The following is a 110,682-nucleotide window of genomic DNA, read 5'->3' as shown; positions in this document are numbered from 1 at the left end:
TCGTGAAGGACGCGAACATCAAGGAATGACGCCCCGGTGTCGTTTGACACTTCTTCGAAATTACATGTAGAATTTAATTCTTCGCTGCACAAACAGCAGGCGCGTAGCTCAGTTGGTTAGAGCACCACCTTGACATGGTGGGGGTCGTTGGTTCGAATCCAATCGCGCCTACCAGATTCCAGAGGCCCGGTACGAGTATTCGTACCGGGCCTTTTTGCATGGTTTTTGCCCCTGCGCGCATCGCGGCGTTGCCGGCCGGAAGTCAGGCGGAGGGGCCGTTGCCTCGCTGGACGTGTCTGGCCGGCGAGTACCCGGCCCAGCGCGTAAAGGCGCGTGAAAACGCCTTCTCCGACGTATAGCCCACACGCTCGGCGACTTCGATCAGGGGCATGCGGCGCTCCTCGAGCAGGCCCGCGGCCGCCGCCATGCGGTGGCGAAAGAGGTAATCCATGGGTGTCATGCCCACAAGGGCCGCGAACAGCGCGCTGAAGCGCGAGCGCGACATATGCACCGCATCGGCCAAGGAAGCCAGGGTCCAGTCTTGCGCGGGTTCCCGATGCATCAGCGCAATCGCGCTAGCGATGGACTTGTGCGTGAGCCCGCGCAGCCAATTGGCCTGGTGCGGATGCCTGCTTTCCAGGTGCTCGCGCAGAATGTGGACCAGCAGCAGGTCGGCCAGGCGCGCAGCGGCAAGCTTCCAACCGCTTCGTCGCGCCAATGATTCATCGACCAGCAGGTGCATGGCGCCGGCCAGCCCGCCGCCTACGCTGACATCGCTCGCGCGCAAGTGAATGAACCTGGGCAGGATGGCCATCACCGTGCTGCGGCAGTAGGTGGAGAACCAGGCAAGCGTGGAAAACATCGTCGACACCTCGCCGCCTCCACCCCAGGCCATGACGAAGGGCGTGTCTTCCTCGGGGCCTCCGCGGTATCGCTCGATCAACTCCCGGAACGGCGTCGGGGGCAGCCCGGGGTCGGAGCACATCACATGCGCGCTGCCGTGCGGCAGCATCACCAGGTCGCCTGGCTGAACCAGAAAGGGGGGATCGTCCTCGACCTGCATCCAGTACGGCCTGCCGGCGACCATGCGGATCATCGCGCCGCTCACGCCGGTCGACTGCAGCGACCATGGCCCGGACAGCGTGAACCGCGCCGTGACGGCGCGCTCACAGCGGCAGATGGCCAGGACTTCGCTCAGAGCATCCACGATGCGCCTTGTTCTTGAATCGAGGGCAGAGCAAGTTGAGACGCTCGGTGCCTTTGTTCGATCGCCTGAGTTGTTGTGGGACAGCCATTACAGCAGAAGAATGCCGGCAGGCGCCGAGTCCGGCGCATCAAGGAAGCCTCATGAAATTGCGTCTGTCCCGATTGTCGACCGCTGCGGCCCTGGCCGCCTTGCTGCCCGTTGCCGCCGCGCCGACGCTGGCGCAGCCGTTCCCCACCAAGACCATCACGATGGTCGTGGCCTATCCGGCCGGAGGGGACACCGACGTGCTGGCGCGCATCCTGGCCGAGAAACTCACCGCGCGCATGGGCCAGCGCGTGATCGTGGACAACCGGCCGGGAGCCAGCGGCGCCATCGGCGCGGCCGGCGTGATGCGTGCCGCGCCGGACGGCCACACCTTGCTGCTGGCTCCCCAGACCATGGCGATCACGCCTCTGGTGCTCAGGCTCGGCACGGGGGTGAACTACGATCCGAGCAAGGATTTCACCCCGGTGGCGAAGCTCGGGATCAATCCCTTGTTGCTGCTCAGCCGTGCCGGCGATGGCCCCCGGGATCTCAAGCAACTCATCGACATGGCTCGCCATGACAGGACCGTCAGCTACGCCAGCCCGGGCATCGGGTCGCCCATGCATGTAGCCGCCGAGGTGCTCAACCACGATGCCGGTGTCCAGATCCGCCACGTTCCCTATCGCGGCGTGGCGCCCGCCGTGGTCGATCTCATGGGCGGGCAGATCACCGCGGCCTGGCTCTCGCCGGGGGCCGTCGCGCAGCAACTCGGCACCGGCAAACTGCAGCCGCTGGCGGTGTCGGGCGAGCGCCGCTGGCCCACGTTGCCGCAAGTTCCGACTTTTGCCGAACTGGGCTACAAGGGCGTGGACATCGTGCCCTGGTACGGTCTGTTCGGGCCCAAGGGCATGCCCGCAAGCACGGTGGCCAGCTTGAATCACCATGTGAACGAAGTGCTGCGCTTGCCGGACGTGGCGGAGAAGCTGCGTGGCCTGGGGATCGAGCCGCAGGGGGGCGAGCCCGACCGCCTGCGGGAGTCCGTCGATGCCGACTGGCGCAGCTTCTCGCAGCGTGTGAAGGCCTTCTCCATCCAGGCGGAGTGAGCGCGGGGCATCGCGCCCGCACTCATCCCGCGGCGTCGCTGGACATGACCAGATAGCCGCCGTCCACGGGCAGCACCGCTCCCGTGACGAAGGCGGCGGCCGGCGACGCGAGAAACATCACGGGGCCGATCATGTCTTCCGGCTGGCCCCAGCGCTTGAGCGGAGTCCGCGCCTCGATCGCGCGCGAGCGTTCGGCATTGTCGGTCATGTCCTGGACCATGGGTGTCTGCACGAAACCCGGTGCGATGGCATTGACGCGAATGCCATCGGCCGCATAGGCGATGGCCAGGGATTTCGTCAGTTGTGCGACGCCCCCCTTGGACGCCGAGTAGCCCGGCACCTGGGCGCCCCCAAAGACGCTCAGAATGGAGGTGGTGTTCACGATCGCGCCGCGCCGCGCGGCCAATGCCGGTCGCAGCGCGCTGCACATGCGCATGGTGCCGTTGAGATTGATGTCCACGACATCGGCGAAAACCGCCGGATCCGTGAGTTCGGCCCCGCGCCTGATCACCCCGGCGCAGTTCACCAGCACGTCCAGATCCTGGAGCCGGGCGGCGAATCGTTGTACTGCCTGCGCATCGCGCACGTCCAGGACGACGCAGTCCACCTGGGCGAGGTCAGCGGCGCCGTTCGCGCGCTCCACTTCATGCCGTGTCGCGCCGGTGGCCGTGACGCGGGCGCCGCCGGCGGCGTACGCCGCGGCGATGGCCCGGCCGATGCCCGATGTGCCGCCGGTGACGAGAACCCGGGTATCCGAGGAGAAAGAATGTTCGAACGCTATGGTCACGCTGTTCCTTCGTTGCTTCATGGGAAATGCCCGGGGAAACGCACGCGGGCAGGGGTCCATGCTAGGGAGCGCCGTGCTGGCGTTCAACCTCCAGCCTGTTCAATGTGAGGTACCGTCCGTCCCAAACGCGCCGCGACGGGGCATGTTGGAAAATTATGAACGCGTTCAAAGAAAGTGGCATTTGCGCCACTCATCCGCTAGCATGGGGAGCCGGCGCCGGGCGGCTGTCAGGCGGCCCGCGCCACGGCAGGTAGCCGCGACTATTCCAAGGAGGAGTCCGTGATCGAGTTCATGCTCAATGGCAAGCAGGTGTCGGCCGACGTCGCCGACGACAAGCCCCTGCTGTGGGTGCTGCGGGAGGATTTCCAGCTCACCGGAACCAAGTTCGGCTGCGGCATGGCGCAATGCGGCGCCTGTACCGTACATTTCAACGGCCAGGCCACGCGTTCGTGTGTGCTGCCGGCGGCGGCGGTCAAGGGCGCCTCGGTCACCACGATCGAGGGGGTGATGGACACCCGCGCCGGCCAGGCGCTGCGCCAGGCGTGGATCGCCCACCAGGTGCCCCAGTGCGGCTACTGCCAGTCGGGACAGCTGATGACCGCCGCCGGCATGCTGGCGGGGGCGGACGGGCCGATGTCGCGCGAACAGGTCCTGGAAGGCATGGCGGGCAATCTGTGCCGCTGCGGGACCTATAACCAGATCGCCGACGCGGTGGTCAGCGTCGCCCAGAAGCCCGCGGCCTAGGAGGCGCCATGGAAACGAACAAGCTCACGCGCCGCGCCTTCATCGCCGGATCCGGCGCCGCCGCGGTCGGTATCGTGCTGGGCGGCTGGAGCGCCGTGCGCGGCGGCCTGGCCGGCCTGCTGCCCGAGGCGCACGCCGCCGCCGCCCGTTTCAGCCCGGTGGCCTGGGTCGCGCTGTCGCCGGACAATACCGCCGTGGTCTATTCGCCCGCCTCGGAAATGGGGCAGGGCACGATGACGGCGATTCCGTTGATCCTGGCCGAGGAAATGGAGCTGGACTGGAGCACGGTCCGGGTCGAGCAGGCGCCCGCCGATCCCAAGCGGTTCGGCAATCCCGGCTTCGGCGGCGCGATGGTGACCGGCTCCTCGCGCACGGTGAAGGGCTACTACGAGGCGCTGCGCCTGGCCGGCCTGCAGGCCCGGCTGGTGCTGGCGCAGGCCGCCGCCGAGCAATGGGGCGTGCCGGCCGCCGAGATCCGCGCCGAGCGCAGCACCCTGGTCCATGGGCCCAGCGGCCGCCGCATCACCTACGGTCAACTGGTCGAGGGGGCGCGCGCGCCGCAGTCGCTGCCCAAGGTGGACAAGAGCATGCTCAAGCCCATGTCCGCGTTCACGCTGATCGGCAAGGAACTGCCGCGCGTGGACGTGCCGGACAAGTCCGGCGGCGGCGCCCGGTTCGGTATCGACGTGCGCCTGCCCGGCATGCTGTGGGCCGCGGTGCTGCACACGCCGGTGCAGGGCGAGCAGCCGCTGGAGGTCAAGGACGCGGCGGCGCTGGCGGTGCCGGGGGTTCGCAAGGTGGTTCGCCTGCCGGGCGGGGTGGGGGTGGTGGCCGATTCCTTCGCCACGGCCCGCAAGGCGCGCGAACTGCTGGAGGTGAAATGGAGCGAGCAGGCCAGGGCACGTTCCTACGACAGCGAGGCCGCGCTGGCGGAGTTCGCCGCGCGGGCCGAGCGCCTGGACGAGGCGGGTGCGGTCTGGCATAAGCACGGGGATGCGGCCGGGAAGATCGCCGGGGCGGCGCGGGTCTTCCGCGCCACCTATACGACCGACCATGTCGCCCACGTGACCATGGAGCCCATGAACTGCACGGCGCGCGCCCAGGGCGATGCCATCGAGATCTGGGTGCCTTCGCAGTCGCCGTCGGGCGTGATCGGCACCGTGGCCGCAGGCGCGGGCTACAAGCCCGAGAACATCCGGGTCCACATCACGCTGCTGGGCGGCGGCTACGGCCGGCGCGCCGAGGCCGACTACAGCCTGCACGCGGCGCTGCTGGCCAAGGCCATGCCCGGCGTGCCCATCCAGGTCATCTGGACCCGCGAGGACGATTTCCTGCGGGCCCGGCCGCGTCCGATGACGGCCCAGCACCTGGTGGCCGGTGTCGACGCGCAGGGGCGCATCGTCGGCTGGCGGCATCGCCTGGTGTCCGAGGGGATCGTGGCGCGGACCGCGCCGGCCGCGTATGAAAAATCGGGCGGACGGGATTCGCCCGTCATGGAAGGGGCCGATGGCGTCTATGGCATTGCCGATCAGTTGATCGAACATGGCCGCGAGCAGCGCGGCGTGGACGTCAGTTTCTGGCGGGCCGTGGGAGCAGGCTACACCAAGTTCTCCATGGAGTCCCTGATCGACGAGATCGCCACGGCCTCGGGCAAGGATCCGCTGCAATACCGGCTGGACCTGACGGCCGGCCAGCCGCGCGCGCAGGCGGTGCTGCGCGAGGCCGCCGCGATGGCCGGCTGGGGGCGGAAACCGGAAGCCGGGCGCGAGCTGGGCCTGGCTTTCTCGGATGCCTGGAATACCTTCATCGCGATGGTGGCCGAGGTGTCGCTGCTCGAGGGCAGGCCGGTGGTGCATCGCATCTGGGCCGCGGTCGATTGCGGCCATGCGATCAGCCCGGCGAACATCCGCGCCCAGGTCGAGGGGGCCGCGCTGTTCGGGCTGTCGGCGGCGCTGGGCGAGCGTCTGGTCTACAAGGGCGGGCAGGTGCAGCAGCACAACCTGGACACCTACACGCTTTTGCGGGCCAACCAGGCGCCGACGGTGCAGGTGAAAGTGATGCCGACCGACAATGCGCCGGGCGGCATGGGCGAGGTTGGTCTGCCGCCGGTGGCCCCGGCGGTGGCCAACGCGGTGGCCAGGCTGAGCGGCAAGCGGCTGCGCAGCCTGCCGTTCCCGCAGATCGCCTAGGGAGGCGGGATATGGGGCAGTCCGGGCGGCGCCGCGCCGCCCGGACCGGCCTCAGCCTTCCATCGCCTTCTTCTTCCACAGTTCCCAGGGGCGGAACATCACGCCGGCCATCATGGTGTCCGCCTTCAGGGCTTCTTCCTCGTCGAGATAGGTGATCTCGCCGCCCAGGCCGATGGCCTTCTGCTGCAGGGCCGCGTTGCTCTCGGTGTACATCGCGCGGTACACCGCGATGCGCACGTCGCTGCCGACGGTGACGAAGCCGTGGCCCCGCATCAGCGAGATGTTCTGCTGGCCCAGGATCTTCGCCAGTTCCTTGCCGTGCTCGCGGTTGCGCACCAGCAGGTCGGTCGCGCCGAAGCAGCAGCGGATGTCGAACACCGGCGCGCCCCCCGACAGGAAGCCCGCCATGTGATAGATGGGCCGCAGCCGCACCGACGAACTGGCGAAGGGGATGACCGACGGCGAGTGGCTATGGACCACCGCGTTCACGTCGGGCCGGGCGCGGTAGATCTCGCCATGGATGTAGCGTTCGAGATAGGGCGTGCGCGTTTCGCCGGCCACCGGCTCGGACTCGGCGTCGAATTCCATGATGTCGGCGGCGGTGACCAGTTCCGGCGCGAGCGAGCGCGATAGCAGGAAGTGGCCGGGCCGCTCGGGGTGGCGGACGCTGACGTGGCCGAAGCCGTCCAGCACGTTGTACTTGGCCAGCACGCGGTTGGCGACGACCAGATCGTCGATCACTTGTTGCAGCGTGCCGGCTGCGGCGGGGGAAGAGGCGGACATGGCGATACCTGACAAAAATTGAACGAGAAGGGAGTAGGACGAAGGCGAGGTTATTCCAGCTTGATGTTGGCCCGCCTGGCCAGTTGTCCGTACATGGACAGGTCCTTGTCCACCTGCCGGCCCATGCCATCGGCGCCCAGGGCGTCGACTTCGTAGTAGCGCGACTGGAAGTCCTGGCGCAGCTTGGGATCCTTGAGGGTGGCCAGCACCGCCTGCTCGATGCGGGCGCGCACGTCGGCCGGCGTGGCGGCGGGAGCGAACAGCCCGAACCAGACGCTGATGTCCAGATCCTTGAATTCCGGCGTTTCCGCGATGGCGGGCACGTCTGGCATGAACGACAGGCGCTTGGCCGAGGCGACGCCCAGCATGCGCAGCTTGCCGGTCTTGGCATGGGGCGCCATGTTGGGGATGGTGCTGAACAGGATGGGAACCTGGTTGCCCAGTGCGTCGCTGACGGCCGGGGCGCAGCCGTTGTAGGGCACGTGCACCATGTCGACCTTGGCGCCCTGGTTGAAGGCTTCGCCGGCGAAGTGCTGGGGCGAGCCGTTGCCGCAGGACGAGTAGTTGGCCTTGCCCGGGTTCGCGCGCAGGTGGCTGACCAGTTCGGCCACGGAGCGGGCGGGGTAGCCGCTGTTGACGCCCACCGCTACCGGCGAGGACACGAGCTGGGCGATGGGCCGCAAGTCCTTCCTGATGTCGTATCCCTGGGTGAAATTCAGCGCCGCGTTGATCGTGATGGTGCTGTTGGTCAGCAGCAGCGTGTAGCCGTCGGCGGCGGCGCGCGCGACGTAGTTGGCGCCGATGTTGCCCGAGGCGCCGGCGCGGTTGTCGACGATGACGGTCTGGCCGTTCAACTGGCCGCCGATGTTCGTGGCCAGCAGGCGCGCCACGGTATCGGCGCCGCCGCCGGCCTGGAACGGCACGACGATGGTGATGGGGCGGGACGGATAGGCGCCGGGCTGGGCGTGGGCCGACGGGGCCAGGGCGGCCGCCAGGGCAAGGGCCAGGAAGGCCCGGCGGGGGGCGGGCATGCGCGGGTTCATGGTGGTGTCTCCTGTCTTCGCCGGTGCTGGCGCATCGGCGGCAATGGTATGTGCAGCGCAGTGTATGGATCGATTTACGTCGAATCAATCTCGATTGCATAATCGATGTATTGCCGATTCGCCGGGTATTCGGAACCCGTCATCCCCACCATGGATCCATCAGAAAACGGCGCGGCCGGACCGGCCTGGGAGGCCGGCGGTTTCGTCGATTCCAAGGAGGCGTGCCGTCTGCTGGGGGTCAAGGCCGCCACGCTGTACACCTACGTCAGCCGCGGCCTGCTGCATCCGGTCGCGCAGCCGGGCCGCAAGACGCGCCTGTACCTGCGCGACGAAGTGGAGGGGCTGCGCACGCGCAGCCAGGCCCGGATGGGCCATGGCCCGGTGGCGGCGACGGCGCTGCGCTGGGGGCAGCCCGTGATCGATACCGGAATCACGGAAATCACGCCGGCCGGGCCGCGCTACCGGGGGCGCCTGGCGGCCGAACTGGTCGAATACCCCGGGGCGTTCGAGAACGTGGCCGAACTGCTGTGGACCGGCGTGCTGCCCGAGGGCGCCAGCATCTGGCCGGCCCAGCCGCTGCCGGCACGTGTCCGCCGCGCACTGGGCGCCTTCGGTCCGGAGCCGGGCGAGACACCGCGCATGGTCCGGGTGTTCCAGGCCGCGGCGCTGGCCCTGGGCGGCGGATCGGTGGACGAGGAAGTGCGCGGCGGCGGGGCCGTCCCGGCGGCGCGGCAGCTCGTGCTGGCGTTCGCCGGCTGCTGCGGCCTGCTGTCCGACCCGCGCCGCTACCGGCCGCCGGCCGGCGCCAAGCCGCTGGCCCGGCACCTGGCCGAGGCGATGGGCAAGGATGCCGCTCCCGACCTGCTGCGGGTGCTGAACGCCATGCTGATACTGAGCGCGGACCACGAGTTGTCGCCGCCCACGTTCAGCGCGCGCATCGCCGCCTCGGTGGGCGCCGAGCTCCATGCCTGCGTGGGGGCGGCGCTGGCGGCCCTGTCCGGCACGGGCCTGGCCGGCGGATGCGACCGCATCGAGGACACGCTGGCCGCCGTCCGCTCGCGCGGCCAGCTCGACGCCTGGGTGGCGCGGGTGGTGCGCGACCGCGCGCGCTCGTCCGCCTTCGGCATCGAATCCTATCCCCAGGGGGACCCACGGGCGGCGCTGCTGATACGCATGGCGCGCGCGCATCCGCGTCCCGGCCGGCGCGCGGGGACCCTGCTGCGCTTCCTGGACGAGGTCCAGGCCAGGGTGGGCGTGCCGCCGCGGATCGAACTCGGCCTGGTCGCGGCCTGCGCGGCCTGGGACCTGCCGCCCGGCGCCGCCAGCGCGCTGTGGGCCATGGGCCGGACCTCGGGCTGGATCGCCCATGCGCTGGAGCAGCGGCTGAACGGCTTCTTCCTGCGCCCGCGCGGGCAGTTCCACGCTGGGCCGCAAGGGGGCGCTGTGCTAAAATCCCAGGCAACGTAGACCCTTACTGCGACACGAACGGACAACGGCATGCGCGTCATTTCCATGCTCGATCGAACTACCTCGGGGAACATCGCCGGCTAGCCGCGTTGGTTTCCTGGATCGCATCGTCCGTTCCCGCCGGGCCCCCTGGGCCCGGGATCCTGCAGAAAGCAAGAAACGCGGCCCGGTGCCGCGTTTTTTCGTTTCAGGTTCGTCCCAGGGTTTTTCTTCATCTCTTTCGAGGTCGCTTCAATGATCAAGGTAACGCTGCCCGATGGTTCCCAGCGTGAGTTCCCGGCCCCCGTCACGGTGGCGGATGTCGCCGCGTCCATCGGCGCCGGGCTGGCCAAGGCCGCGCTGGCCGGCCGGGTCACCTACGAAGGCAGCGATCCCACCCTGGTCGATACCAGCCACACGATAGACCGCGATGCCCAACTGGCCATCGTCACGGGCAAGGACGCCGACGGGCTGGACCTGATCCGCCATTCGACGGCGCACCTGCTGGCCTACGCGGTCAAGTCGCTGTTCCCCGAGGCCCAGGTCACGATCGGCCCGGTCATCGACAACGGCTTCTACTACGATTTCTCGTACTCGCGGCCGTTCACGCCCGAGGACCTGGCCGCCATCGAGAACAAGATGCTGGAGCTGGCCAAGAAGGACGAGATCGTCACGCGCGAGGAATGGAAGCGCGACGACGCGGTGGATTTCTTCAACTCGATAGGCGAGAAGTACAAGGCCGAGATCATCGCGTCGATCCCGGACAACCAGACGATCTCGCTGTACCGCGAGGGCGACTTCATCGACCTGTGCCGCGGCCCGCACGTGCCGTCCACCGGCAAGCTCAAGGTGTTCAAGCTGATGAAGGTGGCCGGCGCCTATTGGCGCGGCGACAGCAAGAACGAGATGCTCCAGCGCATCTACGGCACGGCCTGGGCGAAGAAGGAAGACCAGGACGCCTACCTGACGATGCTGGAAGAGGCCGAGAAGCGCGACCACCGCAAGCTGGGCCGCGAGCTGGACCTGTTCCACTTCCAGGACGAGGCGCCGGGGCTGGTGTTCTGGCACCCCAAGGGCTGGACGATCTGGCAGCAGGTCGAGCAATACATTCGCGGCGTCTACCGCGACAGCGGCTACCAGGAGGTCAAGGCGCCGCAGATCCTGGACCGCTCGCTGTGGGAAAAAACCGGGCACTGGGACAACTATCGCGACAACATGTTCACGACGGAGTCCGAGAACCGCTACTACGCGCTCAAGCCCATGAACTGCCCGGGCCACGTGCAGATCTTCCGCGCCAACCTGCATTCGTACCGCGACCTGCCCCTGCGCTACGGCGAATTCGGCCAGTGCCACCGCAACGAACCCTCGGGGGCGCTGCACGGGATGATGCGCGTGCGCGGCTTCACGCAGGACGACGGCCACATCTTCTGTACCGAGGACCAGATCCTGGACGAGTGCGTGGCCTTCACGGCGCAGCTGCAGCGCGTCTACCGCGATTTCGGCTTCACCGACATCCTGTACAAGATCGCCACGCGGCCGGAAAGCCGGATCGGGTCGGACGAGGTCTGGGACAAGGCCGAGCAGGCGCTGATCGAAAGCCTGCGCCGTTCCGGCTGCGAGTACGAGATCAGCCCGGGCGACGGCGCCTTCTACGGCCCGAAGATCGAATACACGCTGAAGGACGCCATCGGGCGCCACTGGCAGTGCGGCACGATCCAGGTCGACTTTTCCATGCCCGGCCGCCTGGGGGCCGAGTACGTGGACCAGCACGACCAGCGCGTGACCCCCGTCATGCTGCACCGGGCCATCCTGGGTTCGATGGAGCGTTTCATCGGCATGCTGATCGAAAACTTCGGCGGGGCCATGCCGCCCTGGCTGGCGCCGGTGCAGGCCGTGGTCTGCAATATTTCGGAATCCACGGCCGAATATGCCCAAAGTGTCGCGCAAACCCTGAAAAAACAAGGGTTTAGAGTAGAATCGGATTTGCGTGGTGAAAAGATCACCTATAAAATCCGGGAGCACAGCTTGCAAAAAATTCCCTATATCCTCGTGGTGGGGGAAAAAGAAAGGCAAGCAGCATCGGTGGCCGTACGCGCCCGCGGCGGCATCGACCTGGGGGTTCTCCCGATCGATGTGTTCTCGTCGCGGCTCGCTGCCGACGTGGCCGAGCGCCGCAACCCGGAAGCCCCCGCCAATCCGTCCTGATCGCGTGGTTGGCCGTTCCGGGGGCCGGGCACGGCTCGTGCTGGCGGCGGGGCAACCCGCCGCACGCGGCCGTTTCAATCAAATTCAGGAGTTTTAGACATCGCTACCGACAAGCCGAATCGCATCAATGGTGAAATTACCGCACTTGAGGTGCGCCTGATTGGGGTCGACGGCGAACAGCTTGGCATCGTCAAGCTGGCCGAAGCAGTTAGGCTTTCCGAACAGAATGATGTGGATCTGGTAGAAATTGCCCCCAACGCGCAGCCTCCGGTCTGCCGCCTGATGGACTATGGCAAGTTCAAGTACCAAGAGCAAAAGCGGCAGCACGAAGCCAAGCTCAAGCAGAAGATCATCCAGGTCAAGGAAGTCAAGTTCCGCCCTGGCACCGACGAAGGCGATTACCAGGTCAAGCTGCGTAATCTGCGCCGGTTCCTGGAAGAGGGCGACAAGGCCAAGGTCACGCTGCGCTTCCGCGGCCGCGAGATGGCCCACCAGGAACTGGGCATGCGCGTGCTGGAACGTGTGCGCGACGACCTGGTCGAGATCAGCGCTGTCGAGGCGATGCCCAAGCTCGAAGGCCGCCAGATGGTGATGGTGCTGGCGCCCAAGAAGAAGGTCCTGCCGGCCGGCAAGGGTGCGGCGGGCGAATAACGCGGTATAATCTTTGGTTTTCCGGGATGACCGTACCCTTTATGGGGGGCATCCCGGCGAATCCCGGTGCGAAATTCCTGGCCCCGGGCAATCCGGCTTCCTTGCGACGCCTTCAAATCCGCCAGGCGGGGTCCAACCCGCGCCGGCGGTGCGCCGCAGGGATCCGGAGCAGGTAAAACAAGTGAATGCGGGTCGTCAAGTCCGGCAGGATATCGCCGGCACCCGTGAGCATGTAAACGTACAGGAAGCAGTCATGCCTAAGATGAAGACCAAGAAAAGCGCCGCTAAGCGCTTTAAGGTCCGCGGTAGCGGTTCCATCAAGCGGGGCCAGGCGTTCAAGCGCCACATCCTCACGAAGAAAACCACCAAGAACAAGCGTCAGTTGCGCGGCTCCACCGCGGTCCACGAGGCCGATGTGAAATCCGTGCGGGCAATGATGCCGTTTGCCTGATCCCAACCCGCTGATATTGGAGTTTTCAAATGCCTAGAGTCAAACGTGGGGTAACCGCCCGGGCCCGTCACAAGAAAGTCATCAGCGCTGCCAAGGGATACCGTGGCCGCCGCGGCAACGTCTTCCGCGTCGCCAAGCAAGCGGTCATGCGCGCCGGCCAGTACGCCTATCGCGACCGCCGCGCCAAGAAGCGCACCTTCCGCGCGCTGTGGATCACGCGTATCAACGCCGCCGTCCGCGAGCATGGCGTGTCGTACAGCGTGTTCATCGCCGGCCTGAAGAAGGCTGCGATCGACCTGGACCGCAAGGTGCTGGCCGACCTGGCTGTGCGCGACAAGGCCGGCTTTGCCGCCATCGTGCAGCAAGTCAAGAACGCCCTGGCCGCCTGAGCTCGCTAGCGACGCAAGCGGGGCGTGGCCGGATCGCCGGCCATGTCCGGGCACGCGTCGCGAGCCACGAGTGCAACACCCGAACGGGGCTTCTCTTGAAGCCCCGTTCGTGTTTGTGGCGACCCATTTTTTCCCTTATTGATACGAATCCGCCATGTCCCAGAATCTGGACGATCTGATACGCCAAGCCGGGGAGGCCTTCGCGGCCGCGTCCGACCCCAATGCGCTGGAGAACGAAAAGGCCCGGTTCCTGGGTAAGCAGGGCGCCTTGACGGCTTTGCTCAAGGGGCTGGCCAGCCTGACGCCGGAGCAGAAGCGCACCGAGGGGGCGCGCATCAACGAGGCCAAGGGCCGGATCGAAGGGCTGCTGAACGAGCGCCGCCAGGCGCTGGCCGATGCGAGGCTGAACGCTCGCCTGGCCGAGGAAACCATCGACGTCACGCTGCCCGGCCGGGGCCGGGGCCGGGGCGGTATCCATCCGGTCATCCGCACCTGGGAGCGGATCGAGCAGATCTTCCGCTCCATCGGCTTCGAGGTGGCCGACGGCCCGGAAATCGAGAACGACTGGACCAACTTCACGGCGCTGAACAATCCCGAGAACCATCCGGCCCGATCGATGCAGGATACGTTCTACGTCGACATGAAGGACGACAAGGGCCTGCCGCTGCTGCTGCGCACGCACACCAGCCCGATGCAGGTGCGCTATGCGCGTGCCCACCAGCCGCCCATCAAGGTGATCGCCCCCGGGCGGACCTACCGCGTCGACAGCGACGCCACGCATTCGCCCATGTTCCATCAGGTCGAGGGCCTGTGGATAGACGAGAACATCTCGTTCGCCGACCTGAAGGGCGTCTACACCGATTTCCTGCGCGCCTTCTTCGAGACCGACGACCTGGTGCTGCGTTTCCGCCCGTCGTTCTTCCCCTTCACCGAACCGTCGGCCGAGATCGACATGATGTTCACGTCGGGCCCCAACAAGGGCCGTTGGCTGGAGATCTCCGGCTCGGGGCAGGTGCACCCCACGGTGGTGCGCAACTTCGGCCTGGATCCGGAACGCTACATCGGCTTTGCCTTCGGCTCCGGCCTGGAACGGCTGACGATGCTGCGCTACGGCGTGAACGACCTGCGCCAGTTCTTCGAAGGCGATCTGCGCTTCCTTAAGCAATTCAACTGAAAGGGAGGTCCCCCTGCGCGCGAAGCGCCAGGCGGGACTACACACTATGCAATTTCCCGAATCCTGGTTGCGGTCGCTGACCAATCCTGAAATTTCGACCGACGAACTGGCTCATCAATTGACCATGGCCGGTCTCGAGGTCGAGGAAGCCGAACCGGTGGCGCCCGCCTTCAGCGGCGTGGTGGTGGCGCAGGTGCTGGCGCTCGAACCGCACCCGAACGCCGACAAGCTGCGCGTGTGCAAGGTCGACGCAGGGCAGGGCGAGCCGCTGCAGATCGTATGTGGCGCGCCGAACGTGGCGGTCGGCATGAAGGTGCCGCTGGCCACCGTGGGCGCCCGGCTGCCCGGTGACATCAAGATAGGCGTGGCCAAGATGCGCGGCGTCGAATCCGCCGGCATGCTGTGTTCGGCGCGCGAACTGGGCCTGTCGCAGGACCACGCGGGTCTGCTCGACCTGGGCGCGGGCGCCACGGTCGGCATGTCCGTGCGCGAGTGGCTGCAACTGGACGACACGGTCTTCACGCTCAAGCTCACCCCCAACAAGGCGGACTGCCTGTCGGTGCTGGGCGTGGCGCGCGAAGTCTCGGCCCTGACCGGCGCGCCGCTGGCCGCTCCCCGGCTCGATCCGGTGGCGGTCGCCATCGACGATCGCGTGCCGGTGACCGTGCATGCGCCCGACCTGTGCGGACGCTACGTGGGCCGGGTCGTGCGCGGCGTGGACGCGTCCGTTCCGACGCCGGAATGGATCAAGCGGCGGCTGGAGCGTGCCGGCCAGCGGTCGATTTCCGCGCTGGTCGACATTTCCAACTACGTCATGCTGGAACTGGGCCGTCCCAGCCACGTGTTCGACCTGGACAAGGTGCGCGGGGGCCTGCACGTCCGCTGGGGCCAGCCGGGCGAGCAGGTCCTGCTGCTGAACGGCCAGACCGTCGAGGTGGACGGGCAGGTCGGCGTGATCGCCGACGACAACGGCCCCGAGTGCCTGGCCGGGATCATGGGCGGCGAGGCCACCTCGGTGTCGACCCAGACCCGCGACATCTATCTCGAGGCGGCCTTCTGGTGGCCCGCCAGCATCGCCGGCCGCGCGCGCCGCTACAACTTCAGCACCGACGCCAGCCACCGCTTCGAGCGCGGCGTGGACTACGCCAACATTCCCGCCGACTTGGAATATCTGACCAGCCTGATCGTGCAGGTGTGCGGCGGCCAGGCCGGTCCGGTGGACGACCAGGTCGTCAACCTGCCGGAACGCAAGCCCGTGCGCCTGCGCGTGGCGCGCTGCCACAAGGTGCTGGGCGTGGACGTGCCGGAAGACGAGATCGCCGGCATCTTCACCCGTCTGGGCCTGCCTTTCGTGCGCGAGCCCGGCGCCTTCGTCGTGACGCCGCCATCCTTCCGCTTCGACATCGAGATCGAGGAAGACCTGATCGAGGAAGTCGCGCGCGTCCACGGCTTCGAGCGCATTCCCGACCTGCCGCCGCTGGCGCGGGCCGCGGTCAGCGCCGTGCCGGAAGCGCGCCATACCTTCCACGCGCTGCGCCACACGATGGCCGACCTGGACTACCAGGAGGTGATCAACTTCAGCTTCGTGGAAGCCGAGTGGGAACGCGACTACGCGGGCAACGCGGACCCTATCCGCCTGCTCAACCCCATCGCCAGCCAGTTGTCGGTCATGCGCAGCAGCCTGATCGGCGGCCTGGTGGCCAACGCCCAGTACAACGTGAACCGCAAGGCCAGCCGCGTGCGCGTGTTCGAACTGGGCCGGGTCTTCTGGCGCGACGCGGCCGTGGCCGACGGTCCGCTGGCGGTGGCCGGCGTGAACCAGCCCATGCGGCTGGCCGGGCTGGCCTACGGGCCGGCGGTGGAAGAGCAGTGGGGGACCCAGACCCGGCAGGTCGATTTCTACGACGTCAAGGCGGACGTGGAGGCCCTGCTGGCCGGCGGTTCCAGCGAAGCGCCACGCTTCGTGCCCGATGCCCATCCGGCCCTGCATCCCGGCCGCAGCGCCCGCATCGTCATCGACGGCGAGACGGTCGGCTGGATCGGCGAACTGCACCCGCGTTGGCTGCAGCGCGCGGAACTGCCGCACGCCCCGGTGGTGTTCGAACTGGACGCCGACCGCATCGCCGTCCGGCCGCTGCCCGCGCTGCGCGAGATCTCGCGCCAGCCGGTGGTGATCCGCGACTTGGCGCTGTGGGTGGCCGAGGCGGTGACGGCGCAGCAGATGCTGGACACGGTGCGTCATCTGGTGGCCAGGGAGCCCGAGCTGGCGGTCGTCCAGGATGCACGGATTTTCGACGTTTGGCGGGATAAGTCCTTGTTAGAAAAGGAAAAAAGCCTTGCCTTCCGGTTCTGGCTACAGGATACTTCGGTAACCCTGGACGACGCCCGAGTCGAGGCGTGCCTGGCCCGTATCCGCGCCGCGCTGGAATCCGAGCACGGTGCGCGGCTGAGGGTTTGATACCGCTTCCCATCCGTGTCTATGCATTCTCTCGTTTCCGATAGCTACGCTTCCCCGGACGCCCTCGACGCCGATTCCGAGTCCGACCTGTCGCAGGGCGGGCTCGATGCGCGTACCCTGACCAAGGCCGAACTGGCCGATCTGCTGTTCGAGCGGGTCGGCCTGAACAAGCGCGAAGCCAAGGACATGGTCGAGACCTTCTTCGAGGAAATCCGCGACGCGCTCGAACGCGGCGACATGGTCAAGCTATCGGGTTTCGGCAACTTCCAGGTACGCAACAAGCCGCAGCGGCCGGGACGCAATCCCAAGACGGGCGAAGAAATCCCCATCGCCGCCCGCCGCGTCGTCACTTTCCATGCGAGCCAGAAGCTCAAGAGCATGGTCGAGCAGGTCGCGCTGCGCGAACAGAATCCGTCCTGAGAGGTCTTATGGCGCGTATCGAGCCCCCCGTCGTTCTTCCGCCCATTCCCGCCAAGCGCTATTTCACGATAGGCGAGGTCAGCGAGCTCTGCGGCGTCAAGCCGCACGTGCTGCGCTACCGGGAACAGGAATTCACCCAGCTCAAGCCCATCAAGCGACGGGGCAACCGCCGGTACTACCAGCATCACGAAGTGCTGCTGATCCGGCGCATCCGCGAACTGCTGTACGAGCAGGGTTTCACCATCAGCGGCGCCCGCAACCGTCTGGACGAGTCCCGGGGGCACGTGGACGAGGCGCCCCAGGTCGCGCTGGTGTCCATCGAAGAGCCCGAGCTGCAGGCCATCCGGGCCGAACTGGCCGACATCGTCAGCCTGCTGCAGTCCGCCCGCGAGACCAGCCTGGCCCGCTAGGGCTCCCATCCATGTGACCGTAGGTCAGCTTGCGCACCAGGTCGACGAGCTGGCTCTGGCGCGCGGTCTGGGTGCGCCGGAACAGCGATCTGAGCTGCGTCCTGGCCGTCTCCAGCGAGACGCCCAGCTGCTGCGCGCATTCCTTGATCTGCCATCCCTGCATCAACAACAGCAACAGCCGGTACTCCGCGGGCGGGATGCCGAACAGCGCATGCAGCAGGCGCTGCGCGCTGATAGGCGTGGCATCGCGCGCATGGACCTTCACCAGGGCCAGGGGCTCGCACGTGGCCAGCGGAAAAGACATGGGTTCCGGCAGCGGCGTGACCACTACCGCGTAGCGGACCAGGGGCGTGCCGAACTCCACGTGGGCGCCGGTGGCCAGCCGGGCCCGCTGGGTACAGGCGGCCACCAGCGCCTCGGCAAGCCGCGAGCCCGATCCGCTCCGCACCGACTTCAGCCCCGACGCGCCGAAGGGATTGCCGGGCAGGGAAAGCCAGTTCGAGCCGGCCCGGTTGGCAAGATGCACCCGGCCCCGCGCGTCGGTGGCCAGCAGCGGAAAGTTGAAATCGTCCAGCAGTTGCTGCGCCAGTTCGGCCTGTTGCTGCAGGCCCAGGAATTGATGGCGCAACGTGGCGGCCTGCTGCAGATGCGGCGCGAGCAGGCGCAGCAGCGGGGACTTGGACGGCGCGTCGGTGTCGGGCTGCGACAGGGGAAATTGCAGTGAAAGGCAGCACTCTGCCACGCCGTTCTTCAGGATGGGAAGGGCATGGACGGAGCGCAGCCCATAGGAACGCATGAATTCCTGGTAGAAGGGATCGCGGTCGAGGGCATGGCGGCCGAACCACTGCCAGTCGATGTACCAGTGGCCCAGTTGCAGCCTGTCGCGCACGTTTTCGGCGGGATCGTGGCGGCTGTAGTGGTTGCTGTAGTCGTTGAACGCCCGTTCGTCTCCGCCGCTGTGCTCGCCGACCGCGGCGGCCGGAGCGCGCCGGTCCAGGATGACCGTACAGGCCGATTCGGCTCCGGTCAGGTCCCGGATGCGCTTGAGCGCCGCATGCCATCCCTCCTGCCCAAGGACGCCGCCGTACAGGTCGTGGGCAATGCTAAGGGCCAGTTTTTCCATTCTCGTTTTAGCCGACCGCTCTATTTCCGGAAGGATATTACGGCGGTCAGCGGCGGAGCAAACAATGGCGGGGCCGGGCTCGGGGCAGTGTATCTTCCGCGCGTCAGGCCTCCCAGGACGGACGAGGGTCCGTGCGTATCGGATAGCGGGCGAGAGCTTGCGCGCACAGCTCGCGCGGGCATGCGCCGGCGTCGGCCAGCGCATGCAGCGCGGCCAGGACGATGTGGAAACGATCGACTTCGAAGAACTGGCGCAGGGCGCTGCGGGTATCGCTGCGGCCGAAGCCGTCGGTTCCAAGCACCGTCATCCGCGCCGGGCAGTGGGGCGCGATCAACGACGGCCAGGCGCGTACATAGTCGCTCGCAGCGACCACGGGCGCGCCGCCGGCCAGGCACTGCTCGACGTGGCTGCGGCGCGCGGGCTGGTCTGGATGCAGGCGGTTCCAGCGCTCGACCTCGCGCGCGTCGCGGGCCAGTTCCGCGTAGCTGGTGGCGCTCCAGGCCTCGCTGGCGATGTCCCAATCGGCGGCCAGCAGTTCGCCGGCGGCGATGGCTTCGCGCAGGATGGCGCCCGACCCCACGAGGCGCACCGCCGGCTCGCCCTGGCCGTGCGCGCCGTGCCGGTAGAGTCCCTTGATCACACCCTCGTGGGCCTCGGGCGGCAGGCTGGGCTGAGGCACGTTCTCGTTGACCAGGGTCAGGTAGTAGAAGACGTCTTGCTGGCGTTCGAGCATGGCGCGCATGCCATGGTCGACGATGACGGCGACTTCCGAGGCGAAGGCGGGGTCGTAGGCGCGGCAGTTGGGGACGCCGGCCGCCGTGACCAGGCTGGCGCCGTCCTGGTGTTGCAGGCCTTCGCCGCCCAGCGTGGTGCGGCCGGCCGTGGCGCCCAGCAGGAAGCCGCGGGCGCGCTGGTCGGCGGCCGCCCAGATCAGGTCGCCCACGCGCTGGAAGCCGAACATCGAGTAGTAAATGTAGAACGGCAGCATGGCCGTGCCGTGCACGGCGTAGCTGGTGGCGGCGGCGGTCCAGGAACTGATGGCGCCGGCCTCGCTGATGCCTTCTTCCAGGATCTGGCCGTCCAGCGCTTCGCGATAGCTCAGCACCGAGCCGATGTCCTCGGGCTCGTAGCGCTGGCCGGCGCTGGAGTAGATGCCGATCTGCCGGAACAGCGCCGCCATGCCGAAGGTGCGCGCCTCGTCGGCGACGATGGGCACGACGCGCGGGCCGAGCCGCTTGTCCTTGAGCAGGCTGGACAACAGGCGCACGAAGGCCATGGTGGTGGACATTTCCTTGCCGCCGGCCTGGAGTGCGAAGCCGGCGTAGCGTTCCAGCGCGGGCACGGGAACCGGCGCGGCCTGCGGCGAGCGGGCGGGCACGGGGCCGCCCAGCTCGCCGCGCCGGGCGTGCAGGTAGCGGATCTCGGCGCTGTCCGCGCCGGGATGTAGGAAGGCCAGGGATTCGGCCTGCTCGTCGCTCAGCGGCAGCGAGAATCGGTCGCGGAAGGCGATCAGCGCGTCGCGGTCCAGCTTCTTCTGCTGATGGGTGGTCATCTTGCCCTGGCCGGCCTCGCCCATGCCGTAGCCTTTCTTGGTCTGGGCCAGGATGACGGTGGGGCGGCCCGTGCTGCGCGCGGCCGCGTGATAGGCGGCATGGATCTTCACCAGATCGTGGCCGCCGCGCCGCAGCCGGTCGATCTCCTCGTCAGTCAGGCCCTGCGCCAGCCGGACTAGCTGCGGGTCCTGGCCGAAGAAATGGTCGCGGTTGAAGCGGCCGTCCTTGGCGGCGAAGGTCTGCAATTGCCCATCCACGGTTTGCGAGAACGCCCGCCGCAGGGCGCCGCCGGTATCGCGCGCGAACAAGCCGTCCCAGTCCGAGCCCCACAGCAGCTTGATCACGTTCCAGCCCGCGCCCGCGAACAGGGACTCGAGCTCGTCGACGATGCGGCCGTTGCCGCGCACCGGACCGTCCAGCCGCTGGAGATTGCAGTTCACGACCCAGACCAGATTGTCGAGTCCCTCGCGGGCCGCCAGCGTCAACGCCGACATGCTTTCGGGTTCGTCCATCTCGCCGTCGCCGAAGATGCCCCAGACCTTGCGGCCTGTGGTGTCGAGCAGGCCCCGGTGTGCCAGGTAGCGCATGAAGCGCGCCTGGTAGATGGCGTTGATGGGGCCGATGCCCATCGAGCCGGTGGGAAACTGCCAGAAGTCGGGCATGAGCCACGGATGGGGGTAGCTGGACAGTCCGCGCGCGCCACGCGCCCGCGCGGTGATTTCCTGCCGGTAGTGCGCCAGGTCGGCTTCTTCCAGCCGGCCTTCCAGGAAGGCCCGGGCGTAGACGCCCGGCGCCGAATGGGGCTGGCAGAACACCAGGTCCGCCTGGCCGGCGGGGCCGCCGCGGAAAAAGTGATTGAAGCCGACCTCGAACAGGTCGGCCGCGCTGGCGTAGCTGGCGATGTGGCCGCCCAGTTCGCCATGTGCGAGGTTGGCCCGCACGACCATGGCCAGCGCGTTCCAGCGCATCAGCGCGGCCAGCCGCTCTTCGATGGCGAGGTCGCCGGGGAAGGGGGGCTGGACCTGGACGGCGATGGTGTTGACGTAGGGGGTGTTGCGCGGCGGGCGCCAGCCGACGGCCGCATTGGCGGCCGTGTCGGTCAGCATGTCGAGAATCTGCCGCACGCGTTCCGGCCCGTTGGTCTCCAGCATCGACAGCAGGGCGTCCCGCCATTCGGCGGTTTCCATGGGATCGGGGTCGGCCGGCGGGCCGTCCTGCCGCGCCAGGTGCCGGGATTCGTCGTACATGCGTGCTTCTCCTCGTGTGCTGAGGAAAATTCTACGCTTGAAGATCCGGCATTTTTCCCTGAAAATTCTTTAGAAAACCTGGTTTGACGGCATAAAATTCTTCTATTTATAAGAAAAAAAGCATGATCGATCTCGATGAAATCGACCGGCGCATCCTGGCCGAACTCCAGGCCGATGCCAGCATCTCCAACGTGGAATTGGCGCGCCGGGTGCACCTGTCGCCATCCCCCTGCCTGACGCGGGTCAAGGCCCTGGAGGCGGCCGGCCTGATCCGCCAGTACGTCGCCTTGCTCGACCCGCAGCAGCTGGGCCTGCACCTGAACGTCTTCATCTCGATCAGCCTGAAGCAGCAGAACCGCAAGGCGCTGCAAGTGTTCGAGGACGCCATCTGCGCCCGCGAGGAAGTCATGGAGTGTTATCTGATGACGGGAGATGCCGACTACCTGCTGAGGGTGGCCGTGCCGGACATCCAGGCGCTGGAAAGCTTCATCCTGGAGCAGTTGTCACCCATTGCCCAGGTCGAGAAGATCCGCTCCAGCTTCGCGCTCAAGCAGGTGCGCTACAAGACCGCGCTGCCGCTGCGGTCCGCGGGGGAACGCTAGCGCCGCCCAATTGGTGACAATTGCGTCCGGCGTGCTCGCCAGGCGGTACCCATCAAGCAAAAAGCCCGGTAGCTTGTGGCCACCGGGCTTTTTTTCTTCGGTTCCGACTAATACAGGTCAAGAACTTGTATATGGTCGGGGCGGCGGGATTCGAACTCGCGACCCCTTGCACCCCATGCAAGTGCGCTACCAGGCTGCGCTACGCCCCGAAAGAAAAAAAGTATAGCAAATTTTTGGGGTGGTAGGAAAGAGGTGCCGCAGTTTATTTTGCATGGGGTTGCGACGATCGAAAGGGATGAAACGTGGTGTGCAGTTTGCGGAACTCTGCGCATCGGTCCACAGCCATAAGAGTGTATACCCCTAGGAGAGACACCAAAAAAATATCGTGCGTGCGCAACAGAAAGCGAATCGTCCGTCCGGATGCGCCGTATGATGTTTGCAAGGAGGTCGTCGAAGGGCAGGAAGTTCATCCGGCAGGAAAGAACCGGAAGCCGGCTCGACCGGCACTAACAACAACAGAGTCGTGTAGGCAGTTTTCATTCACTCGCTGTTGGAGGTTGTCCGTGCTGAACATCGTCGAAGGGTTCAAATCTCAATACGCCAAGACGCAGGAAACCGAACTTTCTCTCGAGGAGTACCTGGACCTCGCCCGCCGGGATCCCGTGGTCTACGCCAGTGCGGCCGAGCGCATGCTTGCCGCGATAGGCGAGCCCGAGCTGGTCGATACGCGCAACGATCCCCGGTTGTCGCGCCTGTTTTCCAATCGCCTGATCCGCCGCTATCCCGCCTTCAAGGAATTCTTCGGCATGGAGGACGTGATCGATCAGATCGTGGCGTTCTTCAAGCATGCGGCCCAGGGGCTGGAAGAACGCAAGCAAATCCTCTATCTGCTGGGCCCCGTCGGCGGCGGCAAGTCGTCGATCGCAGAGCGCCTGAAGGCGTTGATGGAAGCGCATCCCATCTATGCGCTCAAGGGTTCGCCGGTCAATGAGTCGCCGCTGGGCCTGTTCCACCCCGACCGCTTCGGCGATCAGCTCGAGAAGGAATACGGCATTCCCCGCCGCTACCTGACGGGCATCATGTCGCCGTGGGCCATCAAGCGGCTGCGGGAATTCGACGGCGACATCTCGCAGTTCCGCGTGGTCCGGCTCCAGCCGTCGGTGCTGCGGCAACTGGCCATCGCCAAGACCGAACCGGGCGACGAGAACAACCAGGACATCTCCTCGCTGGTCGGCAAGGTCGATATCCGCAAGCTGGACCGCTACTCGCAAGACGATCCCGATGCCTACAGCTATTCGGGAGGGCTGTGCCTGGCCAACCAGGGCATGCTCGAATTCGTTGAAATGTTCAAGGCGCCCATCAAGATGCTGCATCCCTTGCTGACGGCGACCCAGGAAGGCAACTTCAAGGGTACCGAAGGGTTTTCGGCCATCCCGTTCAACGGGATCATCCTTGCGCATTCCAACGAGTCCGAATGGCAGACCTTCCGCAACAACAAGCACAACGAGGCGTTCCTGGACCGTATCTACATCGTCAAGGTGCCGTACTGCCTGCAGGTCTCGGAAGAGGTCAAAATCTACCGCAAGCTGCTGCAGAACAGCTCGCTGGCGCAGTCGCCATGCGCGCCCGGCACGCTCGACATGATGGCCCAGTTCTCGGTGCTGACGCGCCTGAAGGAGCCCGAGAACTCCAGCATCTATTCGAAGCTGCGGGTCTATGACGGCGAGAGCCTGAAGGACGTCGACCCGAAGGCCAAGGTCCTGCAGGAATACAAGGACTACGCCGGTACCGACGAGGGCATGACGGGCGTCTCGACGCGCTTCGCCTACAAGATCCTGTCCAGCGTCTTCAACTACGACCAGACCGAGATCGCCGCCAATCCGGTGCACCTGATGTACGTGCTGGAGCAGCGCATCGGCCGCGAGGACTACCCCGACGAGATCCGCCGGCGCTACCTGGAGCACATCAAGGGCTACCTGGGACCGCGCTACGCGGAGTTCATCGGCAAGGAAATCCAGACCGCGTACCTGGAGTCGTATTCGGAGTACGGGCAGAACATCTTCGACCGCTACGTCACGTTCGCCGATTGCTGGATCCAGGACGAGGAATTCCGCGACCCCGAAACGGGCGAGAGCTTCGACCGCTCGGCGCTGAACGCCGAGCTCGAGAAGATCGAGAAGCCGGCGGGCATCGCCAATCCCAAGGATTTCCGCAACGAGATCGTGAACTTCGTGCTGCGCGCCCGCGCCAACAACAACGGCCGCAATCCCGCGTGGACCAGCTACGAGAAGCTGCGCGAGGTGATCGAGAAGAAGATGTTCTCCAACACCGAGGATCTGCTCCCGGTCATTTCGTTCAACGCCAAGGCTTCGGTCGAGGACAAGCGCAAGCACGAGAGCTTTGTCGAACGAATGGTCGAGAAAGGCTATACCGAAAAGCAAGTCCGCCTGCTGTGCGAGTGGTACTTGCGGGTGAGGAAGTCTTCGTGAGCTAGGTGAATATGAATTCACTCATCGATCGGCGGCTCAACGGCCGTAACAAGAGCGCTGTCAACCGGGAGCGCTTCATCAGGCGGTACAAGGACCAGATACGCAAGGCGGTACGCGAACTGGTCCAGGAACGGTCCATCGAAGAGATGGACCAGGGCGGCGAAATCAACCTCCCGGCCAAGGACATCTCCGAACCCAGCTTCCGCTACGGCAGGGGCGGGGATCGCGAGATCGTCCATCCCGGCAACCGGGAGTTCGCCAAGGGCGACAAGATCGACCGGCCGCGGGGGGGCGACGACGGCGACCCTTCCGAGCCGGGCGAGGGCGATTCCGTGGATCCGTTCACGTTCAGCCTGTCGCGGGACGAGTTCCTGAACCTGTTCTTCGAGGACATGGAGCTTCCCCACCTGATCCGTACCCAGCTGGGCGAGATCAGCCAGCAGAAGTGGCGGCGCGCGGGTTATACCACCACGGGATCGCCCAGCACGCTGAGCGTGGGTCGCACGCTCAAGACCTCGCTGTCGCGGCGTATCGCGCTCAGCGGCGGTTCGCGGCTGGGGCTGCAGGAGGCGCAGCAGAAGCTGGAGGAGTCGGAAGAGGCGGGCGCCCCGGAAGACGAGCTCGATGCCCTGCGCGCCGAGATCGAGGCGCACCGGGCCAGGCTGGCGCGCGTGCCTTTCCTGGACTCGCTGGACCTGCGCTACCGGCATCGCGTGGTCGAGCCTTCGCCGGTGGCGCGCGCCGTGATGTTCTGCCTGATGGACGTCTCGGGGTCCATGGACGAGAACAAGAAGGACCTGGCCAAGCGCTTCTTCACGCTGCTGTACCTGTTCCTGTCGCGCAAGTACGAACGCGTGGACCTGGTATTCGTGCGCCACACGGACAACGCCGAGGAAGTGGACGAGCAGACTTTCTTCCACGATCCCAAGAGCGGGGGCACGGTGGTGCTGTCGGCCCTCGAACTGATGCACGAGATCGTGACCGAGCGCTACTCGCCCGCCACCTGGAACGTCTACGCGGCGCAGGCCACCGACGGCGATTCCTTCGGCGCGGACGCGGCCAAGAGCGCGCGCTTCCTGTCCGAACACCTGCTGCCGCTCACGCGCTACTACGCCTATATCGAGATCCCCGACGTGGACGAGATGCGCAAGAGCAGCCTGTGGGCCGAGTACGAGCGCGAGACGGCGCCGCACTTCGCGATGCGGCGCATACGCGAACGCCGCGAGATATTCGGCGTGCTGCACGACCTGTTCAGGAAGGAGACCGCATGAGCGCCGTCTATCCGCCGCGCGAAGCGCCGTCCGCCCCGGAGGTCCAACCCATCTCGACCACCTCGGAATGGACCTTCGAGCTGATCCAGCGCTATGACGAAGCCATAGGCGAGGTGGCCCGGGAGTTCGGGCTGGACACCTATCCCAGCCAGATCGAGGTCATCACGTCCGAGCAGATGCTGGACGCGTATGCCTCGGTCGGGCTGCCGATCGGCTATCCGCACTGGTCCTACGGCAAGGAGTTCATCCGCAACGAGCAGGCCTATCGGCGCGGCGTACAGGGGCTGGCCTACGAGATCGTCATCAACTCGAACCCCTGCATCGCCTACCTGATGGAAGAGAATTCCATGGCCATGCAGGCGCTGGTGATCGCGCATGCCTGCTACGGCCACAACTCCTTCTTCAAGGGCAACTACCTGTTCAAGCAGTGGACCGAGGCCGACGGCGTGCTGGACTACCTGGTGTTCGCCCGCAAGTACGTCATGGACTGCGAGGAAAAGTACGGCATCGGCCCGGTCGAGGCCACGCTGGACTCCTGCCACGCGCTGATGGCCCATGGCGTGGACCGCTACCGCCGCCCGCATCCGATTTCCTACCGCGAGGAAATGCAGCGCCAGGCCGAACGCGAGGAGTATGCGCGCCAGCAGTACAACGACCTCTGGCGCACGGTGCCCACACGCGACCACGTCGAGCGCGAAGGCAAGCCTTCGGTGTTCCCGCCGGAGCCGGAAGAGAACATCCTGTATTTCATCGAGAAATACTCGCCTTCGCTGGAGCCGTGGCAGAAGGAGCTGGTGCGCATCGTCCGCAAGCTGTCCCAGTACTTCTATCCGCAGACCCAGACCAAGGTCATGAACGAGGGATGGGCGACCTTCTGGCACTACACGCTGCTGAACCGCATGCACGAGAAGGGGCTGGTCAACGACGGCTTCATGATCGAGTTCCTGCAAAGCCACACCAACGTGGTGGCGCAGCGCGGCTTCGACCAGCGCGGCTACGGCGGCATCAATCCGTATGCGCTGGGCTTCGCGATGATGCAGGACATCCGCCGCATCTGCGAGAACCCCACGCCCGAGGACAGGAAGTGGTTCCCGGACATCGCCGGCGGCGATTGGCTCAAGACCCTGGACTTCGCGATGCGCAACTTCAAGGACGAGTCCTTCATCGCACAGTTCCTGTCGCCGCGCCTGATCCGAGAATTCCGCTTCTTCGCGATCGCCGACCACGAGTCCAATCCGAAGCTGGAAGTCGAAGCCATCCACGACGACGACGGCTACCGGCGCGTGCGCCGGCTGCTGGCGGACCAGCACAACCGCGACATGCAGGTGCCGGACATCCAGGTCGTGCGCTACAACCGGGATTCCGACCGGTCCCTGGTCCTGCGCCACGTGACGATGCGGGGAAGGCCCTTGCAGGCCGAGGATGCCGACCAGGTGATGAAGCACCTGGCCCGGCTGTGGGGATTCAAGGTCCGCCTGGAAGAGGTCGATGCGGAAGGCAGCGTCAAGACTTTCCGGGAGCGGTCGAGCTAGAGGCCCCCCCTACGCCCTTCGGCCGCCCCCCAGGGGGCGGCACTGGCGGACCGGAAGGGAAGCCCACCCCCACGCCCTTCGGGCGCCCCCTCAAGGGGGCGATGCGGGTGGACCGGCAAAGCCGGATCCACCGCATCCTGGGGTTCCAACGGGCTGGCGGGGACTGGCGTTCTTACCCCTTGCCAGCATAAACGGGAACGGCCTTGCATCAGATGCAAGGCCGTTTTCTTTCCTGAGCGTGCCCAGACCTAGGGCACAGCGGATCCGGCTTTGCCGGTCCGCCAGTGCCGCCCCCTGGGGGGCGCCCGAAGGGCGTAGGGGGGGGCTCTAGCTCTACGGCTTGAAGAAGGGGGTGGGCACCATCAGGTGGTTCTCCTGCGAGACCAGGTTGCCCATTTCCACGCTTTTCTTCAGGTAGACCTGCCAGTCCGGATCCTTTTGCAGCGCGGCGCGGCGCGCCATGCGGTCGGCGGCGTCCTGGTAGGCCCAGATGTGGGTGAAGCTGTTGACGTTGCCGGTCTCGGTCTGCAGGTACAGCACCGGGTCGCCCAGGTGCTTGCGCTGCGCCTCGAAACCCAGTTCCTGGTAGAGCTCGAGCTGTTTCTTGATCGTGCCGGGCCGGCACGTGTAGGTGCGAACGTCGTACAGCATGGAAATCCCCCGGGGGTCAGAACGAATCGGTGGAGGTGAACAGGCCCACGCGCAGGCCTTCGGCGGTATAGATCTCGCGGCCGTCCACGCTCATGGTGCCGTCGGCGATGCCCAGTACCAGCGTGCGGTTGATGGTGCGCTTGATGTCGATGGTGTAGGTGACCTTCTTGGCCGTGGGCAGCACCTGCCCGACGAACTTGACCTCGCCCGAGCCCAGCGCGCGGCCCCGGCCGGGGTTGCCCTGCCAGCCCAGGAAGAAACCCACCAGCTGCCACATGGCGTCCAGGCCCAGGCAGCCCGGCATGACCGGATCGCCCTCGAAGTGGCAGGCGAAGAACCAGAGGTCGGGATGGATGTCCAGCTCGGCGATCACCTGGCCCTTGCCGTACTTGCCGCCCTGGTCCGAGATGTGCGTGATGCGGTCCATCATCAGCATGTTGGGGGCCGGGAGCTGCGCATTGCCTTTCCCGAACAATTCGCCGCGCGCGCAGCGCAGCAGGTCTTCACGGGAGAAGGCGTTCTGTTCAAGCATTAGGAAGTCCTCGTTGGAAACCGGGATTATATCGTCGGCCCGTTCAGCTGCGCCCGGGCGCGCCGCCCAGCAGCCGCTTGAGTCCCAGCCATTGCTGGGCCAGGAAGCCCCGGCCGTAGTCGCGTCCGCCGCGTTCGGGAAGCTGGTCGCTGATGCCGGTCGGTCCGTAGCTGCCATCGAAGCGCGCGGTGCGCAGCAGGATGTCCCAGATCGGGAACAGGACGCCGAAGTTGTAGTTGGCCTCGGGCCGGCCGGGAACGGGCGGCGGTTCGATGGCGTGGTGGTGACGGTGGAATTTCGGCCCCACGATCAGGTACTGGCCGATGCGGCCGAAGCCGGTGCGCAGGTTGGCGTGCGAGAGGCTTTCGACCAGCCGGGTGATGACCACGACCATGACGAACTGTCCCGGCGGCACGCCCACCAGGTGCGAGACCAGCACGACCACCGCGTCGCGCAGCAGATCGCTGAGCAGGTGGTTGCGGTTGTCGGACCACATCGTCATCTGGCGCTGGCTGTGATGGACGGCGTGCAGCGCCCACAGCCACTGGTAGCGATGCTCGGCGCGATGGAAGGCATAGTCGACGAAGTCGAAGATCAGCAGGTACAGGATCAAGCTGACCCAGGCGCGGTCGGTCACGCCGGGCCAGATCTCGTCGAGATGGAAGGGCGAGAATCCCAGCACGTGCAACTGGCCGAAGACGTGGTCGGCCAGCGGCTGCGTCGTGAAGAACAGCACCAGCCGGAACAGGCCCAGCGAGTGGATGGCGGTATACAGGATATCCAGCCGCACCGAAGCGCGGTCCACGATTTTTTCGACCGGGCGCCAGCGTTGCAGGGGACCGAACACGGCCAGCATGATGATCAGTTGCAGGACGCCCAGCAGCAGCCACATGGTGCCGTCGTAGGCGTCCTCGAGGATGCTGCCGAGCCCCAGGTGGAACAGCAGGGGCTGGACGAGCGTCTCGAACAGCCACTGCTGCATGCCGGAGAAAAGATCGCTAAGGAGTTCCATGGACGTGATGCGTGGCCAGCCAGGCCCGGTATTGCGGATGGTCGGCCAGCGTGGCGAAGCAGTAACCCTTCTGCTTGAGCCCGGTGATGAGCGGTTCCAGCACGGCCGGCGCCCAGGGATCCTGGCGGGACCAGATGCCCAGGTGTGCCATCAAGATATCGCCGGGACGGATGTTGCGCAAGGCGCGCGCCAGCAGCGCCGCGTTGGGGTATTTGTCGCTCGGCAGTTCGTCGCCCAGGAAGCCGGCGTCGGCCCAGCCGACGTGGCGATAGCCGCAGCGGCTTTCGGCCGCCTGGAGCAGGGCGGGTGAGGTCTTGCCACCGGGCGCGCGGAACAGCGGCAGCATGGGCTGCCCGGTCATTTCCTTGAAGCGCGAGGCGCTGCGGTCCAGTTCGGCGCAATAGGCCTCGACGCTCATGACCTGGATCCGCCCGGCCTGCGGGCCGAAGGTGGGCTTGGCGCGGAAGGCGCCGTCCGGCCGGTCGGCCAGCCAGTACACGTGGTCGTAGGTGTGCGAGCCGAAGACGTGTCCGCGCGCCGCCATGGCCTTCCACCAGGGCGCCCAGCGGTCGTCCAGGCTGGTGCCGCCGTCGCGCGTCTTTTCGTTGGCCAGAAAGAAGCTCGCCTTGACCTGTTGGCGGTCCAGCACCTCGGCCACCAGCGGGGCGACGCCCATGTGCCCTGTGTCGAAGGTCAGGTAGACCGGGCGGGCACACTCCGCGGCCTGGGCGCCGGTGGCCGCCAGCAGCAGGGCGGCCGCGCCCGCGCGCGCCAGGCTACTGGCGCGGAGCATGGGACAGGGTCCAGACGCCATGGGGCGAGCGGCCCACCTTGGTCTGGTGTACCACCTTGCGGGTGACCGTATCGATGACGGTGAGCTTCTTCGCCCAGCGCGAGGTGACCAGCAAGGTCTTGCCGTCGGCCAGCACTTCCATGCAGTCCGGGCCGCCGGGAGCGGGATAGGCATCGACCACGGACAGGGTCTGCAGGTCGATGCGGCTGATGGTGTTGGCCACGCGGTTGCTGACGAACAGGTGCCGCCCGTCGCCCTGGGCCCTGAACGCGTGGGCGCCGGCCGCCGTGGGGATGCGCTTGACCAGCCTGGCGGGCGAGGCCGCCAGGTCGTAGACCTCGACGTAGCTGTCGCCGGTCAACGCGACCAGCAGGTAGCGGTCGTCGTGGGTGATGTAGACGTCGGCGGGGGTCTTGCCCACAGGGATGGTCCACAGCGGCGCCTGCGTCGCCAGGTCGATGGCGATCAACTGGTCGCTGTCTTGCAGCGACACGTACAGGTTGCGGCTCTTGCTGTCTATCGTCAGATGGCTGGGCGTGCGGCCCGCCGGAATGCGTTTGACCAGCTTGGGGTCGGCCGATCCGGCCTGCCCGGTCCACTGGTAGATGTCGATGTGGTCCAGCCGGTTCGCCGCGGTCACGAACCATTTCATGTCGGGCGAGAAACGCAGTTGGTAGGGGTCGACGATGCCGGTCAGCGTGCGCTGGACGTTGCCCGTGGCGGGGTCGAAGAAGGTAAGCGAATCGCTGCCGGCATTGGCCACCAGCAATGATTTTTCATCCGGCGTCAGATACAGGTGATGAGGTTCCTTGCCGGTGGGAACACGCCGCAACTCCGCGTAGGTAGCGGGATCGAGGATGCTGACCGAAGCGTCCAGCGAATTCAGGACGAGCACGGGGGGCGGTGCCGCCGAGGCGACAAACACCGCGCACAGGCCGAGAGCGCCGGCCAGGCGGGCAAAAAGCTGAGATTTCAATGTCGGATCCCGCAGGTTCTACAACGCCGCCGGGCGCCGATGCGGGCCCGCGGGCAGCCCGCGGCCGGGGGACGGCCGCCAGAGTTCGCATAGTCTAGGCGGCCGGGCTTGCCGTTGCTGTCGTTTTTGGGTGAATGTTGGTTTACCGCGACAGCCCGGCGCGCGGGCCACCGGCGGTCAGGACAACGGGCATTGCCGGTGATAGGCGTCGGGCTGTTTGTGGAAGGGCGTGGCCAGGGTCTTGAGGGTCATGCGCCCCTGTTCGTCCTTGACCGCCTGCAGCACGTGCATGTCCTGCAGCGGGAAGTGGTTGTTGTTGAAACGGAAGTCGCCCCGCACCGAGGCGAAGTCCGCCTGCTTCAAGGCCGCCATGAACGCCGGCTTGTCGGCCACCCGGCCCTGCACCTTGGCGATGGCGGCGTCCAGCAGCAGCGCCGCGTCGTAGCTCTGGGCGGCGTAGTTCGAGGGGATGCGCCTGTAGCGCTGCTCGAAGGCCTGGACGAAGCGGCGGCTCGAAGCATTGTCGAAATCGGGCGCCCAGAAGCCGCCGCTGATCATGCCTTGCGCCGACTCGCCCAGCACCGGCAGCGAGATGGCGTCGATGGTGAAGGTGGATAGCAGCGGCGTCTTCTGCAGGCCCGACTGGGCGTATTGCTTGGCGAAGCTGACGCCCAGGCCGCCGGGGAAGAACGCAAACACCGCATCGGGTTGGCGGGCGGCGGCCTGCGCCAGCTCGGTGGAGAAATCGAGCTGCTGCAAGGAGGTGTAGACCTCGTCGGCCAGCGGGGCCTTGTAGTAGCGCTTGAAACCGGCCACGGTGTCCTTGCCGGCCTGGTAGTTGGGCGCCAGGACGACGACCCGCTTGTAGCCCTTGTCGGCGGCGTATTGGCCGACCGCTTCGGACGCCTGGTCGCCTTGCCAGGAGGTGATGAACTGATAGGGCGAGCACCGGGGTCCGGCGATCTGCGAAGGACCCGCGTTCGATCCGATCACGAAGACTTCGCGGTCGGTCAGGTATTTGTGCACGGCCAGCATGATGTTCGAGAACGAAATGCCGGTGACGATGGACACTTTCTCGCGCTCCACCAGCCGCCGCGCGGCCTGGTTGGCCACGTCGGGCTTGAGCTGGGTGTCCTCGCGCAGGATCTCGACCGGATGGCCGCCCAGCTTGCCGCCATTGCGTTCGACCAGCAGCATGAAGCCGTCGAGCTGGTCCTGGCCCACGGCGGCCTGGGGGCCGGTCAGCTCTCCCATGAAGCCGATCTTGATCGGCGCCTGGGCCTGGGCGGCGCCGCAGGCCATGATCAGGGCGGCCGCGGCCGCCACGCTGCGCAAGCGGTGGTGCATGATGTCTGTCTCCTGGAGGTGGGGCAGGGCGGGCCTGCCGGGGAAGGCGGCCGCGATTCGTTGCCGCGGCCGGCCGGAAAACGGATCAGCGCGACTGGGCGCTTGCGGCTTCGGCTTTGCGCAGGCGTTCGAGCGTATGGCGCATGCGCACCGGCCCGAGGTCCACGTTCAGCAGGACGGGCTTCATGTCCCAGAAATCGTTGTCGCCCAGGGCTTCCTGCTGCGCGTCGATGATGGGTTTGTCCTGGTCCTCGAATGCGATGCGGCGCATTTCCGCCAGCCTGGCGTTGGTCTCGGGATCCAGTTCGGGGCCGGGCGGGCGCGCTGCGGCGAAGTGATAGTGGGTGGTACGGGAGGTTTCCGGCGTCAGGATGTGGATGCCGTAGTACCACGCGCCGCGTTCGCGTGATTCCCCGGGTGCCTGCACGCCGGTATCCAGCAGGAAACACCCTGGCGGATCCCAGCGCATGTTGGTCCACATGTCCACCGGCTTGCCGTCGCGGCGGAACAGCATGTCGAACACGCCGGGCACCGAGACCTCGGGCATCCAGCGGTTGCATTGCAGGCGGTTGCCGTCCTGGATGACTTCCTGCTTGGCGTGGACCTGCTCGGGACTGCCCAGCAGTCCTGCGTGCAGGAAGCTGATGTGACTCAGGTCGAGCAGGTTCTCGCCCATCAGTTCGTAGTTGGCGTTGATGTGCAGCCGGCCGCGGCTGGTGCGATAGCCCGAGCCCTCGTCCAGCATGCCGTAGTCGGGAATCAGCGCGGGGTCCGCGGCGGCTTCCCCCATCCAGATCCACAGCATGCCGTGGCGGTCGTGCACCGTGTAGGCCTGCACGCGGGCCGCGGCGGGGATCCTGCCGTCGCCGTGCGGGTTCTTGACGCAGGCGCCGGTGCTGTCGAATTGCAGTCCGTGGTAGCCGCACTCGACCGCGTCGTCCCTGAGCCTGCCCATGCTGAGCGGAATGAAGCGGTGGGGGCAGCGGTCGCGCAGCGCCACCGGCGTGCCGTCCGCCCGGCGGTACAACACGACCCGTTCGTCCAGCAGGGTGCGGCTGAACAGTTCGCCGGCCTTGACCTCGTCGCTCCAACAGGCCACGTACCAGGCGTTTTTCACGAAGGACATGGATGTCTCCCTTTGCGTTCGTCTTGAATGGCTTCGTGGAAGGATTTATACAAACAGAGTGTTCGGTTTGTAAGTGGCGGAAAACCCTAGGACCATCGCAGGCAGGGCGGGGAAGGCTAAGATGCGGCCTTGGCCGTAAGAGAGGATGCCCGGGAGCGATGCCACCCACCCGCCCAGAGACGATGTCCCCCCCGCCCGAGACCGGACCGGCGCGCGCGCGGCCCCGGCGCACGCAGGCCAACCGCAGCCGCGACGCGCGCGAACGGCTGCTGGCGGCGACGATAGAAGTGCTGATGCGCTCGGGCTACAACGGCCTGACCACCAAGGAGGTGGCGCGCTGCGCCGGCATGTCCAACGGCGCCTTGATGCATCACTACGCGACCAAGGCCGAACTGGTGGTGGCCGCGACGGCCGAGATCTACGAGGAGTCCATCCGCCGCGGCCAGCGCGAGGCCCACACGCCCGAGGCGATCGAGCGTCCCATCGAGGGCTTCATCAAGGACTGCTGGAGCGTCTACTTCGACTGGCCCTTCATCGCCGCGATCGAGGTCATCATGGTGGCGCGCACCGATCCGGACCTGATGAGCAAGATCCTGCCCGTGATGGAGCGCTACCGGTCGTCGACCAACACGCTGTGGCTGGAGGTGTTCCAGAAGGCGGGCTTCACCGGCGAGCAGGCGCGGCTGGCGCTGAACCTGTCCCTGAACCTGGTGCGCGGCATGGCCCTGAACAACCTCTGGCAGCACGACGCGGCGCACTACGAGCGCTACATCCAGGACTGGGTGCGCCTGGTCTACCAGCAGTTCCCGAGGACCGACGCGGCTGGCGTGAGTGAACCCTAGGGTTGTCCCTAGGGCTGGACTGGGCTAAAATCGATGGATTCCAATCTTTCTTGAGGCAAGTCGTGGATAACGACGGCAGTAGTTCAGCCGTTCCGGCAAACGCCGCTTAGCAGGTCCGCAGATTTGTCTGCCGCGTCCTGCCAAGCCAGGATGCGGTCGTCCCGTTACCGGGACTTCTCCCCATCTTTCTTCCTGCCTCCGGGCAGTTCCCGCGTATGCCGGGCGGCATGGTCCGTCTTCCTGTCTGCCAGGAGGTCAACATGCGTTTCGCCCATATCCTGAGCGCATGGGGCGGCAAGGCCGCGCGCGCCCCCCGCAAGCAGCTCCAGTCCTATCGCCTGACCGTGTTCAGCGCCAGCCCCCGGCTGGACCGGTTGCGCCAGCATCTGCACGCCGAATTGTCGGCCCGGGACCTGCGCATCTCGCAGATGCGCGTGGCCAGCGGCTCCCCAGGTGACGATACCCACCGGATGTCCGTCACGCTGCAGTGCGCGCCGCACCTGCGCGGCGCGTTGAACTCGGTGGCGCTGGGGCTGGGGCGCCATCCCGACATCCAGCGCGTGCACTACGAGCAACTGCAATAAAAGCGCCGGCAAGGCCGCGCTATCCTGCGGACGGCGCCGCGTGCCGTCCCATCCGATCGACGACAAGAACAACGAGGTTCCATGAAGGCAATCGCCAATATCCAGACGCTGGATCTGCTCGACACGCTGGTCAGCCTGACGAGCGCGTTCATCCTGGGCGCCCTGGTCGGGCTGGAGCGGCAGTACCGGCAGCGCACGGCGGGCCTGCGGACCAACGTGCTGGTGGCGCTGGGCGCCGCGATCTTCGTCGACATGGCCATGCGCATCGCGGGCTCGGACGGCGCGGCACGGGTGGCCTCGTACGTGGTTTCGGGCGTCGGCTTCCTGGGGGCCGGCGTCATCATGCGGGAAGAGGGCAACGTGCGCGGCCTGAACACCGCCGCCACGCTGTGGGGGTCCGCCGCGATCGGCGCCTGCGCGGGGGCGGACCTCATCGCCGAAGCGGTGTTGGCGACGATTTTCGTGCTGGCCGCCAACACGCTGCTGCGGCCGGTGGTCAACACCTTCAATCGCCAGCCGGTGGACGTGCTGTCGTCCGAGGTGACGAGCATCATCCACGTGATCACCGGCACGGTTCACCGCAGCGCCGCGCTGACGGCGCTGGAAGCCGAACTGGAAGAGGCGAACTATCCGCTGGCCGACCTGGAGGTCGTGCCCTTCGGCGACGAGGAGATCGAGATCAAGGCCACGCTCATGGCCACCTCCATCCACGGCAGCGACCTGGACCGCGTCACGGAGAAACTGGGCCGCAATCCCGCCATCGCCCAGGTCTTCTGGGCGCCCAGCATTTCCGACTGAGGCAGCTCAGCGGCCGCGCTTGAGTTCCAGGCTGGTCACGAGTTCGGCGCGGGCGGCGGCGTAGCGCATCGCGTCCAGGCGGTCGTGCATGCGTTCGCTGGCCGCGGCGCGCGCCTGTTCGGCCCGGACGTCGTCCAGGCCGGTGGTGCGCACGGCGGTGTCGGCCAGGACCGTCACGCAGCGGGGCATGACTTCGGCCAGGCCGCCCGATACGTAGACGTATTCGTCGCCTTCGGCCCGCCGGATGGTGATCATGCCTTCCTTGAGCAGCGTCAGCAGGGGAATGTGGCCGGGCAGTATGCCCAGAGACCCGTCCTTGCCCGGCAACTGCACGTAGCTGCCTTCACCCGAGAAGATGGTGGCCTCCGCATTGACGATGTCGATCTGCATGATGTCCTTTGGGCCGGGCGGGCGCCCGCTGCCCGCCTTTTGTGCCATGTGTTTCAAAGCCTGTCGCCACGCGGGTTGGGCCGCGCTCCCTTCATGCTATCCCCAAGCTTGTCCACAGAAGTGGTGGATAAGCCCACAAACCGCGTTTCCCGGCTTGGCATCCGGTTTTTTATATCTTAAGATATGTCTAAAGATATGTTTTTAGATATTCTGGCAGCCGCAAAGGCTGGAGACCATCATGCAACGCAATGAGATTTCTCCCGGCGGGCGCGGGGTGGGCATGCGCATGGGACGCAAGCTCGCCGCCGAAGACCTGCAACTCATCCTGCTGGCGCTGCTGGAAGAGCAGCCCAGCCATGGCTACGAACTGATCAAGCAATTGGCCGAGCGCTCGTCGGGGTTCTACAACCCCAGTTCGGGCATGGTGTATCCCGCGCTGGCCTACCTGGAAGACGTGGGCCACGCCGTCGTCTCCGTGGAAGGCACGAAGAAGCGCTATCGGCTGACCGACGAAGGCAGCGCCCACCTGGCGCGCCATCGGGGGCAGGCCGAACGCATCCTGGCCGAACTGGCCAAGGTGGGCGCCCGCATGGCGCAGGTGCGCCGCGTGTTCGAAGGCGAGGACGGCCTGGACACCATCGCGCCGGGCACGCCCGAGGACCTCATGCTGGCGCGCTACGGCCTGAAGCAGGCGCTGCACCAGGTGGGCGCCTGTGAGGGCGGCGAGGCCATCCGCATCGCCGCCATCCTGAGACGCGCCACGGCCGAGATCCTGGGCGGATAGGCGCCTTCCAACCTCATTCCGGAAAGACTCATCATGGAAAAAACCGAACGCGCGGTGCGCCGCGTCCGCCACGAACTGAAGTTTCGCCTGCTGCGCGTGCGCGCTGTGCGCAAGGTGACGCCCCGCCTGTTGCGGGTGACGCTGGAGGGCGGCGATCTGGCCGGCTTCTCCAGCGCCGCGCACGACGACCACGTCAAGCTGTTCTTCCCGGCGCCCGGGCAGGAGCGGCCGGTGGTGCCCACGCCCGGCCCCAACGGCATGGTGTTCCCCGAAGACCAGCCCCGTCCGCCGGCGCGCGACTATACGCCGCGCCGCTACGATGCCGAGGCGGGTGAACTCGACATCGAATTCGCGCTGCATGGCGACGGTCCGGCCGCCGAGTGGGCGGCGCGCGCCGAGGCGGGACAATACCTGGGCGTGGGCGGTCCGCGCGGCTCCTTCGTGATGGAAGGAGACTTCGACGGCTATTTGCTGGTGGGCGACGAGACCGCGCTGCCGGCCATCGCCCGCCGCCTGGAAGAACTACCGGCGAGCGCGCGCGCCGTGGTCGTGGCCGAAGTGGCCGACGCGGCCGAGGAACAATCGTTCGACACGCGGGCCGACGTCGAGGTCCGCTGGGTTCATCGCGACGGCGTGGAGCCGGGCCGTCCGGAACTGCTGGCGCAGGCGGTGGCCGAACTGGGCAAGCCGCAGGGCGACTGGTATGCCTGGGTCGCGGCCGAATCGGGCGTGGCCAAGCGCGTGCGCCAGGTCCTGGTCGAGAACTGGCAACTGCCCAAGGAATGGATCAAGGCGGCCGGCTACTGGAAGCTGGGCGCCGCGGCCACCCATGACAAGCACGAGGATTGAAGGCATGGGCGCACATCGCCGCGCGGCCGTCGTGGCCACGACCGTGAAAGACCTGCCGTGCTGGCGCCTGGTGTCGGAACATGGCGAGGCGCTGGTGGCGCGCCAGGGCGCGCAGGTCCTGTACTACGCGCCCACCGGGCAGCCGCCGGTGGTGTGGCTGAGCGACCAGGCCGAATTCCGGAAGGGCTCGTCGCTGCGCGGCGGGATTCCCGTCTGCTGGCCATGGTTCGGCCAGTTCGCCCGCAACCCCGAAGCGGTCCGCGCCATGCTGGCGCCCGGCGCCGACGCGCCGGCCCATGGCTTCGCGCGGGCGCTGGACTGGCGGGACGGCGGCCCCCGGGTCGATGGCGACGCCGCATGCCTGCGGCTGCACCTGGACTTGCCCGCCGGTCACGGCGGCTGGCACCACGCGGCCGCCGTGACGCTGGACATCCGCCTGGACGATACGCTCACGCTGACCTTGTCCACCCGCAACCTGGGGCCGGAGAGGCTGGTCCTGAGCCAGGCGCTGCATACCTACTTCGCCGTGAGCGATGCGCGCGACGTGGCCGTCGAAGGCCTGGACGGCGCGGCCTACGTCGATACCCTGATGGACTGGACGCCGCAGGTGCAGGACGGGCCGCTGTCCATCCGGGGGGAAACCGACCGCATCTATACCGGCCTGTCGGCGCCGATGCAGATCCGCGATCCCGGCTGGCGTCGCACCATAACGATCGAGGCGGCGGGCTCGCGGTCGGCAGTGGTGTGGAACCCCTGGGTGGACAAGTCGCTGCGCCTGTCGCAGTTCCGTCCCGATTCGTGGCGCGACATGCTGTGCATCGAGACCGCCCGGGTCTGGGACGACGTGCTGGAACTGGCGCCCGGCGCTGCCGCGGACATGAGCGTGACGATGCGTGCGGAAAGCTGGGGCGCCTGAGCCGTCAGTCGACCGTCGCGCCGGATTTCTTCACCACGGCTTCCCACTTGGGGATTTCGGTCCTGACCAGATCGGCGAATTCGGCCGGCGTGCTGGAAGTCGCTTCTATCCCCATGCCTGCCAGCCGCCGCCGCGCGGACTCGTCCGCCATGCCGCGGACGACCGCGCCGTGCAGCCGGTCCACCACGGCCGCCGGCGTACCCCGCGGGGCCAGCAGCCCGAGCCAGTTCGAGACGTCGTAGCCGGGCAGGCCGGCTTCGGCGATCGCCGGCACGTCCGGCAGCGCGCTCATGCGCTTGAGGCTGGTGACGCCCAGCGCGCGAACCTTGCCGCTTCGTATGTGCTCGGCATACACCGCGTACGAATCGAAGGTCATGGACACGCGTCCGGCCAGCACGTCGTTCAACAGCGGGGCGCTGCCCTTGTAGGGGACGTGCAGCAGCCGTACGTCCGCCATCGACGAGAACAACGCGCCCGACAAATGGCTGGAGCTGCCGTTGCCGGCCGAGCCGTAGGTCAGCGCACCGGGCTGGGCCTTCGCCAGCGCGATCAGTTCTTCCACGGTTCTCGCCGGCACCGAGGGATGGACGACCAGCACGCGCGGGGTGGTGTGGGTCAGGCTGACGTACTCGAAATCCTTGATGGGGTCGTAGCGCAGCTTGGGGTACAGCGAGGGATTGATGGCCTGCGTGCCCATGGTGGCGAAGAACAGGGTGTAGCCGTCGGGAGCCGCGTGGGCGACCGCCTCGGCCGCCGTCGTGCCGCCCGCGCCGCCGCGGTTCTCGATCACCACCTGCTGGCCCAGTTGTTCCGTCAGCTGCTGGGCCAGGCCGCGCGCCATGATGTCGGCGGCGCCCCCAGCGGGAAAGGGCACGACGAGCCGCAGCGCGCGGTCGGGAAATCCGGCGGCGCCCGCGCCGCCGGCCGCGGCCAGCAGCAACGCCGCCTGCGTCAGCGCCAGGCAGGCGCGTCGTCGATGAAAACCCATGGACATCTCCTCCGTTGTGGTTCTTTTCAGGTGATCGGCCACACTTTAGGAGGAGGATCCGGGCCCGCCTATCGCCGGGCCATCAAAGCTGTTATGCGTTCCGTGGCTAGGCCAGTTGGCGATGCCGTCCGGCATACAGGCCGAACACCGCCTGGGCGCAGGCGAAGACCAGGCAGATCAGCAGCGCGGCCGTCCAGCCGCCCGTCATGTCATGCACGGCGCCGATGGCCGTGGGGCCGCCCGCGGCCAGCAGGTAGCCCACGGCCTGGGCCATGCCGGACAGCGCGGCCGCCTGCTGCGCGTTGCCGACACGCAGGCTGACGAAGGCCAGCCCCAGGATGATGGAGGCGCCGCCGCCACAGCCATACAGGATGGCCCACGCCGCGGCCCAGGAGGGCGCGACCAGCAGGCCCAGCAGGGCCACGATGGACAGACCCGAGCAGCCGACCGCCAGCCAGCGCTGGTCGCGCACCCGGCGCACCAGCGCCAGCAGCGGCAGGCCGACGACGGCCGAGGCGATCTGCAACATGCCGTGGACCGAGCCGGTCGAGCCCGGCGGGTAGCCGGCGTCGTGCAGCATCGAGGGCAGCCAGCTGGAAACGATGTAATAGACCAGCGAGTTCAGGCCGAGGAAAAGGGTGATCTGCCACGCCAGCGCCGATTTCCAGACCGGCCGGGCGCGGGCGTGGACCGCACCCGCTGGCGTCGCGGCCGGGGCGGGGGCGCGCAACTGCGGCAGCCAGACGAGGACGCTGGCGATGGCGATCACGATGGGGGCGAACAGGGCCAGCGGCCATCCGGGGCCGGCGGACCAGAGCGCCAGCGGCACGGCGATCATCGAGGCCAGGCCCGAGGCCACGCCCATCGTCAACGCATAGGCGGAGGTCAGGCTGGCGATGCGCCCGGGGAAATCGCGTTTGAGCAGGCTGGGCAGGAGCACGTTGCCGAAGGCGATCGCGCCGCCGATCAGCACGGTGCCGGCGAACAGGGCCCAGACCGCGCCCGAGGACCGCAGGCACAGGCCCGCCACCAGGGTCAGCAGCGCCGCCATCAGCGTGCGCTCCAGGCCGTGGCGGCGGGCGGCCAGCGCGGCGATGGGAGAGCCGGCGGCAAAGGCCAGCAGGGGCAGGGTGGTGAGCAGGCCGGCCTGGGCGGCGGTCAGGTCCAGGCTGGTTCGTATCATGTCCAGCACGGGCGCCACGCCGGTAACCGGCGCGCGCAGGTTGGAGGCGATCAGCAGGATGCCGGCGATGAGCCAGGCCGGGCGGGATAACGAGCTGGGAGCGGAAAGCGAAGTCATGGGTGAAGCAGTCGGAAGGGGTACCCATGGACTGTAGGCATTTTGCGTGTGTCTGTCTTTGGATAAGATGACAATAAATTGCCAAAACCAGCCAAGCGCTCGCCATGCACGCTTTCGAAGCCGCCTTCGCCGAGTTCGATCCTGATGCAACCGTCGCGCCGGTGGTGGCCGTGCACCTGACGGCCCAGCAGCGCCGCAGCGAACAACCGGTGCACCGGCATCGCAAGGGCCAGTTGATCCTGGCGCTGCGGGGCTCGGTCACCTGCCATGTGCCCACCGGCCTCTGGATGGTGCCGCCGCAGTGCGCGGTATGGATTCCGCCGGGCATGACGCACAGCAACCGGGTATCGCAGCACGGCCAGGTCTGCCTGCTGTTCGTCGAGCCGGACACGGCTCCGCTGCCCGAGGTGTGCTGCACGCTGTCGATCTCGCCGCTGCTGCGCGAACTGATCCTGTATCTGGCTGCCCAGCCCACCGACTATTCCCCGGACGGGCCGACCCATCGCCTGGTGGGCGTGCTGCTGGAACAACTGGGGCGCATGCCCACCGAGCAGCTGCACCTGCCCGTGCCCGCCCATAGCCGCCTGCGCCGCATCGCCGACGCGCTGGCGTCCGATCCCGCCAACCGCAGCACGGTGGCCGAATGGGCGCAGCAGGTGGCGATGAGCGAGCGCAGCCTGGCGCGGCTGATCAAGGCCGAAACGGGCATGAGCTTCGGCCGCTGGCGCCAGCAGCTGCACGTCATCGTCGCGCTGCAACGCCTGTCCGCCGGCATGACCGTGCAGCGCGTGGCGATGGACCTGGGCTACGAATCGGTCAGCGCCTTCATCACCATGTTCAGGAAGGCCATGGGCAAGCCGCCCGGCCGCTACCTGGCCGAGCGCAACCGGGGCGAGGGGTAGGGCGGCGCGGTATCATCGCCGGCTGATCGATCGCAGGCCACGCCCTTGGACATCTCGCTGCTCTGGATTCCCGCCACGCTCATCGCCGCCGCCGCGCAGACGGCGCGCAACACCATGCAGCACCGGCTGACGGAAACGTTGGGCACGCTGGGCGCGGCCCAGGTGCGCTTCCTGTACGGCCTGCCGTTCGCGCTGGTGTTCCTGGTGGTGGTGCTGGCGGTGGGCGGCGACCCGCTGCCGCGTTTCGATACCGGCTTCCTGCTGTATGCGGCGGCCGCCGCCGCGGCGCAGATCCTGGCGACCGTGCTGATGCTGGCCACCATGCAGTTGCGCAACTTCGCGCTCAGCACGGTCTACGTGAAGACCGAACCGGTGCTGGTGGCCATTTTCGCCGTGGCGGTGCTGGGCGATCCGCTTTCGCTTGCGGGGGCCTGCGCCGTGCTGGTGGCGACCGCTGGCGTGGTGGTCATGTCGTGGAAGCCCGGCGCGGGAGCGGGCAGCAACTGGCGGCCGGCGTTGCTGGGCATCGCCTCGGGCGCCTTTTTCGCCTTGTCCGCGGTGGCCTTCCGGGGCGCCATCGTGTCGCTGGACAGCGGGTCGTTCGCCACGCGCGCCAGCGTGACGCTGGTGGCGGGCCTGATCATGCAGACGGGGGCGCTGGTGCTGTGGCAGGCGCTGTTCCGGCGCGACGTGCTGCGCGGAGTGCTGGCGCAATGGCGCTCGTCGCTGCCGGCGGGCTTCATGGGCGCCTTCGCGTCCCAGTGCTGGTACATCGGCTTCGCGCTGACCTCGGCGGCCAACGTTCGCACGCTGGGGCTGGTGGAGGTCCTGTTCGCGCAATTCGCCTCGCGGCGGATCTTCGCCCAGCATGCCAGCCGCCGCGAACGCGGCGGCATGGTGCTGGTCGTGCTGGGACTGGTATTGCTGCTGTACGGCACGCGGGGCGGATCCTAGCTCCTGCTGCCAGGCCCGCCCCGCATCGAGCCTCAGGCCGCGGCGGCCAGTTCCTCGGCCAGCAGGCCGGCCTGTTCCAGCGCCTGGTTGACGGCTGCTTCGCGCGCCTCGCCGCCCAGCGCGACGCCTTCGGCGCGCAGCACGCTGACGTCGGTCACGCCGAAGAAGCCGAGCACCGCCCGCAGGTAGGACTCCTGGTGATCCAGCAGGGTCTCGACCGGCGTGCCGGCGTACTTGCCGCCGCGGGAGGAAACGATCACGACCTTCTTGTCCCCGGCCAGGCCTTCGGGGCCGTTGGCGGTGTAGCGGAAGGTCTTGCCGGCCTGCGCGACGCGGTCGATCCAGGCCTTCAGCTGGGAAGGGATCGAGAAGTTGTACATCGGGGCGCCGATCACCACGACGTCGGCGGCCAGGAATTCGGCCAGCAGTTCGTCGGTGTAGGCGACTTCCTTGCGGAATCCCTCGTCATCCGGGAACACCGCGCCGGGCTGGGGGCGCAGCGATTGCAGCAGGACGCCGTCCAGGTGGGCGGGCGGCTGGGCCACCAGGTCGCGGTGCTTGACGGTCGATTGCGGTTCGTTCTGGCGCAGGGCCTTCACGACGGCGGCGGTCAGTTCGCGGGAAACGGAGGCGGCGCCGGTGGAGCTCGAGTCGATGTGCAGGATTTTCATGGGGATTCCTCGTATGCGTCGAATTCTTAGGGTTAATGCGGATGACCTCCGCCACGTCGACAAGATATAGCGTCAACAATTCTTTTTAAACTGGCGTAGTTGGGAATTACTTTTCTATATTTAGAATAATGCTACGTCCTGGGGGGCATATGCAGGACCTCAATGACATGTATCTGTTCGCCAAGGTGGTCGAACATGGCGGCTACACCGCCACCGCGCAGGCGCTGGGCATCCCGGTGTCCCGGATCAGCCGGCGCATCGCCGCGCTGGAGGACGAGCTTGGGGTGCGGCTGTTGCATCGCACGACACGCAAGATCTCGGTGACAGAGATCGGGCAGACCTACTACCAGCACTGCGCGGCGCTGGCCGCGGAAGCCGCCGCCGCCCGCGAGGCCGTGGACCGGACGACGTCGCAGCCGCAGGGACTGATCCGCTTCAGTTGCCCGGTTACGTTGTTGCACAGCGACATCGGGGCCATCGTGGCGGACTATCTGGCGCAATATCCCCAGGTACGCGTGCAGATCGATGCCACTTCCCGGCGCGTGGACGTGGTGGAAGAGGGCTTCGACCTCGCGCTGAGGGTGCGTACGCCGCCGCTTGAGGACTCGGAACTGGTCGTGCGTCCGCTGGCCACCAGCCGCCTGGTGCTGGTGGCCACGCCGGATTTCTTCGCACGCCATGGCGAGCCGCAGGACATCCGGGACCTGGGACGCCTGCCCACGCTCAGCATGATGCAGGCGGCGGAACGGCACGTCTGGCGCTTCGTCGGGCCGGACGGCGCCGAGGTATCGGTAGCGCACGTACCGCGCCTGTCGGTCGACGATCTGAATACCCTGCGCAGCACCGCGCTTCAGGGACTGGGTATCGCGTGCCTGCCGTGGCCGCTGGTGGCGGCCGACGTCGAGGCGGGCCTGCTGCGCGTCACGCTGGCCCAGTATTCTCCGCCGGAGGGGATCGTGCAGGCGGTGTTCCCGTCGCGGCGGGGCCTCGTGCCTGCGGTGCGGGGCTTTCTGGATGCGCTGGTGGCGGCCGACGATCGGCAGTCGCCCGCGCCGACCTAGGCCCGTCCTCGGGGAAAGCGCTACGGCAGACAGGGGGCCTCATGTACAATCCGAGGGCATTCGGCGGGCCGGAAACGGACGCGGGTCCGGAACCGTCAAGCCACCGGGAGGCTGCCCGGCTTTCCGGACGACACTAGCCCGCACGGCGTCCATGCGGGCTTTTTTTATCTCGCGGCGGCGCCAACTGGAGATCGCATTGCGTAAGAGGTCGGGGCGATAGATGTTGATATTGATTTCCAACGACGACGGTTATTTCGCGCCGGGCCTGGCTGCGCTGGTCGAGGCGCTGCGGCCGCTGGCCGAACTGATCGTGGTCGCGCCCGAGACCAATCGCAGCGGATCGTCGAATTCGCTTACGCTCGATCGCCCCTTGTCGGTGCGCACCGCGGCCAACGGTTTCCTGTACGTCAACGGCACGCCGTCCGATTGCGTGCACGTGGCCCTGACCGGGCTCCTGGACCGGCGCCCCGATCTGGTCGTGTCCGGCATCAACGACGGCCAGAACATGGGCGAGGACACGCTGTACTCCGGCACGGTCGCCGCGGCCACCGAGGGCTATCTGTTCGGCCTGCCGTCGATCGCCTTTTCCCAGGTGTCCAAGGGCTGGAAACACCTCGATGCGGCGGCCGCCGCCGCGCGCAGCTTCGTCGAGCGCTTCGTCGCCAGCCCGCTGACGGCGCCCAGCCTGCTGAACGTGAACATTCCGAACCTGCCCCTGTCCGAACTCAAGCCGCCTCGCGTGACCCGGCTCGGCCGGCGCCACCCCTCCGAGCCGGTGGTGCGTTCGTCCACCCCGTACGGCGAGCCGGTCTACTGGATCGGCCCCGCCGGCAAGGCGGCCGACGCCACGCCCGGCACGGACTTCCATGCCTGCGCCGACGGCGCGGTGTCGGTCACGCCGCTGCGGTTCGACCTGACGCACAACGCCCAACTCGAACCCATGCGCGAATGGATCCCCACGGAATGGATAGGCGCAAACCGCTGACCCCGGCGCAGGCGCCGCGGCAGGAGGGGGCCCAGGCCCGCTCCACCGCCTCGCGCCGGCCCGCCGCGCCCTTGCCTCCGATCACGGCGGCGAACAGCAACACGCGCGTCACCACCGGACGTCCGCAAACCGTTCGCGGAACGTCCGCGGGCCCGGTGCGTCCCGACGAGGCCAGGCCCACGAACAGCAATACGCGGGTGGCGCCGGCAAGGCTGGTCGTTCCGGCCCCCATCCAGGCCAGGGTCCCGGCGCGCGAGACCAACCACGGCCTGAATTCCGAGCGCATGCGCGCGGCGTTGGTGGCGCGCTTGCGCGCGCAGGGAATCACGGACGAACGCGTGCTCGAAGCCGTGCATGCCATTCCGCGCCATCGCTTCATCGACGAAGCGCTGGCCAGCCGCGCCTACGAGGACGCGGCGCTGCCCATCGGCCATGGGCAGACCATCTCGCAGCCCTGGATCGTCGCGCGCATGATCGCCGCGGCGCGCAACGGGCGCGAACTCGGCAAGGTGCTGGAGGTCGGAACCGGGTGCGGCTACCAGGCAGCCGTGCTGGCGGGCGTGGCGCGCGAGGTGTATTCGATCGAACGCATCAAGGCCCTGCACGAACTGGCCCGCGCCCAACTGCGGCCGTTGCGGCTCCCCCATGTGCGCCTCGTCTTCGGCGACGGCATGCTGGGCGTGCCGAGCGCCGCGCCGTTCGACGCCATCGTCGTCGCGGCCGCGGGGCTGAAGATACCCGATGCGCTGCTGGCCCAACTGGCGGTCGGCGGCCGCCTGGTGGCCCCGGAAGGGGGCGCCAGGCAGCGATTGGTCATGATAGAGCGCACCGGAGCCCAGAGCTGGGTGCGAACCGAACTGGAGGCGGTGCGTTTCGTGCCCCTGCAGTCCGGTGTGTTGTTGTAATGAATAGGAGATCTGGGATGCAGAATTGGCGCAAGCCGAGCCGCGAGGAATCCAATCGATCCCGCCCGGGCGCGGGGATGCTCGGGCGGGCCGCACGGCAGGTGCTGCTCTGGACGAGTTGCGCACTGGTGCTCGCAGCCTGCGGCACGGCCCCCAGGACGGTTCCGGTCGTCGACCGGACCACGCCGGCCAAGCCGCCGAGCGGCCCCGCCGCCACCGCGGGCCGCGAATCCTCGCGCCTGATCGATGCCGATACCTACATCGTCAAGCGCGGCGACACGCTGATCCGCATCGCCCTGGACCATGGCGAGGACTGGCGTGACATCGCGCAGTGGAACAGTCTCGAGGATCCCAACCAGATCCGGCCGGGGCAGGTCCTGCGCGTGACGCGTCCGGGATCCACCGCCGCCAAACCTGCCGACAGCGGCGTGGCGCAGGTCACGCCGGTGCCCGCGCCGTCGCAGTCGGCGTCGCGGCCTCTGGGCACGCCGGCGCCCGCGCCCACGACGCCGACCCCGGTGCCGGCCGAACCCGTCGCGCCGCCGGCTACCCCGGTCACGCCGCCCGCCGCGCGCAACGACCCCGCCAGCGAGCGGGTGGAGTGGGGTTGGCCCGCCAGCGGCAAGATCATCGAGAACTTCCACGAGACCCGCAACAAGGGCCTGGACATCGCCGGCACGCCGGGCGATCCGGTGCTGGCCGCGGGCGACGGCAAGGTGGTCTACAGCGGCAGCGGCCTGCGCGGCTACGGTCAGTTGATCATCATCAAGCACAACAACACCTTCCTGTCCGCGTATGCGCACAACCGCGCCATGCTGGTCAAGGAAGGGCAGGCGGTGCGGCGCGGACAGAAGATCGCCGAACTGGGCAGCACAGATGCCGAGTCGCCGCGCGTGCACTTCGAGATACGGCGCCAGGGCCGTCCGGTCGATCCGGCCGGCTACCTGCCGCCACGCTGAGGCCCGCCATGACACCGATGCTGGTCTTCGACCTGGAAACCATTCCCGACGTGGAAGGCCTGCGCGCGCTGAACGGGTGGGGCGGGGACGTGCCCGATGCCGAGGTGGTCGAGCGCGCCACCGCCGCCCGGCGCGAAGCGGTGGGGCACGACTTCCTGCCGCTGCACCTGCAGAAGATCGCGGTGGTGGGCTGCGTGTTCCGCGACGACGACGGCTTTCGCGTCAAATGCATAGGCAAGGCCGACGATCCCGAGGCCACGCTGATCTCCGGTTTCTTCAAGACCATCGATCGCTACACGCCGCAGCTCATCAGCTGGAACGGCTCGGGCTTCGACCTGCCGGTCCTGCACTACCGCGGGCTGATCCACGGCATCCAGGCCTCGCGCTACTGGGACATGGGCGAAGACGACCGCGATTTCCGCTACAGCAACTACATCAGCCGCTACCACAACCGGCACTGCGATCTGATGGACCTGCTGGCGAAATACAATGGACGCGCCAACGCGCCGCTGGATGAACTGGCCAAGCTGTGCGGCTTTCCCGGCAAGCTGGGCATGGACGGCAGCCAGGTCTGGCCCGCCTGGAGTTCCGGCCGCCAGGAAGAGGTGCGCGCGTATTGCGAAACCGACGTCGTCAATACCTGGCTGGTCTATTGCCGCTTCCGGCTGATGCGGGGCATGTTGTCCCGCGCCCAGTACGACGCCGAAGTGGACCTGGTACGCAGCACGCTGCAGTCCCTGGACCTGCCCCACTGGCGTGAATACCTGGCGAACTGGCCCGCCTCGCGCTAGCCGGCCGCGCGGGGAAACTGATATTCCGAACATGAGTCAAGAAGCAGACATTGCGGCCGCGGACGGCCTGGAAGGGACGGCTGTTGCCGTCGAATTCGACGACGGTTCCGTGGCCATCGAATCGGTGGACCTGGAAGGGCGCGGCATCGCGCGCCGCCAGGGCAAGGTGGTGTTCGTCGACGGCGCGCTGCCCGGCGAACGCGTGATGCTGAAGGTGACCAAGCGCAAGCCTTCCTACGAACTGGCGGAAGTCGAGCACGTGGTGCAGGCGTCGTCGCAGCGCGTGGCGCCGCGCTGCGCGCATTTCGGCGTGTGCGGCGGCTGTGCCATGCAGCACATGGATCCGGCCGCGCAGGTCGCGATCAAGCAGCGCGTGCTGGAAGACACGCTGTGGCACATCGGCAAGCTGGTGCCGCAGCGCGTCCTGCCGCCCATCCACGGACCGGCCTGGGGCTACCGCTACCGCGCGCGGCTGTCGGTCCGCGTGGTCGTCAAGAAGGGCGGGGTGCTGGTGGGGTTCCGCGAACGCAAGAGCAGCTATGTGGCCGACATGCGCGAATGCCACGTGCTGCATCCGCACGTGGCCTCGCTGCTGGTGCCCCTGCGCGAGATGGTCGCGGCCATGCCCGCGCGCGACCGCGTGCCGCAGATCGAGGTCGCCGTGGGCGACAGCCAGGTCGTGCTGGTGCTGCGCCACCTGATCCCGCTGGTCGACGAAGACCTGGCCGTGCTGCGCGCGTTCGCGGCGCGGCACGACATCCATTGGTGGCTGCAGCCCAAGGGACCCGACACGGTGCACCCGCTGGAGCCCCAGGACGTCGACGGACTGGCCTATACGCTGCCGGAGTTCGGGTTGCGCATGCCGTTCAAGCCCACCGACTTCACCCAGGTCAACCACGCGATCAACCGGGTGCTGGTGTCGCGCGCGCTCGCGCTGCTCGAGCCCCAACCCGGGGACCGCGTGGCCGACCTGTTCTGCGGCCTGGGCAATTTCACGCTGGCGCTGGCGACCCGCTGCCGCGAGGTCGTGGGCGTGGAGGGCAGCCAGGCCCTGACCGACCGGGCGCTGGAAGCGGCCCGCCGGCACGGCGTGGACGCGCATACGGCATTCTCGACCCTGAACCTGTTCGAGGTGGACGAGACCTGGCTGCGCAGCCTGGGCCGCTTCGACCGCATGCTGATCGACCCCCCGCGCGAAGGCGCCCTGGCCGTGGCCAAGGCCCTGACGACACTAGGGGCCGACCGCCCCCGGCGTATCGTCTACGTCTCCTGTAACCCCGCCACCCTGGCCCGCGACGCCGCCATCCTCGTGCACGAGGGCGGCTATACCTTGAAGGCGGCGGGCGTGGTCAACATGTTCCCCCACACCGCCCACGTCGAGTCCATCGCAGTGTTGGAATAATCCCCCCCTACGCGCTTACGCGCGCCCCCCAGGGGGCGATGCGGGTGGACCGGCAGAGCCGGATCCACCGCATCCTGGGGTAACAACGGGCTGGCGGGGACTGGCGATACTGCCTGGCATCCGGTTGGGTTGAAAATGAAAACGGCCTTGCGTCAAGCAAGGCCGTTTTTCTTTCCTGAGCGTCTCCAGACCCAGGGCACAGCGGATCCGGCTCCGCCGGTCCGCCAGTGCCGCCCCCTGGGGGGCGCGCGTAAGCGCGTAGGGGGGGCTCTACTACTCTCGTTCTCCGCCGAAGATGCCCAGGAGCATCAACAGGTTCACGAAGACGTTGTAGATATCCAGGTAGATCGCCAGGGTGGCCGAGACATAGTTGGTCTCGCCGCCGTTGACGACGCGTTGCAGATCGACCAGCATGAAGGCCGAGAAGATGCCGATGGCCAGGACCGAGATGGTCAGCATCAGCGCCGGCAGCTGCAGGAAGATGTTGGCCAGGGCCGCCACGAGAATCAGGATGGCGCCGACGAACAGCCACTTGCCCAGGCCCGACAGGTCGCGCTTGATCGTGGTGGACAGCAGGGCCATGGTGCCGAACACCACGGCCGTGCCGCCGAATGCCGTCATGATGAGCGTGGAACCGTTGGCCATGCCCATGACGAAGCCGATCATGCGGGACAGCATCAGCCCCATGAAGAAGGTGAAGACCAGCAGCAGGGCGACGCCCAGTCCGTTGTCCTTGTTCTTCTGGATGGCGAACATCAGGCCGAAGGCGCCGATCAGGAACGCCATGGTGGTCAGCCCGGGGCTGCCGCCCATGACCTGGGCGAGGCCGGTGCCGACGCCGATCGCCGCGCCCAGCACGGTGGGGATCAGCGACAGCGCGAGCAGCCAGTAGGTATTGCGCAGTACGCGATTGCGCGCGACCTCGCCGGGCGCAGTCCCGGTCCGGTTGAAGGGAGAAGTGCGTAGATCGTTCATGGTCGAGCGACTCCTTGTGGTCTTTTGCTCTGTTTCGCCCCGCGAGGGCATGGTGTGTCTGACACCAAGTATGCCGCAGGGTTCCGCCCGGTTCCAGTAGGGCGGGCACGGTACGTCCGGGGTGGTGGGGGTAGCGGTCCCGTCAAGGAGCCATGATACAATTTAACGTTTAAGTTCCCCTCAAAGTATCTGTTTTTATTGGAGTTTTTGATGGCTATCGAGCGCACCCTGTCGATCATCAAGCCGGACGCCGTTTCCAAGAACGTCATCGGCCAGATCGTTTCCCGTTTCGAGGCGGCCGGCCTCAAGGTCATCGCCGCGCGCATGATGCAGCTCTCGCGCAGCGACGCCGAGCGCTTCTATGCCGTGCACGCCGCGCGCCCGTTCTTCAAGGACCTGGTCGACTTCATGGTCTCCGGTCCCGTGTTCGTGCAAGTCCTGGAAGGCGAGAACGCCATCCAGAAGAACCGCGACCTGATGGGCGCGACCGATCCGAAGAAGGCCGAGAAAGGCACGATCCGCGCCGATTTCGCCGACAGCATCGACGCCAACGCCGTGCACGGCTCGGACGCCGTCGAGACCGCCAAGGTCGAAGTCGCCTTCTTCTTCCCCGAACTGAACATCCACAGCCGCTGAGCCTGGATGTCCGTTTTTCCCAGGAGGCCGGGATGAACACTATCTCGCCGCTCGCCGAAGCCGCCCCGGCCGAGGCTCCACGTTCCGAAACCCCGCGCATCAACCTGCTGGGGCTGAACGGGGCCGAGCTCGCCTCGCTGGTGGAAAAATGGGGGGACAAGCCGTTCCGCGCGAAGCAGCTGCAGCGCTGGCTGCACCAGCGCGGCGTGGACGATTTCGAGCAGATGTCGGATCTGGCCAAGTCCTTCCGCGAGAAGCTCGCGCGGCAGTGCGAGATCCGGCTGCCCGAGGTCGTCACCGCCCACAAGTCGGCCGACGGCACGCGCAAGTGGCTGCTCGACGTCGGCAACGGCAATGCCATCGAAACCGTCTTCATCCCCGAGGACGACCGCGGCACGCTGTGCATCTCGACGCAGGCGGGCTGCACCGTCGCCTGCCGCTTCTGCTCCACCGGCCACCAGGGCTTCAACCGCAACCTGGGGGTGGACGAGATCATCGGCCAGCTATGGCTGGCCCGCCGCACGGTCGAGGCCGACCGCGACGGCGCGCGCCTGTCGGGCGGCATGCCCGCGCCGCTGGGCACCCAGGACGACCGGGTCATCAGCAACGTCGTCATGATGGGCATGGGCGAACCCCTGCTCAACTACGACAATACGGTGTCGGCGCTGCGGCTGATGCTGGACGACAATGCCTATGGCCTGTCGCGCCGCCGGGTCACGGTATCGACCTCTGGCGTGGTGCCCATGATGGACCGTCTTTCGCGCGACTGTCCGGTCGCGCTGGCGGTGTCGCTGCACGCGCCCAACGATGCGCTGCGCGACGACCTGGTGCCGCTGAACCGCAAGTATCCGCTGCGGGAACTGATCGCGGCGTGCCAGCGCTACCTGGAGTTCGCCCCGCGCGATTTCATCACGTTCGAATACGTCATGCTCGACGGCATCAACGATGGCGACGAGCATGCCAAGCAATTGATAGACATTGCGCGGCAGGTGTCGTGCAAGTTCAACCTCATTCCGTTCAATCCCTTCCCGCAGTCCGGGCTCAAGCGTTCGCCCATGGCCCGGGTCCGGCTGTTCGCGCAGCGCCTGATGGACGCCGGTATCGTCACCACCGTGCGCAAGACGCGCGGCGACGACATCGACGCGGCCTGCGGGCAGTTGGCCGGCGAGGTCAAGGATCGCACCCGGCTGAAGGAGCGCCTGGCGGGCGAGACCCGCTTCGGCCGTATCGTGGAGGTGCGCGAATGAGGCAACCGCGGTGCCGGGCCGGCCGTTTCGGCAGGGCCGGACAAGGAGTCGTCGATGTCTGAACCCCACGAAACCGGTGCCGCCGGCAGGCAGGAGGGCCCGGCGCCCACCGCCGGCTCGCCGTCTTCGTCGTCGGTCGGCCGGGAACTGGCGCGCCTGCGAGAGGCGCGCGGCTGGTCGCAGGAATATGTGTCCGACCGCCTGAAGTTCGCCGTGCGCCAGATCCGCGCGCTCGAGAACGAACAGTGGAGCGAACTGCCGCAGGGCATGCCGCTGCGCGGTTTCGTGCGCAACTACGCGCGGCTGCTGGACCAGGATCCGGCGCCGATGCTGCAGGCGCTGTCGCCCCAGTTGCAGGTGGCCGATCCGGTATCGCTGGAACAGGCCTCGTCGCTGTCCAGCCCGCTGGCGCATTCGTCGGGCCGGGCCTGGCCGGTGGCCGCCAGCCGCAGGCGGCTGGCTCCCTGGCTGGTCGGCGGCGTGATGGCGGTGGCGGCGCTGGTCCTGCTGGGCTACGCGCTCAGCCAGCAAGGCAAGCTGTCGTTCGGGCAGGCCTCCACGGCCAGCCTGGATACGCCGGCGGGCGGCACGACCTCGGTCCAGACCGAAGCGCCGCTGGCCCCGGCCGAGCCGGCGCCTGCCGTTCCGGCGGAAATCACGCCGGCGGCGCCCGCGCCCATCGCGCCCGCGCCGGCTCCCGAGCCGCCTGCGGCGGCTGCCCCCGCTCCGGCGCCCGGCCTGTCCATCACGATGCGGCAGGCAAGCTGGGTCGAAGTGCGGCGCGCCGACGGTACCGTGGCCGTGTCGCGGATCATTCCCGCCGGCGAGCCCTACGAACTGGATGTGGCGGGCGCGCCGTACCGTGTCGTGATCGGCAACGTCAGCGGGGTAGACTTGACCTGGCGCGGCGCGCCTGTCGACCTCGCGCCGTATCGCCGGGACAACGTCGCCCGGCTCACCCTCCAGTAGCCGCATCATGAATCCTAGCCCGTCCACGACCGCCAACGTTTCCGAGGCCGAGCCGTTCCCCGCCGGCCCGGCGGTCCGCCGGCCCACGCGCCAGGTGCGCATCGAATGGGGCGGCAAGTCGGTCGCCGTTGGCGGCGATGCGCCGGTCATGGTCCAGTCCATGACCAACACGGACACGGCCGATGCCATCGCCACCGCGATCCAGGTCAAGGAACTGGCCCTGGCCGGCTCCGAGGTCGTGCGGATCACCGTGAATACGGCCGAGGCCGCCCGCGAGGTGCCCGCGATACGCGAGCAGCTCGACCGCATGGGCGTCGAGGCGCCGCTGGTGGGCGACTTCCACTACAACGGCCACAAGCTGCTGACCCAGTACCCGGAGTGCGCGCAGGCGCTGTCCAAGTACCGCATCAACCCCGGCAACATGGGTGCCGGGAAGAAGCGCGACGACAATTTCGCGCAGATGATCGAGGTGGCCTGCCGCCACGGGAAGCCGGTGCGCATAGGCGTGAACTGGGGCAGCCTGGACCAGGACCTGCTGGCCCGCATGATGGACGAGAACGGTCGGCGGGCGCGGCCCTGGGACGCCCAGTCCGTCATGCGCGACGCGCTGGTGGTGTCGGCGATCGACAATGCCCGGCGCGCCGAGGAACTGGGGCTGCCGGGCGACCGCATCATCCTGTCGTGCAAGGTCAGCAACGCCCAGGACCTGATCGCGGTCTACCGCGACATCTCCCGCCGCTGCGACTACCCGCTGCACCTGGGGCTGACCGAGGCGGGCATGGGCAGCAAGGGCATCGTGGCCTCGACCGCCGCGATGGGCATCCTGCTGCAGGAGGGCATCGGCGACACGATACGCGTGTCGCTCACGCCCGAGCCCAACGGCGACCGTGCCCGCGAGGTAGTGGTGGCGCAGGAAATCCTGCAAAGCCTGGGGCTGCGCGCGTTCGCGCCGGTGGTCGTCGCCTGTCCGGGCTGCGGCCGTACCAGCAGCACGGTGTTCCAGGAACTGGCGGCCGACATCCAGAGCTACCTGCGGGCGCAGATGCCCGTCTGGCGCCTGAAGTATCCGGGGGCCGAGAACCTGCACGTCGCGGTAATGGGCTGCGTGGTAAACGGCCCGGGCGAAAGCAAGTTCGCGGACATCGGCATCAGCCTGCCCGGCACGGGCGAGCAGCCGGTCGCGCCGGTCTTCATCGACGGCCAGCGCTCGGTCACGCTCAAGGGCGAGCACATCGCCCGGGAGTTCCAGGCCCTAGTGGAAGCTTACGTCGAGAACCGCTACAGCAAGAGATAACCTTTACACCCCTAACAGGCCCTGGACGCCACTCCAGGGCGCAGCGGATCCGGCTCCGCCGGTCCGCCAGTGCCGCCCCCCCAGGGGGCGCGCGAAGCGCGTAGGGGGGGGACCTAAATGAATAGCTTCAAGAAAGTGACCGCGATCCGCGGCATGAACGACATCCTGCCGGCCGATTCGGGCCAGTGGGAGCGGCTGGAATCGCTGGTGCGCGAATGGCTGCGCAGCTACGGCTACCGCAACCTGCGCACGCCGGTGCTGGAGCAGACCCGGCTGTTCACGCGCGGGATCGGCGAAGTCACCGATATCGTCGAGAAAGAGATGTACAGCTTCACCGATTCGCTGAACGGCGAGTCGCTGACGATGCGCCCCGAGTTCACCGCAGGCATGGTGCGCGCCACGATCGAGCACAACCTGACCTACGACCGGCCCCAGCGCGTGTTCGCGATCGGGCCCGTGTTCCGCCACGAGCGTCCGCAGCGCGGCCGCTACCGCCAGTTCCACCAGATCGACGTGGAAGCCCTGGGCTTCGCCGGCCCGGACGTCGACGTCGAGCTGATCCTCATGCTGGCACGACTCTGGAAGATCCTGGGGCTGGCGGACATCCGGCTGGAGATCAATTCCCTGGGCTCCGCCGAGGAGCGCCTGGCGCACCGGCAGGCCCTGATCACCTACCTGGAAGGGTTCAAGGACCAACTGGACGAGGACGGCCAGCGCCGGCTCTATACGAATCCGCTGCGCGTCCTGGATACCAAGAACCCCGCGCTGCAGGAAATGGCCGACAACGCGCCGCGCCTGCTGGACTATCTGGGCGAGGCCTCGCTGGCCCATTTCGACGGCGTGCGCCAGCGGCTCGAGGACGCGGGCATCGCCTACCGGGTGAACCCCCGGCTGGTGCGGGGCCTCGATTACTACAACCTGACCGTGTTCGAGTGGGTGACCGATCGCCTGGGCGCCCAGGGCACGGTTTGCGGCGGTGGCCGCTACGACGGCCTGGTCTCGCTGCTGGGCGGCAAGCCGACGCCGGCGGTGGGTTTTGCCATCGGCGTCGAGCGCCTGCTGGACCTGTGGTCCCAGGCACAGCCTGCGGAACCGCAACCCGAGTGCGACGTCTATGTGTTGCACCAGGGCGAGCCCGCCGCGCGCGCGGCGATGCGGCTGGCCGAAGACCTGCGCGACGCCGGCCTGGACGTCGTCCTGCACTGCGGCGGCGGCAGCTTCAAGTCGCAGATGAAGCGCGCCGACGGCTGCGGGGCGGAATACGCCGTCATCCTGGGCGAGGACGAGCTGGCCGAAGGCGCGGCCAGCGTCAAGGCGCTGCGGGCCGAGGGCGTGGCCCAGCGCCGCGTCGCCATGGCCGAGCTGCCGGCTTTCCTGGTGGAAGAACTGGTCCGGACGGGCGGCCCTGAATAGCCGTGCGCCCGGGCCTGGATACGAATCGGCGCCGAATCCGTTAATCTTGCGGCTCTCGGAGTCCGCGCGGGCCGCCGGCCGGCCCGCCACAACTCTTGCGATCACCACATCAACCGGGGCATAAATGGCCTACGACATCGAAGAACAGGAACAACTGGAATCCCTCAAGGCATGGTGGGCGAAGTACGGAAACTTCATCCTTGCCGTGGCGACCATCGTGCTGCTGGCCGCGGCGGCCTGGAACGGCTGGCAGTGGTACCAGCGCAACCAGGCCGCGAACGCGCTGGCCCAGTTCGAGGCGCTGGAGAAGGCTGCCGAGGCCGGCGACCTGAGCCGCGTAAAGGACACCGCCGGCACCATCCTGGAACAGTATTCCGGCACGGGCTACGCCCCGCGCGCCGCGCTGCTGGCCGCCCATGCCTATGAAAAGGCCGGCGACACCCGCTCGGCCCGCGCCCAGTTGCAATGGGTGGCCGACCGTAGCGGCGACGAGGCCCTGGCCGCCGTGGCGCGCCTGCGGCTGGCGGGCCTGCTGCTGGACGAGAAAAGCTATGACGAGGCGCTGGGTGTGCTGGCGCCGCAGCCGCCCGCACCCTTCGTGGCCTTGTACGCCGACCGCCGTGGCGACGTGCTGGCCGGGCAGGGCAAGCGGGACGAGGCGCGCAAGGCCTATGAAGAGGCGCTGGCCAAGCTCGACGCATCGACCGACCTGCGCTCGTCCATCCAACTGAAACTCGATGCCCTGGGAGGCGCTTGATGACGTTGCATAACGGCTTTACCGGCGAGCGCCTGGGCTGGCGCCACCTGCGTCGTGCCGCCGCGGTGGCGGCCGTGCTCGCGCTGGGCGGATGTTCCCTGTTTTCGAGCGAGAAACCGCGCTATCCGCCGGCCCCGCTCACGAATTTCAACGCCACGCTGCCGGTCAGCAGCGGCTGGTCGGTATCGGTGGGCAGCAAGGGCGGCGTGGGGTTCGTACCCGTGGTCGTCGGCGACGCCGTCTACGCCGCCACGGGCAACGGTTCGGTCGGCAAGTATGCGCTGGCCACCGGCGCCGAGATCTGGCGCTCGTCGGCCAAGGCCGACCTGTCGGCGGGCGTGGGCAGCGACGGCCGCGTGACGGCGGTCGCGACGCCGCGCGGCGAAGTGATCGCCTTCGACGATACCGGCGCCATCAAGTGGCGGGCCCAGGCTTCCAGCGAGATCACGGTTCCGCCCCTGGTGGGCGAGGGTCTGGTGGTGGTGCGCAGCGGCGACTATCGCATCCAGGCATACGACGCCGAAAGCGGCAAGCGCCGCTGGAGCGTGCAGCGTCCGGGGCCGGCCCTGGCCCTGCGCGCGCCGGGCGAAATGCTGCTGTCCGGCGGCTATATCTTCACCGGCCTGCCGGGCGGCAAGCTGATCGCCATCGCCACCAACACCGGCGCGGTGCGCTGGGAGGGCACGGTCGCCAATCCCAGCGGCGCCAGCGAGCTCGAGCGCGTGGCCGACGTGGTCGGCGCGCCCGTCATCTCGGGCCGCCAGTTGTGCGCCGTCACCTACCAGGGGCGCATCAACTGCTTCGACGTGGGCTCGGGCAATTCCACCTGGTCGCGCGAATTCTCCAGCGTGACGGGCCTGACCGCCGACGTGCGCTTCGCCTATGCGCCGAACGACCGCAGCGTGGTCTTCGGCTTCGCCCTGGACAGCGGCGCGAACATCTGGAAGCAGGACGTTCTGCAGAACCGCGGCCTGACCGCGCCGGCCTCGGTGGGCCGCGCCATCGCCCTGGGCGACTACCAGGGCTACGTGCATTTCCTGCAGCGCGAGGATGGAACCCTGCTGGCGCGCATCGCCACCGACGGCAGCGCCATCCTTTCCCAGCCCGTGGCGACCGACCGTGGGGTTCTGGTGCAGACTTCCAGGGGTAATCTGACCCTGATCAATGTCGGTCAATGAGCAAGGCTTTTCGACGATGAAACCCGCAGTCTTCAAACCGGTGGTCGTCCTGGTGGGACGGCCCAACGTGGGCAAATCCACGTTGTTCAACCGGCTGACCCGCTCGCGCGACGCGCTCGTGGCCGATTTTCCCGGGCTGACGCGCGATCGCCACTATGGCGAGGGCAGGGTGGGGGATCATCCCTTCATCGTCGTGGACACCGGCGGTTTCGAGCCGGTGGCCAAGAACGGCATCATGGCCGAGATGGCCAAGCAGACCGTGCAGGCGGTGGACGAGGCCGACGCCATCGTGTTCCTGACCGACGGCCGCGTGGGCCTGACCGGCCATGACCGCGAGATTGCCGAGCGCCTGCGCCGTTCCGGCCGCAAGGTGCTGTTGGCGGTCAACAAGGTCGAGGGCATGTCGCGCGCCACCGCCGCGGCCGAGTTCTACGAACTGGGCCTGGGCGAACCGCACGCGATCTCGTCGGCCCATGGCGACGGCGTGGTGGACATGATCGAAGAGGCGCTGCAAGGCCTGGTCGAAACCCCGCCCGAGGCGGACGAAGACGAAGCCGCCGAAACCGCCGACGGTACGGACGAGGACGCCTTCTCGCCTGTCGACGCCATCGACCACCGCATCAAGCTCGCCATCGTCGGCCGCCCGAACGTCGGCAAGTCCACGCTCGTGAACACGCTGCTGGGCGAAGAGCGGGTCATCGCCTTCGACCAGCCCGGCACCACCCGCGACGCCATCGAGATCGAATTCGAGCGCGGCGGGCGCCGCTACACCCTGATCGACACCGCCGGGCTGCGCAAGCGCGGCAAGGTGTTCGAGGCGATCGAGAAATTCTCGGTCATCAAGACGCTGCAGGCGATCGAGGCCAGCAACGTCGTGCTGCTGATGCTGGACGCCAGCGCGGAAATCTCCGAGCAGGACGCCCACATCGCCGGCTTCGTGCTGGAGACCGGGCGCGCGCTGGTGGTGGCTATCAACAAGTGGGACCGCGCCGACAGCGAACGCCGCGACGAGATCAAGCGCGAGTTCGAGCGCAAGCTGCGCTTCCTGTCGTTCGCCAAAATGCATACCGTTTCGGCGCTGCGCGGCGCGGGCATCGGCCCGCTGCTCAAATCCATCGAGTCGGCCCACGCGGCGGCCTTCGCCAAGCTGTCCACGCCCAAGCTGACCCGCGCGCTGCAGGCCGCGGTCGAGCAGCAGCAGCCGCCGCGCAAGGGCATTTTCCGGCCCAAGCTGCGCTATGCGCACCAGGGCGGCCAGAACCCGCCCCTGATCGTGGTCCACGGCAGCGCGCTGGACGAGATTCCCGATTCGTATCGCAGGTTCCTCGAAACCCGGTTCCGGGAAACTTTCCGGCTCGAGGGCACTCCATTGAAGATCGAGTTCAGAAACTCGAGGAATCCTTATCTCGACAAGGCGGGGTAACCGAGTATCTTCCGGGGTGTGCCCTTGTGGGAATGCAACCGCGTCCCCACATGGGATTTGGGGAAAAAAGCGGTCTCTCTCTCAGTTTTGAGATTCGCTAGTTTCCCTCGGGAAAACCCGGTACAGTAACAGAGTTGGCATCCGCCAAGAAAAACACATCCAGGAGCCCACTAATGAGCAATAAAGGGCAATTGCTACAAGACCCGTTCCTTAACGTTCTGCGTAAAGAGCACGTACCCGTCTCCATTTACCTCGTCAACGGCATCAAGCTGCAAGGCCAGATCGAATCCTTCGATCAGTACGTGGTCCTGCTGCGCAACACCGTGACGCAAATGGTCTACAAACACGCCATTTCGACCGTCGTGCCGTCGCGTCCGGTCAATTTCCAGGTTGAAGCAGCTGCAGACTAATACCACGCCTACCGGGCAGAACCACGGGCCGCTGATGCGCGCGCTGATCGTCAGCGTGGATTTCGGCGAGCCCGAGTTCCAGGCCCAGACCGACGAATTCATCATGCTGGCCAAAGGGGCCGGCGCGCAGATCGTCGATACCATCATTGCCCGACGGGCGCGTCCGGATGCGGCGCTCTTCGTGGGGTCGGGTAAGGTGGAAGAAATCGGGCTGGCGGCCGAGGCCGGCCAGGCCGAGATCATCCTGTTCAACCACAACCTGACGCCCGCCCAGCAGCGCAACCTCGAACGCGCCCTGAAGATACGGGTGGTCGATCGGGTCGCGCTCATCCTGGACATCTTCGCGCTGCGCGCGCATAGCCACGAGGGCAAGCTCCAGGTCGAGCTGGCCCAACTGCAGCATCTGGCCACGCGCCTGACCCGGATGTGGTCCCACCTGGAGCGCCAGCGCGGCGGCATAGGCATGCGGGGCCCGGGTGAATCGCAGCTGGAAATGGACCGCCGCATGATCGGCGACAAGGTCCGCTACCTGCGCGAGCGCCTGGACAAGCTCGAACGCCAGCGCCAGACCCAGCGCCGCTCGCGCGCGCGGGGCGGGGCGCTGTCGGTCTCGCTGGTGGGCTACACCAACGCCGGCAAGTCCACGCTGTTCAACGCGCTTACCCGCGCCGACGTCTACGCGGCCGACCAGCTCTTCGCCACGCTGGACACCACGACCCGGCGCATCTGGATCGAAGGGGCGGGCTCGGTCGTCGTGTCCGACACGGTGGGTTTCATCCGCGAGCTGCCGCATACGCTCATCGCCGCGTTCAAGGCCACGCTCGAGGAAACCGTGCACGCCGACCTGCTGCTGCATGTCGTGGACGCATCCAGCCCCCAGCGCGACGAACAGATCGCCGAGGTGGACAAGGTCCTGGAAGAAATCGGGGCGGCGGACATTCCCCGCATCCTGGTCTACAACAAGATCGACCGCAGCAGCCACGAGGCCGGAGTCGAGCGCGACGAGCATGGTACGATCTCGCGAGTGTTCGTCAGCGCGATCGAGCGTACCGGCCTGGATGCACTGCGGGGTGCCATCGTCGAGGCCGGACAAGCAGATCCCGTGGTCCCAGGTAATAATAGTAGCGACCCACGCTTTCGTACGCTGTCTTCGTCCGTCGGCCCCACGGCTGACGCCCGATCCTAGGCGACGGGTTCGGCCCGTCCGCTTCGCTTATTACAAAGATGCGTCTGCCTGCGATAACTCGAATATTCAATCTGAACGACTCGAACTGGGGCCGCGGAAGCGGCGGTGGCTCCGGCAACGAGCCTCCCCGGCGTCCGCAGAACGACGGACGGGACAACAATAACGGCGGACCGCCCGATCTCGACGAGTTGTGGCGCGACTTCAACCGCCGGCTGAGCGGACTGTTCGGCCGCAAGCCCTCGGGCCCTCCCGGCGGCGGCAACAACGGCGGTGGCCGTTTTTCGCCGTCCTCGCGCGGCACCGGCGTCGGCCTGCTGGTTGTCGTGGTGGTGGTGGCCCTGCTGTGGCTGGCCTCCGGCTTCTTCATCGTGCAGGAAGGGCAGGTCGCGGTCATCACGCAGTTCGGCAAGTACAAGGAAACCACGCGGGCCGGCTTCCAGTGGCGCCTGCCGTATCCCATCCAGAGCCACGAGACCGTCAACCTCTCGCAGCTGCGCACCATCGAGGTGGGCTTCCGCAATACCTCGCGCAGCAAGGTGTTGCAGGAGTCCCTGATGCTGACCGACGACGAGAACATCGTCGACATGCAGTTCGTGGTCCAGTATCGCCTGAAGGAAACGGGCGCGCGCGACTATCTCTTCAACAACCGTGGCCCGGACGAAGCCGTCAAGCAGGCCGCCGAGACCGCCATGCGCGAGATCGTCGGCAAGAAGAAGATGGACTTCGTGCTGTACGAGGGGCGTACGGAAGTCGCCACGGAAGTGGCGGCGCTGATGCAGCAGATCATGGACTTGTACCGCACCGGCGTGCTGATCAGCACGGTGGCGATCCAGAACGCCCAGCCGCCCGAGCAGGTGCAGGCCGCGTTCGACGATGCGGTCAAGGCCGGCCAGGACCGCGAGCGCCAGATCAACGAAGGCCAGGCCTACGCCAACGACGTGGTTCCCCGTGCCTCGGGCGCCGCGTCGCGCCTGGTCCAGGAGGCCGAGGCCTACCGTCAGCGCATCGTCGAAAGCGCCGAGGGTGACGCCGCGCGCTTCTCGCAGGTGCTGACCGAGTACAAGAAGGCGCCGCAGGTCACGCGCGACCGCCTCTACCTCGAGACCATGCAGCAGGTCTTCACCAACACCTCGAAGGTGCTGGTCGATACGCGCAACGGCAGCAATCTGCTGTACCTGCCGCTGGACAAGCTGATGCAGCAAGTGTCGCAGGAATCCGCGGCCGGGGCGCGCTCGCCGTCCGCCGCGGGCGGTTCCTCGTCGGTCAACGTGCCGCCGCCGCTGGCCGGCAGCGTGCTGCCGGAAGCCGGACGCGACGCCCTGCGCTCGCGGGACCGCAACAGATAATCAAGAAGGAATGACATGGACCGTTTGATTCCTGCGGTAATCGGTCTGCTCGTGGGGGTGGCCGTATTGTCGTCGTGCGTGTTCGTGGTCAACGAACGCAACTATGCCGTCGTCTTCGCCCTGGGTGAAATCAAGGAAGTCATCGACGAACCCGGCTTGTATTTCAAGCTGCCGCCGCCGTTCCAGAACGTGCAGCAGTTCGACAAGCGCATCCTGACCATCGACTCGGCCGACAGCGAGCGGGTGCAGACCTCGGAAAAGAAGAACCTGCTGATCGACGCTTTCGTGAAGTGGCGCATTTCCAATCCGCGCACCTATTACGTCACCTTCGGCGGCAACGAACGCGCGGCGCAGGAGCGCCTGCTGGCCCTGATCCGCGATGCCCTGAACGCCTCGATCAACCGCCGCACCGTGAACGACGTCACCTCCAAGGAGCGTGACAAGATCATGCAGGAGATCCGCACCAACACCGAGGCCGCGGCCAAGCTGCTGGGCGTGGAGATCGTGGACGTGCGCCTGAAGCGCGTGGACTTCGTGCCCGAGATTTCCGAGTCGGTCTACCGCCGGATGGAAGCCGAGCGCAAGCGCGTGGCCAACGAGCAGCGCTCCATCGGCGCCGCCGAAGGCGAGAAGATCCGCGCCGACGCCGACCGCCAGCGCGAAGTCATCCTGGCCGAAGCCTATCGCAAGGCCCAGGAAGTCAAGGGCGAGGGCGACGCCAAGGCCTCCGCCGTCTACGCCCAAGCCTTTGGCCAGGACCGCGAGTTCTACCGCTTCTACAAGAGCCTGGAAGCCTACCGCAGCTCGTTCGGCTCGAAGTCCGACATGCTGGTGGTAGACCCGAGCTCCGACTTCTTCCGCTTCATGAAATCGCCGGCTGTGAATTGACCCCCCCCTACGCGCTGACGCGCGCCCCCCAGGGGGCGGCACTGGCGGACCGGCGGAGCCGGATCCGCTGTGCCCTGGGTCTGGAGACGCTCAGGAAAGAAAAGCGGCCTTGCATCTGATGCAAGGCCGTTCTTGTTTATGCTGGCAAGAGGTAAGAACGCCAGTCCCCGCCAGCCCGTTGGTACCCCAGGATGCGGTGGATCCGGCTTTGCCGGTCCACCCGCATCGCCCCCTTGAGGGGGCGCCCGAAGGGCGTGGGGGTGGGCTTCCCTTCCGGTCCGCCAGTGCCGCCCCCTGGGGGGCGCGCGTCAGCGCGTAGGGGGGGATCCCCTACTCAGGGGTGATGCCGGCGGCTTTGACGACGGCGCGCCATTCGGGGATTTCGGTGCGGATGCGGTCGGCCATTTCCTGGGGGGTGCTGGGCAGGAGTTCGACGCCCAGGTCGACGAATTTGTCGTGCGTGGCGGGTTGCTTCAGGATGCGGACGACTTCGCGGTTCAGTTTCGCGACGACGGGGGCAGGCATGCCGGCCGGCCCGGACAGGGCGAACCAGACGTTGGCGCTGAAGCCGGGCAGCGTCTCGCTCACGGTGGGCAGATCCGGCATGATCTCGGTGCGTTTTTCGCCCGAGGTGGCCAGGGCAGTGAGTTTGCCGGCGCGCACATGGGGCAGGGACGAGGCGCCGCCTTCGAACATCATGTCGACCTGGCCGGCGATCAGGTCGGTGCTGGCATTGGAGCTGCCCTTGTAGGGCACGTGCAGGATGTCCACGCCGGCCTGTTTCTTGAACATTTCCGCCAGCAGATGATGCGAGCTGCCGGAGCCCAGCGAAGCATAGGTGAACTTGCCGGGCGAGGCCTTGGCGGCCGCGATGAGGTCGGCGACCGTGCGCATCGGCAGAGCCTTGTTCACCACCAGGTAGGTCGGGGTGTCGAACAGCATGGAGATGGGGGTGAAGTCCCGTTGCGAATCGTAGGGCAGTTGCTTGCGCAGCAGCGGATTGAACACCATGGCGCTTTGCGTGGCGATCAGCAGCGTATAACCGTCGGGCGCGGCCTTGGCCACGGTTTCGGCGGCGATGGTCTGGCTGGCGCCGGGGCGGTTTTCCACGATCACCGGCTGGCCGACGGACGCCGACAACTGCTGGGCGATGTAGCGGGCGAAGGTATCGCCCAGTCCGCCGGGCGAGTGGGGGGAGACGATCCGGATGGGTTTGGTCGGAAAGTCGGTCGCGGCATCCTGGGCGGATGCCGGCTGCCAGGCCAGCAGGCCCGTGGCGGCAAGCGCCGCGAGCAGGGTACGGCGATGGGTGTCCAGGCCGGCGGGATGCCGGTGCAGCGGTTGGGTCATGGCGTGTCTCCTGTGCGGGGCTGGTCGGCCGTGCCGCCGCCCCGTCGTTTGCCGTGGAAAATCAGCGGAAGTGGTAGCGGCCTTCTTCGTCCCGGGCCAGGGGGCGCTTGCCGGCGCTATCCTCCAGCCAGCGCACGATCTCCCGGCCGTCGTCGGTGCCGGTCGCGGCCATCAGTTCCTCGAAATACTTGGGGCCGTCCTCCAGCGCCGCCTCGATCGAGGCAAAACGGGCGCCCTCGTAGCGTGGCGCGGCGGGGACCCGGTATTCCAAGGGGCGCTGCGTTCCCGGGGCGAGCAGGGGCAGGGTCAGGTCGAAGCCGGCCTTGGCCCCGGTGCGGGCGCCGTTCAGCGAGGGGTCCAGCGGCATGGCCCGCATGCCGGTCTGGATCACCAGGTCGCGATCCGCCTGGAACCGCGTGCCCAGGGCCCAGTCCATCTGCGAGTCCGAGAAAATGTCGATGTCCGGGTCGACCACGAACACGTGCTTGACGTTCGAGAGCGAACCGAACACCGCGGCGATGGCGTTGCGCGCCTCGCCCGGCACGCGCTGCTGCAAGGCGATGCGTACGTTGAACATGCCGCCGTTGGCCGGCGCGGCGAAGACGCCGCGGACTTCCCGCACCGCGGTTTCCAGCGCGCGCCAGATCATCACTTCGGTGCGCAGCGCGTTCAGTTGCGCGGTATCGGTCCAGGCCATGTTGGGGCCGCTGATGGTGGCGGTCTGGAACACGGCATCGCGCCGGCGCGTGATGGCGGTCACGTGGAACAATGGGTTTTTCTTGACCACGCCGTAATAGCCCAGGAACTCGCCATAGGGGCCTTCGGGCTCGACGTGGCCGGCCTCGTCCAGATAGCCTTCGATGATGAATTCCGCGTCGGCCGGCACCATCAGGTCGTTGGTCACGCACTTGACCACGGGCAGCGGCGCGCCCCGCAGGCTGGAAAGCAGGCCCAGTTCGTCGCCGGGAATACGCATGGTGGCGGCGATATGGTCGATGGGGTTCGAGCCGACGGCGAAGGCGATGGGCATCCGCCGGCCGCGGCCGGACTCCTTCAGGTACAGCGCGCGCAGGTCCGACGGCGCGACCAGGTCTATCCCGGCGGTGCGGCGGCCGCGCAGCATGAGGCGGCGCACGCCCACGTTGGTCCAGCCGGTGTCCGGATCCCGGGTGAAATCAATGGAAGCGGAAATGTAGGGGGCGCCGTCCAGGCCGTGTTGCAGGTGGACGGGCAACTGCGTGAGGTCGCATTCGTCGCCTTGCAGGACGATCTGCTGCACGGGGGCCTGGGAGGCCGGCACTTCGATGAATTCGGGCCGGTTGCGCAGCCGGCGGGTCACTTCGGCGGGCAGTTCGGCCGAGGTGGTGTCGAAGGCCAGGGCCAGCCGTTCACGGCTACCGGCGGCGTTGCCGCACAGCGGTATGTCCGAGTCGCCCGGGCGTTCGATCAGGACCGCCTTGGGGCTGCGTTCCAGGATGGCGGCGACGTCGCGCAGCGCCGCTTCGGGCTGGCGCAGCAGGGCGGCCTCGTCCAGGGATTCCAGGAAACGCCTGAGACGGAAGGCGTCCAGGTCGGGCAGGGCGGGGGAAGGCGAAGGCACGGCGGTCTCCGATTGCGGGTGCTGGGAAAAAGAACCAGTGGGCCGCCGCTGCCGCGGCACTTCCCATCGGTCCAGGCTGCCGCGTTATTAAAATGCACCCCACGATGGGGCGTAAGCAAAACATTTGGATGACGTGATAGAAGAACGTGAACAATGCGTCGGCCCCGCGCCACGCAAGCTTGATTTTGTCGTGATTCGAGCGGACAATAGCGTGTAAGCCAAGAGGTATGTCCGAATTAGTTATTGCACCAAGTTGGTGCAATTCGGCGACCCAAGCTTGGAAGAAGCGGTTGATGGGCTTGCACGTGTGCATACCCGCAGCCGCTTTTTTTTCGTCCATCGTTTTCATTGAATCGTTTGCGAGATCCCCGCATGGGCAAATGGCTGTTGCCCGAAAGCCTGGCAGACATCCTGCCGGCCGAGGCCCGGCGCATAGAAGAATTGCGCCGCTTGTTGCTGGACCTGTATCGCACCTATGGCTATGAGCTCGTCATGCCGCCGCTGGTGGAATACCTCGACTCGCTGCTGTCGGCCAGCGGGGGCGATATGGACCTGCACACCTTCAAACTGGTGGACCAGATGTCGGGCCGCTCGCTCGGCATCCGGGCCGACATGACGCCCCAGGTGACGCGCATCGACGCGCACCTGCTCAATCGGGCCGGCACCACCCGCCTGTGCTATTGCGGCAGCGTGCTGCACACCTTGCCGCGCGGCCTGTGGGCCACGCGCGAACCGCTGCAGATCGGCGCCGAACTGTATGGCCATGCCGGCCCCGAGGCCGACATCGAAGTCCTGCAACTGGCGCTGGAAAGCGTCCGGCGCGCCGGGGTGGCCGATTACCGGATCGATCTCAGCCATCTGGACGTGGTGCGCGCGCTGCTGGAAACCGACCCGGCCGCCGCCGCCCGCGCCGACGAGATCTTCAACCTGCTGCGCGAGAAGGACGTTCCCGGGCTGGCGGCGCTCGGCCCCGATCTGGCGCCGGCCACCACCCAGGCGCTGCAGGTGCTGCCGACGCTGTATGGCGATCTGGACGTGCTGGAGAAAGCCCGCGCGGTGCTGCCGGCGCTGCCCCGCATCAGCCAGGCGCTGGACATGCTGGCCGCGCTGGCCAAGGCGCTGCCGGGCGTGGATATCGGCATCGACCTGGCCGACGTGCGCAGCTTCAACTATCACACCGGCGTGGTCTTCGCCGTCTACTGCGGCGGCTGGCCCAACGCGGTCGTGCGCGGCGGCCGCTACGACGACGTCGGCAGGGTATTCGGACGGGCCCGCCCGGCCACCGGTTTCAGCCTGGACCTGCGCGAACTGGCGGGGCTGCTCGCGCCCGCCACCGCCAGTTCCGCGGTCCGCGCCCCGTGGGGTCTCGAGCCCGATCTGGCGCAGGCCGTGCGCGCGCTGCGCGCCGCCGGCCAGATCGTGGTCCAGATACTGCCCGGACATGAACACGATCAGCAGGAGTTCGTCTGCGATCGCGAGCTGGTGCTGCGCAATGGCGCCTGGCGGGTCGAACCCCTGGCCAGCGCCGAGCCCGCAGCCCGGCCATCCCCATCCACCGCAATCTGACGCCCGTCGCGGGCGGAATTTAGAGAAGCAGAAGCAACATGGCTAACAACGTCGTGGTTATCGGCACCCAGTGGGGTGACGAAGGCAAAGGCAAGATCGTCGACTGGCTGGCGGAGTCCGCCCAAGGGGTGGTGCGTTTCCAGGGCGGCCACAATGCCGGCCATACCCTGTGGATCGCCGGCAAGAAGACCATTCTGCGCCTGATCCCGTCGGGCATCATGCACCCCGGCATGACCTGCTACATCGGCAATGGCGTGGTGCTGTCGCCCGAGGCGCTGCTGCGCGAGATCGAGGAACTCGAGGCCGCCGGCGTCGAGGTGCGCGCCCGCCTGCGCGTGTCCGAGGCCTGCCCGCTGATCCTGCCGTACCACGTCGCCGTCGACCAGGCGCGCGAGGCCCGCAAGGGCGCCGGCAAGATCGGCACGACCGGCCGCGGCATCGGCCCGGCCTACGAGGACAAGGTCGCGCGCCGCGCCATCCGCGTCCAGGACCTGTACGACCCGGCCTCCTTCGACGCCAAGCTGGAAGAGGCGCTGGACTACCACAACTTCGTACTGACCCAGTACCTGGGCGCCCAGGCCGTGGACGCCGCGCAGGTACGCGACCAGGCCATGGCGCTGGCGCCGGTGCTCAAGCCCATGGTGGCCGACGTCGCCAACGCGCTGTATGAAGCCTCGGCCGGCGGCCAGAAGCTGCTGTTCGAAGGCGCGCAGGGCGCGCTGCTGGACGTGGACCACGGCACCTATCCCTACGTCACCAGCAGCAACTGCGTGGCCGGCGCGGCCTCGGCGGGCTCGGGCGTCGGACCGCAGAAGCTCGAGTATGTGCTGGGCATCACCAAGGCCTATGCCACCCGCGTGGGCTCGGGCCCGTTCCCGACCGAACTGGACGACGACATCGGCGCGCGTCTGGCCTCGGTCGGCAAGGAATTCGGCTCGGTCACCGGCCGGCCGCGCCGCTGCGGCTGGTTCGACGGCGCCGCGCTCAAGCGCTCGATCCGCCTGAACGGCATCTCGGGTCTGTGCATCACCAAGCTGGACGTGCTGGACGGCCTGGAAACCATCAAGCTGGGCGTCGGCTATCGCGTCAACGGCGAATTCCGCGACGTGCTGCCCTACGGGGCGGCGGCCGTGGCCAGCAGCGAGCCCGTCCTGGAGGAAATGCCGGGCTGGAGCGAATCCACCGTCGGCGTGACCGAATACGATAAACTTCCGGTCAATGCCCGACGCTACCTGGAGCGGATGGCCGAAGTCTGCGGCGTGCCGATCGACCTGGTATCGACCGGTCCGGACCGTACGGAAACCATCGTGCTGCGGCATCCCTTCAAGGCCTGATCGGGTCCGAATTCCATCCTGACGCCCCGGTTGATCCGGGGCTTTTTTGCAGTATCCGGACGCCATGCAGCAAGATACCGACAAAGATCTCTGGATCAGCTGGGACCGCTACAACCAACTCATCGAGCAACTGGGCCTGCAGGTCCACCAGTCGGGCTGGAAGTTCGACCAGATCGTCTGCCTGGCCCGCGGCGGAATGCGCGTGGGTGACGTGCTGTCGCGCATCTACGACGTGCCGCTGGGCATCCTGGCCACCAGCAGCTACCGCGAGGCGGCGGGCACCGAGCAGGGGCGGCTGGACATCGCGCAGTTCATCACGATCACGCGCGGTACGCTGGAAGGCAGGGTGCTGCTGGTGGACGACATGGTCGACACCGGCGTGACCTTCGACCGCGTGCACCAGCACCTGCTGCAACAGTTCTCGGCCATCACGGAAATGCGCACGGCCGTGCTGTGGTTCAAGGGGCACTCCAAGGTGGTGCCGGACTACTATGTGCAGAAGCTGCCGACGAATCCGTGGATACATCAGCCCTTCGAGGACTACGACAGCATCCGGCCTTACCAGCTCGAAGCCTGGGTGCGCAAGGGCAAGAGCGACTGACGTCGCCGGTTGCGCAAGAAGCCCGGTTGGGAGTCATCCCGGCCGGGCTTTTTTGTTTCAGGCCGCGGCGATTGATCTGACTCAAAGTGTGTGCAATAAACCCGGCGTAGCATGCACGACTGCAGATCGCCTACGACGTCCGGTCGACAGGAGCAACCATGTACACGAAGCTACTCGTTCCCATCGACGGCAGCGCCACGTCCCGCCTGGCGCTGGAGGAAGCCGTGATGCTGGCGCGCCTGAGCGGCGCCAGGATCGAGCTCCTGCACGTCGTGGACGAACTCGAACATATCTGGGGCCGGCCCAGCCCGGTGGTCTACATCAAGGAGGTCCGGCCCATGTTCCTGAAGGCGGGCCAGGACCTGCTGGACGAGACCCGGGCCGAGATCGAGTCGCAGGGCATCGAGGTGGACACCGTGCTGCTGGAGAGCCGCGGCACCCGGGCCTCGGAATTGATCGCCGGCCAGGCGGCCAAGAGCGGCGTGGATGCCATCGTCATGGGAACCCATGGCCGGCGCGGCGTCGACCGCGTGCTGATAGGCAGCGATGCCGAGCAGGTGGTGCGGCTTTCGTCGGTGCCGGTGATGCTGGTCAGACAGGCCCGGTCATCGGTCGCGGCAGCCTAGGTTCCTCGGCCGTATCTGTGCCGACCTCCTGCTCGGCCAGCCACCGCCACAGCGTCGAACGGCTGACGCCCAGCAGGCGGGCGGCTTCAGCCCGGCGGCCGCCCGCCTGCGCCAGCGCCGCGCGCACGCGCTGCGCCAGCGGGCGCTCCGCGGCAGCCGGGCCGGCCCCGGCATGAAACAGTTCCGGGCAGTCGTGGGCCAGCGCGTCGAACGGGATGTCGCGCGCATCGGCATACTGCGCCAGCGTCACGGCGATCCGCTCGGCCAGGTTCTCCAGTTCGCGGACGTTGCCGGGCCAGTGGTAGCGGCGCAGCGCGTCCATCCACGGCGCAAGCGCGACGGCGGCGTCCAGGGATGAACCCAGGCGCTTCAGGCAGCGGTCGGCCATGGGCAGGATGAGCGCGGGAATGTCCTCCCGGCGTTCACGCAGCGCGGGCAGGGCCAGGCGCAGGATGTTGAGGCGGTAATACAGGTCGCGCCGGAACCGCCCCTGCTCGATCAGCGCTTCCAGCGGTTGATGCGTGGCGGCGACCACGCGTACGTCGATGGGCAGCGGCGCGGTCGCGCCCAGGCGCATGACCTCCCGTTCCTGCAAGACACGCAACAGCCGGGTCTGCAGGGGCATGGGCATGTCGCCGATCTCGTCCAGGAACAGCGTGCCGGTATGGGCCGCCTCGAACAGGCCGCACTTGCCGCCGCGCCGCGATCCGGTGAAGGCGCCTTCCTCGTGGCCGAACAGTTCGCTTTCCAGCAGCGATTCCGGAAACGAGGCGCAGTTGACGGCCACGAAGGGGCGCCCGGCCCGCCGGCTTTCGTTGTGGATGGCCTGGGCGAACAACTCTTTGCCCACGCCGCTTTCCCCGGTGATCAATACCCCCAGGTCCGTGCGCGCGTAGCGGTGGGCGCTGGCGACGGCCGTGCGCATGGCCTGGCTGCCTCCGGCCAGGCTGGCGAAGGTATGGCGGGCCGTGTGCTGCTGGCGCCGCTGCAGGATGCGCAGGCTGGCGTCGGCCGCCTGGATGACGTTCGCATCGTGCAGCGTCAGCGCCGCGCCCGCGATGTCTCCATGTTCCCGTATCAGCGTGCGGTCGGCCACCCAGTCGCGCTGCCCGAAGCGCAGCGCGATGGCCCGTTCCTGGCGGCCGCTGGCCAGCGTGGCGCGCAGGGACAGCGCCGGTTCCAGTTCGCCCAGCGGCCGCCCCCGCAGCAGCGCGTCGGGCTTGCCGAGCAACTGCCGCATCGGCGGATTGATGGCGATGATGCGGTCTTCGCGATCGACCGCCACCACGGCTTCCTGCAGGTTGTGCAGCACGCTGTGCAACTGCTCGTAGCGGCCCGCCTCCAGGCGCGCCACCCGGGCCAGTTCCAGGGCATCGTCGAAGCCCTTGCGGATGCTGGCCAGGGAATAGGCCAGCAGGCCGCGCAGCCCGGCTTGCTCGGCCAGCTCCACCACCAGGCTGGAGCCCACGATGACCCGGTATCCCTCCTGGCGCAGCGTCTCGAAGCGAAGCCGTGCGTCGTCCGGCGTCCGATAGGCGTGCTGGCTGATGCCGATGTTGAGCAGGTCCTTGACGTCGTCCAGCTCGGGGATGGTCTGGCCGTACATCACCACGCCGACGCGATCGGCGATCCGGCGCGCCTGGATCAGCGCCTGCAACAGGTCGAAGCCGCCCAGGTGGATGGTGGCCACCGGCGCCTGCAGGCCGGCCCGCAGGATGGCGGCGTTCGAGCCGGCGCTGACGAACGCATCGGCCATGCCGCGTTCGACCCGGTCCTGCGCCAGGGCCAGGGCGTCGCCGAAGGTGGCATCGACGACCTCGATCCGCGCCCGCTGCGCATATTCGGCGACGACCGGCATGGCCAGTTCGCGGATGTGCCGGTAGCTGACGAAACACAGGCGAGGCAGCCCGGTGGGAGGCGAGGAGAAGGGGGCCATGGTCGTGTCTTGGTGCGACGTCTTGTCTGTCTCACGATTGTTCCATGAAACGTCCGGACAAAGTCGCCAACCCGGGAAAACGCCGATGAATCAAGACCTTGGCGCGGAATCCGCAGGTGGCACGAGGATTGCACAGTCCCGGTATCGTCTTCAAGGAGATACCGGATTGGCCCTGGAACACATCACCGTACTGGATCTGACCCACATGCTTTCGGGGCCGTACGGCACCATGCTGCTGGCCGACCTGGGCGCCCGCACCATCAAGGTCGAACCCCCGGGGCGAGGCGAGGGCACGCGCCGGCTGCTCGAGAACGACCCGCAGCATTCGCGAGACGGCATGGGCGCCTATTACGTCACGCTGAACCGGAACAAGGAAAGCGTCTGCGTCGACCTGAAGCTGCCGGCGGGCCGCGAAGTCTTCCTGGACCTGGTGCGGCGCGCCGACGTCGTATTCGACAACTTCAGCGTGGGGGTGACCGAAAGGCTGGGCATCGACCATGCGTCGCTGTCCAAGGTCAACCCGCGCATCGTCACCTGCTCGGTGACGGGGTTCGGGCAGACCGGGCCGGCCACGCAGCGTCCGGCCTTCGACCAGGTGGTGCAGGCCATGGGCGGAGGCATGTCGATCACCGGCACGCCGGCCACCGGGCCGATACGCAGCGGCATTCCCATCGGCGACCTGGGCGGCGGCACCTTCGGCGCGATAGGCGTGCTGGCGGCGCTGGTCGAGCGCGAACAGACGGGCAGGGGACAGCACGTCGACATCGCCATGCTGGACGTGCAGATCTCGCTGCTGAACTACATGGCCACGATGTACTTCATGTCCGGCCAGATCCCCGAGGGCATAGGCAACGGCCATTTCGTGCACGTGCCCTACAACTGCTATCCGACGGCGGACGGCCACATCATCATCGCCTGCATCGGCGATGCCTTCTTCGAGCGCTTCGTGGAATTCATCGACGTGCCCGAACTGCGGCGGCCCGAGTATCGCCAGCAGCCGGTGCGATTCGCCGACAAGGCGCGCATCGACGAAATCATTTCGGCCGAGCTGCGCAGGCAGCCCACCTCCCATTGGCTCGCGCGGCTGGAAGCGGCCCGCATTCCCTGCGGCCCGGTCAACGACTTCGCGCAGGCGCTGGCCGACCCCCAGGTCGTGGCGCGGGACATGGTGGCGGAAGTGCCGCTGCCGGACGGCACGTCGCTGCGCATGCCGGGCAATCCGGTCAAGCTCTCGGGCGCGGCGCCGGCATCCTTCGGCACGCCGCCGCGGCTGGGCGAGCAGACCGACGCCGTGCTGGGCGGCTGGCTGGGCTATGCGCCGGACAGGCTGGCCGGCCTGCGCGAGCAGGGCGTGATCGGCTGACGACAATACCAACACAAGGAGGAGACAACATGGCGATACGATGGCTATCCGCGTTTTCCGCGCCCTTGGTGGCCGCGCTGTGCCTGGCGGCCGGCGACGTCCGCGCCGGGGACTACCCCGCCAAGCCGATCAGGCTGATCGTGCCCTTCGCGCCCGGCGGCGTGACCGACACCGGCGCCCGCATCGTGGCCGAGCACCTGAGCCATCGGCTGGGCCAGCAGGTGGTGGTCGAGAACAAGCCCGGAGCGTCAGGCAACATCGGCACCCAGCTCGCGGCCACGGCCCCGCCCGACGGCTATACGCTGGTGGTCGGCTTCGACGGCACGCTGGTCATCAACCCGCACGTCTATGCCAAGGTACCGTTCGACACCTTGCGCGACCTGGCGCCCGTCAGCAAGATCGGCGATGCCGCGCTGGTCATCGTGACCAACCCCGCGCTGCCGGTGACCGATTTCGCGTCGCTGGTCGCCTATTCCAAGCGCAACCCGGCCGGTGTCTCGTACGGCAGCGCCGGCACCGGCAGCACGCCGCACCTGGCGGGCGAGCTGCTGAGGGTCCGCACCGGCGCCAACTTCGTCCACATCCCCTACAAGGGCGGCGGGCAGGCCATGGCCGACGTGGTCGGCGGAACGCTGCCCATGCTCTACACGGCCGTGGCGGGAGCCTATCCCTTCATCCAGCGCGGCCAGATGCGCGCCGTGGCGGTGTCCAGCGCGCAGCGCCTGGCATCGCTGCCGGACGTACCCACGGTGGCCGAGACGGTGCCGGGCTTCGAGGTCACATCCTGGATAGGCATCCTGGCGCCGGCGGGCACACCTCAGGCGATCGTCGATCGCCTGCAACGGGAGATCCGCGCCGCGGTGTTCCAGCCCGAGGTCAAGGAACGCCTGGCGGGGCTGGGCATCGTCGCCTCGGGTAATACGCCGGCGGAGTTCCGCGGCCAGATCGAAGCCGATCTGCGCAAGTACGCCGACGTGGTGAAGGCGGCCAACATCCGCATCGACTGAGGCCCTGATGCGGGCAGGCAACAAAAAACCCCGCCAACTGGAGTTGCGGGGTTTTGCTTATCAGTGGTGCCCAGGAGAGGACTCGAACCTCCACGCCGTTAAGCGCTAGTACCTGAAACTAGTGCGTCTACCAATTCCGCCACCTGGGCACTGCTGCACAACTAAAAACCCTTTGAGCGGGTATTCCAACTACCTGGAAGGCTTGCGCCTGCCAAAGAATTGGTGCCCAGAAGAGGACTCGAACCTCCACGCCGCTAAGCGCTAGTACCTGAAACTAGTGCGTCTACCAATTCCGCCATCTGGGCATTGTCGCAACTACCTAACATTTGCTGCGGTAAACTCAAGTTATTCCTTGCGTGTACCGTTGCATGCGGGGCAGTAGCAACAGAAGCTGCGCATTATAAAGAGAACCTGACACTTTGACAACTCGATCCCATAACAATCTTCCCTCCACGCCCGCGGACTTCGATCCCGACGTGCCCACCCGCGAGCAAATCCTGGGATTGCTGCGGGAGGCGAATGCCCCCATCGCTCCGGCGGAACTGGCACGTCGACTGGGTGTGGACCCGGGCAGCGTGGGGTTCGAGCGCCGGCTCGCCGCCATGGAGCGCGACGGCCAGTTGATGCAGAACCGCAAGGGTGCGCTGCTGTTGTCGACCAAGCTCGACTTCATCGCTGGCCGCGTGCAGGGGCACCGCGACGGCTTCGGCTTCCTGATCCGCGACGACGGCCAGACCGACCTTTTCCTGCCGCCCAAGGAAATGCTGAAAGTCCTGCACGGCGACCGCGTGCTGGTGCGGCCGGCCGGCAGCGACTACCGCGGCAAGCCCGAAGGCACCATCGTCGAGGTGCTGGAGCGGCGCACCAACAAGCTGGTGGGGCGCTTCCTGAACGAGCGCGGCCTGACCCTGGTCGTGCCCGAGGACCAGCGGATCAAGCACGACATCCTCGTGCCGCCCGGCGAAACCGCCCAGGCCCAGCACGGCCAGGTCGTCACGGTCGAGATCATCGAACAGCCCACCCGGCACACACAGCCGCTGGGCCGCGTGGTCGAGATCCTGGGCGAGATCGACGATCCGGGCATGGAAATCGAGATCGCCGTCCGCAAGTTCGACGTGCCGCATGAGTTTTCGGACAAGGCGCTGGCGCGCGCCGAGCGCCTGCCCGCCGAGGTGGTCAAGGGCGACCTGGCTGGCCGCTACGATCTGCGGGACGTGCCGCTGATCACCATCGACGGCGAGGATGCCCGCGATTTCGACGACGCGGTCTATTGCGAGCGCGTGGAACTGGGCACGGGAACCCGCAAGCGGGCAGGGTGGCGGCTGATCGTCGCCATCGCCGACGTGGCGCACTACGTCACGCCCGGCGACGCGCTGGACGCCGACGCGCTGGAGCGCAGCACCAGCGTGTACTTCCCGCGCAAGGTCATTCCCATGCTGCCGGAGAAGCTCTCCAACGGCCTGTGTTCGCTCAATCCCAGCGTCGACCGCCTGGTGCTGGTGTGCGACATGGTGATTCCCGCCACCGGCGCCAAGGCCGGCACGGTGCAGGCCTACCAGTTCTACAACGCCGTCATGCATTCGCATGCGCGCACCACCTATACCGAGGTCTGGGCCGCGCTGCAGCAGCCGGACGGGCCGGCCGCGCGCAAGCATGCGGACGTATTGCCGCAGATCCACGATCTGTACGCGTTGTTCCAACTGCTGGCGCAGGCCCGCGAGAAGCGGGGGGCGATCGATTTCGACACGGTCGAGACCAAGATCGTCTGCAACGAACTGGGCCGCATCCAGAGCATCATTCCCTACGTACGCAACGATGCCCACAAGCTGATCGAGGAATGCATGCTGGCAGCCAATACCTGCGCGGCGGACTTCATGGAGCGCAGCAAGCATCCGGGGCTGTTCCGTATCCACGAAGGGCCCACCCCCGAAAAGCTGCAGGCCCTGCGCGACTTCCTGAAGACGCTCGGCCTGTCGCTGGGGGGCGGCGACAAGCCGACCGCGGCCGATTATTCGGCGCTGCTGGCCAGCGCCAAGAACCGGCCGGATGCGCCGCTGCTGCAAACCATGGCGCTGCGGTCCATGCAACAGGCCATGTACAGCCCGGACAACGCGGGTCACTTCGGCCTGGCCTATCCGGCCTATGCCCACTTCACTTCACCCATCCGGCGCTATCCCGACCTGCTGACCCACCGGGTGATCAAGGCGCTGCTGCATGGCAAGCGATACGTTCCCAACGCGCTGGAAGATATGCCGGTGATGCCGGGTACGGCCAAGGAGCAGGAACACGCGCTGTGGGAAAAGCTGGGCCTGTTCTGCTCGGCCAACGAACGCCGCGCCGACGATGCCTCGCGCGATGTCGAGGCCTGGCTCAAGTGCTGGTACATGCGCGAGCGCGTGGGCGACGTCTTCAGCGGCACGGTCACCGGCGTCGCGCCCTTCGGCGTGTTCGTCACGCTGGACGAGCTCCACGTCGAGGGCCTGGTGCACGTGTCCGAGCTGGGCGCGGAATACTTCCAGTTCAACGACGGCCTGCACGAACTGCGCGGCGAACGAACCGGCATGCGCTATCGCCTGACCGACAAGGTGCAGGTACAGGTGGCGCGTGTCGACCTCGAGGCCCGCCGCATCGAGTTCAAGCTGGTCAAGGGCGTGACCTACGAGGGACTGCGCAAGGCCATCAAGCGTGACAGCGCCCCCGCGCCCGAGCGCAAGCCGGCCAAGCCCAAGGCGGTGCTGCTGACCGACATGTCCAAGATGCCCAAGGGCAAGAAGGCCGCGCCCAAGAAGCACGCCGCTCCGGAGAAGCCCGCCAGCGCGCGCAGCGGCAAGCGCGCGGCGGCCAAGCACGGTCGCGGCAAGCGGCACTGAATCTCTGGTCTAATAGCGGCATTGCGGCGCTGCCTGGGGCAGCGCCGCGTCGTTTCTGCCGTGTTGCGGCATGCATCTACGTTGGGGTGAAAGATGGCAGCGAGCCAGGTTTTGGTCGGATTCCACGCGGTGGCCGCACGGCTGCGCCATGCGCCGGCGTCGATCAAGGATATCTACGTCGAGGAAGCGCGCCGCGACCGACGCATGTTGACGCTGGTCGAACAGGCCCAGGCCGCCGGATGCAAGGTGCATCCCGTGGCGCAGACGCGCCTGGACGGGCTGGCCAAGGGCCAGCGCCACCAGGGCGTGGTCGCGCTGGCGGAATCGCTGGAACTGGCGATGGACGTGGACGAAGTGCTCGACGATGCCGACGGCCCGGCCTTCCTGCTGGTACTGGACGGCGTCACCGATCCGCACAACCTGGGCGCCTGCCTGCGAACCGCGGACGGGGCCGGCGTCCACGCCGTGATCGCTCCCCGCGACCGCGCCGTGGGCCTGAACACGACCGTTCAGCGCGTGGCCTGCGGCGCCGCCGACAGCGTTCCCTACCTGACCGTGACCAATCTGGCGCGGACGCTGCGCAGCCTGAAAGAGCGCGGCGTCTGGGTGGTCGGCACCGACGACGAAGCCACCGAGACCATGTACGACGTGGACGCTCGCCAGCCCATCGCCTGGGTCATGGGGGCCGAAGGCGAGGGCATGCGTCGCCTGACCCGCGAGACCTGCGATCAACTGGTCCGGATTCCCATGCAAGGGTCCGTGGAGAGCCTGAACGTCAGCGTGGCGTCGGCCGTCTGCATGTACGAAACGCTCAGGCAGCGGGTAGCGAAGTAGGCTTCGGCTCTAGAACAATTTCTCGGATGCCTCGATCCTCCGGCACGGGCCGCTGGAATGGGGCCCGCTCAACTTGCCGCTGATCCTGTCCAGGCGGTAGCGCGTCGGTTCTGCTTTGGGTATTCCATTCATATGGAACCGGAATTCCCAGGCGATTCCGCTGTCGGACCATTCGGTGATGCTGTATTCCCAGCGCAGGTTTTCTCCGTTCTTGACATCGGTTCGCTCGGTCTTCCTGCCTAGTTGCAGGGCCTGGCCATCGTAGGTCAATTTCTTTTCCGAGACGTTGACTTCCAGCGATGACGTCCATTGCAACGCTGGATTGTTGGCCGCGGTCTGTTCGCATTTCAGCAGGATCACGCTTTGCGCGGCCAGCCCGGAGGAAAAGACGGAGGCGGTCAGGGCCAGGCCCAGAAGAGGGAGCTTGTTCATCTTGCCTGGCCTGTTCTCAAAACTTGGTGTCGGGGACATAGCTTCCCACGCTGCATACACCGCTGAAGTTGTTAGCCATCTCCGTGGTTTCAATGCTTATTCGGCCGGTTTTTCTATTGATTTCCCCTCGGGTGTACATTCTTTTGTTGCTGATCAGCCTGCTGTGGAAAACGATTCTTTCGGACAGGACTTCGTAGTCTTGAGAGTAGTCGCCGGGGGTTCCATAGCCATTGTCTTTCTGTATGTCATAAACCAATTCATTGGATCGGTTCCTGATCTCGAACCTCATGCCGATGTTTATGAATATATGGGTCCTGAAGCCATCGCTTCTTTCCCCCACGCATTTCAGCTGAAGTGGATCTGAATCGCTAAAGGCATAAGCCGGCCAGCATGCCGCCCATGCGATCAAACCGGCCATTGCCGCCATTGCTCGGCCCCTGATTTTCCCGCGTGTCTTCATGGCTGGCCTCTGGCGGCTACTTGAACGAAATGCGGGCGGTGACCGTGCATTCGTGGGTGTCGACAGGACCTGTAGGAGGGGGCATGCCTGTTTCCATCGCGTATTGAGCCTGCAATGCCGGCTGCCACGGCTTGGTCTTGGTGGAGGAGCAGTCGCAGGCGCCCATACTGATGTCCTTGAAGTTGCTCTTGCGCTGGGCGAACTCCGAGGCGCGGGACTTGGCCCGCGCGCAGGCCGCCGCGCGAGAGCTGTAGCTGATGGCTGCGGACTGTTCCTCGATGGCGCGGGGGCCGTCCGAACCCGAGCTTGAACCCGAGCCTCCGATCGAGACTCCTTGGGCAGCCGCGCTGGCACACCAGAAGGATGCGGCCGCAGCCGTGGCAAGTACCGCAAGGGTATGGATGACGTTGGATTTCGCTTGCATGATGGCCTCTTCCGGGGTTGGCGCAGCGAGGGGAATGGAGCAACCAGCCTAGCAACGAGTACGAAAAAATTCATACTCCAAACGGGGGGTTATGGCGGGCGTACAACAACTCAACGAGACATAAAAAAGCCCACGAATTTTCGACATTCGTGGGCAATGGAGCATTCGGGCGCGAGCACCGCGGCGGCCGATTCCGCCGCGGGTGTCCAAGGGAGATTCAGGCGTTCCAGCCGCGGGAAAACAGCAGTGCCAGCGCGGATGGATAGCCGCGGCTGCTGCTTGCGCCACGACGCTGCTTGAACGGCCACGGGCTGCGATTGGCCGGGATCGGCTTGGCGTGCGGTGCATGCTGTCCGGTACGCGGGTGGGTGGGCCGTTGCGCCGGCAGCGTGTCGGCGTCCGTGCCATGCGTGTCCGTTTCTTCGGCGGTGCGCGTATGGGTTCCCGCCACCGCGAGCCCGGCCGCACGCTTGAAGCCCGGCTTGAAGCCCGCGCGCGCTGTTTGCTGGCCGATATCCAGCGTGACCGCGCCTTCGCTGCCTTCGGCCGTGGGGGCGATGCGCTGGAGCCGGATCTGGCCGGGCTGGCTCATGTCCGCCAGCAACCGCAATTGGGATGCCGAGGTCGTAGCGGGCGTGCTGCAGGTATGGAACAGGAAGGCCGGGCACCCGGACAGCCGCGCGGCCATGTACAGCCGGCGGACGCTGCTTTCGGATTGCGCGGCGGCCTGCTCGGGGGGCAGGATGGCGACCAGCGCGGCGAACTCGCCCGCCCGCACGCCGGCTTCCAGCTGTTCCAGGCCATCCAGGGGATGATCGGTGCGTACGAGCTTGACGCATTCCAGCGCGACGCCGTGCTGGATCAACGCGGGGGCGTAGGACAGATAGGGCGGCACCAGCAGGGCCACGGTGCGGCCGGCCTTGGTGAGCCGGCCCAGCAGCGGGCCGAGCAGATTCAATTCGCCGTGCCCGACGCGCGGGACCAGGATTTCCGTCAATGCGCCAACGGGCCATCCGGCCTGGGGCAGGGCGGCGTCGAGCGCGGGAAATCCGCTGGAAAGACTGGAGCTGGGCGTGCTGTGTTTCATGATGGTCGTCCGTCTGGGTCTTCAATGCACCAGGCCGGCCCGGATCAGGCCGACCGCGATGCCCTCGAGCGCGAAATCGTCGCGCTCGCGATCGACTTCGATGGGTTGGAAGTCCGGATTGGCCGGCAGCAGGCTCAGGCCGGTTTCGGTGTAGCGCAGTTCCTTGACGGTGACGTCGTCGCCCAGGCGGGCCACGATGATCTGCCCGTCGCGGGCCTGGGCGGTTTTCTTGACGGCCAGCAGATCGCCGTCGAGGATGCCGGCGTCGCGCATGCTGTTGCCGCGCACCTTGAGCAGGTAGTCGGGCCGCTGCGAGAACAGGGCCTCGTCGACGCCGATTTCCTTGTCTATGTGCTCGGTGGCCAGGATGGGGCTGCCTGCCGCGACCCGGCCCACCAGCGGCAGGACCAGCTGCGCCAGCACGGGATGGGTGAGCTGGAGCGGCGGTTCGGCCGTGACCGGGTCTTTCAGCCGTATCCCGCGGGAGGTGCCCGCGGACAATTCGAGCACTCCCTTGCGCGCCAGCGCCTTCAGGTGTTCCTCGGCCGCGTTGGGCGAGCGAAAGCCCAATGCCTGGGCGATTTCGGCCCGGGTGGGGGGAAAGCCGGTCTTGACGATGGCCTGGCGGATGAGATCCAGGATTTCTTGTTGGCGTGCGGTCAGCTTGGACATCTGGGGCTCCGTGGCGGGGCGCCCGCCACCGGGTGGCGACGGCGCGTGTCGGGCTTCTGTGGTTTTATCCAGTAACTGTATTTTTATACAGTATCGACGCGCGGCGCAAGCAGAAAACGCAACTGTCGCGGGAACGCCAATCCGGCCACGGGTATCATCGGGCTCTCGTCCTCCTGTGCACGCCCGCCATGTCCCTGCCGCGCCTTTGCATCGTCGCCACCGGCGGCACCATCGCCGGGGCCGGCGCCCGTCCCCAGTCCACGATGGCCTATGCCGCCGGCGCGCTGGACGTGGCCGAGCTGTGCGCCCGCGTGCCGGGCCTGGACGAGGTGGCCGCCATCCAGGCCGAGCAGTTCGCCGCCATCGACAGCAAGAACGCCACGCCCGCTTTCTGGCAGTCGCTGGCCGCGCGGGTGCAGGCCCTGCTCGACGGCGGCGCCGACGGCGTGGTGGTGACCCACGGCACGGACACGCTCGAGGAAACCGCCTATTACCTGCACCTGGCGCTCAAGACCGACAGGCCGGTGGTGCTGGTGGGCGCGATGCGCCCGGCCACCGCGTTGTCCCCCGATGGTCCGCTGAACCTGCTGGACGCCGTCACGGTGGCGGCCGCCCCGCAGGCCGCCGGACGCGGCGTGCTGGTGGCGCTGAATCACCAGATCCTGTGCGCACGAGACGCGGCCAAGACAAATGCCAACCGGCCCGACGCCTTCGCGGCGCCGAATGCCGGCGCGCTGGGCTGGGTCCAGGATGGCCGGGTCGCATGGATGGGCCGCCCGGAACGTCCGCACACGCGCGCCACGCCGTTCACGGCCGCCACGCCGCTGCCGCAGGTCGAGGTGCTGGCCGGCTATGCCGGCGGTTCGGCTGCGCTGATCCGGGCCGTGGCGGCCACCGGCGCGCGCGGGCTGGTCTGGGCCGGGACCGGCAACGGCTCGGCCAGCGCCGATGCCCAGGAAGCGCTGGACGAATTGCGGCAGGGCGGCGTGGCCGTGGTCCGCGCGACCCGCACGGGCAGCGGCTGCGTCGCTGCCTCGGGCGGGCTGCCGGGCGCCGGCACGCTGTCGCCGTGGAAGGCGCGCGTGCTGCTGATGCTGGCGCTGGGCGCCGGCACGGACGACATCCAGGCCGCGTTCGATACCTATTGATACGCCAGGGCGGATCAGATATCCAGGACCAGCGTGGGCGTGCGCGCGCGCGAGACGCATACGCACACCACATCCCCCGCGGCCCGTTCGCGCGCCGACAGATAGTGGTCTCGGTGATCGGGCTCGCCTTCGGCCACGGGCGTCACGCACATGCCGCATTCCCCGCGCCGGCAGTCGTACAGCGGCTCGATGCCCGCCGCCAGCAGCGCGTCCAGCATGGTCTGGCCGGCTTCGACCCGTACCGTGGTCCCGGACGCACGGGCCACCAGCTCGAAGGGCTGGTCGTCGCCCAGCGACAAGGCGCCGGCGAAGAGTTCGTAGTGCACGTGCGAGGCGGGCCAGCCGGCGGCCGCCGCGCCGGAGACCACGCCGGCGATCAGGGCCTGGGGGCCGCAAACGTACAGGTGCCGCCCGGGCCGGTATCCGGCCAGCAGCCCCGGTAGCGCGTCGCGCAGCGGCTCGGCATCGTCGTAGTACAGGCGGACGCCCTCGCCCGTTGCCCGCGCTTCGTCGCGCAAGGCCATGTGGCTCGCCGTGCGGGCCGCATAGTGCAGCTCGAAGGCCGCTCCCGACCGTCGCAGGCCGCGCGCCATGGAAAGAATGGGTGTGATGCCTATGCCCCCCGCGATGAGCAAGTGTTCCCGGGCCTCGTCCGCCAGCGCGAAGTGGTTCGCGGGCGGCAGCACGTCCAGCATGTCGCCGGCCTGGCGCTCGTGCATCCAGGCCGAGCCGCCGCGGCCGTCGGCGCATCGCAGCACGGCGATCTCGTAGCGGCGCTCGTCGCCGCCGTCGCCCAGCAGGGAGTATTCCCGCAGGTCGATGCGGCCGTCGGGCAGTGCGACCTGCACCCGGACGTGCGCGCCGGGCGCGTACCGGGGCAGCGGTCCCGCATCGGGCAGGGCCAGGACGAACCCCCGGATCTCGGACGTGAGCGTCCGCACCTCTTGTATCAAGAGCTTCATGACTGCAATCCTTCCCGTGACAGGATCGTATGGAGAGACGCGGCGAGCGCGAGCAGGTCGCGGTCCCGCCCGCTGCGGCCGACGAGCTGCATGCCGATGGGCAGGCCGTCCGGGGCGTGCAGGCCCGGTACGTTCACGCAGGGCGGGCCGAGCAGCGTCCAGATCCGGCAGAAGACCGGATCGCCGGTCGCGTCCAGGCCCAGCGGGGCGGCGCCCGGGGCACTGGGCACCAGCAGCGCGTCGACGCCGGCCATCAGGCCGTCCAGTTCCTGGCGGGCCGCCCGCGCCAGAGCCTGGGCCGCGGCATAGTCGGCCTGGGCGCAGGCCAGGCCTTCCTCGATCAAGCCGCGCAGGGCCGCGCTCAACTGATGCCGATGGTCTTGCCATTCCATGGACAGGCTGCGAGCGGTTTCGAAGGCCATGATGGTCTTCTGCGCCTGCGCGAGCGGTTGCCATGCCTGCGGTAGTTCCAGGCGACGTACCTGGACGCCGGCTTCCCGGCAACGCAGCTCCGCGTCTTCAAAGGCCCGGGCGCCCGCCGGATCGATGGCCGGCCATTCCCAGGTGCGGCACACGCCCAGGCGAAGCTGCCCGGGCTGGCGATGCATGGGCAGGGCGCGGTAGGCCTCGCCCGACAGCGCGCTGCGCATCAGCTCCAGGTCGTCGGCGTCGCGCGCCAGCCATCCCAGGGTGTCGAGCGACGGCGAAAGGCCCTTCGCGCCGGCCAGGTCGTGGCATCCGAACGTGGCTTTCAGTCCGAACACCCCGCAATAGGAGGCTGGCCGGATCAGCGAGCCGGCGGTCTGCGAACCGAACGCCAGCGGCACCATGCCGCTGGCCACCGCGGCCGCGGAGCCGCTGGAGGAGCCGCCCGGCGTGTGCCGCGGGTTGCACGGATTGGCGGTCGGGCCGGGGTTGAAATAGGCGAACTCGGTGGTGACGGTCTTGCCCATCACCACCGCGCCGGCCGCACGCGCGGCCGCCACGCAGGCGGCATCGGCGCCGTCCAGGCCATCCTCGTAGACGGGGGAGCCGCAGCGGGTGGGGAAATCCTGTGTCAGGAAGATGTCCTTCACCGCCAGCGGGATGCCCACAAGCGGGCCGACCGCGCCCCTGCTGTCGATGCGGCGCGCCTGCATTCGCGCATGGTCGGGATCGATCGCGCGCCAGGCCCGTATCGTGGGCTCGTCGGCCTCGATGCGCGCCAGGCATTGCCCGACGGCGTCGAGCGCGGTGTGCCGATGTCCGTCGAGTGCGGCGCGCAGTTCGATGGCGAGCGGTGGGAGGGAATGAGTGTCGTCGTTCATTGCATGCAGAGAAGGTTGAGAGAAGCGTCGAGCGCATCACGCACGTGCTCGACCAGGGCGGGCAATTCGCGTGCCGCGCGCGCGGCGTGGGTCCGGTGGCGGACGGGGTCCCACCGGATGGCGTGCAGGCTCGCATTGCGCCGGCGCAGCGCCGATAGCGGCATCGCGATGTCCTGGCCCGCTGTGACGATGCCCAGCGCGGCCAGCCGTGCGCCCTGCCGGGCGCAGCCCAGCGACGCTGGCAGATGCTGGCCATGGGAAGGATCGAGCACCACGTCGGCGCCGCCATGTTCGCGCAGCAGCACCGGCCAGTCCGTCGTGTACAGCGCGCCATCGTGCGCGCCGGCCCGCATCGCCTGCCGCATGCCGTCGCTCGTGGCCGTTGCCGCGAGTGGGTGGACGCCCAGTTCGCGGGACAGGGCCGTCATCAGCAGACCCCAGGGCGTATCGGCGTCGTGTACCAGCACCGTGTCGCCGGGGCGGGCCAGGCGCCGGTCGGCCAGCGTCCACCAGACCACCGGCCACAGCGCGGGCAGCAGCAGGGCGGCACCATCGTCCAGCGTGGCGGGAACGGGCAGCGCGCCATCGACGGCGACGGCCATCCCCGGGATGCCGGCGTCGGGCGCCATCGCGGCCACGCGGGCGCCGGCGGCCGGGCCACCCGTCGCCTCGCGCAGGACACGACCCACGACCGGGACGCCGGGTACCAGCGCCGAAGCCAGGTCCGGCGCTATGCGCCGCACCTCGATCAGAAGGCGTCCCGCGCCGGGGGAAGAGGGGGGAATCCCGGTTGTCATCGATGGCTTTCCTCTGTACCTTGAATCGACTCGTCTGTCCGCCGGCGCGCGTGACCCTGTCCGCGGCCACCATCAGGATCAACCGTGCTCCAGAATGTCCACGGGTCGCCCGACCCCCAGCTCGAAGGCGCGCTGCGGGCGCCCGACTTCTCGCTCAGGCAGCTTTCCTATTTCCTGGCCGCCGCGCAGCATCAATCCGTGCAGCAGGCGGCGCAGGCCCTGCACGTCTCGGCGCCCGCGGTATCGGCCGCGATCGCGCACCTCGAAGCCACGCTGGGCACGCAGTTGTTCCGGCGGCGCCATGCCCGCGGCCTGATCCTGACCGAGTACGGCAGCGCCTTCGCGGTCCAGTGCCGGCGCATCCTGCAGGATGCCTGGGGCCTGGGCAGCGACAGCGTGCTCGAACGCGGCGACCTGCGCGGCCAGGTGCGGGTGGGCTGCCTGACGACCTTCGCGCCCTTCGTGGTGCCGCCGCTGTTGCGCCACGTGCGCGAACAACTGCCCGGCGCTCGCCTGACCTGGAACGAAGGCCATCACGAATACCTGCTTGAAGGGCTGCGCACCGGCTCGCTGGACCTGGCCGTGCTCTACGACTTCGAGATCCCGTCGGGCGTGCAGGTAGTCACGCTCCGCCCGGCGCCGCTGCAGGTCGTGCTGCCGTCCGAGCACAGGCTGGCCGACCGGGGCTCGCTGACGACGGCGGACCTCAATACCGAACCGCTGGTATTGCTGGACCTGCCGCGCACTCGCGAATACATGCTGACCGCGTTCAGTTCCAACGGTGTCATGCCCCGCATCGCCCAGGCCGTGTCGTCCATCGGCATGCTGCTGGGCATGGTGGCCGCCGGGCATGGCTTCTCGCTGCTCAACTTCTGTCCGCCCTACGTGCTGCCGGGCGTGGGCAGCATCGTGTCGCGCGCCTTCGAGTCGCATGTGCGTCAACCCAATATCGTGGTGGCGTATTCCTATCGCTATCACTATCCTCGCGTCGCGGCGGCCATCGTCGAGCAGATCTCCGTGCTGGTCGACGACCTGCTCATCCAGGCGCAATGACCGTCAGGGCGCCGAGGCCAGCTGGAACCCGCCGCTCCTGACTGTCAGCATGCGCACGCTGTCGGGCTGCGCGCCGAAGTGGTCCGTGGGGCCGTAGGCGTAGACGGCGGTGACGCCCACGTAGCGCGTGTCTTTCTCCAGCTCGTCGCGGATCGCCGAGGCATCGGCGCCTGCCGTCCGCATCGCGTGCAGCAGCAGATTGGCCGAGTCGAAGCCATTCGCGGCGAAGGTCGACGGCGGTTTGCCGTATTTCTGCTGGTAGGCGGCCAGGAAGTCCTGCAGCACCTTCTTCTGCGGATCGGCATCGGGCAGCGAGGCCGCCACGTACAGTTTGGAGGATGGCAGCAGGATGCCGTTGGCGGCGTCGCCGGCCAGCCGCAGGTAGTTGAAGTCATTGGCCGCGTGCGTGACGTACAACGGCGTGTCGATGCCCAGCGCGCGATGGTTGCGGGTGGCGATGGCCAGGCCCGGCCCGGTGGCCCACAGCACGATGGCCTGCGCCGTGGTGCCGCGCAGCTTGGCCAGTTGCGGCGTCATGTCGGTATCGGCGTTGCCGAAGGTCTCGTTGGCGACGACCTCGATGCCGTACTGGCCGGCCAGCGCCGCCAGCGTGTCGCGGCCGTTGGTGCCGAAGGCCACGTCCGAGTTCAGCATGGCCACGCGCTTGATGCCGCGGCCCTGCATGTCCTGCAACATGACCGTCTGCACGATCTGATCGGTCAGCGGCGCGATGAAGATGTAGCGGCGTTTCTCCGGCGGCAGCACGATGCCGCGGCTGGCGCCATTGGCGATCATCGGGACGCGGGCCCGTTCGAAGACATCGGCCACGGCGAAGTTCGATCCCGAGCTGCTGGGGCCGATAACGGCCGAGACTTTTTCCTGCGACAGCAGCCGGCGCGCGCCGGAGACAGTCTTGGTGTTGTCGCTTTCGCTGTTCAGGTTGACCAGCGACACCTTGCGGCCGCCGATGCCGCCGCGCGCGTTCATCTGGTCGACCGCCAGTTGCGCGCCCTCCAGCGTGGGCTGCCCCAGCGAGGCGACGGCGCCCGATGTCTCCAGCAAGGCGCCGATCTTGAGGTCCTGGGCGGAGGCGGGAAGGGTGGATAGGGCGGCAAGGGCGACGACTGCGTATTTCCAGAGCTTCATAGGGACTCCCCTTGGGGGTTGCTGGGTTGGATGTGCGACAGCGCCTGGAGGAACGGCTCCGGCGAGGCGTGCCAGATGCCTCCTCCGAGACGTCCGTGTATGCCCCGGACGTCGAGTATGCCCAGGGCGACCACGGGCGTCTTGCCCGTGTCGGCCACCCTGCGGGCGGACAGCCCCATGCGCGGGGCCGTGATATCCATGGCGGGATGGGCGCCCATCAGCAGCGAGGCGGCGAGCGCCTCGGAAGGCTCGGGCATGAACGCCGCCAGCGCGCGCTGCTGTTCGGGCGCATAGGACATGGCCATGCCTCCCAGGCCCAGTGCCTCGACCACGGCGCTGTCGCCGATGGCGGGCAGGGCGTCGGCGGCGCTGTGTCCGGAGGCCAGCGTTCCCCGCGGCGGCAGGGCCGGCTGGGTGATCCACGTGCCCGGCCGGCCGGCGACCTGGATGCCTACCCTCACGCCGTTGCCGCCCATGGCGGTGATCAGGCTGGCCCCGGGCACGCCTTCGGCCGCGGACAGGATGAGCTTGGCGGCGGCCATCCACAGGTTCAGAAAGAAGCCGGGCGACTCGTCCAGGTAGCGCCAGGCCGGCTCCGCTTCGCTCGGGGTGGGAGAGGCCATCCGCAGCCGCTCGGCCAGGATCGCCGTGCCGGCCGCGGTGCGGCCATGGCAGTCGTCTCCGCGCGACAGCGCGAGGTCGGCGATCGCCAGCAACTCCAGGCCCGACTCGCAGCCCGCGCGCACCATGCCGGCGAACTCGCCGTTGAGCCAGCGCAAGTGCTCGAGGACCTCGGGTCGGGGCATCCCCAGGCGCATGGGCCACGCGTTGCCGCCGTTCAGGGGCGCGAAGCAGCGGCGGCCGCTGGCCGGGTCGGCGACCGCCTGCACCATCTGACCGGGCGAGAGCATGCCGGCCAGGGGCACGACGCAGCGAAAATCCTGCGCCGGCCGCAGCGTGATCTGGCCGCTGCGCAGCGCGTACAGCGCGCCGGCCCGGTCCTGGGCCCAGCCTTCGAACAGGGCTGCGTTCACGGCGGAATTGAGCACCGGCTCGGGCACCTCGCGCATGTCGGCGAACGGTGGTCCAGCATGCAGCAGCGTGTGTTCCGGATAGTCGAAGGCGGAGGCCGCGGGCAGCAGCCCCGTCAGCACGGGACGCACGGCCATCATCGCCGCGAAGGCCGCGGCGTCGGCCTCGTAGGCAGACTTTGTGTTCATGCGCTCAGCCTCCGTTTCTCGCCGTTCCAGCCCAGGTAGGCGTCGCCGATGTCGTCGCGGCGCAGCAGGTTCGCGCTGCTGTCCTCGGCCGCGAGGCGGCCGTTGACCAGCACATAGCCACGGTCCGAGACTTGCAAGGCCGCGCGGGCATTCTGTTCGATCAGCAGGATGGACAGGCCGCGTTCGGTCAGGCGTGGCAGCGACTCCAGGATCTCGCGCGCGACTTGCGGTGCGAGCCCGAACGAGGGTTCGTCCAGCATGAGCAGGCGCGGGCCGCTCATCAGCGCGCGGCCGATGGCCAGCATCTGGCCTTCGCCGCCGGACAGCGTCCCCGCCGGTTGGTGCAGTCGCTCGGCCAGGCGCGGGAACAGGGTGGTGACTTCCTCCATGGTCCCGCGCATCGCCTCGGCCGTCTCGCGGCGCGGTGCCAGCAACTGCAGCACGCCCGCGCGGCGCATGCGCGGATAGAAGCCCATCATCAGGTTCTCCTCCACGCTCAGGCTGGGAAACAGCGACCGTCCCTCGGGCGCCAGCGCGATGCCCAGGCCCGCGCGCAGTTCGGGCGCGACGCGCGACAAGTCGCGCTGCTCGAACACCAGCCTGCCTGCGAGCGGCCGCACCTGGCCCACGATGGCCTTGAGCAGGGTGGACTTGCCGGCGCCGTTGGCGCCGATCAGCGACACGATCTCGCCTTCGCGCACGTGAAGGCTGACGTCGACCAGCGCCTCCAGCGCTCCGTAACGTACCGACAGGTTCTCCAGCACGAGCGCGGTGCGCGCCTGCCCGGATGGCGCGGCGCCGCGCATCCCCTCGGGGATCTCTGTGTTGCCCAGGTAGGCCGCCACGACTCGCGGGTCGGCCCGCACCTCGGCCGCTTCGCCCCGCGCCAGCACGCGGCCGTGGTGCAGCACGACGATGCGCTCGGCCAGCTTGCCGACGAAGGCCAGGTCATGCTCGACGAACACCACCGTGATGCCGCGCCCGCGTATGTTCAGGATGGCCTCGGCCAGCATGTCCTTTTCAGCGCCGTTGAGCCCTGCGCCCGGTTCGTCCAGATACAGCAGTTCGGCGCCCGAGGCCAGGGCCCTCGCCACCGCCAGCAGGCGCTGCTGCCCGGCGGTCAGTTGCGAGGCCGAGGCGTCGGCCATCGAGGCCAGTCCCACCGCCTCCAGGTGGCGTGCAGCCAGGCCGGGCAGGTCGGCCGCGTTGCCGGTTTTCCAGCCCAGCCCTATCAGCCCCGCAGCGAAGCCGCTACGGGCGCCGCGCACGCCGGCGGCCATGACGTTCTCGCGCACGGTCAGGCCCGCCAGGATCTCGGCCGCCTGGAAAGTGCGAGCCAGGCCGCGGGCATTGATTTCGTGGTCGGGCAGGCCGGTCACGTCCTCGCCCTTGAAGCGCACGCGCCCGCGATCCGGCCGCAATGTTCCGGAGATGACGTTCAGCAGGGTGGACTTGCCGGCGCCGTTGGGGCCGATCAGGGCCAGGATCTCGCCGCGCCGCACGTCGAATGACACGGCGTCCAGGGCCTGCAGGCCGCCGAAGCGGATGGCGACGTCCTCGACTTCCAGCAAGGGGGAAGGGGTCTGGGTCATGCCTTGGCCTCGATGATGGAGGAAACCTTGCGCTTGTCCTCGGCGCGGCGGCGCAGGAAGGCGCGCACCGCCTCGCCCGCCTTGCAGCGTGGATACAGCATGGTGGCGATCAGGAGCAGGCCGTAGATCACGACGTCCAGGCTGCCGAAGGATTTCAGGCCTTCGCTGACCAGCACGACGAAGAACACGCCGCCCAGCACGCGCCAGGTGCCGGTGAAGCCGCTCAGCGCGACGACCAGCAACAGCTTGATCGAATACGCCACGTTGAACGGATCCGGGCTGATGTAGCCCATCCAGAACGCGTAGAGCGCACCGGACAATCCGGCCAGCGCGCCGCTGGCGGCCATCACCGCACGCTTGACGCGGGCGGGGGCGATACCTATCGAACCGGCCACGCGCTCGTTCTCGCCGACCACGCGCAGCGCCAGGCCGAAGGGCGAGCGGATCAGATTGTCGGCCAGGACCAGTGCGGCGATGGCGGCGATCCAGCCCACGATGAAGAAGGCCTGGTCGGAAGCGAGCTCGAAGCCGGCGACATGCAGGGTCGAGCTGACGGAGATGCCGTCCGGACCGCCCGTGACGGGTTTCCATTCGGCCAGCACGGTGTGCACGATCATGCCCAGGGCCAGGGTCGCCATGGCCAGGTGGTGGCCGCGCAGCCGGAACACCATCCGGCCCACGGCCCAGGCCGCGGCGGCGGACAGCGCGGTGGCGGCCGCCACCGCCAGCCAGGGATCCAGGCCCAGGCGCTCGGAGGCGATGGCCGCGGCATAGGCGCCGATGCCGACGAAGGCGGCGTGACCCAGCGACACCTGCCCGCAGTGCCCGACCAGCAGCGACAGACCGACGGCGGGCAGGGCGCACAGCGCGCACACCACGAACAGGTTCAGCACGTAGTTGTTGCCGAACAGGAAGACCAGACCCAGGAGGCCGGTCAGCGCGAGCGGAGGCAGGCTTTTCATCGCTTCACCATGTCGAATTCGCCGAACAGGCCGCCGGGGCGGGCCACGAGGAACAGAAGCAGGAGCACGAAGGCGATGGCGTTCTTGAAACCGGAGCTGAGATAGCCGGCCGAGAAGGCCTCCAGCAGGCCGAGGAAGATGCCGCCCACGGCCGCGCCCACCGGATTGCCGAAACCGCCGATGATGCAGGCGACGAAGCCCTTGATGCCCAGCGCCGCGCCGCTGTCGTACTGCATGAGCGCGATGGGGGCGATGATGATGCCGGCGATCGCGCCCACGGTGCCCGACAGGAAAAAGCCCAGGGCCCGCATGGCGCCGGAGGGAATGCCCATCAGCGAGGCGGCCTGCGGATTCATCGCACAGGCGCGGAAGGTGCGCCCGAGGTAGGTGCGGGTCAGGAACAGATAGAGCAGGGCCATCAGCACCACGCTGGTGCCCAGCACCCAGAACACCTGGGGCGGTACCGCCACCCCGCCCAGGTGAACCGAGGCCGAGCCCGAGAACGCCGGCAGCGCGTGCGCGTCCGTGCCCCAGGCCACGACGGCCGAACCCTGCAATACCACGCTGACGCCTATCGTGAGGATGATGCCGCGCAGCGCGTCGCCGCCGACCGGCCGCAGCGCGTAGCGCTCGATGGCCATGCCCAGCAGGCCGACCAGCAGCACGCAGCATGCCGCGGCCGCCAGCAGCGGCACGCCGGCGGCCAGCAGCGTCGAGGTGCCGAGCGCCGCCAGCATCGCCGACTCGCCTTGGGCGAAGTTGACGATGTTGGTGACGTTGTAGACGGCTGTGAAACCGATGGCGATTAGGCCGTAGATACAGCCCACCACCAGTCCCGAGACGAGGTATTGCAGGAATTCGGTCATTACGGCGTCCCCCTTGCGGCCTCGTCCGCTGGCATTTCCATCCACGATTCCGAGAAGGCCAGGAACGCGGAGCTCTTCTTGCCGCCATCGAAGTTGCGGGTGGTGACGCGGCCCCGCAGGGGCCGTCCGTTCACGGTGATGCCGGCGCTGGCCGCGTCGATGAACAGGCTGTACATCTCATGCCGCTGCGTCGGCCCTTTTTCGGGCGGCATATCCACGGCATAGGGCTCGGTCAGCCCGTCCCAGGTCATGACCACTTCCAGTTCCGCCGAGCGCAGGATCTCCTGGTAGCGCGACCGGGTGTCGCCGGCGGAGCGGGCTTCCAGCAGCGGCAGGTAACTTACGGCCTGCGTGCCCGCCGACACCCGAAAAGAGGCGAACTTCGAGAAGAAACCGGCCATCAGATACCGGGCCAGCGGTTCGTTGTCGGTGATGCAGACGTTGCAGGCGCGGGGCAGGGTGGCGGCCTCGTCGGGCTGCTCGAGCAGCAGCACGCCGCGGCCCAGCCCGAAGGGCGAGTAGTTGATGCGGAAGTAGGTGGCCAGGCCGGTCCAGGGGCCGTCGTCGGTTTCCTTCAGATAGATGCCGGGGTTGTCTCCGGTCCATGCGACCTTGCCGGGATGGATGGGGGATTGCATGCTTTCGATCCTGTAGGAGTAGTGGAAAGACGGAATCACTCGGTGGTCGCCGCCTGGCGTGCGGCGAACTCCCGGATGCGGTGGCGGATCTGTTCCGCGCGGTCGGGCGCCTCGTGGTGTTCGCCCTTGACGATGATCTCGGTCACGGCCCTGCCGATATCGCGCACGCTGGCGCGATCGTCGCCGTCCTGGACTGGCGGCACGGTAACCACCGTGTCGTGGGCATAGGTCGGGATGGCGCCGTTGGCCCGCAGCGGCGAGGCCGCCAGCGGCTGGCCCTCGGTCGCCTTGCGCGCCTCGCGCCGCAGCAGTTGCCGCAGCATCGCGACGCCGCGGTCGCAGCGGGTCAGGTTCTCCAGCCCGTGGACGGCGATGGAACGCTGCGAGATCTGTGCGTCGTAGTCGCCCGGCATGCGCTGGCGGTCTTCGTAGGCGCGCTCGCCGTTCTGGCCGAAGAAATCCACGCTTTCGACCCCGCACAGGCTCTCGTCGGCGATGCCGCGCGGATCGGCGTCCGGGTGGAAATGCCGCCAGCCGATGATGCGGCAGGTGTGGTTGTCGATGGGCGTGGTCCAGCGCGTGATGGCCACGCGGGCGAATTCCTTGGGCTCCAGGCCGTCTTCCCAGATGTGGCCGACCTGCGCCAGGTTGGGCAGGATGATGTCGTTCGAACGCACCCAGACCTTGTCGTTCCAACGGCGCGAGGTCACATAGATCATGCCGGCGGGCGTGGGCACGAAGTCCATCTCGGGCAATTCGCCCCAGGCGTCCGAGAACTGCGTGAAGCTGATGCGCGTGTGCAGGAATACCGCGTGGGCGGGGTCCATCACGTTTTCGTGCACCTGCAGCCAGTTGCACGGATAGGTGATGCAATAGGGCACCAGCCGGTCGCCGTCGATGTCGTAGGTGTCGTATAGCGGGAACTCGGGCTGCCGGTCCGGCGGACCGAAGTAGCCGAAGATGATGCCGCGGTATTCCTTGAGCGGATAGGCGCCGTGGCAGATGTTGAAACGCAGCCGCGAATCGGGCGGATCCCCTGGAGTCTCCAGGATGCGGCCGTCCACGCCGAACAGCCAGCCGTGGTAGCAGCAGCGCAGTCCCTGGTCCTCGCACACGCCGAACTCCAGCGACGTGCCGCGGTGGCTGCAGTGTTTTTCCAGCAGGCCGGGCTCGCCGCCGCGGGTGCGGAACAGCACCAGGTCCTCGCCGAACATGCGCACGGCCATGGGCAGTTCGCCCAGTTCCTGAGACAAGGCCACGGGCTGCCAGAAGCGGCGCAGGTATTCGCCCATGGGCGAACCCTTTTCCACGTGCGTGAGTTCGGCGTTCTCGGCCGCGGCGTGGTCCCTTTCGTAGGCGGAATAGGGGTGGGTCAGGACGGCTTTCTTTTCCATATCGCTTGCAGGTGGTTGCGGGGATATGGAGGCCACTCTACGGAAGACGCCTGGTACGCGAAAATAATTAAAACGGCGTGACGGTTCAGTTTTTCCGAAGCAGCACCAGAAACGGTCCTGGATGGGCCGGCGCGGTGCGTCCATGCCCGGAAACGGGCCCGAAAACCACGCTGGATAGCGGTTTGGGGGCTTTTGAGTTGCTTTTTGCCCTAGCTCCAGCGATAATAGAAGGCTTGATTTTTGGCGGAAGCTATTTTTCCGCCAGATTGATCCCTTGTCCGACTCTAGACGCTTGAGCGGACTTGCGCCTACAGCGGGGCCCATCCGGACGCCCGCGGGACCATCCATAAGGAGCTTCGATGCGTCACTATGAAGTAGTTTTCATCGTTCACCCGGACCAGAGCGAGCAGGTTCCGGCCATGGTCGACCGTTACAAGTCGCTGATCACCAGCCAGGGCGGCACGATACACCGTCTGGAAGACTGGGGCCGCCGCCAGCTGGCGTACCCGATCCAGAAGCTCGTCAAGGCTCACTACGTGTGCATGAACATCGAGTGCGGCCAACCCACGCTGGACGAACTCGAACACGCTTTCCGCTACAACGATGCCGTGCTGCGCCATCTCGTCGTCAAGATGAAGAAGGCCGAGACCGCCCCGTCGCCGATGATGAAGATCGTCGAGCGCGAGGAGGCCCGCAAGGTGTCCACCGAAGCCACCCCCGCCGAGGCCTGAGCCCCGGCTGGACTGACATGAGGTCGACGCCCCGGACGATACGGCGTTGAACAAGGTTCATCTGACCGCCCAGGTGGTCGAGTGCAAGCCGCTCAGGTATACCCCGGCCGGAATTCCGGTGCTGGAACTGTCGCTTGCCCATGAATCCGAGTTGATCGAAGGCGGGAGGTCCCGCCGGGTCGAGATGCTCGTCAACGCGGTCGTCGTCGGCGATCTGGCCGGCAGGCTCGAGCGCGAAGCGCTGGGCCGGTCGATCCGGATCGAGGGGTTCCTGGCACCGACCCGGAAAGGTTCAAGCAGACTGAGGCTGCACATCCAGCAGGCCGCCATCGCCCGGGAGGGCGACGAAAGCGGGCCGGCAGGGCAGCCCCAGGTGTGAAACGGATTGAATACCCAAGAGGTACATCATGGCCGCATTCGGCAAACGCAAGGAAAAGAAGAAGTTTGGTCAACAGAATCCGCTGTTCAAGCGCCGCAAGTTCTGCCGCTTCACGGCAGCCGGCGTCGACCAGATCGACTACAAGGACATCGAAGTCCTCCGTGACTTCATCCAGGAAAACGGCAAGATCATTCCTGCCCGCCTGACCGGCACCAAGGCGCACTACCAGCGCCAGCTCGACACGGCTATCAAGCGCGCCCGCTTCCTGGCGCTCTTGGCCTACACCGACAACCACAATTGATTGCCGGGAGAGACCATCATGCAAATCATCTTGCTCGAAAAAGTCGTCAACCTCGGCAACCTGGGTGACGTCGTCCGCGTGAAGAACGGCTATGCCCGTAACTTCCTGATCCCCCAGAAAATGGCCAAGCGCGCCACCGACGCCGCGCTCAAAGAGTTCGAAGCGCGCCGCGCCGAACTCGAGAAGATCCAGGCCGACAAGCTGGCCGCCGCGCAATCCGTGGCTCAGCGCCTGGAAGGCTATTCGGTGTCCGTCACCCAGAAGGCGGGTGTGGACGGCCGTCTGTTCGGTTCGGTCACGAACTTCGACGTTGCCTCCGCACTGAAGCAGGCGGGCTTCGAGTCGGTCGAGAAGGGCATGGTCCGCCTGCCCAACGGCCCGCTCAAGACCATCGGCGAATTCCCGCTGGAAGTCGGCCTGCACACCGACGTCGTGGCCAACATCACGGTGGTCGTGGTCGGCGAAACCGCCTGAGGCCTTTCCGGCTGCTCGCCACCCGGCCGGCCGCCGGACGTCCACCGCCGGGCTTTCTTCGTTGAAAGGCCCGCACAGGAACCCTCCATTTCTTCGCAGAATGGGGGGTTCTTTTTTCAGTGTCGGCCCAGGCGCGCGCGAACGGATTCCTCTTCCGTCCAGCCGGGCTAAACTGTCGTGGGCCGGCATTCCCGCCGGCCATGCCCGAACACCAGGTTTACCGCTTCTATGAATTCGCCCGTCGATCCCCAACTCGAGTCCCTGCGCATCCCGCCCCACTCGGTGGAGGCGGAGCAATCGGTGCTGGGCGGACTGTTGCTGGACAACGCCGCGTGGGACCGGATCGCGGACCTCATCAAGGAAGACGATTTCTATCGCCACGACCATAGGCTGATCTGGCAGCAGATGGCCAAGCTGATCGGGCTGGCGCGTCCGGCCGACGTGGTGACGACCCACGAATCGCTCCAGACCGCGGGCAAGGCCGAGGAGGCCGGCGGACTGGCCTACCTGAACTCGCTGGCGCAGAACACGCCGTCGGCCGCCAACATCCGGCGCTATGCGGAAATCGTGCGCGACCGCGCGGTGCTGCGCCGGCTGGTCACCGTGTCCGACGAGATCTCGGCCGCCGCCTTCAGCCCCCAGGGCAAGGACACGCGGCAACTGCTGGACGAGGCGGAATCCAAGATCTTCAAGATCGCGGAAGAGGGCGCGCGCGGCAGCGCCGGCTTCCTGTCCTTGCAACCCTTGCTGACCCAGGTGGTCGAACGCATCGACGAGCTCTACCACCGCGACAGCACCTCGGACGTCACGGGCGTGCCCACGGGGTTCACCGACCTCGACAAGATGACGTCGGGGCTGCAGCCGGGCGACATGATCGTGGTGGCGGGGCGCCCATCCATGGGCAAGACCGCCTTCTCGGTCAACATCGGCGAGCACGTGGCGGTCGAGGAAGGCCTGCCGGTGGCGGTGTTCTCCATGGAAATGGGCGCCTCGCAGCTGGCCATGCGCGTGCTGGGCTCGGTCGGACGCCTGGACCAGCAGCGCCTGCGCACGGGCAAGCTGCTGGACGAGGACTGGCCCAAGCTGACGCACGCTATCCAGAAGATGCAGGATACCCAGCTCTACATCGACGAGACGCCCGCGCTCAGCCCCATGGAGCTGCGCTCGCGCGCCCGCCGCCTGGCCCGCCAGTGCGGCCAGCTGGGCCTGATCATCATCGACTACCTGCAACTGATGTCGGGCAACGGTGGCGGCGGCAGCGAGAACCGGGCGTCCGAGCTGTCGGAAATCAGCCGCTCGATGAAAGGCCTGGCCAAGGAGCTGAACTGCCCGCTGATCGCGCTTTCCCAGCTCAACCGGGGCCTGGAGCAGCGCCCCAACAAACGCCCTGTGATGAGCGACCTGCGCGAATCCGGCGCCATCGAACAGGACGCGGACGTGATCATCTTCCTGTACCGCGACGAGGTCTACAACCCCGACACCCCCGACAAGGGCACGGCCGAGATCATCATCGGCAAGCAGCGTAACGGCCCGATTGGTACAGTTCGCCTGACCTGGCAAGGCATGTACACGAAGTTCCAGAATTTCTCGGGCAACGCGTTCGTCGATTCTGACTATTAAAGCCCCCCGTACGCGCTGACGCGCGCCCCCCAGGGGGCGAAACCGGCGGACTGGCAAAGCCAGATCCGCGGTTTCCTGGGTCTGGGGGAAACATCTTGGTTTACTGCGCTGGTGCTACCGATGGCAGCCAGCGACAGCAACGGTACAACGACTCCAGATAACGGCGCTAGACCCGGGATGCGGTGGATCCGGCTTCGCCGGTCCACCCGCATCGCCCCCTTGAGGGGGCGCGCGCCAGCGCGTAGGGGGTGGGCTTCCTCGCGCGAAGCGCGTAGGGGGGTGCTACACTCTCGCGGTTTTTTAACACGTCATGTAACTGTCACGTGGCGTACTGCGAGGACGTGATGTTTGGACGCTTGATGCCCAAAGAGGGGCGCTTTTTCGATCTGTTCACGGCGCATGCCGATCTGTCGCGCCAGGGCAGCCGGGAGTTGGCTGCCCTGATGGCCGATCTGGGCCAGGCCGAGGAGCGGGTCAAGAATATCGAGACGCTGGAGAAAAAGGCCGACAAGGTCACCCACGACACGGTCGATCTGCTGCACAAGACCTTCATCACGCCGCTGGACCGGGACCAGATCCACAACCTCATCACGACCATGGACGACATCCTGGACCTGATGGAGGACGCGGCCCAGTGCATCAACCTCTACGACATCCGCGCGGTCACGCCGGACGCCCGGGCGCTGGCCGACATCGGCGTCCAGTGCTGCGACCGGCTGCACATGGTGGTAAGCCTGCTGCACAACCTGAACGACACGGCCAGCATCATGAAGATCTGCGAAGAGATCGACCGGCTGGAGTCGGATGCCGACCGGGTCATGCGCCGAGGCATGGGCCGCCTGTTCCGCGACGAGGCCGACACCCGCCAACTGATCAAGATGAAGGCGATCTACGAATTGCTGGAAGAAATCACCGACAAGTGCGAGGACGTCGCGAACCTGATCGAAGGCATCGTCCTGGAAAACGCCTAGTCGGAAGGATTTCATGGATACGCTTCAGATCAGTTTCGCCACGCTTGCCTTCCTGGTCGTTCTGGCACTCATTTTCGATTTCATGAATGGGTTCCATGACGCGGCCAACTCCATCGCCACCGTGGTTTCCACGGGGGTGCTCAAGCCTCATCACGCGGTCGCTTTCGCCGCGTTTTTTAATTTCGCCGCGCTTTTCGTCTTCCACCTGAAGGTGGCGGCCACCGTCGGCAAGGGCATCATCGACCCGAGCGTGGTGGACCACTACGTCGTCTTCGGCGCGCTGGTGGGCGCCATCGCGTGGAACGTCATCACCTGGTTCTTCGGCATCCCGTCCTCGTCGTCGCATGCGCTGATCGGCGGCATCGTCGGCGCCGGCCTGGCCAGCTCGGGTCCCAGCGTGCTGATGCTGCGGGAAATCCTCTACATCGTCGCCTTCATCGTGGTGTCGCCGGTCCTGGGCTTCGTGCTGGGCGGCCTGTTGATGCTGCTGGTGTCCTGGCTGTTCCGCCGGACGCGTCCGCTGCGGGTGGACGGCTGGTTCCGCCGCCTGCAACTGGTCTCGGCGGGGCTGTACAGCCTGGGCCACGGCGGCAACGACGCTCAGAAAACCATCGGCATCATCTGGCTGCTGCTGATCGCGGCCAATGTCCCGGGGGCCAAGGACCATGTCCCGATCTGGGTGGTAGTCAGCTGCTACGTGGCGATCGCGCTGGGCACGATGTTCGGCGGCTGGCGCATCGTCAAGACCATGGGGCAGCGCATCACCAAGCTCAAGCCGGTGGGCGGCTTCTGCGCCGAGACCGGCGGTGCGATGACGCTGTTCCTGGCGGCCATGCTGGGCATTCCCGTCTCGACCACCCACACCATCACCGGCGCCATCGTCGGCGTCGGCTCCAGCCGCAAGTTCAACGCCGTGCGCTGGGGCCTGGCGGGCAACATCGTCTGGGCGTGGATCCTGACCATCCCGGCTTCGGCCCTGGTGGCCGCGGGCGCATGGTGGGTGGGCAAAACCCTGTTCTGAGGCCGCGGCACCGCGTTACGGCATGTTTCCAGTATGATGGCGCGCCATGGCGGCCGGCAAAGGCCGCCTGGAGCCGCCGCGCGGGGAAGAGGGGAGCGCCCGGGCGTCGGCATGATCCCCCTTTCCCGGAATCGCCACCATGACACCTGCACCGATACAATCCTTGCTTGAATCGCGCGCGCTGCTGCTGTTCGGCCGTATCCTCCTGACGTTCATGTTCTGGACCAGCGGCCTGGTCAAGCTGTTCGATTTCCAGGGCGGCATGGCCGAGATGAGCCATTTCGGCCTGGAACCGGCCTGGTTGTTCAACGTGCTGACCATCATCGTCCAACTGGGCGGTTCGCTGTTGATCATCTTCAACCGGGCCGCATGGCTGGGCGCAGGCGCCCTGGCGGTGTTCACCGTGCTGACCATCCCGGTCGCCCATCCGTTCTGGAAGTTCGAGGGCGAGACCGCGTTCCACGAGATGATGGTCGTGCTCGAACACATCACCGTGATCGGCGGCCTGATCGTCGTCGCCATCCTGGGACAGCGCGTCGCCCGCAGGTAATTTCCATTCCAGCCACAAGAGGACCGACCCCGCCATGATCCGCCATATCGTCATGTGGACACTCAAGGACGACGCCGAAGGCGCCGACCGCCAGACCAACATGCAGAAGGTCCGGCGGCTGCTGGAAAGCTGCCGCGATTGCGTGCCCGGCATCCTGGAGTTCGAGGTGGGGCTGGCCACCGATGGCCACGAGGCGACGCACGACGTCGTCCTGAACTCGCTGTTCGCCAGCCGCGAGGCGCTGGACGCCTATCAGGCGCATCCGCGCCACGTGGCGATCAAGCCTTTCATGGGTGCGGTGCGGGCCGAGCGCGCCTGCCTGGATTACGATCTGCCGGCGGCAAGGTAGGGCGGGATGTCGATCGCGCATCCCACCACCGTCACGGACGTACCCATTCCCTTCCTGGGCTGGCTGGGCGCCCAGTTGCTCAAGGCCGAGGGCGGACAGTCCGAGGTCCGGCTGGACGTCCGGCCCGAGCACTGCAACAGCTGGCATGTCTGCCACGGCGGCGTGCTGATGACCATGCTGGACGCGGCCATGGCTACGGCCGCGCGTTCGCTGCATCCCGAACTGCGCGGCAGCGCGACGGTGGACATGACCACCAGCTTCGTGCGGCCGGGCGAAGCCGGCAGGCTCGTGGCCTACGGCAAGTGCTACCACCGTTCCAGCACCATGGCCTTCTGCGAGGCCGAGGTAAGGGACGAAGGCGGTGGGCTGGTGGCCCGCGCCAGCGGCACGTTCAAGTACATCAAGAAACGCGGCGACCAAGGCGTCGATGGCTGAGCTGCGGCACCCCCGGCCCCTGGATCCGCAGGTGGCCGACCTCGTGTCGCGGGTGCAGCGGGCCAACCGTCCGCCTTACTGGCACTACACGCCGCAGCAGGCGCGCGCCATCCACGAAAAAGCCAGCAAGGTGCTGGAGATCGCCGCGGCCGAGGTGGCCGAGTTGCGCGACCTGCAGATTCCGGTGGGCGGCGGGGCGGCCATAGATGCCCGGCTGTACACGGGGATGCAGGCCCCCGATCCGGCGCCACTGGTGATCTTCTCCCACGGCGGAGGTTTCACCGTGGGTAGCGTGCGGGACTACGATGCGGTCTGCCGCATGCTGGCCAACGGCGCGCGCTGCAAGGTGCTGTCGCTGGACTACCGGCTGGCGCCCGAGCACCGTTTTCCCACCGCCGCCGACGACGTCTACGCCGCCTGGCGGTGGGCGTTCGAGCGGCATGCCTTGCTGGGCATCGATCCGGCCCGGGTGGCTGGCATGGGTGACAGCGCCGGCGGCACGCTCACGGCCCAGGCCGCGCTGCGCGCGCGGGACGACGGGCTGCCGCTGGCGGCGCAGGTGCTGCTGTACCCCGGCACGAGCGCCTGGCAGGACACGGCCTCGCATCGCGCGTATGCCACCGGCTACCTGCTGGACGAACGCACGATACAGTGGTTCTTCAACCTGTACCTGCGGGATGACGCCGACCGGCTGGACTGGCGCTTCGCGGTGCTGGACGCGCCGGAGTTCGTCGGGCTGGCGCCCGCTTTCCTGCAGCTGGCGGAGTGCGATCCGCTGGTGGACGAGGGGCTGGCCTATGGGTACAAGCTGCAAGCGGCCCGGGTGCCGATTCGTATCCAGGTCTACCAGGGCGCCATCCACAGCTTCTACAACATGGGCGGGGCCTTGCGCGTGGCGCGGCAGGCGCACCGCGACTCGGTGGACTACCTGCGGGCGGTGTTCGAGACCTCGAACGAGGCCTGACGCAGCGAACCGGGTATCAGCAGCCGCGCCTGCTCGTCGTTGTCGAAACCGCGTTCGGCCGCCTCGACGTGGCCGTCGCGCGTGGCACGGATCACCGTCTGGGCCCGCGTGCCGTAGTCGGGCGTGATGATGAAAGCCGCCGACAGCGCGCGCTCGCGCTCCAGGCTGATGCCGGTGCTGGGCAGTTGCGCGTCTTCGGCGACCGTCGTGTCGCTCAGCATCTGGAGATAGGCCGGGGTGCGGGCCTCGGTGGCCTTGAGCGTGGCCAGCGCGGCGGTCGTGCGCACGACCTTGGGCCAGGGCGTATCAAGCACCGCGTTCGACAAGCCGTAAACGCCGGCGGCCAGCGCCTCGGGCGAGGTGGCGGAATGGCCGCGGCGGTGCGACAGATACCACAGCGAAGGCGTCCGCCCGAACAGCTCTCCCACCACCAGGTTGAATCCGTTGAAGGGCTCGGCGCGCCGGGCCAGGTCGCGCAGGTAGCTGGCCGGCGTGGAGGTGCCGGCCAGAAAGCCGGACACCAGTCCGCCGCGCGACGGCGCGGCCGGATCGTTCCGGCCTCCCTCGCGATAGTTGGTGATGGCGGCGAAGCGTCCCTGCCGCGTGATGCCCATCCAGGTCCCGCCCGCGGCCAGGTCGCGTCCGGCCCAGATGTCGGGATGATCCTTCCACCAGTCGGCGGGGGCCGTGGGCCGGGCGTAGAACTCGTCGCGGTTGGCCACCATCAGCAAGGTGGTCGAACCGCGCGGATCCCAGGCGAAGGCCATCAGGCACATGGCGTCAGCCTTCCCATCCCGCCGGGCCGGCGGGCAGGTCGACGAACACCTCGCTGCGCCGCGGCGCGAGCAGCAAGGGCGCCAGGCCGCCGGCCTGTACCGCCTCGGCCAGCGCGGCTTCCAGCGCGGGCATGTCGGCCACGTCTTCGTAGACCTCCATCCATGTCACCACGCCATTGTCGGCGGCGGGCCGTGCCAGCAGCGCCACGCGGGCGCTCCAGGCGCGGCCGGCATCCAGTACCCGGCGGGCGGGCGCCAGCGCCTCGGCGCGCCGGTCCTGCGGCAGCTTGTAGTAGACGTAGAGATTGTGCATGGCGGATCCCGGCGCTCGGCTCAGGCCGAGCGGGTGTCGTCGGACAGGGCGTAGGGCAGTGCCTGCGGCAGGATGATCGGACCGGCGGGCGAGCCGGCGTGCAGGGGAACATCGCCTTGCGCGGCGGCCAGCGAGCTTTCGTACAGGACCGCGGTCCGGCCGCCGTCCTGCGCCGCATTGACGATGCGGCCGCAAGGCTGCTCGTCGCCTTCCTGGAAAACATCGGAGCCGGCCAGGGCCTGCGGGTCCAACTGCTCGCCGGCGACATGGCCCGCGAACATGCGGCGCTTGAGTTTGCCCAGGTAATGGCTGCGCGCGACCACTTCCTGCCCGGGATAGCAGCCCTTGGTGAAGCTGACCCCGCCTATCAGTTCCAGGTTGACCATCTGCGGCACGAACAGGTCCTGCGTCGGCGCCGTGATCCAGGGCAGGCCCGCCGCGATGTCGGCGGCGCGCCAGGCCTGGGCCAGGCCGCCCTGCGCGGGCGACGCCAGCGCCGCCCCCAGGCGTTGCAGCGCTTCGTCCGTTCCTATCCACCACCAGCGCGGCGACGATTCAGGAGCGCAAGGCGCCGCGATCCAGGTCGCCTCGGGCAGGTCGGCGCGCGACCAGGTCGCGGCCGGCAGCAGCCCGCCCGCCGCCGTCTGCAGCGCGGCCGCATCGGCGCCGCGCCAGACGCCGGCCACGCGCAGCGGCGCGGCGGCAAGCTTGACCTTGGCGCGCAGCACGAACATGGACAGGCGTTTCTGCAGCGCCTGGGCGATGCTGGCGTCGACCAGGACCAGCACGCGCGGGACCGGATCGGCGGGGTCGGGCTGGGCGCGCCAGACGATGGCGCTGGCAAGCAGCCGGCCCTTGGCCGTGCAATAGCCGGCCAGCCGGGCGTCGGCGTCGCCGAGCTTCTTGACGTCTTGGGTCAACTGCCCCTGGAGGAATTCGATCGTGTCGGCACCTCGGGCTTCGAGCACGGTCAAATGGTCCAGCGGCGCGATGGGCGCGATGGCGGCATCCGGCTGCGCGCTCGCGGATAAAATCTCTTGGACGGACATCTTGAAACGGTCGATGAGGTCGATCGAAGTATTATAGGCGCCCATGCCCAAACGACATTTCTCCCTGAAACGCGCGCTGCTCGTGTCGCTCGCCACTCTGTTGCTGGCATCGCTGGCCATCGTCGGCGCCGGCGTCGCGTGGCTGCGCATGCCGCTTTCCCTGCCCGCCGACAAAGTCGACTTCGTCATCGATGAAGGCACGACGATGCGGGGCATCGCCCGGCAGGTGCGCGAGGCCGGCATCGCCGTGCCGCCCGAGGTCCTGATCGCCTATGCGCGCGTGACCGGCACCGAGCGCCGCATCAAGGCCGGCGGCTACGAGGTGGCCCGCGGCGACTCGCTGTGGACGCTGCTGAACCGGCTCGCGCGCGGCGACGTCACGCAGCGGGAAATCCGCTTCATCGAGGGCTGGAACTTCCGCCAGATCCGCGCGGCCCTGCGCCGCCATCCGGACGTGCGCCAGACGCTGGACGGCCTGGACGACGCCACCGTCACGGCCAAGATCGGCGCCTCGACCAGTCACCCCGAAGGCCTGTTCTTCCCCGATACCTACCTGTTCGCCGTGGGCTCCAGCGACATCGATATCCTGCGCCGCGCCTACCGCGCGCAGCAGCGCGAACTGGCCGACATCTGGGCGCAGCGCGATCCGGACCTGCCGCTGGGCTCGCCCTATGAAGTCCTGATCCTGGCTTCCATCGTCGAGAAGGAAACCGGCATGGAAGCCGACCGCCGGCGCATCGCGGGCGTGTTCGTGAACCGGCTCAAGGTCGGCATGCCGCTGCAGACCGACCCGACCGTCATCTACGGCCTGGGCGAGGTCTTCGACGGCAACCTGCGCCGCCGCGACCTGCGCGCCGACACGCCGTGGAACACCTATACGCGCCGCGGGCTGCCGCCCACGCCCATCTCGAACCCGGGCCGGGCCTCGCTGCTGGCCGCGGTCCAGCCCGAGAAGCACAAGTACCTGTATTTCGTCTCCCGCGGCGACGGCACCAGCGCCTTCTCCGAAACCCTGGACGGCCACAACCGCTACGTCGCGCGCTACCAGCTCAGAGGGCAGGGGCTGCAGCCGCCGCCGTCCTTCCAGACCGAGACGGTGCGGCCATGAGTGCCGGCGCGAACTCCGCCGCCGCCCGCCGCGGCCGCTTCATCACGCTCGAGGGCGTGGACGGCGCGGGCAAGAGCACGCACCTGGAATGGCTCGTGGCCCGGCTGCGCGAAGCCGGACTGGACGTGGTGCAGACCCGCGAGCCCGGCGGCACGCCGCTGGCCGAGAAACTGCGCGAACTGCTGCTGAACGAGCCCATGCGGCTCGACACCGAGACCCTGCTGATGTTCGCGGGGCGCTGCGAGCATGTGCGCACCGTGATCGAACCGGCGCTGGCGCGGGGCCAGTGGGTGGTCTGCGACCGCTTCACCGACGCCACCTATGCCTACCAGGGCGGCGGCCGGGGGCTCGCGGCCGGGCGGATCGCGGTGCTCGAACAATGGGTGCACGGCGACCTGCAACCCGACGTGACCTGGCTGTTCGACGTCCCGCTCGACGTGTCGCGCGAGCGGCTGGGCCGGGGCCGCACCCTGGACCGATTCGAGCGCGAGGACGATGCTTTCTTCGAACGCACGCGGGCAGCCTACCACGCCCGGGCGGAGGCGGATCCGGCGCGCTTTCGCATCATCGATTCGACCCGCCCGATCGAGGCGGTGCGGGCCGAACTGGCCGCCCAGTTGCGGGCCTGCATCGACCAGGCGGCCGGCGCATGAGCCTGCCCCGTTTCTATCCCTGGCATGAAGAAGCGGCCCGTGCCTGGCTGGGCCAGGAGCAGCGGCGGCGTTTCGCCCATGCCTGGCTCATCCACGGGCTGGCGGGCATAGGCAAGGTCGAGTTCGCGCGCGCCGCGGCCGCCAGCCTGCTGTGCGAGTCGCCGCAGGACGGCATGGCCTGCGGGCATTGCCCCGCCTGCACCTGGTACGCGTCCGGCAACCACCCCGATTTCCGCCGCGTCCGCCCCGAAGCGGTAGCGCTGGCCGAAGGCCAGGCCGAGGAGGGCGACGAGGAAGAAGCCACCGATGCCGACGGCAAGAAGGCCGGCAAGCGCGCGCCTTCGCGCGAGATCCGCATCGAGCAGATACGCGCCCTGGAATCCTGGGCCAACACCGGCACGCACCGTGGCGGGCTGCGGGTGGTGGTGCTGTATCCGGCCGAAACGCTCAACACCATTTCGGCCAACGGCCTCCTGAAGATCCTGGAGGAGCCGCCGCCCCAGACCGTGTTCCTGCTCGTGTCCGACGCGCCCGACCGGCTGTTGCCCACGCTGGTGTCGCGCTGCCGCCGGCTGCCCCTGGGGACGCCGGCGCCCGGGCCCGCGCTGGCCTGGCTGGAAGAGCAGGGCGTCCAGGACGCGGCCGCACAACTGGCCGCCGCCGGGGGCGCGCCGGTCGCGGCCTGGCGCCGCGCCGAGGCCGGCGTTCCGCCCCGGGCGCCATGGCTGGACGCTTTCGTGACCGCGCTCGCACAGGGCAAGCCACCGGACCTGGGGCAGATCGTCGATGCGCTGGACAAGATCCCGGCCGCCGAATGGATAGATGCGCTGCAACGCCTGGCCACCGACGTGGCATTGGCCCAGGCCGGCATCGGCGCGCGCTATTTCCCCGAACTGGCGCCCCACAGCGCGAAGATAGGGGAGCGCGCCGAACGCAGCCGCGTGGCCGAGCTGTCGCGCTGGCTGACCCGCCAGCGCAGGATCGCAGACCATCCGCTCAACGCCCGGCTGTTCGCCCAGGATGTGCTGGCCCAGGCCAGCGCGGCCTGCCTCGGGCGCCGTCCCGCGCGTGCTGCCCAGACCTAGGGTGCGCCCGCTGGTACTATGGATTCCGCAGCCTTACCGTCTTCCTTGCCCATGTTCGTCGATTCGCATTGCCATCTGGATTTCCCCGAACTGGCCGCGCAACTGCCCGAGATCCTCGAGCGCATGCGCGGCAACCATGTCGCCCAGGCGCTGTGCGTCAGCGTGAACCTGCCCGATTGGCCCAGACTGATGGAGCTGGTGCGGGGCCACGACAACCTGTGGGCCTCGGTGGGCGTGCACCCCGACTACGAGGACACGCCCGACCCCACGGTCGAGCAACTGGTCGAACTGGCCGCGACCCCCAAGGTCGTCGCGATAGGCGAAACCGGGCTGGACTACTACCGCCTGACCGGGGACCTGACGTGGCAGCGCGACCGTTTCCGCAACCACATCCGTGCCGCCCGGCAGACCGGCAAGCCCCTGATCATCCATACCCGCTCGGCGGCGGAAGATACGCTGCGCATCATGGAGGAAGAAGGGGCCGCCGAGGTGGGCGGCGTCATGCACTGCTTCACCGAATCCCAGGCGGTCGCCGACGCGGCCATCGCGATGAACTTTCGCATCTCCTTTTCGGGCATCGTCACCTTCAAGAACGCCCGGGAACTGCAGGAGGTGGCCCGCAGCATTCCGCTGGACCGTATCCTGATCGAAACCGATTCGCCGTACCTGGCGCCCGTGCCGCATCGGGGCAAGCTGAACGACCCGTCCAAGGTGGTCCACGTGGCCGAAAAGATCGCCGAACTGCGCGGCCTGACGGTCCAGGTGGTGGCAGATGCGTCGACCGATAATTTTTTCAATCTTTTCAAAGACATAAATCGCTAAATTAAAGTTAGAAGTAACTTTAATTCGGCACCGTGAAATCCAGATAAAACCCTTCTCAATCAATTGATTGGAATGGATATAAAAGGAATTACATTATGTTTGGCTCGTGGGCTCGCCGAGGGTGGGGTTTCCTGCTGCTGTGGTGCTGGCTGACCGCCTTTTCGGCGGCGCAGGCAGGCGCGGAGGACGATTTCTGGGTCGCCATCCGCAACGATCGCGCCTCCACGGTCAAATCGCTGCTGGGGCGAGGCATGGATCCCAACATGCCCAATGCCGCCAGCAATACGCCGCTGCTCGAAGCCGTCAAGGAAGAAGCCTGGGGTGTCTATGACGTCCTGCTGGCCGACAAGCGCATCGACGTCAATCGCCAGAACCGGCTGCGCGAGACCCCGCTGATGTACCTGGCCATCCGCGGCGAGACGGCGAGGATGGAAAAGTTGATCGAACGCGGCGCCGAGGTCAACCAGGAGGGCTGGACGGCGTTGCACTATGCCGCCTCCAAGGGCAACGACGACGCTGTCCGCTTGCTGATCGAGCACTATGCCTACATCGATGCCGAATCTCCCGGGAAGATGACGCCCCTGATGATGGCCATGCGCTACGGCCACACGTCGACCGTGAAGCTGCTGCTGGACGAGGGGGCGGACGGCTATGTCCGCAACGACGAGGGCAAGAACGCCGTGGACGTCGGCAGGGATGCGGGCAATACGATATTGGCCAACAATCTGGTCGAGCGCCTGAACCAGGACCGCCAACGGCGGCAGCAGCGCTAGGCCGGGAAGGCCGGCAGGGTGCCGGTCCGCAGGCGGATGCCGACCTCGTCGCCCACGCGGTGCCCGTCCTCGCGGGGCATCTGGGCCAGCACCTCGCTGCCCGAGGGCAGACGCAGGGTGTACAGGTAGCCCGGGCCACGAAAGACCTTGTGGACCAGCCGCGCCCGGATGGGGCTGTGGGCGTCGGCCAGCAGGTCGTCGGGCCGCAAGAGAACCCGGACCTCGGCGTTATTGGAAACGGGACCCGACGCGTGGATGTCGCCGAATTCGAGGCGGATGCTGCCGTTGTCTCCCCGCCGGCCCGGCACCAGCACGCCGGCGCCGATGAAGCCGGCCACGAATGCCGTGGCCGGGTGATGATAAAGATCGTAGGCGTTGCCCCACTGCACGATCCGGCCTTGTTCCATCACCCCGATCTCGTCGGCCATGGCGAAGGCCTCGGCCTGATCGTGGGTCACCAGGATCGCGGTCGCCTCGGCTTCCTTCAGGATGTCCCGTATTTCACCGGCCAGGCGTTCGCGCAGGTCGACATCCAGGCTGGAGAAGGGCTCGTCCAGCAACAGCAGTTCGGGGCGGGGCGCCAGCGCCCGGGCCAACGCGACGCGCTGCTGCTGGCCGCCCGACAGTTCATGGGGATACTTGCCGCCCAGGGAGGCCATGCCGACCAGGGACAGGAGTTCCCGCACGCGTCCGGTGCGGGCCGCGGCGGGTTCGCGGCGCAGGCCGAAGCCGACGTTGTCGTCCACGGAAAGATGGGGAAACAGCGCGTAGTCCTGGAACATGACGCCCACGCGGCGCTTTTCGGGCGCCAGGCTGCGGCGCGGCGTGGAGACGGCCTCGCCATGCAGCGCGATGCTGCCAGCCAACAGGGGCTCGAAGCCGCTGATCGCGCGCAGCACCGTGCTCTTGCCGCAGCCCGACGGCCCCAACAGGCAGCCGATGCGCCCTTCGTGCAGGGCCAGCGACAGGTCATCGACGACGACGTGCATGCCGGTCGGCATGCGATAGCCCAGGCGGACGTGATCGAGCTGCAGGTGAGGGTGGGGCATGGAGGAACACAGATTGCGCAAGCGCATGAATATAATTCGTATTCCTGCTTGCCGCCAACGCCAGGCGGATCTTCGCAACTGCGTCGTCCGTCGACTTGTCCTGGTATCCGATGCACCGACGCACCGCGCTTTCCTGGCCGGCCGCCGCTGTGGCCGCCTTCATCGCCTTGCCCATCGTCAGCCTGCTCTGGTCGGTGTCGAACGTCGACGCCGGTGCGCGGGACATCCTTGTCCACCTGGTCGACACGGTGCTGCCGGGCTACGCCGCGACCTCGCTGTTGCTGATGGCGGCAGTGGGCGTGGGCGCCGCGGTGGTTGGCATAGCCACCGCCTGGGTCGTGGCGGCCCACGACTTTCCCGGCCGCCGCATCTACGAATGGGCCCTGATCCTGCCGCTGGCCATGCCCACCTACGTCATGGCCTACGCCTTCACCGACTTCTTCCAGTTCTCGGGGCCGGTGCAGACCCTGC

At 67.5% G+C, this 110,682-nt stretch carries 110 protein-coding genes and 4 tRNA genes (2 of these 114 cut by a window edge); 72 read left to right on the top strand and 42 right to left on the bottom strand.

What is annotated here, in order from left to right:
* Positions 1–29, top strand: partial view of a Bug family tripartite tricarboxylate transporter substrate binding protein gene (locus EV675_RS18585; RefSeq protein ID WP_130358675.1) — the final stretch only. The gene continues 952 nt to the left of window position 1, outside the view; only the last 29 of its 981 coding nucleotides appear in the window; its start codon lies beyond the left edge, outside the window; it ends in the stop codon at positions 27–29.
* Positions 30–97: 68 nt separating this feature from the next.
* A tRNA-Val gene (locus tag EV675_RS18580) sits at positions 98–174 on the top strand.
* Positions 175–262: 88 nt separating this feature from the next.
* Here EV675_RS18580 and EV675_RS18575 read toward each other — a convergent pair.
* Positions 263–1,207 (bottom strand): AraC family transcriptional regulator, encoded by a 945-nt coding sequence (locus tag EV675_RS18575; protein ID WP_242621496.1) that lies wholly within the window; start codon positions 1,205–1,207, stop codon positions 263–265.
* A gap of 140 nt (positions 1,208–1,347) precedes the next feature.
* Between EV675_RS18575 and EV675_RS18570 the strand changes: the two genes are divergently transcribed.
* Entirely contained in the window at positions 1,348–2,334 is a 987-nt protein-coding gene (locus EV675_RS18570; RefSeq protein ID WP_130358674.1) for a Bug family tripartite tricarboxylate transporter substrate binding protein, read from the top strand.
* A gap of 22 nt (positions 2,335–2,356) precedes the next feature.
* Here EV675_RS18570 and EV675_RS18565 read toward each other — a convergent pair whose 3' ends face one another.
* Entirely contained in the window at positions 2,357–3,115 is a 759-nt protein-coding gene (locus tag EV675_RS18565; protein ID WP_242621557.1) for an SDR family NAD(P)-dependent oxidoreductase, read from the bottom strand.
* 285 nt (positions 3,116–3,400) lie between these two features.
* Between EV675_RS18565 and EV675_RS18560 the strand changes: the two genes are divergently transcribed.
* The gene (locus tag EV675_RS18560) at positions 3,401–3,865 is read left to right on the top strand and encodes a (2Fe-2S)-binding protein (RefSeq protein ID WP_130358673.1); all 465 of its coding nucleotides are present in this window, start codon (positions 3,401–3,403) and stop codon (positions 3,863–3,865) included.
* An 8-nt stretch (positions 3,866–3,873) separates the two neighbouring features.
* Positions 3,874–6,054, top strand: coding sequence for a xanthine dehydrogenase family protein molybdopterin-binding subunit (locus EV675_RS18555; RefSeq protein WP_130358672.1), 2,181 nt, complete (start codon positions 3,874–3,876; stop codon positions 6,052–6,054).
* 51 nt (positions 6,055–6,105) lie between these two features.
* Here the strand turns inward: EV675_RS18555 and EV675_RS18550 are convergent, their stop codons facing one another.
* Both EV675_RS18550 and EV675_RS18545 read right to left on the bottom strand, forming a co-directional pair.
* The gene (locus EV675_RS18550) at positions 6,106–6,837 is read right to left on the bottom strand and encodes a class II aldolase/adducin family protein (RefSeq protein ID WP_130358671.1); all 732 of its coding nucleotides are present in this window, start codon (positions 6,835–6,837) and stop codon (positions 6,106–6,108) included.
* 50 nt (positions 6,838–6,887) lie between these two features.
* Positions 6,888–7,880 carry a tripartite tricarboxylate transporter substrate binding protein gene (locus EV675_RS18545; protein ID WP_242621495.1) on the bottom strand — a complete coding sequence of 331 codons (993 nt, stop codon included), beginning with the start codon at positions 7,878–7,880 and terminating at the stop codon, positions 6,888–6,890.
* Positions 7,881–8,030: 150 nt separating this feature from the next.
* On the opposite strand from EV675_RS18545, the gene EV675_RS18540 reads away from it, so the two are divergent.
* The 9 genes from EV675_RS18540 (at position 8,031) to EV675_RS18500 (ending at position 17,484) form a co-directional block, all read left to right on the top strand.
* On the top strand, positions 8,031–9,347 hold the full coding sequence (locus EV675_RS18540; RefSeq protein WP_165404646.1) for a citrate synthase: 1,317 nt from the start codon (positions 8,031–8,033) through the stop codon (positions 9,345–9,347).
* Between the two features lie 234 nt (positions 9,348–9,581).
* On the top strand, positions 9,582–11,531 hold the full coding sequence (gene thrS / locus EV675_RS18535) for a threonine--tRNA ligase (protein WP_130358669.1): 1,950 nt from the start codon (positions 9,582–9,584) through the stop codon (positions 11,529–11,531).
* Positions 11,532–11,630: 99 nt separating this feature from the next.
* Positions 11,631–12,182, top strand: a complete 552-nt coding sequence (gene infC / locus EV675_RS18530) for a translation initiation factor IF-3 (protein ID WP_130358668.1) — start codon at positions 11,631–11,633, stop codon at positions 12,180–12,182.
* A 253-nt stretch (positions 12,183–12,435) separates the two neighbouring features.
* Positions 12,436–12,633: a 50S ribosomal protein L35 gene (gene rpmI, locus EV675_RS18525; protein WP_087840245.1), complete on the top strand. Its 198-nt coding sequence runs from the start codon at positions 12,436–12,438 to the stop codon at positions 12,631–12,633.
* A gap of 29 nt (positions 12,634–12,662) precedes the next feature.
* Positions 12,663–13,022 carry a 50S ribosomal protein L20 gene (rplT, locus tag EV675_RS18520; protein WP_087779861.1) on the top strand — a complete coding sequence of 120 codons (360 nt, stop codon included), beginning with the start codon at positions 12,663–12,665 and terminating at the stop codon, positions 13,020–13,022.
* Between the two features lie 154 nt (positions 13,023–13,176).
* A complete protein-coding gene (gene pheS / locus EV675_RS18515; protein WP_130358667.1) occupies positions 13,177–14,196 on the top strand; it encodes a phenylalanine--tRNA ligase subunit alpha in 1,020 nt (339 codons plus the stop codon).
* A 46-nt stretch (positions 14,197–14,242) separates the two neighbouring features.
* Positions 14,243–16,654 (top strand): phenylalanine--tRNA ligase subunit beta, encoded by a 2,412-nt coding sequence (gene pheT / locus EV675_RS18510; RefSeq protein ID WP_130358666.1) that lies wholly within the window; start codon positions 14,243–14,245, stop codon positions 16,652–16,654.
* Between the two features lie 21 nt (positions 16,655–16,675).
* On the top strand, positions 16,676–17,074 hold the full coding sequence (locus EV675_RS18505) for an integration host factor subunit alpha (protein ID WP_278044775.1): 399 nt from the start codon (positions 16,676–16,678) through the stop codon (positions 17,072–17,074).
* An 8-nt stretch (positions 17,075–17,082) separates the two neighbouring features.
* Positions 17,083–17,484 (top strand): MerR family transcriptional regulator, encoded by a 402-nt coding sequence (locus EV675_RS18500; protein ID WP_130358665.1) that lies wholly within the window; start codon positions 17,083–17,085, stop codon positions 17,482–17,484.
* Here EV675_RS18500 and EV675_RS18495 read toward each other — a convergent pair.
* The gene (locus EV675_RS18495; protein WP_130358664.1) at positions 17,441–18,607 is read right to left on the bottom strand and encodes a helix-turn-helix transcriptional regulator; all 1,167 of its coding nucleotides are present in this window, start codon (positions 18,605–18,607) and stop codon (positions 17,441–17,443) included. The two genes, EV675_RS18500 and EV675_RS18495, sit on opposite strands and share 44 nt — an antisense overlap.
* 103 nt (positions 18,608–18,710) lie before the next feature.
* Positions 18,711–21,407, bottom strand: coding sequence for an alpha-ketoglutarate dehydrogenase (gene mdeB / locus EV675_RS18490; protein WP_207222001.1), 2,697 nt, complete (start codon positions 21,405–21,407; stop codon positions 18,711–18,713).
* A gap of 125 nt (positions 21,408–21,532) precedes the next feature.
* Between mdeB and EV675_RS18485 the strand changes: the two genes are divergently transcribed.
* Positions 21,533–22,009, top strand: coding sequence for an Lrp/AsnC family transcriptional regulator (locus EV675_RS18485; protein WP_130360206.1), 477 nt, complete (start codon positions 21,533–21,535; stop codon positions 22,007–22,009).
* Positions 22,010–22,141: 132 nt separating this feature from the next.
* Here the strand turns inward: EV675_RS18485 and EV675_RS18480 are convergent.
* Positions 22,142–22,218: transfer RNA gene (locus EV675_RS18480), tRNA-Pro, on the bottom strand.
* 357 nt (positions 22,219–22,575) lie between these two features.
* Here EV675_RS18480 and EV675_RS18475 point away from each other — a divergent pair.
* The 3 genes from EV675_RS18475 to EV675_RS18465 are packed head-to-tail and all read left to right on the top strand — an operon-like array spanning position 22,576 to position 27,301.
* Positions 22,576–24,498, top strand: coding sequence for a PrkA family serine protein kinase (locus tag EV675_RS18475; RefSeq protein ID WP_165404718.1), 1,923 nt, complete (start codon positions 22,576–22,578; stop codon positions 24,496–24,498).
* 11 nt (positions 24,499–24,509) lie between these two features.
* Complete coding sequence (locus EV675_RS18470; RefSeq protein WP_130358662.1) at positions 24,510–25,769, top strand: YeaH/YhbH family protein; 1,260 nt, start codon at positions 24,510–24,512, stop codon at positions 25,767–25,769.
* The gene (locus EV675_RS18465; RefSeq protein WP_130358661.1) at positions 25,766–27,301 is read left to right on the top strand and encodes a SpoVR family protein; all 1,536 of its coding nucleotides are present in this window, start codon (positions 25,766–25,768) and stop codon (positions 27,299–27,301) included. The genes EV675_RS18470 and EV675_RS18465 overlap by 4 nt, the downstream gene beginning before the upstream one ends.
* Before the next feature lie 333 nt (positions 27,302–27,634).
* Here EV675_RS18465 and EV675_RS18460 read toward each other — a convergent pair whose 3' ends face one another.
* The 7 genes from EV675_RS18460 to EV675_RS18430 all read right to left on the bottom strand — a co-directional run bounded on the left by EV675_RS18460 (position 27,635) and on the right by EV675_RS18430 (position 33,738).
* Positions 27,635–27,952: an NIPSNAP family protein gene (locus EV675_RS18460; RefSeq protein WP_124689441.1), complete on the bottom strand. Its 318-nt coding sequence runs from the start codon at positions 27,950–27,952 to the stop codon at positions 27,635–27,637.
* A 16-nt stretch (positions 27,953–27,968) separates the two neighbouring features.
* On the bottom strand, positions 27,969–28,484 hold the full coding sequence (gene fabA / locus EV675_RS18455; RefSeq protein WP_087840236.1) for a 3-hydroxyacyl-[acyl-carrier-protein] dehydratase FabA: 516 nt from the start codon (positions 28,482–28,484) through the stop codon (positions 27,969–27,971).
* Between the two features lie 43 nt (positions 28,485–28,527).
* Positions 28,528–29,496, bottom strand: coding sequence for a sterol desaturase family protein (locus EV675_RS18450; RefSeq protein ID WP_130358660.1), 969 nt, complete (start codon positions 29,494–29,496; stop codon positions 28,528–28,530).
* Positions 29,483–30,289, bottom strand: a complete 807-nt coding sequence (locus EV675_RS18445; RefSeq protein ID WP_130358659.1) for a polysaccharide deacetylase family protein — start codon at positions 30,287–30,289, stop codon at positions 29,483–29,485. Before EV675_RS18445 ends, EV675_RS18450 begins: the two co-directional genes overlap by 14 nt.
* On the bottom strand, positions 30,273–31,265 hold the full coding sequence (locus tag EV675_RS18440) for a YVTN family beta-propeller repeat protein (RefSeq protein ID WP_479724756.1): 993 nt from the start codon (positions 31,263–31,265) through the stop codon (positions 30,273–30,275). The genes EV675_RS18445 and EV675_RS18440 overlap by 17 nt, the downstream gene beginning before the upstream one ends.
* Before the next feature lie 177 nt (positions 31,266–31,442).
* Positions 31,443–32,612 (bottom strand): ABC transporter substrate-binding protein, encoded by a 1,170-nt coding sequence (locus EV675_RS18435; RefSeq protein WP_130358658.1) that lies wholly within the window; start codon positions 32,610–32,612, stop codon positions 31,443–31,445.
* Between the two features lie 85 nt (positions 32,613–32,697).
* Complete coding sequence (locus tag EV675_RS18430) at positions 32,698–33,738, bottom strand: aromatic ring-hydroxylating oxygenase subunit alpha (RefSeq protein WP_130358657.1); 1,041 nt, start codon at positions 33,736–33,738, stop codon at positions 32,698–32,700.
* A gap of 182 nt (positions 33,739–33,920) precedes the next feature.
* On the opposite strand from EV675_RS18430, the gene EV675_RS18425 reads away from it, so the two are divergent.
* From EV675_RS18425 to EV675_RS18415, 3 genes are all read left to right on the top strand, one after another.
* On the top strand, positions 33,921–34,580 hold the full coding sequence (locus EV675_RS18425; protein WP_242621494.1) for a TetR/AcrR family transcriptional regulator: 660 nt from the start codon (positions 33,921–33,923) through the stop codon (positions 34,578–34,580).
* 260 nt (positions 34,581–34,840) lie between these two features.
* A complete protein-coding gene (locus tag EV675_RS18420) occupies positions 34,841–35,164 on the top strand; it encodes a hypothetical protein (protein WP_130358655.1) in 324 nt (107 codons plus the stop codon).
* Between the two features lie 81 nt (positions 35,165–35,245).
* Complete coding sequence (locus EV675_RS18415) at positions 35,246–35,962, top strand: MgtC/SapB family protein (protein ID WP_130358654.1); 717 nt, start codon at positions 35,246–35,248, stop codon at positions 35,960–35,962.
* 6 nt (positions 35,963–35,968) lie between these two features.
* Here the strand turns inward: EV675_RS18415 and EV675_RS18410 are convergent, their stop codons facing one another.
* Entirely contained in the window at positions 35,969–36,352 is a 384-nt protein-coding gene (locus tag EV675_RS18410) for a F0F1 ATP synthase subunit epsilon (protein WP_165404645.1), read from the bottom strand.
* A gap of 238 nt (positions 36,353–36,590) precedes the next feature.
* On the opposite strand from EV675_RS18410, the gene EV675_RS18405 reads away from it, so the two are divergent.
* The 3 genes from EV675_RS18405 to EV675_RS18395 are packed head-to-tail and all read left to right on the top strand — an operon-like array spanning position 36,591 to position 38,901.
* A complete protein-coding gene (locus EV675_RS18405) occupies positions 36,591–37,136 on the top strand; it encodes a PadR family transcriptional regulator (protein WP_130358652.1) in 546 nt (181 codons plus the stop codon).
* Positions 37,137–37,169: 33 nt separating this feature from the next.
* Positions 37,170–37,985, top strand: coding sequence for a siderophore-interacting protein (locus EV675_RS18400; protein WP_207221999.1), 816 nt, complete (start codon positions 37,170–37,172; stop codon positions 37,983–37,985).
* A 4-nt stretch (positions 37,986–37,989) separates the two neighbouring features.
* Entirely contained in the window at positions 37,990–38,901 is a 912-nt protein-coding gene (locus EV675_RS18395) for a D-hexose-6-phosphate mutarotase (protein ID WP_130358650.1), read from the top strand.
* Between the two features lie 4 nt (positions 38,902–38,905).
* On the opposite strand, the gene EV675_RS18390 is transcribed toward EV675_RS18395, so the two are convergent.
* Both EV675_RS18390 and EV675_RS18385 read right to left on the bottom strand, forming a co-directional pair.
* A complete protein-coding gene (locus tag EV675_RS18390) occupies positions 38,906–39,889 on the bottom strand; it encodes a Bug family tripartite tricarboxylate transporter substrate binding protein (protein WP_130358649.1) in 984 nt (327 codons plus the stop codon).
* A gap of 106 nt (positions 39,890–39,995) precedes the next feature.
* Complete coding sequence (locus EV675_RS18385) at positions 39,996–41,189, bottom strand: MFS transporter (protein WP_130358648.1); 1,194 nt, start codon at positions 41,187–41,189, stop codon at positions 39,996–39,998.
* A gap of 104 nt (positions 41,190–41,293) precedes the next feature.
* On the opposite strand from EV675_RS18385, the gene EV675_RS18380 reads away from it, so the two are divergent.
* Positions 41,294–42,091, top strand: coding sequence for an AraC family transcriptional regulator (locus EV675_RS18380; protein ID WP_130358647.1), 798 nt, complete (start codon positions 41,294–41,296; stop codon positions 42,089–42,091).
* A 45-nt stretch (positions 42,092–42,136) separates the two neighbouring features.
* Complete coding sequence (locus EV675_RS18375; RefSeq protein WP_130358646.1) at positions 42,137–43,045, top strand: EamA family transporter; 909 nt, start codon at positions 42,137–42,139, stop codon at positions 43,043–43,045.
* A 32-nt stretch (positions 43,046–43,077) separates the two neighbouring features.
* Here EV675_RS18375 and EV675_RS18370 read toward each other — a convergent pair whose 3' ends face one another.
* Positions 43,078–43,716, bottom strand: coding sequence for an FMN-dependent NADH-azoreductase (locus EV675_RS18370; protein WP_130358645.1), 639 nt, complete (start codon positions 43,714–43,716; stop codon positions 43,078–43,080).
* 149 nt (positions 43,717–43,865) lie between these two features.
* Between EV675_RS18370 and EV675_RS18365 the strand changes: the two genes are divergently transcribed.
* The 6 genes from EV675_RS18365 (at position 43,866) to rlmD (ending at position 49,819) form a co-directional block, all read left to right on the top strand.
* Positions 43,866–44,777 (top strand): LysR substrate-binding domain-containing protein, encoded by a 912-nt coding sequence (locus EV675_RS18365; RefSeq protein WP_130358644.1) that lies wholly within the window; start codon positions 43,866–43,868, stop codon positions 44,775–44,777.
* A gap of 220 nt (positions 44,778–44,997) precedes the next feature.
* Positions 44,998–45,762: a 5'/3'-nucleotidase SurE gene (gene surE, locus EV675_RS18360; RefSeq protein ID WP_130358643.1), complete on the top strand. Its 765-nt coding sequence runs from the start codon at positions 44,998–45,000 to the stop codon at positions 45,760–45,762.
* A 212-nt stretch (positions 45,763–45,974) separates the two neighbouring features.
* Positions 45,975–46,667 (top strand): protein-L-isoaspartate(D-aspartate) O-methyltransferase, encoded by a 693-nt coding sequence (locus tag EV675_RS18355; RefSeq protein WP_341273601.1) that lies wholly within the window; start codon positions 45,975–45,977, stop codon positions 46,665–46,667.
* 77 nt (positions 46,668–46,744) lie between these two features.
* Positions 46,745–47,626: a peptidoglycan DD-metalloendopeptidase family protein gene (locus tag EV675_RS18350; protein ID WP_130360202.1), complete on the top strand. Its 882-nt coding sequence runs from the start codon at positions 46,745–46,747 to the stop codon at positions 47,624–47,626.
* A gap of 8 nt (positions 47,627–47,634) precedes the next feature.
* Positions 47,635–48,417 (top strand): 3'-5' exonuclease, encoded by a 783-nt coding sequence (locus EV675_RS18345; protein ID WP_130358641.1) that lies wholly within the window; start codon positions 47,635–47,637, stop codon positions 48,415–48,417.
* Positions 48,418–48,448: 31 nt separating this feature from the next.
* Positions 48,449–49,819: a 23S rRNA (uracil(1939)-C(5))-methyltransferase RlmD gene (gene rlmD / locus EV675_RS18340; protein WP_130358640.1), complete on the top strand. Its 1,371-nt coding sequence runs from the start codon at positions 48,449–48,451 to the stop codon at positions 49,817–49,819.
* Between the two features lie 273 nt (positions 49,820–50,092).
* Here the strand turns inward: rlmD and EV675_RS18335 are convergent, their stop codons facing one another.
* The gene (locus tag EV675_RS18335) at positions 50,093–50,794 is read right to left on the bottom strand and encodes a Bax inhibitor-1/YccA family protein (protein ID WP_130358639.1); all 702 of its coding nucleotides are present in this window, start codon (positions 50,792–50,794) and stop codon (positions 50,093–50,095) included.
* 210 nt (positions 50,795–51,004) lie between these two features.
* Here EV675_RS18335 and ndk point away from each other — a divergent pair, with 210 nt between their 5' ends.
* The 12 genes from ndk to hflC all read left to right on the top strand — a co-directional run bounded on the left by ndk (position 51,005) and on the right by hflC (position 63,541).
* Positions 51,005–51,430, top strand: a complete 426-nt coding sequence (gene ndk / locus EV675_RS18330) for a nucleoside-diphosphate kinase (protein WP_130358638.1) — start codon at positions 51,005–51,007, stop codon at positions 51,428–51,430.
* 32 nt (positions 51,431–51,462) lie between these two features.
* Positions 51,463–52,677, top strand: coding sequence for a dual-specificity RNA methyltransferase RlmN (gene rlmN / locus EV675_RS18325; RefSeq protein WP_130358637.1), 1,215 nt, complete (start codon positions 51,463–51,465; stop codon positions 52,675–52,677).
* Between the two features lie 54 nt (positions 52,678–52,731).
* Positions 52,732–53,646, top strand: coding sequence for a helix-turn-helix domain-containing protein (locus EV675_RS18320; RefSeq protein WP_130358636.1), 915 nt, complete (start codon positions 52,732–52,734; stop codon positions 53,644–53,646).
* A 7-nt stretch (positions 53,647–53,653) separates the two neighbouring features.
* Positions 53,654–54,940: a flavodoxin-dependent (E)-4-hydroxy-3-methylbut-2-enyl-diphosphate synthase gene (gene ispG / locus EV675_RS18315; protein ID WP_130358635.1), complete on the top strand. Its 1,287-nt coding sequence runs from the start codon at positions 53,654–53,656 to the stop codon at positions 54,938–54,940.
* A 117-nt stretch (positions 54,941–55,057) separates the two neighbouring features.
* The gene (gene hisS, locus EV675_RS18310; RefSeq protein WP_130358634.1) at positions 55,058–56,353 is read left to right on the top strand and encodes a histidine--tRNA ligase; all 1,296 of its coding nucleotides are present in this window, start codon (positions 55,058–55,060) and stop codon (positions 56,351–56,353) included.
* A gap of 124 nt (positions 56,354–56,477) precedes the next feature.
* A complete protein-coding gene (locus EV675_RS18305; protein WP_130358633.1) occupies positions 56,478–57,110 on the top strand; it encodes a YfgM family protein in 633 nt (210 codons plus the stop codon).
* Complete coding sequence (bamB, locus tag EV675_RS18300) at positions 57,110–58,288, top strand: outer membrane protein assembly factor BamB (RefSeq protein ID WP_130358632.1); 1,179 nt, start codon at positions 57,110–57,112, stop codon at positions 58,286–58,288. Before EV675_RS18305 ends, bamB begins: the two co-directional genes overlap by 1 nt.
* Before the next feature lie 16 nt (positions 58,289–58,304).
* The gene (gene der / locus EV675_RS18295; RefSeq protein ID WP_130358631.1) at positions 58,305–59,711 is read left to right on the top strand and encodes a ribosome biogenesis GTPase Der; all 1,407 of its coding nucleotides are present in this window, start codon (positions 58,305–58,307) and stop codon (positions 59,709–59,711) included.
* Positions 59,712–59,884: 173 nt separating this feature from the next.
* Positions 59,885–60,121 carry an RNA chaperone Hfq gene (hfq, locus tag EV675_RS18290; protein ID WP_087780232.1) on the top strand — a complete coding sequence of 79 codons (237 nt, stop codon included), beginning with the start codon at positions 59,885–59,887 and terminating at the stop codon, positions 60,119–60,121.
* Between the two features lie 34 nt (positions 60,122–60,155).
* Positions 60,156–61,307: a GTPase HflX gene (gene hflX / locus EV675_RS18285; protein WP_130358630.1), complete on the top strand. Its 1,152-nt coding sequence runs from the start codon at positions 60,156–60,158 to the stop codon at positions 61,305–61,307.
* A gap of 44 nt (positions 61,308–61,351) precedes the next feature.
* Entirely contained in the window at positions 61,352–62,653 is a 1,302-nt protein-coding gene (hflK, locus tag EV675_RS18280) for an FtsH protease activity modulator HflK (protein WP_130360200.1), read from the top strand.
* A gap of 15 nt (positions 62,654–62,668) precedes the next feature.
* Positions 62,669–63,541 (top strand): protease modulator HflC, encoded by an 873-nt coding sequence (gene hflC / locus EV675_RS18275; RefSeq protein ID WP_130358629.1) that lies wholly within the window; start codon positions 62,669–62,671, stop codon positions 63,539–63,541.
* A 330-nt stretch (positions 63,542–63,871) separates the two neighbouring features.
* On the opposite strand, the gene EV675_RS18270 is transcribed toward hflC, so the two are convergent.
* A complete protein-coding gene (locus EV675_RS18270; protein ID WP_130358628.1) occupies positions 63,872–64,891 on the bottom strand; it encodes a Bug family tripartite tricarboxylate transporter substrate binding protein in 1,020 nt (339 codons plus the stop codon).
* 61 nt (positions 64,892–64,952) lie between these two features.
* Positions 64,953–66,491, bottom strand: a complete 1,539-nt coding sequence (locus EV675_RS18265) for a UbiD family decarboxylase (RefSeq protein WP_242621492.1) — start codon at positions 66,489–66,491, stop codon at positions 64,953–64,955.
* Between the two features lie 372 nt (positions 66,492–66,863).
* Between EV675_RS18265 and EV675_RS18260 the strand changes: the two genes are divergently transcribed.
* From EV675_RS18260 to EV675_RS18245, 4 genes are all read left to right on the top strand, one after another.
* The gene (locus tag EV675_RS18260) at positions 66,864–68,057 is read left to right on the top strand and encodes an ATP phosphoribosyltransferase regulatory subunit (RefSeq protein ID WP_130358626.1); all 1,194 of its coding nucleotides are present in this window, start codon (positions 66,864–66,866) and stop codon (positions 68,055–68,057) included.
* Positions 68,058–68,095: 38 nt separating this feature from the next.
* Entirely contained in the window at positions 68,096–69,391 is a 1,296-nt protein-coding gene (locus EV675_RS18255) for an adenylosuccinate synthase (protein ID WP_130358625.1), read from the top strand.
* Positions 69,392–69,455: 64 nt separating this feature from the next.
* On the top strand, positions 69,456–69,992 hold the full coding sequence (locus EV675_RS18250) for a phosphoribosyltransferase (RefSeq protein ID WP_130358624.1): 537 nt from the start codon (positions 69,456–69,458) through the stop codon (positions 69,990–69,992).
* Positions 69,993–70,150: 158 nt separating this feature from the next.
* The gene (locus EV675_RS18245; RefSeq protein ID WP_130358623.1) at positions 70,151–70,618 is read left to right on the top strand and encodes a universal stress protein; all 468 of its coding nucleotides are present in this window, start codon (positions 70,151–70,153) and stop codon (positions 70,616–70,618) included.
* Here EV675_RS18245 and prpR read toward each other — a convergent pair.
* Positions 70,584–72,554 (bottom strand): propionate catabolism operon regulatory protein PrpR, encoded by a 1,971-nt coding sequence (gene prpR, locus EV675_RS18240; RefSeq protein ID WP_130358622.1) that lies wholly within the window; start codon positions 72,552–72,554, stop codon positions 70,584–70,586. The genes EV675_RS18245 and prpR overlap by 35 nt on opposite strands.
* A gap of 166 nt (positions 72,555–72,720) precedes the next feature.
* Between prpR and EV675_RS18235 the strand changes: the two genes are divergently transcribed.
* Together EV675_RS18235 and EV675_RS18230 are read left to right on the top strand one after the other, a co-directional pair.
* Positions 72,721–73,917 (top strand): CaiB/BaiF CoA transferase family protein, encoded by a 1,197-nt coding sequence (locus tag EV675_RS18235; RefSeq protein WP_130358621.1) that lies wholly within the window; start codon positions 72,721–72,723, stop codon positions 73,915–73,917.
* 29 nt (positions 73,918–73,946) lie between these two features.
* Entirely contained in the window at positions 73,947–74,924 is a 978-nt protein-coding gene (locus tag EV675_RS18230) for a Bug family tripartite tricarboxylate transporter substrate binding protein (RefSeq protein WP_130358620.1), read from the top strand.
* Between the two features lie 64 nt (positions 74,925–74,988).
* On the opposite strand, the gene EV675_RS18225 is transcribed toward EV675_RS18230, so the two are convergent.
* Both EV675_RS18225 and EV675_RS18220 read right to left on the bottom strand, forming a co-directional pair.
* A tRNA-Leu gene (locus tag EV675_RS18225) sits at positions 74,989–75,073 on the bottom strand.
* 71 nt (positions 75,074–75,144) lie between these two features.
* A tRNA-Leu gene (locus EV675_RS18220) sits at positions 75,145–75,229 on the bottom strand.
* Between the two features lie 114 nt (positions 75,230–75,343).
* Here EV675_RS18220 and rnr point away from each other — a divergent pair.
* Together rnr and rlmB are read left to right on the top strand one after the other, a co-directional pair.
* Positions 75,344–77,794 carry a ribonuclease R gene (gene rnr, locus EV675_RS18215; RefSeq protein ID WP_130358619.1) on the top strand — a complete coding sequence of 817 codons (2,451 nt, stop codon included), beginning with the start codon at positions 75,344–75,346 and terminating at the stop codon, positions 77,792–77,794.
* A 93-nt stretch (positions 77,795–77,887) separates the two neighbouring features.
* Positions 77,888–78,628: a 23S rRNA (guanosine(2251)-2'-O)-methyltransferase RlmB gene (rlmB, locus tag EV675_RS18210; RefSeq protein ID WP_130358618.1), complete on the top strand. Its 741-nt coding sequence runs from the start codon at positions 77,888–77,890 to the stop codon at positions 78,626–78,628.
* Positions 78,629–78,637: 9 nt separating this feature from the next.
* On the opposite strand, the gene EV675_RS18205 is transcribed toward rlmB, so the two are convergent.
* Positions 78,638–79,060: a hypothetical protein gene (locus EV675_RS18205; protein WP_130358617.1), complete on the bottom strand. Its 423-nt coding sequence runs from the start codon at positions 79,058–79,060 to the stop codon at positions 78,638–78,640.
* Between EV675_RS18205 and EV675_RS18200 the strand changes: the two genes are divergently transcribed.
* Positions 79,053–79,424: a hypothetical protein gene (locus tag EV675_RS18200; protein ID WP_130358616.1), complete on the top strand. Its 372-nt coding sequence runs from the start codon at positions 79,053–79,055 to the stop codon at positions 79,422–79,424. The two genes, EV675_RS18205 and EV675_RS18200, sit on opposite strands and share 8 nt — an antisense overlap.
* A gap of 112 nt (positions 79,425–79,536) precedes the next feature.
* Here the strand turns inward: EV675_RS18200 and EV675_RS18195 are convergent, their stop codons facing one another.
* From EV675_RS18195 to lexA, 3 genes are all read right to left on the bottom strand, one after another.
* Positions 79,537–79,944 (bottom strand): hypothetical protein, encoded by a 408-nt coding sequence (locus EV675_RS18195; RefSeq protein ID WP_130358615.1) that lies wholly within the window; start codon positions 79,942–79,944, stop codon positions 79,537–79,539.
* 217 nt (positions 79,945–80,161) lie between these two features.
* Positions 80,162–81,031, bottom strand: coding sequence for a hypothetical protein (locus EV675_RS18190; RefSeq protein WP_130358614.1), 870 nt, complete (start codon positions 81,029–81,031; stop codon positions 80,162–80,164).
* Positions 81,032–81,052: 21 nt separating this feature from the next.
* Positions 81,053–81,703: a transcriptional repressor LexA gene (gene lexA / locus EV675_RS18185; RefSeq protein ID WP_130358613.1), complete on the bottom strand. Its 651-nt coding sequence runs from the start codon at positions 81,701–81,703 to the stop codon at positions 81,053–81,055.
* A gap of 188 nt (positions 81,704–81,891) precedes the next feature.
* Between lexA and EV675_RS18180 the strand changes: the two genes are divergently transcribed.
* Positions 81,892–82,851 (top strand): asparaginase, encoded by a 960-nt coding sequence (locus EV675_RS18180; RefSeq protein WP_130358612.1) that lies wholly within the window; start codon positions 81,892–81,894, stop codon positions 82,849–82,851.
* A gap of 14 nt (positions 82,852–82,865) precedes the next feature.
* On the opposite strand, the gene EV675_RS18175 is transcribed toward EV675_RS18180, so the two are convergent.
* From EV675_RS18175 to EV675_RS18165, 3 genes are read right to left on the bottom strand one after another with little or no spacing between them, the layout of a single operon-like run.
* Entirely contained in the window at positions 82,866–83,813 is a 948-nt protein-coding gene (locus EV675_RS18175) for a PDR/VanB family oxidoreductase (RefSeq protein WP_130358611.1), read from the bottom strand.
* Positions 83,810–85,120, bottom strand: coding sequence for an amidase (locus EV675_RS18170; RefSeq protein ID WP_130358610.1), 1,311 nt, complete (start codon positions 85,118–85,120; stop codon positions 83,810–83,812). Before EV675_RS18170 ends, EV675_RS18175 begins: the two co-directional genes overlap by 4 nt.
* Complete coding sequence (locus tag EV675_RS18165; RefSeq protein WP_130358609.1) at positions 85,117–85,917, bottom strand: MDR/zinc-dependent alcohol dehydrogenase-like family protein; 801 nt, start codon at positions 85,915–85,917, stop codon at positions 85,117–85,119. The genes EV675_RS18170 and EV675_RS18165 overlap by 4 nt, the downstream gene beginning before the upstream one ends.
* Before the next feature lie 84 nt (positions 85,918–86,001).
* Between EV675_RS18165 and EV675_RS18160 the strand changes: the two genes are divergently transcribed.
* Positions 86,002–86,970, top strand: coding sequence for a LysR family transcriptional regulator (locus EV675_RS18160; protein ID WP_242621491.1), 969 nt, complete (start codon positions 86,002–86,004; stop codon positions 86,968–86,970).
* A gap of 3 nt (positions 86,971–86,973) precedes the next feature.
* On the opposite strand, the gene EV675_RS18155 is transcribed toward EV675_RS18160, so the two are convergent.
* Genes EV675_RS18155 through EV675_RS18125 form a run of 7 tightly spaced genes read right to left on the bottom strand, consistent with a single transcriptional unit; the run spans position 86,974 to position 94,788 of the window.
* Positions 86,974–88,116, bottom strand: coding sequence for an ABC transporter substrate-binding protein (locus EV675_RS18155; RefSeq protein WP_130358608.1), 1,143 nt, complete (start codon positions 88,114–88,116; stop codon positions 86,974–86,976).
* Positions 88,113–89,336 (bottom strand): YlbE family protein, encoded by a 1,224-nt coding sequence (locus EV675_RS18150; RefSeq protein ID WP_130358607.1) that lies wholly within the window; start codon positions 89,334–89,336, stop codon positions 88,113–88,115. The genes EV675_RS18155 and EV675_RS18150 overlap by 4 nt, the downstream gene beginning before the upstream one ends.
* Positions 89,333–90,928: an ATP-binding cassette domain-containing protein gene (locus EV675_RS18145; RefSeq protein WP_130358606.1), complete on the bottom strand. Its 1,596-nt coding sequence runs from the start codon at positions 90,926–90,928 to the stop codon at positions 89,333–89,335. The genes EV675_RS18150 and EV675_RS18145 overlap by 4 nt, the downstream gene beginning before the upstream one ends.
* A complete protein-coding gene (locus tag EV675_RS18140) occupies positions 90,925–91,890 on the bottom strand; it encodes a branched-chain amino acid ABC transporter permease (protein ID WP_130358605.1) in 966 nt (321 codons plus the stop codon). Before EV675_RS18140 ends, EV675_RS18145 begins: the two co-directional genes overlap by 4 nt.
* The gene (locus EV675_RS18135) at positions 91,887–92,756 is read right to left on the bottom strand and encodes a branched-chain amino acid ABC transporter permease (RefSeq protein WP_130358604.1); all 870 of its coding nucleotides are present in this window, start codon (positions 92,754–92,756) and stop codon (positions 91,887–91,889) included. Before EV675_RS18135 ends, EV675_RS18140 begins: the two co-directional genes overlap by 4 nt.
* A complete protein-coding gene (locus tag EV675_RS18130; RefSeq protein WP_130358603.1) occupies positions 92,756–93,394 on the bottom strand; it encodes a hypothetical protein in 639 nt (212 codons plus the stop codon). Before EV675_RS18130 ends, EV675_RS18135 begins: the two co-directional genes overlap by 1 nt.
* 35 nt (positions 93,395–93,429) lie before the next feature.
* The gene (locus EV675_RS18125; RefSeq protein ID WP_130358602.1) at positions 93,430–94,788 is read right to left on the bottom strand and encodes an aromatic ring-hydroxylating dioxygenase subunit alpha; all 1,359 of its coding nucleotides are present in this window, start codon (positions 94,786–94,788) and stop codon (positions 93,430–93,432) included.
* 359 nt (positions 94,789–95,147) lie between these two features.
* Here EV675_RS18125 and rpsF point away from each other — a divergent pair, with 359 nt between their 5' ends.
* From rpsF to EV675_RS18070, 11 genes are all read left to right on the top strand, one after another.
* A complete protein-coding gene (gene rpsF, locus EV675_RS18120; RefSeq protein WP_124689501.1) occupies positions 95,148–95,519 on the top strand; it encodes a 30S ribosomal protein S6 in 372 nt (123 codons plus the stop codon).
* Positions 95,520–95,565: 46 nt separating this feature from the next.
* On the top strand, positions 95,566–95,898 hold the full coding sequence (gene priB, locus EV675_RS18115; protein ID WP_130358601.1) for a primosomal replication protein N: 333 nt from the start codon (positions 95,566–95,568) through the stop codon (positions 95,896–95,898).
* Between the two features lie 28 nt (positions 95,899–95,926).
* Entirely contained in the window at positions 95,927–96,199 is a 273-nt protein-coding gene (gene rpsR / locus EV675_RS18110; RefSeq protein ID WP_087780204.1) for a 30S ribosomal protein S18, read from the top strand.
* 18 nt (positions 96,200–96,217) lie between these two features.
* Positions 96,218–96,673, top strand: a complete 456-nt coding sequence (gene rplI / locus EV675_RS18105; protein ID WP_130358600.1) for a 50S ribosomal protein L9 — start codon at positions 96,218–96,220, stop codon at positions 96,671–96,673.
* Between the two features lie 228 nt (positions 96,674–96,901).
* Positions 96,902–98,293: a replicative DNA helicase gene (locus EV675_RS18100; RefSeq protein ID WP_130358599.1), complete on the top strand. Its 1,392-nt coding sequence runs from the start codon at positions 96,902–96,904 to the stop codon at positions 98,291–98,293.
* A gap of 344 nt (positions 98,294–98,637) precedes the next feature.
* Entirely contained in the window at positions 98,638–99,264 is a 627-nt protein-coding gene (locus EV675_RS18095) for a DUF47 domain-containing protein (RefSeq protein WP_130358598.1), read from the top strand.
* A gap of 13 nt (positions 99,265–99,277) precedes the next feature.
* On the top strand, positions 99,278–100,285 hold the full coding sequence (locus EV675_RS18090) for an inorganic phosphate transporter (protein ID WP_130358597.1): 1,008 nt from the start codon (positions 99,278–99,280) through the stop codon (positions 100,283–100,285).
* Between the two features lie 163 nt (positions 100,286–100,448).
* Positions 100,449–100,835 carry a DoxX family protein gene (locus tag EV675_RS18085; protein ID WP_242621490.1) on the top strand — a complete coding sequence of 129 codons (387 nt, stop codon included), beginning with the start codon at positions 100,449–100,451 and terminating at the stop codon, positions 100,833–100,835.
* 34 nt (positions 100,836–100,869) lie between these two features.
* Positions 100,870–101,184 carry a Dabb family protein gene (locus EV675_RS18080; RefSeq protein ID WP_130358595.1) on the top strand — a complete coding sequence of 105 codons (315 nt, stop codon included), beginning with the start codon at positions 100,870–100,872 and terminating at the stop codon, positions 101,182–101,184.
* 6 nt (positions 101,185–101,190) lie between these two features.
* Positions 101,191–101,619 (top strand): PaaI family thioesterase, encoded by a 429-nt coding sequence (locus EV675_RS18075; RefSeq protein WP_130358594.1) that lies wholly within the window; start codon positions 101,191–101,193, stop codon positions 101,617–101,619.
* A complete protein-coding gene (locus EV675_RS18070; protein ID WP_130358593.1) occupies positions 101,612–102,583 on the top strand; it encodes an alpha/beta hydrolase in 972 nt (323 codons plus the stop codon). The genes EV675_RS18075 and EV675_RS18070 overlap by 8 nt, the downstream gene beginning before the upstream one ends.
* Here EV675_RS18070 and EV675_RS18065 read toward each other — a convergent pair.
* The 3 genes from EV675_RS18065 to ygfZ are packed head-to-tail and all read right to left on the bottom strand — an operon-like array spanning position 102,544 to position 104,721.
* Positions 102,544–103,359 (bottom strand): NRDE family protein, encoded by an 816-nt coding sequence (locus EV675_RS18065; RefSeq protein WP_130358592.1) that lies wholly within the window; start codon positions 103,357–103,359, stop codon positions 102,544–102,546. The two genes, EV675_RS18070 and EV675_RS18065, sit on opposite strands and share 40 nt — an antisense overlap.
* A gap of 4 nt (positions 103,360–103,363) precedes the next feature.
* Positions 103,364–103,672, bottom strand: coding sequence for a DUF4936 family protein (locus EV675_RS18060; protein ID WP_130358591.1), 309 nt, complete (start codon positions 103,670–103,672; stop codon positions 103,364–103,366).
* 20 nt (positions 103,673–103,692) lie between these two features.
* A complete protein-coding gene (gene ygfZ / locus EV675_RS18055; protein WP_130360196.1) occupies positions 103,693–104,721 on the bottom strand; it encodes a CAF17-like 4Fe-4S cluster assembly/insertion protein YgfZ in 1,029 nt (342 codons plus the stop codon).
* A gap of 43 nt (positions 104,722–104,764) precedes the next feature.
* Here ygfZ and mltG point away from each other — a divergent pair, with 43 nt between their 5' ends.
* From mltG to EV675_RS18030, 5 genes are all read left to right on the top strand, one after another.
* Positions 104,765–105,829 (top strand): endolytic transglycosylase MltG, encoded by a 1,065-nt coding sequence (gene mltG, locus EV675_RS18050; protein ID WP_130358590.1) that lies wholly within the window; start codon positions 104,765–104,767, stop codon positions 105,827–105,829.
* Complete coding sequence (tmk, locus tag EV675_RS18045; protein WP_130358589.1) at positions 105,826–106,482, top strand: dTMP kinase; 657 nt, start codon at positions 105,826–105,828, stop codon at positions 106,480–106,482. The genes mltG and tmk overlap by 4 nt, the downstream gene beginning before the upstream one ends.
* Positions 106,479–107,567: a DNA polymerase III subunit delta' gene (gene holB, locus EV675_RS18040; protein WP_130358588.1), complete on the top strand. Its 1,089-nt coding sequence runs from the start codon at positions 106,479–106,481 to the stop codon at positions 107,565–107,567. Before tmk ends, holB begins: the two co-directional genes overlap by 4 nt.
* Before the next feature lie 51 nt (positions 107,568–107,618).
* The gene (locus EV675_RS18035) at positions 107,619–108,389 is read left to right on the top strand and encodes a TatD family hydrolase (RefSeq protein ID WP_130358587.1); all 771 of its coding nucleotides are present in this window, start codon (positions 107,619–107,621) and stop codon (positions 108,387–108,389) included.
* A gap of 95 nt (positions 108,390–108,484) precedes the next feature.
* Complete coding sequence (locus EV675_RS18030) at positions 108,485–109,162, top strand: ankyrin repeat domain-containing protein (RefSeq protein ID WP_130358586.1); 678 nt, start codon at positions 108,485–108,487, stop codon at positions 109,160–109,162.
* Here the strand turns inward: EV675_RS18030 and EV675_RS18025 are convergent.
* Entirely contained in the window at positions 109,159–110,238 is a 1,080-nt protein-coding gene (locus EV675_RS18025) for an ABC transporter ATP-binding protein (protein ID WP_242621488.1), read from the bottom strand. The two genes, EV675_RS18030 and EV675_RS18025, sit on opposite strands and share 4 nt — an antisense overlap.
* 83 nt (positions 110,239–110,321) lie before the next feature.
* Here EV675_RS18025 and EV675_RS18020 point away from each other — a divergent pair, with 83 nt between their 5' ends.
* A protein-coding gene (locus EV675_RS18020) for an ABC transporter permease (protein WP_130358585.1) crosses the window boundary here: on the top strand, positions 110,322–110,682 show its 5' end (the start). Its footprint extends 1,265 nt past the window's final position; only the first 361 of its 1,626 coding nucleotides appear in the window; it begins with the start codon at positions 110,322–110,324; its stop codon lies off the right edge, out of view.

Origin of the sequence: Pigmentiphaga kullae (genome assembly GCF_004216695.1) — a bacterium.
Classification (GTDB): Bacteria; Pseudomonadota; Gammaproteobacteria; order Burkholderiales; family Burkholderiaceae_B; genus Pigmentiphaga; species Pigmentiphaga kullae.
This window is presented reverse-complemented; position numbering and strand designations above follow the sequence as displayed.

What these genes read in the sequence shown, in the direction of transcription:
- EV675_RS18570 (WP_130358674.1), top strand. Translation starts at nt 1,348, where the DNA reads ATGAAATTGCGTCTGTCCCGATTGTCGACCGCTGCGGCCCTGGCCGCC.
- EV675_RS18555 (WP_130358672.1), top strand. Translation starts at nt 3,874, where the DNA reads ATGGAAACGAACAAGCTCACGCGCCGCGCCTTCATCGCCGGATCCGGC.
- EV675_RS18550 (WP_130358671.1), bottom strand. Translation starts at nt 6,837, where the DNA reads ATGTCCGCCTCTTCCCCCGCCGCAGCCGGCACGCTGCAACAAGTGATC.
- EV675_RS18545 (WP_242621495.1), bottom strand. Translation starts at nt 7,880, where the DNA reads ATGAACCCGCGCATGCCCGCCCCCCGCCGGGCCTTCCTGGCCCTTGCC.
- EV675_RS18540 (WP_165404646.1), top strand. Translation starts at nt 8,031, where the DNA reads ATGGATCCATCAGAAAACGGCGCGGCCGGACCGGCCTGGGAGGCCGGC.
- thrS (WP_130358669.1), top strand. Translation starts at nt 9,582, where the DNA reads ATGATCAAGGTAACGCTGCCCGATGGTTCCCAGCGTGAGTTCCCGGCC.
- rpmI (WP_087840245.1), top strand. Translation starts at nt 12,436, where the DNA reads ATGCCTAAGATGAAGACCAAGAAAAGCGCCGCTAAGCGCTTTAAGGTC.
- rplT (WP_087779861.1), top strand. Translation starts at nt 12,663, where the DNA reads ATGCCTAGAGTCAAACGTGGGGTAACCGCCCGGGCCCGTCACAAGAAA.
- pheS (WP_130358667.1), top strand. Translation starts at nt 13,177, where the DNA reads ATGTCCCAGAATCTGGACGATCTGATACGCCAAGCCGGGGAGGCCTTC.
- pheT (WP_130358666.1), top strand. Translation starts at nt 14,243, where the DNA reads ATGCAATTTCCCGAATCCTGGTTGCGGTCGCTGACCAATCCTGAAATT.
- EV675_RS18505 (WP_278044775.1), top strand. Translation starts at nt 16,676, where the DNA reads ATGCATTCTCTCGTTTCCGATAGCTACGCTTCCCCGGACGCCCTCGAC.
- EV675_RS18500 (WP_130358665.1), top strand. Translation starts at nt 17,083, where the DNA reads ATGGCGCGTATCGAGCCCCCCGTCGTTCTTCCGCCCATTCCCGCCAAG.
- EV675_RS18495 (WP_130358664.1), bottom strand. Translation starts at nt 18,607, where the DNA reads ATGGAAAAACTGGCCCTTAGCATTGCCCACGACCTGTACGGCGGCGTC.
- mdeB (WP_207222001.1), bottom strand. Translation starts at nt 21,407, where the DNA reads ATGTACGACGAATCCCGGCACCTGGCGCGGCAGGACGGCCCGCCGGCC.
- EV675_RS18470 (WP_130358662.1), top strand. Translation starts at nt 24,510, where the DNA reads ATGAATTCACTCATCGATCGGCGGCTCAACGGCCGTAACAAGAGCGCT.
- EV675_RS18465 (WP_130358661.1), top strand. Translation starts at nt 25,766, where the DNA reads ATGAGCGCCGTCTATCCGCCGCGCGAAGCGCCGTCCGCCCCGGAGGTC.
- EV675_RS18460 (WP_124689441.1), bottom strand. Translation starts at nt 27,952, where the DNA reads ATGCTGTACGACGTTCGCACCTACACGTGCCGGCCCGGCACGATCAAG.
- fabA (WP_087840236.1), bottom strand. Translation starts at nt 28,484, where the DNA reads ATGCTTGAACAGAACGCCTTCTCCCGTGAAGACCTGCTGCGCTGCGCG.
- EV675_RS18450 (WP_130358660.1), bottom strand. Translation starts at nt 29,496, where the DNA reads ATGGAACTCCTTAGCGATCTTTTCTCCGGCATGCAGCAGTGGCTGTTC.
- EV675_RS18445 (WP_130358659.1), bottom strand. Translation starts at nt 30,289, where the DNA reads ATGCTCCGCGCCAGTAGCCTGGCGCGCGCGGGCGCGGCCGCCCTGCTG.
- EV675_RS18435 (WP_130358658.1), bottom strand. Translation starts at nt 32,612, where the DNA reads ATGCACCACCGCTTGCGCAGCGTGGCGGCCGCGGCCGCCCTGATCATG.
- EV675_RS18430 (WP_130358657.1), bottom strand. Translation starts at nt 33,738, where the DNA reads ATGTCCTTCGTGAAAAACGCCTGGTACGTGGCCTGTTGGAGCGACGAG.
- EV675_RS18425 (WP_242621494.1), top strand. Translation starts at nt 33,921, where the DNA reads ATGTCCCCCCCGCCCGAGACCGGACCGGCGCGCGCGCGGCCCCGGCGC.
- EV675_RS18420 (WP_130358655.1), top strand. Translation starts at nt 34,841, where the DNA reads ATGCGTTTCGCCCATATCCTGAGCGCATGGGGCGGCAAGGCCGCGCGC.
- EV675_RS18415 (WP_130358654.1), top strand. Translation starts at nt 35,246, where the DNA reads ATGAAGGCAATCGCCAATATCCAGACGCTGGATCTGCTCGACACGCTG.
- EV675_RS18410 (WP_165404645.1), bottom strand. Translation starts at nt 36,352, where the DNA reads ATGCAGATCGACATCGTCAATGCGGAGGCCACCATCTTCTCGGGTGAA.
- EV675_RS18405 (WP_130358652.1), top strand. Translation starts at nt 36,591, where the DNA reads ATGCAACGCAATGAGATTTCTCCCGGCGGGCGCGGGGTGGGCATGCGC.
- EV675_RS18400 (WP_207221999.1), top strand. Translation starts at nt 37,170, where the DNA reads ATGGAAAAAACCGAACGCGCGGTGCGCCGCGTCCGCCACGAACTGAAG.
- EV675_RS18395 (WP_130358650.1), top strand. Translation starts at nt 37,990, where the DNA reads ATGGGCGCACATCGCCGCGCGGCCGTCGTGGCCACGACCGTGAAAGAC.
- EV675_RS18390 (WP_130358649.1), bottom strand. Translation starts at nt 39,889, where the DNA reads ATGGGTTTTCATCGACGACGCGCCTGCCTGGCGCTGACGCAGGCGGCG.
- EV675_RS18385 (WP_130358648.1), bottom strand. Translation starts at nt 41,189, where the DNA reads ATGACTTCGCTTTCCGCTCCCAGCTCGTTATCCCGCCCGGCCTGGCTC.
- EV675_RS18380 (WP_130358647.1), top strand. Translation starts at nt 41,294, where the DNA reads ATGCACGCTTTCGAAGCCGCCTTCGCCGAGTTCGATCCTGATGCAACC.
- EV675_RS18370 (WP_130358645.1), bottom strand. Translation starts at nt 43,716, where the DNA reads ATGAAAATCCTGCACATCGACTCGAGCTCCACCGGCGCCGCCTCCGTT.
- EV675_RS18365 (WP_130358644.1), top strand. Translation starts at nt 43,866, where the DNA reads ATGCAGGACCTCAATGACATGTATCTGTTCGCCAAGGTGGTCGAACAT.
- surE (WP_130358643.1), top strand. Translation starts at nt 44,998, where the DNA reads ATGTTGATATTGATTTCCAACGACGACGGTTATTTCGCGCCGGGCCTG.
- EV675_RS18350 (WP_130360202.1), top strand. Translation starts at nt 46,745, where the DNA reads ATGCTCGGGCGGGCCGCACGGCAGGTGCTGCTCTGGACGAGTTGCGCA.
- EV675_RS18345 (WP_130358641.1), top strand. Translation starts at nt 47,635, where the DNA reads ATGACACCGATGCTGGTCTTCGACCTGGAAACCATTCCCGACGTGGAA.
- rlmD (WP_130358640.1), top strand. Translation starts at nt 48,449, where the DNA reads ATGAGTCAAGAAGCAGACATTGCGGCCGCGGACGGCCTGGAAGGGACG.
- EV675_RS18335 (WP_130358639.1), bottom strand. Translation starts at nt 50,794, where the DNA reads ATGAACGATCTACGCACTTCTCCCTTCAACCGGACCGGGACTGCGCCC.
- ndk (WP_130358638.1), top strand. Translation starts at nt 51,005, where the DNA reads ATGGCTATCGAGCGCACCCTGTCGATCATCAAGCCGGACGCCGTTTCC.
- rlmN (WP_130358637.1), top strand. Translation starts at nt 51,463, where the DNA reads ATGAACACTATCTCGCCGCTCGCCGAAGCCGCCCCGGCCGAGGCTCCA.
- EV675_RS18320 (WP_130358636.1), top strand. Translation starts at nt 52,732, where the DNA reads ATGTCTGAACCCCACGAAACCGGTGCCGCCGGCAGGCAGGAGGGCCCG.
- ispG (WP_130358635.1), top strand. Translation starts at nt 53,654, where the DNA reads ATGAATCCTAGCCCGTCCACGACCGCCAACGTTTCCGAGGCCGAGCCG.
- hisS (WP_130358634.1), top strand. Translation starts at nt 55,058, where the DNA reads ATGAATAGCTTCAAGAAAGTGACCGCGATCCGCGGCATGAACGACATC.
- EV675_RS18305 (WP_130358633.1), top strand. Translation starts at nt 56,478, where the DNA reads ATGGCCTACGACATCGAAGAACAGGAACAACTGGAATCCCTCAAGGCA.
- bamB (WP_130358632.1), top strand. Translation starts at nt 57,110, where the DNA reads ATGACGTTGCATAACGGCTTTACCGGCGAGCGCCTGGGCTGGCGCCAC.
- der (WP_130358631.1), top strand. Translation starts at nt 58,305, where the DNA reads ATGAAACCCGCAGTCTTCAAACCGGTGGTCGTCCTGGTGGGACGGCCC.
- hfq (WP_087780232.1), top strand. Translation starts at nt 59,885, where the DNA reads ATGAGCAATAAAGGGCAATTGCTACAAGACCCGTTCCTTAACGTTCTG.
- hflX (WP_130358630.1), top strand. Translation starts at nt 60,156, where the DNA reads ATGCGCGCGCTGATCGTCAGCGTGGATTTCGGCGAGCCCGAGTTCCAG.
- hflC (WP_130358629.1), top strand. Translation starts at nt 62,669, where the DNA reads ATGGACCGTTTGATTCCTGCGGTAATCGGTCTGCTCGTGGGGGTGGCC.
- EV675_RS18270 (WP_130358628.1), bottom strand. Translation starts at nt 64,891, where the DNA reads ATGACCCAACCGCTGCACCGGCATCCCGCCGGCCTGGACACCCATCGC.
- EV675_RS18260 (WP_130358626.1), top strand. Translation starts at nt 66,864, where the DNA reads ATGGGCAAATGGCTGTTGCCCGAAAGCCTGGCAGACATCCTGCCGGCC.
- EV675_RS18255 (WP_130358625.1), top strand. Translation starts at nt 68,096, where the DNA reads ATGGCTAACAACGTCGTGGTTATCGGCACCCAGTGGGGTGACGAAGGC.
- EV675_RS18250 (WP_130358624.1), top strand. Translation starts at nt 69,456, where the DNA reads ATGCAGCAAGATACCGACAAAGATCTCTGGATCAGCTGGGACCGCTAC.
- EV675_RS18245 (WP_130358623.1), top strand. Translation starts at nt 70,151, where the DNA reads ATGTACACGAAGCTACTCGTTCCCATCGACGGCAGCGCCACGTCCCGC.
- prpR (WP_130358622.1), bottom strand. Translation starts at nt 72,554, where the DNA reads ATGGCCCCCTTCTCCTCGCCTCCCACCGGGCTGCCTCGCCTGTGTTTC.
- EV675_RS18230 (WP_130358620.1), top strand. Translation starts at nt 73,947, where the DNA reads ATGGCGATACGATGGCTATCCGCGTTTTCCGCGCCCTTGGTGGCCGCG.
- rlmB (WP_130358618.1), top strand. Translation starts at nt 77,888, where the DNA reads ATGGCAGCGAGCCAGGTTTTGGTCGGATTCCACGCGGTGGCCGCACGG.
- EV675_RS18205 (WP_130358617.1), bottom strand. Translation starts at nt 79,060, where the DNA reads ATGAACAAGCTCCCTCTTCTGGGCCTGGCCCTGACCGCCTCCGTCTTT.
- EV675_RS18195 (WP_130358615.1), bottom strand. Translation starts at nt 79,944, where the DNA reads ATGCAAGCGAAATCCAACGTCATCCATACCCTTGCGGTACTTGCCACG.
- EV675_RS18190 (WP_130358614.1), bottom strand. Translation starts at nt 81,031, where the DNA reads ATGAAACACAGCACGCCCAGCTCCAGTCTTTCCAGCGGATTTCCCGCG.
- lexA (WP_130358613.1), bottom strand. Translation starts at nt 81,703, where the DNA reads ATGTCCAAGCTGACCGCACGCCAACAAGAAATCCTGGATCTCATCCGC.
- EV675_RS18180 (WP_130358612.1), top strand. Translation starts at nt 81,892, where the DNA reads ATGTCCCTGCCGCGCCTTTGCATCGTCGCCACCGGCGGCACCATCGCC.
- EV675_RS18175 (WP_130358611.1), bottom strand. Translation starts at nt 83,813, where the DNA reads ATGAAGCTCTTGATACAAGAGGTGCGGACGCTCACGTCCGAGATCCGG.
- EV675_RS18170 (WP_130358610.1), bottom strand. Translation starts at nt 85,120, where the DNA reads ATGAACGACGACACTCATTCCCTCCCACCGCTCGCCATCGAACTGCGC.
- EV675_RS18165 (WP_130358609.1), bottom strand. Translation starts at nt 85,917, where the DNA reads ATGACAACCGGGATTCCCCCCTCTTCCCCCGGCGCGGGACGCCTTCTG.
- EV675_RS18155 (WP_130358608.1), bottom strand. Translation starts at nt 88,116, where the DNA reads ATGAAGCTCTGGAAATACGCAGTCGTCGCCCTTGCCGCCCTATCCACC.
- EV675_RS18150 (WP_130358607.1), bottom strand. Translation starts at nt 89,336, where the DNA reads ATGAACACAAAGTCTGCCTACGAGGCCGACGCCGCGGCCTTCGCGGCG.
- EV675_RS18145 (WP_130358606.1), bottom strand. Translation starts at nt 90,928, where the DNA reads ATGACCCAGACCCCTTCCCCCTTGCTGGAAGTCGAGGACGTCGCCATC.
- EV675_RS18140 (WP_130358605.1), bottom strand. Translation starts at nt 91,890, where the DNA reads ATGAAAAGCCTGCCTCCGCTCGCGCTGACCGGCCTCCTGGGTCTGGTC.
- EV675_RS18135 (WP_130358604.1), bottom strand. Translation starts at nt 92,756, where the DNA reads ATGACCGAATTCCTGCAATACCTCGTCTCGGGACTGGTGGTGGGCTGT.
- EV675_RS18130 (WP_130358603.1), bottom strand. Translation starts at nt 93,394, where the DNA reads ATGCAATCCCCCATCCATCCCGGCAAGGTCGCATGGACCGGAGACAAC.
- EV675_RS18125 (WP_130358602.1), bottom strand. Translation starts at nt 94,788, where the DNA reads ATGGAAAAGAAAGCCGTCCTGACCCACCCCTATTCCGCCTACGAAAGG.
- rpsF (WP_124689501.1), top strand. Translation starts at nt 95,148, where the DNA reads ATGCGTCACTATGAAGTAGTTTTCATCGTTCACCCGGACCAGAGCGAG.
- rpsR (WP_087780204.1), top strand. Translation starts at nt 95,927, where the DNA reads ATGGCCGCATTCGGCAAACGCAAGGAAAAGAAGAAGTTTGGTCAACAG.
- rplI (WP_130358600.1), top strand. Translation starts at nt 96,218, where the DNA reads ATGCAAATCATCTTGCTCGAAAAAGTCGTCAACCTCGGCAACCTGGGT.
- EV675_RS18100 (WP_130358599.1), top strand. Translation starts at nt 96,902, where the DNA reads ATGAATTCGCCCGTCGATCCCCAACTCGAGTCCCTGCGCATCCCGCCC.
- EV675_RS18095 (WP_130358598.1), top strand. Translation starts at nt 98,638, where the DNA reads ATGTTTGGACGCTTGATGCCCAAAGAGGGGCGCTTTTTCGATCTGTTC.
- EV675_RS18090 (WP_130358597.1), top strand. Translation starts at nt 99,278, where the DNA reads ATGGATACGCTTCAGATCAGTTTCGCCACGCTTGCCTTCCTGGTCGTT.
- EV675_RS18080 (WP_130358595.1), top strand. Translation starts at nt 100,870, where the DNA reads ATGATCCGCCATATCGTCATGTGGACACTCAAGGACGACGCCGAAGGC.
- EV675_RS18075 (WP_130358594.1), top strand. Translation starts at nt 101,191, where the DNA reads ATGTCGATCGCGCATCCCACCACCGTCACGGACGTACCCATTCCCTTC.
- EV675_RS18070 (WP_130358593.1), top strand. Translation starts at nt 101,612, where the DNA reads ATGGCTGAGCTGCGGCACCCCCGGCCCCTGGATCCGCAGGTGGCCGAC.
- EV675_RS18065 (WP_130358592.1), bottom strand. Translation starts at nt 103,359, where the DNA reads ATGTGCCTGATGGCCTTCGCCTGGGATCCGCGCGGTTCGACCACCTTG.
- EV675_RS18060 (WP_130358591.1), bottom strand. Translation starts at nt 103,672, where the DNA reads ATGCACAATCTCTACGTCTACTACAAGCTGCCGCAGGACCGGCGCGCC.
- ygfZ (WP_130360196.1), bottom strand. Translation starts at nt 104,721, where the DNA reads ATGTCCGTCCAAGAGATTTTATCCGCGAGCGCGCAGCCGGATGCCGCC.
- mltG (WP_130358590.1), top strand. Translation starts at nt 104,765, where the DNA reads ATGCCCAAACGACATTTCTCCCTGAAACGCGCGCTGCTCGTGTCGCTC.
- tmk (WP_130358589.1), top strand. Translation starts at nt 105,826, where the DNA reads ATGAGTGCCGGCGCGAACTCCGCCGCCGCCCGCCGCGGCCGCTTCATC.
- holB (WP_130358588.1), top strand. Translation starts at nt 106,479, where the DNA reads ATGAGCCTGCCCCGTTTCTATCCCTGGCATGAAGAAGCGGCCCGTGCC.
- EV675_RS18035 (WP_130358587.1), top strand. Translation starts at nt 107,619, where the DNA reads ATGTTCGTCGATTCGCATTGCCATCTGGATTTCCCCGAACTGGCCGCG.
- EV675_RS18030 (WP_130358586.1), top strand. Translation starts at nt 108,485, where the DNA reads ATGTTTGGCTCGTGGGCTCGCCGAGGGTGGGGTTTCCTGCTGCTGTGG.
- EV675_RS18025 (WP_242621488.1), bottom strand. Translation starts at nt 110,238, where the DNA reads ATGCGCTTGCGCAATCTGTGTTCCTCCATGCCCCACCCTCACCTGCAG.